The organism is Micromonospora sp. NPDC049175 (assembly GCF_043197345.1).
Lineage (GTDB): Bacteria > Actinomycetota > Actinomycetes > Mycobacteriales > Micromonosporaceae > Micromonospora.
The window spans coordinates 111,470-218,268 of record NZ_JBICSY010000008.1; the positions used below are offsets into that span (position 1 = coordinate 111,470).

The window sequence follows — 106,799 nt, forward strand, 5'->3', positions numbered from 1 at the left end:
GCGCCGAGGGCCCGCAGGCCGAGCCGCATCACACCGGAGCGGACGTCCTCCACGGCGCTCTGGCTGGCCCGGCTGATGCTGGCCGGGTCGTCGATCAGCGCCTCGGTGCGTCCCTGGTCGAGTGCGCCCAGCCGCACGGTGAGGTGGGTCGGCCCGTCGTGGCTGTCGAGCAGCAACGCGCCGAGTGGCGGGATGTCGACGGTGGTGCCGCCGTCGCGGGCGGGGGAGATGCTGAGGTTGGCCCGGAACGGCCCGATGTCGGTGTCGACCTGACCGCCGGCCAGCACCCCGAGCACCGCCCCGGCCAGGGCCACGGCGAGGACGGCGACGATCAGCCCGACGCGGCGCAGCGGGCCGCCGGGGCCGACGAGCGAACGCGTGGGGCGTGGCGGATCGCCGTCGGTCACCGGGGTGTCCCGGTCCCCGGCGTCGTCGTGCTGCTCGTCGCGCTGCCCGTCCATGCTGAAATTCTGACCTGCCCGTCGGAAGATCTTGGTAAACCTGAACGGATGGTGACGAACGTCAGCTGCGTCCGCCGTCGCCGCCCGCGAAGACCACCCGCAGGAGTCGGTCGTCGTCGCCGCCCGGGTTGCCCCGCCCGTCGTGGTTGGACGTGCTCACCCAGAGCGAACCGTCCGGCGCGGCGGCCACCGCGCGCAGTCGGCCGTACCGGTTGGTGAGCAGCTCACTGGGCTGGCCGAGCAGCGTGCCGGTGTCGGTCAGCTCCATCACCCAGAGGCGTTTGCCGCGGAGGCAGCCGGTGACCAGCAGCCGGTCCGTGGCGGCCAGACCCGAGCAGGACGCGTCCTCGGTCGCCCACTGCGTGACGGGGTCGGTGAACCGCCGGTCACCGGATCGCCCCTCGACCTCCGGCCAGCCGTAGTTGCCGCCCTTGGTGATCTGGTTGATCTCGTCCCAGGTGTTCTGGCCGAACTCGACGGCGTACATCCGCTTGGCGCCGTCCCAGGCGAAGCCCTGCACGTTGCGGTGACCCTGGGACCAGACCGGCGAGCCGGCGTACGGGTTGCCCGGCGCGGGCTTGCCGTCCCGGGTGATCCGGAGGATCTTGCCGCCGAGGCTCTTCACGTCCTGCGAGAGGGGGCGCTGGCCGGCGTCGCCGGTGCTGACGTAGAGCTGCCCGTCCGGGCCGAAACCCAACCCGCCACCGTTGTGCACGTTGGCCTTCGGGATGCCGGTGAGGATCGGGGTGGGCTGCCCGCCGAGTTGCAGCCGCGCGACGCGGTTGTCCCGCTCGGCGGTGTAGTAGACGAAGACCGTCCGGTCGCGGGCGTAGTCGGGGGAGACGGCGATGCCGAGCAGGCCGCCCTCGCCGGCCGCGGCCACGTCGGCGATCGTCTGCACCGGGCGGATCCGCAGACCGTCCGGCCCGGACTCGGGGCCGACCTGGACGATCCGGCCGCTGTCCCGTTCGGTGACGAGCGCGGCCCCGTCGGGCAGGAAGGCGATGGCCCAGGGCACCCGCAGACCCTTCGCGAGGACTGTCGCCACCGCCTGCTGGCCGGCGCCGCCGGGGCTCGCCGAGGCGGACGGGGTCGGCAGGTTGGGCGGCTCGCCGGCCGGGTCGGGCTCCGGTTCGCCGAAGCTGCAACCCGCGCTGAGCAGCACTGCCGCGCAGGACGCCGCGAGGGCCACCCGAAGGCTACGGACGCGAGGGTACGGGGGACGGGCTCTCACCCGGCCCAGGGTAGCCCGCCGGACGGCCCGGTCGAGTCCGATGGGTGCCGGCGACCCCGGCCGGTGCACGGTTCACCGTGCCCGTACGGCCAGCAGCGCGGTGTCGTCCTCGCGGTGGCGGATCGAGGCGAGCAGCAGGTCGCACAGCTCGTCGAGGGGCAGTGTGTCGGCGCCGGTCAGCCGGACCACCAGCTCGGCAAGTCCCTCGTCGATGGATCGGTCCCGCCGCTCGATCAGCCCGTCGGTGTAGAGCAGCAGGGTGTCGCCGGTGGCCAGGCTCGTCGACTGGCTGGTCCGCGACGACGCTCGGGCCAGGCCGAGCAGCGGCTCCGGTGTCGCGTCGAGCATCTCGACAGTCCCGCCGACGCGGACCACCAGGGCCGGCGGGTGCCCGGCGTTGGACCAGGTCACCTCGTGGACACCGGCGTCCTGGGGGCAGATCCGGACCAGCGTCGCGGTGGCGGCGATGGGCAGCCGCAGCCCACGGATCGCGCCGTCCAGGTTGCTCAGCAGCTCCCCGACCGTGTCCGGCCGGCCGAAGGCGTTGCCCCGCACCAGGTTGCGTAGCTGACCCATGGTCGCGGCGGCCTCGATGTCGTGCCCGGCAACGTCCCCGATCGCCGCGATCAGATCGCCGTCGGGCTGGATGAACGCGTCGTACCAGTCACCGCCCACCTCCACCCGGTCGGCCGCCGGCTGGTAGCGGGCCGCCAGCTCCAGCTCCTGGACGACCGGCAGGTGCGGCAGCATGCTGTGTTGCAGGACCTCGGCGACGTGTCGCTGCTCGCCGTACATCGAGCTGTTGCCGACGGCCTGGCCGGCCCTGCGGCCGATCTCGACGGCGGTGAGCAGGTCGCGGTCGTCGAACTGCTGTCGTCCGGTGCCGTTGACCAGGGTGATCGCGCCCAGCACGGTGCCGCCGACGCCCCGCACCGGAACGCTCAGGTAGGACGCGATGCCCAGGCGGGCGGCGATCGGCGCCATCTCCGGGTGGGTGGTGCCCCTCGTCACGTCGGCCAGCGACGCGATGCTGCCGAGCCGGGGCTGGCCGGTCCGCAGCACCGCGCGGATCGACGAGTCCGGGCTCAGCCCGGTGCGCAGCAACTCACCGAAGCGGTCGATGTCCGCCGTCCGGGCCGGGTCGCGGTGGACCGAGACCACCTCGCGCGGCAGGCCGGTCGGGCCGATCAGGGTGAGCAGGCACCAGTCGGCGAGCAGCGGCACCATGGCGGCGGCGAGTCGGCGCAGCGCGGTGCCCACGTCCAGGGTGCCGGCGAGGGTCTCACTCACCCCGGCCAGCAGCTCCAGCCGCTCGTGTGCCTGCACGACCCGCCGCCGTGCCTCCTGCGCGCCGTCCAGCGCGATGCGCAGTCGCAGCTCGGACGAGCAGGCGGCAGCCAGGTCGGCCAGGGTCCGTAGCTGCGCGCTCGTCCACGCGCGCGGTTTGCTGTCGATGGCGCACAGCGAACCGAGCACCCGCCCGGAGAGGTCGGTCAGCGGCATCCCGGCGTACGCGACGACGCCGAGGTCGTCGATGGCCAGATTGTCCCGGACGCGGGGGTAGAGCCGGGCGTCCGGCAGCACCATCGGCACCTCGATGTCCACCACGTGCTGGCAGAACGAGTGGCTCAACGGGGTCTGCCGGCGCTCCGACCAGGGCTCCGGCAACCCGAACGCGCCGGGGAAGAACTGCCGGTCGGCGGAGACCAGGGAGACAAGCGCGACCGGCACGTCCAGCAGGTCGCTGACCAGTCGGGCGAACCTGTCGAACGCCTCGTCCGGGGCGGCGTCGAGCCCGGTGTCGGCGAGCGCGCGGAGCCGCTCCGGGTCGCCGAGCGCCGCAGGTGAGGCGGTTGGACGCCGGGCGGTGCCGGGGGAGCCGTCGGTCATCGAGCACCTGTCTGCTGGGGCGGAGGCCGACCGGACCTCCGACCCTTCGTTATACCTCGTCCAGGGCCGGGTCGAACATCGGTGTGCTGAGTCTCGCCCGCCCCAGCCCCGCGCGCCATCCCCCGGGACGCCGGTTCGCGCCCGCACCGCGCCGGCCGCGGTGGCGGGGACTATCGTCGGCTGACGTGAAGGTATGGATTCCGAACCAGGCCGGCCTGAACCTGATGGGCGAGCTGCCCCCGGACGTGACGGTGGAGGTCCTGGAGCACGCCGACCGGCTGCCCTCGGAGGTGGCCGACGTCCGCGTCTGGGTGCCGCCGTTCCTGACCGGCACCGACGCGACGGCGCTGCTGCGTGAGCTGCCCGACCTGGCGGTGGTGCAGTTGCTCTCCGCCGGGGCGGACGCCTGGGCCGGCCGGACCCCACCGGGTGTCACCCTCTGCGATGCCCGGGGCGTGCACGACCCGTCCACCGCCGAGTGGGTCGTCACCGCGATCCTCGCCCAGCTACGGGCGTTCCCGGCGTTCGTCCGTGCCCAGGCCGACAGGCGCTGGGCGTACCAGGGGAACGCCCCGACCGACGAGCTGACCGGCAAGCGGGTGCTCATCATCGGGGCCGGTTCGATCGGCTCCGCGGTGCGCGACCGGCTCGCCCCGTTCGAGGTGAGCTTCACCCTGGTCGCCAGGACGGCCCGCCCGGAGCAGGGGGTGCACGCGGTCGAGGAGTTGCCCCGACTGCTGCCCGAGGCGGACGTGGTGGTGGTGCTGGTGCCGCTCACCGACCAGACGCGTGGCCTGATCGACAAGGACTTCCTGGCCGCGATGCCGGACGGGGCGCTGCTGGTGAACGCCGCCCGAGGGCCGGTGGCACACACCGAGGCACTCGTCGCCGAGCTGGGCACCGGCCGGATCTCGGCCGCGCTGGACGTCACCGACCCGGAGCCGCTGCCCGCCGACTCGCCGCTCTGGGCGATGCCGAACGTGCTGCTCACCCCGCACGTGGCCGGGTCGGTGCGAGGCCTGCTGCCGCGGGCCTACCGACTGGTCGGTGACCAGGTTCGCCGGTTCGCCGCCGGGCAGCCGCTGATCAACGCGGTCGTCGACGGCTACTGACCCGGCACTCAGCCGGCGTGGGGGAGCGACTGACCGGTGGCCGCGACCAGCCGGGGCAGGTCCTCGCCACGGACGGCCGGCAGGGTGACCTGCTGGCCGTCGTCGAGCCGGGCGACCGCCCGCCCGCGCCGGTCGGCGGTCAGCTCGACGACCCGGTCCCAGGTGAGGCGGCGTTGCCCGACCAACGCCCGTAGCCGTAGCTCCCGCGCGTCGGCTTCGGTGCCGGCCCGCCAGGCCCACACCCCCACGGCGAGCGGGACGAGCAGCACCGGCAGCAGGTAGGTCCGGGCGTTCGCCAGCGGCAGGGCACCGATGAAGGCGATCACCGAGGCGACCAGGATGGCTTGGTTGTATCGGAAGCGGACCGTGTCGGGCTTACTCACCCTCCGATGATCCCACTCCCGGCCGTTGCGGCTCGCGGCGGGCGGTGCCGAGGGGTGGTACGTCGTACAGTGACATCTGTCGTTGCCTCCTCTGGGTGACCGACACGTAACCGATGTGGCCGCCGATCGTTCACAGTTGTTGGACAGCGGACCAGGAATGTTCGATGTCCCGCACCGTCGTACCGCCCCGTGCCCCCTCACGAAGGCGACCGCCGTGCTCCTCGCGTACCCGTTCCGCGTCCTCGTCCCCCGCCGAACACCGGAGACCGCCACGTCCACGGCCGTGGCGCTGCTCCTCTTCGCCGGTGCCCTCGGCCTGGTGCCGACTCCGGTGGTGATCGCCCTGTCGGTCGGCGCCGGCGCCACCCTCGCCGGGGTGCGGCTCTCCCGGCTGGCCGTCTCGCGCCGCGTCGACCCGGCGCCGCGGACGGCGGGCGTGCTGCTCGACGCGGCGGTGGTGACGGCCGGTCTGACCGCCGTCGCACTGCCGCTGGGCGGCGGCTGGCGCACCGTTGCCGCGCTGGTGGGGGCACTGCTCGTGGCGGCCCTCGCCGGGGCGGGGTTGTGCCGGCTTCCCGGCCGGACGCGCCCGACCGCCGGGGTCCGGCTGCGCGGGCTCGTCGAGTCGACCGGCCCGGCCGTCGGGTTGGCCCTCGCCGGCTGGCTGCTGCTGCCCCCTGTCGGCCCGCCGGTGCCGGTCCGGCTGGTGGCCGCGTTGGCGCTCGGTGGGCTGGGCATGGCCGCGCTCACCGCGTTCGCCGGGCCGCGGCGACGTTCTCCGACGGCGGTCTGCCGCGGCGGTGTTCTGCTCACCGTGGGCGGGCTGATACTGCTGGCCGCGCTGCCGTCCGCGCCGACCGGGCGGGTGACCCTGCTGGTCGTACCCCCGCTGGTGCTCGGTTTGCTGCTCGTCGCGGTCGGTGCGGTCGACGCGGCGGACGCGGGCGACACCGCGCCGGCGGAACCGGTCGCGTCGGCCTGGCCCCGGTCGGTGCTCCCCGCCGCGGTGCTGCTGCTGGCGGCGGCGCCGCACCTGGGCTCCGGTCACGCGCCGGATCGGACGAGCGTGGTGCTGGCGCTGGCGGCCGTGCCGCCCCTGGTGCTGCGCGAGCTGCTGCGCGGCCGTGACGCACCCGTCTCGGCCCGACCCGCCGCGCACCGCCGACCCGCCGCCGGCCCGGTGCGGCACCGCCACGCGGTCCCGCCGCGCTGGCTCGGTGATCTTCCATCGACGGCCCCCGTGCACGACCCGCACGACCAGCGCGATTCGGCTGGCCCGCTGACCAGGTACGGCGCCGGCTCGACCTGGCCGGCGGAGGACGCCGCCGGCTGGTCGGCGCTGAGCCGGCGGCCCGTTCCGGCGGGAAATGGTCCGCCCGGTGACCGGGCAGCCCTGCTGGACGCCCTCGCCGCGATCGGCGACGTGCCGGCCCCGTCCGGCGCGCTGCTGCTCGTCGACCTGCACGTCACCGACGGGATCGGCCCGACCGCCCGGGAGGACGTGCTGGCCGAGGCGGTGCACCGGGTCCGCGCCGTCATCGCTTTCGACGACGTGGTCACCGGCTGCACGGGCGCCGGCTTCGCGGTGGTCACCGCCGCCGGCCCGGTGCTGGCGTACGCGCTGGGCACCCGGCTGCTGGGCGCGCTCGCCCCGCCCTACCAGGTTGCCGGTGCGGTGGTGCGGGCGCAGACAAGCATCGGCCTGGCCGAGGTGAGCGGTGACCGGCCCGCGGACGTGCTCCGGCAGGCCGAGCTGGCCCGGCGGCGGGCCGTGCAACTGGGCCGGGACCGGGTCGAGTGGTATGACGCGTTCCTGGAGGAGCAGTTGGTACGCCGCCTCGACCTGGAACGCGAACTGCCCGGTGCGGTGGCCCGCGGCGAGTTGGACCTCGTCTACCAGCCGGTCGTCGACCTGGCCGACGGGCAACCGGTGGGTGCGGAGGCACTGCTGCGGTGGCGCAGCCCGGTGCTCGGCACGGTGCTCCCGGCCGAGCTGCTGCCGGTCGCCGAGGATCTGGACCTGGTCGGTGAGTTGGAGTGGTGGGTGCTGGACCGGGCCTGCCGGCAGTTGTCCGACTGGTCGGTGGGCGTTCGGGAGTTGTGGATGGCGGTGAACGTCACGACCCGGGAGCTGACGACGCCCGACTTCGTGCAGCGGGCGGCGGCCGTGCTGGCCGCGTACGGGGTGCCACCGGAGCGGCTGGTGGTGGAGGTGAGCGAGCCGAAGGTGGCGGGTGACCTGTCGACGGTGGTGGCCCGGTTGGCCGGTCTGCGGTCGCTTGGGGTCCGCACCGCGTTGGACGACTTCCGGGCCGAGCACGCCTCGCTGGCCCAGCTCCGCCGGCTGCCGATCGACCTGCTCAAGGTGGGCCCGGAGTTGGTGGGCGCCCGGCCGGACGGGCAGCCGCCGCTTATCGACGTGGTGGTAAACGTCGGTGAGCGACTGGGCGTCGAGATCGTCGCCGAGGAGTTGGAGTCGTCGACGCAGGTGGAGGTGGCCCGCCGTGGCGGCTGCCGGTACGGGCAGGGGTTCGCGCTGGCCCGCCCGGCGACGGCCGAACGGGTCGAGGCGTACTTCGAGGAGTTCCCGTCCGCATCTCGCTGAACCGGTTCATCTTCCGCGCGGAGGCGCGGTGCTGCCCCGGGGGGTCAGCTGCGGCGTCTCGTCCTGCACCCGGCTCACCGGCTCCCCACCGATCACGGCGAGCAGTTGCCGGGCGGCGTGCGCGCCGTACGCCGGGATGTCCCTGCCCAGCGCGGTCAGCGGCGGGTGCACCAGCCGGCACAGCGGCGAGTCGTCCCAGGCCACGATGGACAGATCGCCGGGAACGGTGAGCCCCATCTCCTGGGCGACGGAGAGCCCGGCGATGGCCATCACGTCGTTGTCGTAGATGATCGCCGAGGGCCGCTGGGCGGAGCTGAGCAGGCGGCGGGTGGCCCGCCCGCCCTCCTCGCCGGTGTAGTCGGACCAGACGGTGACCGCGTCGACCAGGTCGAGCCGTTGACACACCGCCGCGAACGCGTCGGTGCGGATCTCGGTGTGCCGCAGGTCGGGCAGGCCGGCGACCCGGGCGATCCGCCGGTGCCCGAGCGCGACCAGGTATTCCACCGTCTCGGTCAACGCCGCCGCGTCGTCGGACCAGAGGCTGGCCAACGCCCCGGTGCCGCCGGGTCCGCCGATCACCACCGCGGGCAGTTGGAGCTGCTCCAGCGCGGCGATGCGGCGGTCGTCGGTGCGCAGGTCGCAGACGAGCACGCCGTCCACCCGACGTTCGCCCCACCAGCGCCGGTAGACCGCGATCTCGGCGTCCGGGTCGGCCACCACCTGGAGCGTCAGCGCGTACGAGCGGGCGGACAGTTCGGCCTCGACGCCACTGATCAGCGCCATGAAGAACGGCTCGACGCCGAGGATCCGGGCCGGTCGGCACAGGGCCAGGCCGACCGCCCCGGCGGTGGCGGCGGAGAGGGCGCGGGCGGCGCTGCTCGGACTGAACCCGATCTCCGTGGCGATGGCCAGGATGCGCTGCCGGGTGGCCTCGGAGACACCGGGCTGCCCGTTCAGCGCGTACGACACGGCGCCCTTGGACACCCCGGCGTGCCGGGCGACGTCGGCGATTGTCGGCCGCTTCACCGGCGTGCTCCCTTAGCTCTCTGGCCGTTGACAGTCCGAATTCCGAACCGTACGGTGCTCAGCTTATCCGGTTCAGTAGGCGTCTTTCGATGCAGAAGGTGCGGTGCGGAGTTGAGCCGACAGGCACTCTACGACGGTTGGACCCTGCGGGCGGCATCCGGAGCGCGGGTGCCCGCCGACATCGCCGGGCGGGCCGTGCCGGCGACAGTGCCCGGCTGCGTGCACACCGACCTGCTCGACGCCGGGTTGATTCCAGACCCCTACCTCGACGACAACGAGTTGGCCCTGGCCTGGATCGGGCGCACCGACTGGCACTACCGCACGAGCTTCCGACACCTGGCCGGCGACCACGACCGGGTGGACCTGGTCTGCGCCGGCCTGGACACCGTCGCCACGCTCACCGTCAACGGCGTCGAGGTCGGCCGCACCGCGAACATGCACCGTGGCTACCGATTCGACGTCCGTGCCCTGCTCCGCGACGGCGACAACGACCTGGCTGTGGCGTTCGAGTCCGCGTACCGCTACGCCGAGGCGCAGCGGGAACGGCTCGGCGACCGGCCCAACGCGTACCCGGAGCCGTTCCACTTCATCCGCAAGATGGCCTGCAACTTCGGGTGGGACTGGGGGCCGACCCTGGTCACCGCGGGCATCTGGCAGGAGATCAGCCTGCACGCCTGGTCCACCGCCCGGCTGGCCGGCGTCCGTCCACTCGTCACGATGGACGGACGCGACGGCCGGGTCGAGCTGCACATCGACATCGAGCGGGTCGCGGACGTCGCGCTGACCGTCCGGGCGGTCGTCGCCGGCGCCCACGCCGAGACGGTCGTCCCGGCCGGGCAGCGCACGGCCGTGCTGACCCTCACCGTCCGCGAGCCCGCGCTCTGGTGGCCCCGGGGGTACGGCGACCAGACCCGTCACCCGATCGAGGTGACCCTGCACGCGCACGGCGAGACCCTGGACACCTGGTCGCACCGCATCGGCTTCCGCTCGGTACGACTGGACACCACCCCCGACGCACACGGCACCCCGTTCGCGCTGTCGGTGAACGACGTCCCGGTCTTCGTCCGCGGGGTCAACTGGATCCCCGACGACGTGTTCCCCACCCGGATCACCCGGGACCGCCTCGCCGAACGCTTCGACCAGGCCGTCGAGGCCAACGTCAACCTGCTGCGCGTCTGGGGCGGCGGCCGGTACGAGTCGGCGGACTTCTACGACCTCGCCGACGAGCGCGGGCTCCTCGTCCAGCAGGACTTCCTCTTCGCCTGCGCCGCATACCCGGAGGAGGAGCCGTTCGCCAGCGAGGTGGCCGCCGAGGCCGCCGAGCAGGTGACCCGGCTCGCGCCGTACCCCTCGCTGGTGCTGTGGACCGGCAACAACGAGAACATCTGGGGCTGGCACGACTGGGACTGGCAGCCGGCCCTCGCCGGGCGCACCTGGGGACGTGGTTACTACCTCGACGAGCTGCCCCGGATCGTCGGCGCGCTGGACCCCACCCGCCCGTACTGGCCGGGCAGCCCCTGGTCGGGCACCGAGGCGATCCACCCGAACGACCCGGCACACGGCACCACCCACATCTGGGACGTGTGGAACACCCACGACTACACGAGATACCGGGAGTACGTGCCCCGCTTCGTCGCCGAGTTCGGCTATCAGGCCCCACCGGCGTACGCGACCCTGCGCCGGGCGATCTCCGACGAGCCGCTGGCGCATGACTCACCCGGGATGGCGCACCACCAGAAGGCCGCCGGCGGCGACGGCAAACTCCAGCGCGGCCTGGACGCGCACCTGCCCACCCCGGTGGACTTCGACGACTGGCACTACCTGACGCAGCTCAACCAGGCCCGCGCGATCCAGCTCGGCGTCGAGCACTTCCGCTCCCACCGGGGCATCTGCGCGGGCACCATCGTCTGGCAGCTCAACGACTGCTGGCCGGTGACCTCCTGGTCCGCCGTCGACGGCGACGGCCGTCGCAAACCCCTGTGGTACGCGCTGCGCCACGCGTACGCCGACCGGCTGTTGACCGTGCAGCCCCGCGACGGCGGGCTGGCCCTGGTCGCGGTCAACGACGGCGGCACCACCTGGCAGGCGTCGGCCTCGGTGACCCGGCTGACCCTCGACGGGGAGCCCCGGGCGAAGATCTCGGTCGACCTCGACGTCCCGGCGTACTCATCGGTGCTGCTGGCGCTGCCGACGTACCTGGTCCGGCCCGACGACGCCCGGCGGGAGCTGGTGATCGCCGAGGCGGGGGAGACCGCCGAGCGGGCGCTGTGGTTCTTCGCCGAGGACCGGGACGTGGAGTGGCCCTCGGCGGCCTGGGAGGCGGCGGTCGAGCCGTTCGATGGCGGGCAGCGGGTCCGGGTCACGGCCGGGACGGTGCTGCGCGACCTGACGCTGTTCCCGGATCGGCTGGACGCCTCCGCCACCGCGGACGCGGCACTTGTCACGCTGCTGCCGGGCGAGTCGGCGACCTTCACCGTGCGGGTGTCCGGGCCGCTGGACCCTGCTGCGCTGACCGCCCGCCCGGTGCTGCGCTGCGTCAACGACATCACCATCGCCTGACGCTCCAAGGTCAGGCTTGATCCAGGTTGTGGTGGCCTCGCCCCACAGGGAGGCCACCACAACCATGTGCAAGCACGATCATCACGCAAACGGTCCGGCAATTCTGCGACGACGACGGAACGTACGGTGACGTGCCCGCTGCGTCACGTAATGCCGGGGTATCGATGCCTGCCGTCCTGACATTTTCCTTACCCCTAGTCACATAGCCTTCCGGTGTTCCTCACCTGACCGTGATCAATCCTGGAGGTTGCAACGTGCGGATCAACGGACGGCTGCTCGTGCCGATCTCGTTGGCGATGGCGCTGGCGACCGCCGCCTGTGGTCTGGCGTCCGCGCCGGCTTCCGGGGGCGCCGACACCCCGCGCTGGGATTCGAGTGAGCCGCTGCTCAGCGATGCGCCGACCTCCAGCCCGACTCCGGAGATCCCGACCGACGCGGAGATTCCCACCAGGGCAGCCGGCACCTTCTCCACCGCCGCCGGCAACGGTCGCGTGATCGGTAAGGGCAAGAAGCGGGTGCGCTACAGCGTTTCGGTGGAGAAGGGCATCGCCTGGGGTGACATCCCGGCCTGGAAGCCGGACCGGTTCGCCGAAAGCATCGAGCAGGTGTTGGCGGCGCCGAACGGGTGGGCCGATTCGGCGCAGCACCCGGTCACCAACGAGGCGGTGAATCTGACCCGGGCATCGTGGTCCTTCCAGCGGGTCAGCACCGCACGCATCGACGTCGATGTCCGGCTCGCCACGCCGAGGACTGTGGACAGGCTGTGCGGTGCGAGCGGCGTTGACACCGAAGGGGTCTACTCCTGCAAGTACGGCAAGACCATCATGATCAATCTGCGGCGGTGGCTCCAGGGCTCGCCGGGCTACCCGGTCAGCATCGACGAGTACCACGCCGGCGTCATCAACCACGAGTTCGGCCACTTCCTCGGCTTCGCGCACATGAAGTGCGGCGCGCCGGGCAAGCCGGGTCCGGTCATGATGACCCAGACGATCGACCTGGGCGGGTGCCTGCCCAACGTCAGTCCGTTCACCGAAAACGGCACGTTCATCAGCGGCCCGTGGGCCGCGTCCTGAGCCGACGATTTCCGGAGCGACAACAGAGACAGCGCTGCCCGGCCGATGCGTCCTCCGCACGGGCCGGGCAGCGATCCGGGTCAGGTCAGGCGCCGGTGCTCAGGCCCTTCAGCATCTCGGCCAGGTCGGCGGTCTCCGCCGCCGGCGGGGCCTCGATGGTCACCGCCTTGCCGTAGTCGGTGTAGTCGATGAGCATGTCGCCCATCTTGCCCATGCCCAGGCCGGCCCGACGCGGCCGGTACTGCTCGTCGACCCACAGGTCGATCTTGAGCTCCTTGACGCCCTGCGCGGCGAGCGCCTGCTCGGTCTCGGTCCGCCGCTTGGAGTCGATCTGCGCGAGGTAGGTGTCCACCGGCGTGGTGACGGTGTAGTGGACGGTCTGCGTCCCGTTCACCGTCTCCTGCCCCACCACGGTCGTGCCCTCGATGGCGAGCAGTGTCTTGACCTGCTTGACCGGGTCCATGTCGTCGAACTGCTTGCCCAGTTCCGCACCCGCCTTGTTGCCGGCCACCGCGCTCAGATCCATCTTCACCCAGCGCTTTCCGCCCGTACTCGCGCGGTCCTCTTCGGCAACCTCGACGAAGAACACCACGCCGATCATCCGGACGCTGACCGTGGTGCCCTCCGGGTCGGTCATCTTCATCTCGGCCTTGGGCGTGTCACCCAGGTCCAGGACACCCTGCACCGAGATCTTCTGACCGCCCATGGTGCCGACCATCTTCACGGTCACCGAGTCGGTCTTGGTGGTGGTATCCACCGTCTTCTGCAGCGACCCCTTGAGATCACTGGCCAGCAACTCCAGGACGCCGGACTGCTTCTCGGGCGCCTCGGTCGACCCGGGCTGCGGGCCGCAGGCGGTGCCGGCGAGCGCGGTGAGCGCCGCGACCGCCACCACGGCGGTCTTCTTCCACAGTGCCACGTGCACAGCTTTTCCCCCCGTAGGAACCTGGGTCCTCCCAGATAGACGGACGCCACGCTAGCCCATGCGGTCCACCCAGGGGGACCGGCTTTTCGCTGGCCGGCGCGGGCGTGCGGAGGATGTGTCGCGACCGATCGACACGAGATCGCGGATATCGGGGTATCCGGCCCGGCCGGATACCCCGATATCGCTGATCTCGTGTCGATCAGATAGACGCGCGTCCTACTCCGGGACGCGGCGGTAGGCGCCGTCGCTGGCCGAGGTGGCCATCGAGGCGTACGCGCGCAGCGCCGCCGACACCGGCCGCTGCCGGTCGGTCGGGGTGTACGGCTTGTCGCGCTTCTCCTCGGCCACCCGTCGTGCCTCCAACTCGTCGGCCGGCACGTTCAGCTCGATGGAGCGGCCCGGGATGTCGATGACGATCTCGTCGCCCTCGCGGACCAGGGCGATCAACCCGCCGGAGGCGGCCTCGGGGGAGGCGTGGCCGATGGAGAGCCCGGAGGTGCCGCCGGAGAAGCGGCCGTCGGTGAGCAGCGCGCAGGACCGGCCCAGCCCACGACCCTTGAGGAACGAGGTGGGGTAGAGCATTTCCTGCATGCCCGGCCCGCCCCGGGGGCCCTCGTACCGGATCACCACGACGTCGCCCGCGACGATCTCCTTGGCGAGGATCGCGGTCACCGCGTCGTCCTGCGACTCGTAGACCTTCGCCGGCCCACGGAAGGTCAGGCAGTCGTCCGGCACTCCGGCGGTCTTCACCACGCAGCCGTCCGGGGCCAGGTTGCCGTGCAGGATGGCCAGGCCACCGTCGGCGGAGTAGGCGTGCTCGCGGTCCCGGATGCAGCCACCGGCCGCGTCGGTGTCCAGCGACGACCACCTGTTGGTGGTGGAGAACGGCTCGACGGTACGCACGCCGCCGGGCGCCGCGTGGAACAGCTCGACAGCCGTCGGGGTCGGGGAGCCGCCGCGCACGTCCCAGTCGGTCAGCCACTGGGCCAGCGAGGGGGAGTGCACGGCGTGCACGTCCCGGTTGAGCTGCCCGGCCCGGTCCAACTCGCCGAGGATCGCGGGGATGCCACCGGCCCGGTGCACGTCCTCCATGTGGTAGTTCGGCGAGTTCGGCGCGACCTTCGCCAGGCAGGGCACCCGCCGGGAGATGGCGTCGATGTCGGCGACGCCGAAGTCCAGCTCCGCCTCCCGGGCGGCGGCGAGCAGGTGCAGCACCGTGTTCGTGGAGCCGCCCATCGCCACGTCCAGGGCGACCGCGTTCTCGAAGGCGGCCTTGGAGGCGACCGTGCGCGGCAGCACCGAGTCGTCGTCGCCGTCGTACCACCGCTTGGAGATCTCCACGACGGTGCGGCCGGCCTCGACGAAGAGGGACCGGCGCGCGGCGTGGGTGGCGAGCGTCGAGCCGTTGCCGGGCAGTGCCAGCCCGATCGCCTCGGTGAGACAGTTCATCGAGTTGGCGGTGAACATGCCGGAGCACGAGCCGCAGGTCGGGCAGGCGGAGCGCTCGATCTCGCCGAGCTGCTCGTCGGTGACCGACTCGTTCGAGGAGGCGATCATCGCGTCGATCAGGTCGATCTTGCTGTGCACGACGCCCTCGATCGCCATCGTCTTGCCGGCCTCCATGGGCCCACCGGAGACGAAGACGGTCGGGATGTTGAGCCGCAGCGCGGCGAGCAGCATCCCGGGAGTGATCTTGTCGCAGTTGGAGATGCAGACCAGGGCGTCCGCGCAGTGCGCGTTGACCATGTACTCCACCGCGTCGGCGATCAACTCCCGGCTGGGCAGCGAGTAGAGCATGCCGCCGTGGCCCATGGCGATGCCGTCGTCGACAGCGATGGTGTTGAACTCCCGGCCCACCCCGCCGGCCTCGGCGACCGCGTCGGCGACCAGGCCGCCCATGTCCTTGAGGTGTACGTGACCAGGCACGAACTGGGTGAAACTGTTGGCGATGGCGACGATCGGCTTACCGAAATCGTCGTCGGTCATCCCGGTGGCCCGCCAGAGGGCCCGGGCGCCGGCCATCGTCCGACCGTGTGTGGAGGTCCTCGACCGCAGCTCAGGCATACGTACCAGCATGACACCGTCGCCACGCCGACCGTCCCGCGTATGCGCCGTGTCCCAACAGATGCACACCCAGCCCCCCACGGGGAGCGTCGATCCGGCACTCTTTAAGGCGTGCAACTCCCCCCGGGCATGGTCGCTGTCGCGGGGCTCAGCGGGCTTGTCGCCGCTGTGGCCGCCGTGCTGCTGACCCAGGTCGCCCGGCGGCGCACCGGGCCGCGCCGGCAGGCACACGTGCTGCTCGCGGCGGCGGCCGGGGTGGCCCTGCTCAGCCTGCTGGCCGGGGTGGTCTCCGTGCTCAGCGCGAACCACCACTGGACCCACGAGCAGGGGCAGCGCACCGGCTGGGCGATCGCGGTGGCGATCGGCACGGCGGTGAGTGGGCTGGCCTTCGCCGGCGGTCTGCTCCGGCTGCCGGGGGTGGCCGCGACCGCGGCGGGCACGGCCCGGCTCGCCCTGGACGGGCTGGTGATGGCGGCGGCGCTGTGGTTCGTCGGCTGGGTGCTCCTCTCCGAGCCCACCCGGTTGCTCGGCGCCGCCACCCCGACGGCCTGCCCGGCGATCCTGGTGGTCACGGTGAGTGCCGCGCTCGGTGCCGGGCTCGCGGTGATCGTCATCTTCCGGGCTGCCACCCCACGTCGACGGCTCGCCGCGCTGGGCGTCGGCATCGGAGCGGTCAGCTGCGGCGGGATGGGTCTCAGTGCCGGGCTCTGCCAGACCGGGCCGACAATGGCGTTGACCGGTGCGGCGGTGCTCGCCGCCGGTCTGTTGACAGTCGCGCTCGCCGTGCACGGGGCCGACCGGCCGGGGCAGATCGAGGTGGATCTGATCGGTCGCGACGGCGAGTACGCGATCGCCCCGATGGTCGCGATGGCCGCCTCGGCGATGTACCACCTCGCCCAGGACGGCCGCTTCACGGTGGCGGGCGTCGTGGCCAGCAGCGTGGAGGGCTTCGCCCTGGTGGCACGGCAACACCTCACCCTGCGCGACGTCCGGGACTACGCGGGCCGCCTGGCCGAGCGCGAGGCGCACTTTCGCGAGCTGGCGCACACCGACCCGCTGACGTCGTTGGCCAACCGGCGCGGGCTGCTGCGCGCACTGCGGGACAGGGCCGAGGCGGGCACTCCCTGCGTGCTGCTCGGTCTCGATCTGGACGGCTTCAAGAACGTCAACGACATCCGTGGCCACGACGTGGGTGACGCCGTGTTGGCCGAGGTCGGCCGGCGGTTGCGGAGCAACCTGCGCCCCGGCGACGCGGCCGCCCGGCTGGGCGGCGACGAGTTCGCCGTCCTGATGCAGGGCCGCACTGCCGAGGCGGACCGCGTCGCCGAGCGGTTGCTGGGGGTGCTCAACCGGCCGTACGACGAGCCGGAGGGGCCGGTCTTCCTCTCGGTCAGCATCGGGGTGGCGGGGTGGGCCGGCCAGCCGAACGTGGAGCTGCTGCTGCGCCACGCCGACCTGGCGCTGCGCTACGCCAAGCAGCGCGGCAAGAACCGGATCGAGCGCTACGACGCCGCGTACGACAAGCTGCTGCGCCGGCGGACGACTGTGGAGCACGAGCTGCGCGGCGCCATCGATCGCGACGAGCTGCGGTTGGCTTTCCAGCCGGTGGCGTCGCTGCCGTCGGTGCGGCCGGTCGGCGCCGAGGCGCTGCTGCGCTGGCACCACCCCGAGCTGGGCAACATCGGCCCGGACGAGTTCATCCCGCTCGCCGAGGAGTGCGGGATGATCGCCCCGCTGGGGGCCTGGGTGCTGCACCAGGCCTGCTACCAGCTCTCCCGTTGGCTGGCCGACGGCCACGACGTCTGGGTGTCGGTCAACGTCTCCCCGCGTGAGTTGCACGCCCCGGAGTACGTGGTCCAGGTCGCCGAGGCGCTGCGCGCCCACCACGTGCCGCCGCAGCGGCTGGTGCTGGAGGTCACCGAGCACGCGGTCGCCACCGACCTGGACGAGCTGATCCGGCGGCTGACCGCGCTGCGGTTGACCGGGGTCCGGATCGCGCTCGACGACTTCGGGGCCGGCTACTCGTCGCTGGGGCAGTTGCGCCGGCTGCCGATCGACATTCTGAAGATCGACCACAGTCTGGTGGCCGAGCACGAGCCGGTCCGGCCGGTCGGCCAGGACGGTCCGGCGTTCGCCCCGATGGTCGACATCGTCATGCGCCTGGGCCACCAGTTGGGGCTGGAGGTGATCGCCGAGGGGGTGACCACACCTACCGAGTTGGCCGCGGTGGTGGCCGCCGGCTGCCGCTTCGGCCAGGGCGCGCTCTTCGGCTGGGGGGTGCCGGCCGAGCACCTGGAGGCGATGCTGGAGGCGGCCACCTCACCTGGCGCGCGGTCCGCGCCGCCGCCCGCGCCACGCCGTGTTCCGGGCGGGTACAAGCAGGTCAACCCGTCTGCCGATGGCGAGTCGCCGGGCGACTCGCCGACGTCCGTTGACCAACATGTGGGAGCAGTTGACTCATCGCGTGAGATGCGTCAGGCTTAGCCGCATGTCGTCGTACCGGTCGCTGCGAGTACTTACCTGAGCGCACTCTCCCTCATCGAGAGTGCGCTGGCCCCGTGCATCTGCACGAGGGCCGTTTTTATTGCCATCGGAACCTGGCGAGGCGGGCCCCGCCCGTGTCGCATCGCTTGACTAGCCACCAGCCACTCCAGCCGAAGGCCAGAACCGTCATGACGAGACCCACGCCCGAGACCCTCGCCCACTCCGCCCGCAGGGCCCGTGCGGCCGCTGACCCGACCGTCGAGGTCGACCCGGCCGTCGCACGCCCCGCGGCCACCCCGGCCACCCCGGCCGTCCCGGCGGTACGGCCATCCGCACCGGCCCAGGTCACCGGGGCCGGCTCGCTCGTGCGGTCCCTTGAGGCGCTCGACGTCGACGTCGTCTTCGGCATTCCGGGCGGCGCGATCCTGCCGGCGTACGACCCGCTCTACGACTCCACCGTCCGGCACATCCTGGTGCGGCACGAGCAGGGTGCGGGGCACGCGGCGACCGGGTACGCGCAGGCCACCGGCAAGGTCGGCGTGTGCATCGCCACCTCCGGCCCGGGTGCGACGAACCTGGTCACCCCGATCGCGGACGCGTACATGGACTCGGTGGCGATGGTGGCGATCACCGGGCAGGTGGCCCGCCCGTCGATCGGCACCGACGCCTTCCAGGAGGCGGACATCCAGGGCATCACCCTGCCGATCACCAAGCACAACTTCCTCGTGCAGAACGCCGAGGAGATCCCGCAGGTGCTGGCCGAGGCGTTCCACCTGGCCAGCAGCGGCCGGCCCGGCCCGGTGCTCGTCGACATCCCCAAGGACGTGCTCCAGGCGCAGACCACCTTCGCCTGGCCGCCCACCCTCGACCTGCCCGGCTACCGGCCGACCCTGCACCCGCACGGCAAGCAGATCCGGGAGGCGGCGCGGCTGATGGCCGCCGCCCGCCGGCCGGTGCTCTACGTCGGCGGCGGTGTCCTCAAGGCCGGCGCCACGGACGGGCTGCGCCGGCTGGCCGAGCTGACCGGCATCCCGGTCGTCACCACGCTGATGGCGCTCGGCGCGTTCCCCGACTCGCACCAGCAGCACCTGGGCATGCCCGGCATGCACGGCACGGTCGCCGCGGTCTACGGCCTGCAGAAGGCGGATCTGATCGTCGCGCTCGGCGCGCGGTTCGACGACCGGGTCACCGGCAAGCTGGACTCGTTCGCCCCGGACGCGACGGTGGTGCACGCGGACATCGACCCCGCGGAGATCGGCAAGAACCGGCACGTGGAAGTGCCGATCGTCGGGGACGCCAAGCACGTCATCGACGAGCTGATCGCCGCGGTGACCGTCGAGCGGTCGGCGGGGCGGAGCACCGATCTGGGCGACTGGTGGACCCAGTTGGACGACCTGCGCAACCGCTACCCCCTGGGCTACGACGAGCCGGCGGACGGCACGCTCTCCCCGCAGTACGTGATCAAGCGGCTGGGCGAGATCGTCGGCCCGGACGCGATCTTCGTGGCCGGGGTGGGCCAGCACCAGATGTGGGCGTCCCAGTTCATCTCCTACGAGAAGCCGAACACCTGGTTGAATTCCGGCGGTCTCGGCACGATGGGTTACGCGGTGCCGGCGGCGATGGGCGCCAAGGTCGGCAAGCCGGACACGGTGGTCTGGGCGGTGGACGGTGACGGCTGCTTCCAGATGACAAACCAGGAGTTGGCCACCTGCGCGTTGGAGGGCATCCCGGTCAAGATCGCCGTGATCAACAACGGCAATCTCGGCATGGTCCGGCAGTGGCAGACGCTGTTCTACAACGAGCGCTACTCCAACACCGAGCTCGGCACCCACAAGCACCGCATCCCCGACTTCGTCAAGCTCGCCGAGGCACTGGGCTGCATCGGGCTGCGCTGCGAGAACGCCGCCGACGTGGACAAGACGATCGCCGCCGCCATGGAGATCAACGACGCTCCGGTCGTGGTCGACTTCGTGGTCGGCAAGGACGCGATGGTCTGGCCGATGGTCGCCGCCGGCACCAGCAACGACGAGATCATGTTCGCCCGCGGCGTCCGCCCGACCTTCGACGAGGATGACATCTGACATGAGTGAGCACAGCGAACGAATCAGCAGGCTCAGCCCTGCCAACGGTCGTGGCACGACCGAGCGAAGCGAGGCCGTGGCATGAGTGAGCACAGCGAACGAATCAGCAGGCTCAGCCCTGCCAACGGTCGTGGCACGACCGAGCGAAGCGAGGCCGTGGCATGACCATGCACACTCTGTCCGTGCTCGTGGAGAACAAGCCCGGCGTGCTCGCCCGGGTCTCCGGCCTGTTCTCCCGGCGCGGGTTCAACATCGACAGCCTCGCCGTGGGTGAGACCGAGAACCCGGACGTCTCCCGGATCACCATCGTGGTCAACGCCGAGTCCTCTCCGTTGGAGCAGGTCACCAAGCAGCTCAACAAGCTGGTCAACGTGCTCAAGATCGTTGAGCTGGATCCGCAGGTCTCGGTCGCCCGGGAGTTGCTGCTGGTGAAGGTCCGCGCCGACCGGAACGCCCGGTCCCAGGTGCTGGAGACCGTCAACCTGTTCCGCGCCCGGGTGGTCGACGTCGCACCGGACACGCTGACCATCGAGGCCACCGGCACCCCGGACAAGCTCGACGCGCTCCTGCGTGACCTCGAGTCCTTCGGCATCAAGGAGATGGTCCAGTCCGGGCTTGTGGCGATCGGGCGCGGCTCGCGTTCGATCACCGCCGGGCCCGCGCTCCGGGCTGCCTGACCGCCACCGGTCGGCCCGGCCGGGCCGTACCCGAAATAATCCGCACAGACCACGACGGGCCGCCCCGGCCGTCGTACGAAAGGGAAGTTCTCATGAGCGTTGAGGTGTACTACGACGACGATGCCGACCTCGGCCTGATCCAGGCCAAGAAGGTCGCGGTCATCGGCTACGGCAGCCAGGGCCACGCCCACGCGCTGTCGCTGCGTGACTCCGGCGTCGACGTGGTGATCGGTCTGCCGGAGGGTTCGAAGAGCCGCCCCAAGGCCGAGGAGCAGGGGTTCCGGGTTCTCACGCCGGCGCAGGCCTCCGCCGAGGCCGACGTGATCATGGTGCTCGCACCGGACACCGCCCAGCGTTCCATCTACGCGGAGTCGATCGCCCCGAACCTCGCCCCGGGTAAGGCGATCTTCTTCGGCCACGGCTTCAACATCCGGTACGACCTGATCAAGCCGCCGGCCGAGGTGGACGTGGCGATGGTCGCGCCGAAGGGCCCCGGCCACCTGGTCCGCCGCCAGTACGCCGACGGCAAGGGCGTGCCCTGTCTCGTCGCCGTCGAGCAGGACGCCACCGGCAACGCTTTCGCCCTCGCCCTCGCGTACGCCAAGGGGATCGGCGGCACCCGCGCCGGCGCGATCAAGACCACCTTCACCGAGGAGACCGAGACCGACCTCTTCGGCGAGCAGGCGGTGCTCTGCGGCGGCGCCTCGGCGCTGGTGCAGACCGGTTTCGAGGTGCTCACCGAGGCGGGCTACGCCCCCGAGGTCGCCTACTTCGAGTGCCTGCACGAGCTGAAGCTGATCGTCGACCTCATGTACGAGGGCGGCATCGCGAAGATGCGCTACAGCATCTCCGACACCGCCGAGTACGGCGACCTCTCCCGTGGCTCGCGGATCATCGACTCCCGGGTCAAGGACGAGATGCGCAAGATCCTGGGTGAGATCCAGTCCGGTGAGTTCGCCCGCGAGTGGGTCGCCGAGGACGAGGCTGGCCGGCCCAACTTCACCAAGTGGCAGGCCGAGGGCGCGGCGCACCCGATCGAGGAGACCGGCAAGAAGCTGCGCGGCATGATGAGCTGGGTCGACCGCCCGATCACCGAGACCGCCTGACCCGTACGACCCACAACGGTCCACCAGCGGCCGGCGATCCCGCGCTCTCCCCGGCGCGGGTCGCCGGCCGCTGGCCGTGGCGCTCCGCGTCAGCGGTCTTCGATCCGCCGGTAGAGCGCGATCGCCTGGTCCGCGGCGGCGGTGCGTCGGGACACGACGCCGCGCCGGATGTTCACCTGTTGGGACCGGGTGACCAACGCCTCGGCCAGCCTCGGACCGAACCGCGCGGGATCGACGCGGGTCAGCCGTCGGAGCAGCGTGACGCGCACGGCGAGCGACAAGAGCGGCTCCTCCCGGAGGGCTGTGCACCCGGTGGTAGCGGGCGCGAGCAACCGTGTCGGTGCGGTGAACGGCCGATGTCCGTCGCTCGACCGGGCGTGTGAGGGCCCTCACCCCGCAGACCGGAACACGCCGCCCAGCCGGGCCCCTACGATCGCGGGTAGGTGCAGCAGCCGGCACCTGACGGCCACGGCACGGATCAGCGCAGGGCGCAGTGCGGCGCCCGGCCGCCCGCGCCGATCGCAAACACGACCTCTACGAGGACCGATGACTCCTGTCGTACTGATCGCCGAAGAACTCGCCCCCGCCGCCATCGAGGTGCTCGCCCACGACTTCGACGTCCGGCACGTCGACGGCACCGACCGTCCGGCCCTGCTCTCGGCGCTCTCCGAGGCCGATGCCGTCATCGTGCGCAGCGCGACCCAGATCGACGCGGAGGCGGTCGCCGCCGCGCCGCGACTCAAGGTGGTCGCCCGGGCGGGCGTCGGGCTGGACAACGTCGAGGTGGCCGCCGCCACCGCGCGCGGCGTGATGGTCGTCAACGCGCCCACCTCCAACATCGTCTCCGCCGCCGAGCAGGCCGTCGCGCTGTTGCTCGCCGTCGCCCGCAACACCGCCAGCGCCAGTGCCGCGCTCAAGGCGGGGGAGTGGAAGCGGTCCAAGTACACGGGCGTCGAGGTGCAGGGCAAGACCGTCGGCGTGGTCGGGCTCGGTCGCATCGGGGTGCTCTTCGCGCAGCGCATCGCCGCGTTCGGCACCCGGCTGATCGCGTACGACCCGTACATCCAGCCGGCCCGTGCGGCGCAGCTCGGCGTACGCCTGGTCGGGTTGGAGGAGCTGCTGCGGGAGAGCGACTTCATCTCCATCCACCTGCCGAAGACGCCGGAGACGGTGGGCCTGATCGGTGAGAAGGAGCTGGCGATCGTCAAGCCCGGCGTCCGCATCGTCAACGCCGCCCGTGGTGGCCTCGTCGACGAGCAGGCGCTCGCGAACGCCATCGCCGAGGGCCGGGTCGCGGGTGCCGGTGTCGACGTGTACAGCAAGGAGCCGTGCACCTCCTCGCCGCTGTTCGCCTTCGACAACGTGGTGGCCACCCCGCACCTGGGCGCCTCCACGAACGAGGCGCAGGACAAGGCCGGTCTCGCCGTGGCGAAGAGCGTCAAGCTCGCGTTGCAGGGCGAGTTCGTGCCGGACGCGGTGAACGTGCAGGCCGGCGGCGTGGTCGCCGAGGACGTGCGGCCGCTGCTGCCGCTGGCCGAGAAGCTCGGCCGGGCGTTCACCGCTGTCGCCGGCGGCATCGCCGCGAGCGTCACCGTCGAGGTTCGCGGCGAGATCGTCGCGCACGACGTGTCGGTGCTCAAGCTCGCCGCGACGAAGGGCCTGTTCAGCTCGGTTGTCGAGGAGCAGGTCACCTACGTCAACGCGCCGCACCTGGCCGCGGAGCGGGGCGTCGAGGTCACCCTGGCGACCCTGGCCGAGACGGCCGAGCAGCCCACGCTCGTCACCGTACGCGGCGCGCTGCCGGACGGCCGGACGGTGAGTGTCTCCGGCACTGTCACCCACTCGGGTGCTCGTGACGTGCTCAAGCTGACCGAGGTGGACGGCTTCGACGTGGAGATCGGCGCGGAGGGCATCCTGCTCTTCCTGCGCTACGCCGACCGGCCCGGTGTCGTCGGCACGGTCGGCACCCTGCTCGGCGAGTCGGGCATCAACATCGCCGCCATGCAGGTGGCCCGGCGTGAGGCGGGCGGCGAGACGCTGATGACGCTCACCGTCGACCAGGCGCTCGGCGCCGACCTGCTCACCTCGGCCGCCGAGTCGATCGGCGCCACCGCGGCCAGCGCCGCCGACCTGCGCGACGAGTAACAGCCGACAAACACCGTGGGGGGCCTGGCGATTCGCCGGGCCCCTCGTCATTTCCGTGCGTGCCGCCGGCGGGTCAGCCGGGCAGGCGGGCCGGCGGCGGGTAGACCGAGCCGTCCTGCGGGTCGAAGAGCATCAGCCCGTGCTCCCCGGCCAACCGCTCGATGTCCAGCAGCACCTGGTCCGCACAGGTCGGGTGCAGGTTCAGCTCGACATGGTCGTGGGCGGCGTGCAGCGGTGCCACCGCCCACGGGCTGTTCGCGCCCGGGTGACGGTCCGGATAGGAGGCGGTGATCGCCCGGTAGAAGCTGACCACCCGCGGGTCCGGGTAACGGTCCACGTGTCGCCCCTGCCGGCAACCGTTCACCGCTGTCCGCACGTCCTCGGGCGTCGCCCCGTCCTCCAGGGCCCACACGCTCAGATCGAAACTCACGGCGGATAGCGTGCCATCCGCCGTTCACCATGTCGAAACTGCCTCGCCGCCGGTCAACAAGTGGGCCCGGAGTCTCCCGTCACGACGGTCCGGTGTAGAGACTCTTGCGGCGAGTTGCGTCGATTCGCTAGCGTACGTACTGCGGTCACTGGCCGAGTTCGAGGCGCCGGCCCGTCTTCGGGTGGCGCGGTCGGCATCCGGCGCGACCGGTCCGCACCCCTCGATTGTGCGAGCCACGCGCACTCGTCGCTGATCGGCCCCCACGGTCGTTGCCGAGAGCGTGGGGGCCGATCGCAACAGTCAGCGCCGGTGGGCGAAGAGCGCCCGATAGTGGGAGTTGCCGCGAAACCACGCCAGGCCGGTGGGGCCGGCGGCGTACAACGCGGTGGCGTAGGCGTCGGCGATCGTCAGGTCGGGGCCCACGACCGTGGCGGCGACGAGCTGATCCGCGGGCTCACCGGTGTGCGGGTCCACCACGTGCCCCTGCCGCCCGGTCACCCCGGAGGTGCCGACCGCGCCGGTGGTCATCTCCAGCACCAGCGGTGCGCGCTCGGGTGCGGTGGGGTGGTGCACCGCGACCCGCCAGGGCCCACCGTGCGGCGCGCGGCCGCGGACGACGAGGTCGGCTCCGGCGAGTACGGCGTAGTCGTGGATGCCGGCGGCGCGTAGCCGCTCGGCGGCCCGTTCCACCGCCCAGCCGTTGAGCAGGCCCCCGGGATCGAAGCCGCCGGGCACCGCCCAGGCGTCGAACCATCCGTCGGTGGCCGCGCGCATGGCCGCGCAGCGGTCCACCAGGTCGGCGAGCGGCGCGTACGAGTCGGGGCTGATCTCACCCCGACGCAGCCGGGAGACCAGGCTCTCCGGCCGGTTGGGACCGTAGGTGAGGTCGATGGCGCGCAGCTCGGCGACGCTGTCCCGCAACGCCTCGCCCACGCCCCGGCGGCCGAGCCACTCGGGCGCGTTGAGGAGAAGTGTGTATTCGGCGGTCGCGGTGCGCACGGTGTGCTGCACCGCGATCCGGCCCTCGGTGGCGCCGGCCGGATCGATCCGGTTCCGGCGGCTGCCGAGTCGGAGGTCCGGACGACGGTTGCGGAACGCCGACGGATCCGGCCAGCGGGTCCGCGGCTGCTCGTCGATGCGCATCGCATCTGCCCCCTCGCACTCGGCGCCGCGTCGTCGCGACCCACCTGTCAGCAGGTCGCCGTGACCCACTGAGCACACCGTAGGCAGCGGACATGACCGGCTCATGAGTCCCAGCTGAGAGGCTGCTGTGCATCCTGTTTTCTCACATTTTGGACGTCGCGTACCGGGAGGCGGGACAGCGACGTACCGTTGCCGAGACGGAACCGTTGAGCAGAGGAGTGCGGTCGTGGCGCGGATCGCGGTGGTGGCCGGAGACGGCATCGGGCCCGAGGTGGTCGCGCAGGCCCGCAAGGTCCTCGACGCGGTGCTGCCGGACGTGCAGGCCACCGAGTACGACCTCGGCGCGGCCCGCTGGCACCGTACCGGAGAGGTGCTGCCCGACTCGGTGCTCACCGAGTTGGCCGGGCACGACGCGATCCTGCTCGGCGCGGTCGGCGACCCGACGGTTCCGCCGGGTGTGCTGGAGCGAGGGCTGCTGCTCAAGCTCCGGTTCGCGTTCGACCAGTACGTCAACCTGCGCCCGTCCCGGCTCTGGCCCGGGGTCGCCGGCCCGCTGGGCAACGTCAAGCCGGGCGAGGTCGACCTCGTGGTCGTCCGCGAGGGCACCGAGGGCCTCTACGCCGGGGCCGGTGGCTCGCTGCACCGGGACACCCCCGCCGAGGTCGCCACGGAGGAGAGCCTGAACACCCGGCACGGCGTGGAACGGGTGATCCGGGACGCGTTCGCCCGCGCCGCGCGCCGGGAGCGGCGCAAGGTCACCCTGGTGCACAAGACGAACGTGCTCACCCACGCCGGGTCGCTCTGGTCCCGCACCTTCGACGTGGTCGCCGCCGAGCACCCGGACATCGCCACCGAATACCAGCACGTCGACGCCGCCGCGATGTTCCTGGTCACCCAGCCGCAGCGCTACGACGTGGTGGTCACCGACAACCTCTTCGGCGACATCCTCACCGACATCGCCGCCGCCGTCACCGGTGGGATCGGGCTGGCGGCCAGCGGCTGCATCAACCCCGAGGGGGCGTACCCCTCGATGTTCGAGCCGGTACACGGCTCCGCGCCGGACATCGCCGGGCGGGGCATCGCCGACCCGGTCGCCGCCGTGCTCTCCGCCGCACTGCTGCTCGAGCAACTCGGGCACACCGAGTCCGCGGCCCGGGTCAACGCGGCGGTCGCCGCCGAGCTGGCCAGCCGCACTCCGGGCGTGACGCTGCGTACCGAAGAGGTCGGCGATCGTCTCGCCGCCCACGCCGTAGCCTGACCGCCCCGGCCCCATCAGCGACCGGCCCAGCCTCGGCTCGGCCGGGTCGCACGGTCTCGCCCGAGCGGCGCTACCCGCTGAACGGCCGTTCGGGTAAGTTTCTGGCACAGCCAATTCGGTGTGCGGTCCCGCATGCCGTTGTCCCGCAGGGAGGTCAGCGCGATGAGCGGTGGTGACATGCTCGACTTCGAGATCCGTCCGAATCCCGCGCCGGTATCCGCCGCCGACCGGGCCTCGCTGCTGGCCAACCCCGGGTTCGGCCGCGTCTTCACCGACCACATGGTCACCATCCGGTACGCCGAGGGCAAGGGTTGGTACGACGCACGGGTGGAGGCGCGGGGCCCGATCCCGATGGACCCGGCCAGCGCGGTGCTGCACTACGCGCAGGAGATCTTCGAGGGATTGAAGGCCTACCGGACGGCCGACGGTGGCGTGACGATGTTCCGGCCGGACGCCAACGCGGCCCGGTTCGTCGCTTCGGCGCAGCGGATGGCGATGCCGGCGCTGCCGCCGGAGGTCTTCGTCGACTCGCTGCACAAGCTCATCGAGATCGACCAGGAGTGGATCCCCACCGGCCCGGACGGCAGCCTCTACCTGCGGCCGTTCATGTTCGCCAGCGAGGTCTTCCTCGGCGTCCGCCCGGCCAACGAATACCTCTACATGGTGATCGCCTCACCCGTCGGCGCGTACTTCACCGGCGGGGTCAAGCCGGTCACCGTCTGGGTCTCGCCGGACTACACCCGGGCCGCGCCCGGCGGCACCGGCGCGGCCAAGTGCGGCGGCAACTACGCGACGTCGCTGGCCGCCCAGGCCGAGGCGATCGAGGCGGGCTGCGACCAGGTCGTCTTCCTGGACGCGGTGGAGCGCCGGTTCGTGGACGAGCTGGGCGGCATGAACGTCTTCTTCGTTTACGACGACGACTCGATCGTCACCCCGCCGCTGACCGGCACGATCCTGCCGGGCATCACCCGCGACGCGATCCTCACGCTGGCCGGGGCGGCCGGGCACCGGATCGAGGAGCGGCCGGTCAGCTTCGCCGACTGGCAGGCTGACGCGGCGAGCGGCCGCCTCCGGGAGGTGTTCGCCTGCGGCACCGCCGCGGTGATCACCCCGATCGGTGGGGTCCGCTTCCCGGACGGCGAATTCCTGATCGGTGGCGGCGAGCCCGGCCGGGTCACCATGAGCCTGCGCGAGCAGTTGGTGGACATCCAGCGCGGCAACGCGGCCGACGAACACGGCTGGGTGCAGCGGGTCCTCTGAGCCTCGTGGCCACGCCGGCCCGTCCCGACCGGACGGGCCGGCGCGGCCGAACCCACGTGGTCGGCCCCGACCGGGCCCTACGCCTCGGTCGGCTCGTCGAGCAGGCGGTCGCGGAGGGCGGCGAGCTGCTCGTCGGTCACCCCGGCGTGCCGCAGGTACGCCTCGACCGAGCCGTGCCCCTCGCGTAGCTCGTCGAGGAAGAGCTGCATCGCCTCGGCGGGCGAGGCCAGGAACGGCGCCGGCACGTCCACGCCCTCCGGGTTGATCGAGGCCAGCCAGGCACTGTAGCGGGCCGACGCCTCGCTGCTGAGCGCATAGTCCGCCGTGATGTCCGCGTCGTCGACGCCGAGCACGGCGAGGGTCAGCGCACAGACGATGCCGGTGCGGTCCTTGCCGGCGACGCAGTGCACCACCACCGGGGCGGTCGCGGAGTCGGCGATCAGCCCGACCGCCTCGGCCAGCCCGGCGGTGCCGGTCTGGGCCAGGTCGGCGTACCGGTCCGCGAGGTAGCGGGCCAGGCTGGCACCCTCCTCGTGCGGCACGTTCGCCCAGTCGGCGTGCTCCGGGTGGATGTTGCGGTAGGTGAGCCCCTGATATGCCGGCACCCGCCCGTCCCGCTGCACCTCGGTGGGGCGGCGCAGGTCGATGACGGTGCGGATCCCGATCGCGGCGAACGCGTCCCGGTCCTGCTCGGTGAGGCGGTGCAGCGAGTCGGACCGGAACAGCCGGCCCCGGCGTACGGGTCGGTCGCCGTGGCCGAGACAGCCACCGACGTCGCGGAAGTTGAAGGTGGCGGGCAGTGTGGTCTGGTGATTGTCGTCGATGGCGTCCACGGTCACACGGTAACGGCCGGTGGGGAAAACACCCCACCGGCCGTCGGGTCGAACAGTCACCGGGCCGTGCCCGGCGGAAGAGCCCCGTACGTCTCGTCGTAGTAGCCGCCCAGCTGATCCCGGTAGCTCGGGTCGCTGTGGCTGCTCTCGTCGTACTCGGGGGCGGCCTTGATCTGGTCCCGGGTGCGGTCGACGGAGACGATGCGCTGGTCGTGGTCCACCTGGTTGACGGTGCCGGCCGGCAGCATCACCTTCTTGCCGAAGATCCAGGTGCCGGTGTCCACCACCAGGTAGCTGCCGCCCACCTCGTGGCTGGCACTGTCGATCTTGCCGACTCCACCGTCGCTGGCCTCGACCTTGTAGCCGACCAGGTCGACGTCGGCCACCCCGGTCTGATCCCGGTACCGCCAGGGGTCGAACGTGCCGGCTGGCGCGCCCCCGGCCACAACGCCCTGGTCACCGCCGCGCAGCGGGTCCGGCCCGGCGTGCGTGGCGTGTGGATCGATCCTGTCCATGCCGTTCACTCCTGACTGTCGCCGATCGTCTCGGCGTAGGCGGGTTCGTCGTCCCCGCAGGAGCTACCCGGCCATCGGGGACCGGAAACGGCGAGCGGCCGAGGGCCGCGGGTGCGGCGACGGGCCGCGGGTGCGGCGACGGGCCGCGGGTGCGGCGACGGGCCGCGGGTGCGGCGACGGGCCGCGGGTGCCGCGACGGGCCGCGGGTGCGGCGACGGGCCGACGCCGCGAGGTGCGGTGCCGGCCCGTCGGGGCGTGCCTGCTCAGGCCAGGGCGGCCTCGGCGTCCAGGGTGACCGCCGCGGCGTGCACCACTGCCGAGATCCGCAGGGCCTCGTGCACCTGCTCGCGGGTGAAGCCGCTGGCACGCAGCGTCTTTTCGTGCGACTCCAGGCACACACCGCAGCCGGTGATCGCCGACACGGCGAGGCACCAGAGCTCGAAGTCGCCTTTGTCCACGCCGGGCCGCGCGATGATCTGCATCCGCAGACGGGCGGGCATCGAGGCGTACTGCTCGTCGCCGATGAGGTGCTTGGCCCGGTAGTAGATGTTGTTCATCGCCATGATCGCGGCGGCGCCCTTGGCCGCCTCGACACCCTCCGGCCCGAGGTGCCCGAGCGCCTCGGCCGCGATCTCCCGCAGCACCACCTGGTTACGAGCGGCGACCGCGCAGGCCAGCGCGGTGCCCCAGGTCTGCACCGGGGTCAGCGTCGAGGTGCCGACCGTGGAGCCCAGGTTGAGCCTGATGTCCTTCGCGTACTCGGGCAGGGCCGCCTTGACCGCGTCCAGACCCATGCTCAGACCCCGGCGGCGGCGAGGAGGGCGTTGGCGTCGAGGGTGTCGCCGCCCTTGTTCCAGTTGCACGGGCACAGCTCGTCGGTCTGCAGCGCGTCGAGCACCCGCAGCACCTCGGAGACGTTGCGGCCGACCGAGCCCGCGGTGACCATGGCGAACTGGATCTCGTTGTTCGGGTCGACGATGAAGGTCGCCCGCTGGGCCACGCCGTCCTCGCCGAGCACGCCGCAGGCGGCGGACAGCTCGCGCTTGATGTCGCTGAGCATCGGGAACGGCAGCTCCCGAAGGTCCGGGTGGTCCTTGCGCCACGCGTAGTGGACGAACTCGTTGTCCACGGACGCCCCGAGGACCTGTGCGTCCCGGTCGGCGAACTCGCCGTTGAGTCGACCGAACTCCGCGATCTCCGTCGGGCAGATGAAGGTGAAGTCCTTCGGCCAGAAGAAGACCACCCGCCACTTGCCCTCGTGGGACTTGTGGCTGATCGTGTCGAACGCCTTGTTGGCGTCCAGAGACACGCAGGCGGTGAGTTCGTACTCGGGGAAGCGGTCACCGACAGTGAGCACAGGTCCTCCTTCTCGGCGGCACGGTGGCCGTAACTTGATCCGTTCCAGATACTTCCGCATCACTGTTGTGGCCGGTGGGCGGCCTGGGAGCGTGTGAAGCCGATCACCGGCGCCGGATCCGGGCCGAGCCCGCAGGGTGGCAAGCATGCGACACCCTCCGTAGTGGTCCCGATATATGGATTGTTCTTCCCACATTCGGCGGTGAGTGGCAGAGTGGCGACCGTGAGCAACACCTTCCTGATTATTGCGACCTAGCGCGCCGGCCCTCCCCTCCGCCGAGCGCGCAGACCTCCCGCACCCGCGGGAGGTCTTTTTGTTGCTCCGAGAAAGGATCCTGATGACGTTCCAGGTCTACGACACGACCTTGCGCGACGGCGCCCAGCGCGAGGGGCTCACCTACTCGGTGATCGACAAGCTGGCGGTGGCCCGGCTGCTCGACGAGTTCGGCGTCGGCTTCATCGAGGGCGGCTGGCCGGGCGCGGTGCCCAAGGACACCGAGTTCTTCCGTCGGGCGCGTACCGAGTTGGACCTGCGACACGCCGTGCTCGTCGCGTTCGGCGCCACCCGCAAGGCAGGTGTCGCGGTCGCCGACGACCCCCAGGTGCGCGCCCTGCTGGACGCGCAGACCCCGGCGGTGGCGCTTGTCGCCAAGGCCGACACCCGGCACGTCGTGCGGGCGCTGCGCACCACCGGCGCGGAGAACCTGGCGATGATCCACGACACCGTCAGCCACCTGGTCCGCGAGGGCCGGCGGGTCTTCGTCGACGGCGAGCACTTCTTCGACGGCTACCGGCACGACCCCGCGTACGGCGCCGCCGTGGTGCAGACCGCGCTGGCGGCCGGCGCCGAGCGGATGGTGCTCTGCGACACCAACGGCGGCATGCTGCCGTCCCAGGTGACCGCCGTGATCGGTGATCTGACCGACAAGCTGGGGATCGACGCCGGGCTGCTCGGCATGCACGCGCAGAACGACACCTCCTGCGCGGTGGCGAACACGATCGCCGCCGTGGAGGCGGGTGTCCGCCACGTCCAGGGCACCGCCAACGGGTACGGCGAACGCCCCGGCAACGCCGACATCTTCGCGGTCGTCGCCAACCTCCAACTCAAGCTGGGCATGCCGGTCCTACCGGAGGGCTGCCTGGCGCAGATGGTGCGGGTCTCGCACGCCATCGCCGAGATCGCCAACATCGCCCCCGACACCCACCAGGCGTACGCCGGGGCCGCCGCCTTCGCCCACAAGGCGGGGCTGCACGCGAGCGCGATAAAGGTCGACCCGTTGCTCTACAACCACGTGGACCCGTCGGTGGTGGGCAACGACATGCGGATCCTGGTGACCGAGATGGCCGGCCGGGCCAGTGTCGAGCTGAAGAGTCGTGAGCTCGGCCTGGACCTGGCCGACAGTCCGGAGGCGCTGACCCGGGTCACCAAGCGGGTCAAGGAGTTGGAGGCCGGCGGCTGGTCCTTCGAGGCCGCGGACGCCTCCTTCGAGCTGCTGGTCCGCTCCGAGTTGCCGGAGGGCAGCCCGGCTCGACCGTTCACTCTGGAGTCGTACCGGGTGCTCGTCGAGCATCGCGAGGACGGCTCGGTGGTCTCCGAGGCGACCGTCAAGATCCGGGTACGCGGGGAGCGGGTGATCGCCACCGCCGAGGGCAACGGCCCGGTCAACGCGCTCGACGAGGCGCTGCGGGTGGGGCTGGCCCGGCACTATCCGCAACTGCGCAGCTTCGAGCTGGCCGACTACAAGGTGCGCATCCTGGAGGGCAGCCACGGCACCGGCGCGGTGACCCGGGTGCTGCTGGAGACGGCCGACGGCACCGGCCGCGACTGGACGACTGTGGGCGTGCACCCCAACGTGGTCGAGGCCAGCTGGCACGCCCTGATCGACGCCCTCACCTACGGCCTGGCCCCCACCACGGTCTAACCCCATCCCCACCCCAACACCCTCGCGATCTTGCACTTTGTGTTGTCGATATGCGGCTTTTGCCACTTACGCCGGGACAGAAAGTGCAAGATCGCGAGGGCGGGGGAGGGTCAGGGTGGCCAGGACGGGGCGGTGGTCGCTGCCGGGTAGGGCGAGCACCTGTACCGCGCGGACCGCGATGCGGTGGTCCACCAGGACGTGGTCGATGGTGACAGGTGGGATGAGGTCACCGTCGTACGGGCCCCAGGTGCCGGTCAGGCCCTCGCCGGTGGCGTCGGCGGCGTCCACGTAGCCGGTGCGCAGCAGGGCGCGTAGCGGACCGTGGTCGAGAGTGGCGTTGAAGTCCCCGGCGAGGATCTGCAGGCCACCGTCCGGGGTGGCCGGAGGTTGCGCGGTCAGGTCGGCGCGCCAGTTGCCGACCTGGTCCAGCGCGTACGGGGCCGAGGGATGGGCCGACTCGACCCGTACCGGGGGTGCGCCGGGGACGGCCACCGTCGCGTACGCCTGGGTGAAGCCCCAGCCGTTGAGGTTGTGCCGGAGGCCGACGTCGCTCAGCGGCCACCGCGAGTAGACCCCGGAGCCGGGCGTGCCGATCGCCGGGTTGAGCTGCCGGTGTGGCAGCAGCCGGTCGAGGCCTGCCTGATCCAGCGCGGTCTGCGCCGCGGGCGTGAACTCCTGCACGGTGAGCACGTCCACCCCGTGCCGCCGGACCAGCTCGACAAGCGTCCCCGCGTCGCCGGAACCGGCGAGCAGGTTGGCGGTGAGCAGCCGCACCGTCGGCCCGGCCGCCGCGGGCTGCGGGGCGTCCAGCGCCCGAGGCGCGACCACGCCGAGCAACGCCACCGCTGTCAGGGCCGCGACCGCCGCCGGCCACCAGCGCCGCAGGGCGAGTGCGAGGGCCAACGGCAGCACGCTGAATCCCGCGACGTACGGCGTGAAGGCGAGTGCCTGCACCAACGGCCCTCGGTCCAGGCCGACAAGCCGGACGGCGGCCCAGAGGGCGGTCGGCGCGACCGTCAGCCAGCAGAGCACCGTGCCGTGCCGAGCCGAGCGGTACCACCGTGCTGCGGGCGTGGGCGCGGGCGGCCCGTCGACGATCATGACGGTGATCCTAGTGGGTACGCCGAAACCGTTTCGTGAATGGCGATGCGTTCATATTTCACTATTATCTGACGGCTGACTGACAAGTCGACAAAGTGAGATCAACTATTGACGTTAGGCTTTTTCCGATGCTACGTTCCATCTGACTTAAGCGACGCAACTCTGAGTAGTAATCCCAGCTCAGACGGGATGTAGATCGTTCCGAAATCAATCTCACCAATTGTCAGTGAGTGAGGTTTCCCGGCACCCCAGTGTCGTCGTCCGCCTATTCATGGGCAGTCATCCGTCCCGCCCCGCGGGTCGGCCGAATTCGCACGGTCACACAAGGGGGACCTGTCATGGAAACATCCTTCCGACGCAAGGCGGCAGCTGTCACGTTCGCTGTCCTGGCGCTCACCCTGGTCGGTGGGGGGATCGCCGTCGCCCAGCCGTCGGCGAAGGCGCCGCAGGAGGCCGTCAAGCCGGCGGCACGTGAAACGAACAGCCAGCCGCCGGTGACCGCCGAGTCCGCACGCTCGGCGAAGGCCGCGCTGAAGGCCGGCGGGGTCACCACGATGGCCGCCGCCACCTGGTTCACAGTCGTCAACGCCAACGGCACCAAGGCGCGCGGCACCGGCACCGTGATCAAGTACGGCCCCGGCCAGTACGAGGTGCAGTTCGGCTACAACGTGTCGGCGGGCGCCTTCCTGGCCACCATCTCCCGACACGACTCCTGCTGCATCCCTCCGGGTGGTGAGGTCGGGGTAGCACCGCGACTGAGCACACCCAACGGGGTCTACATCGAGACCCGCAACTCGGCGGGAGTGCCGACCGACCGGGGCTTCACCCTGCTCACCCACACACCCTGACCGAACCGACGCCCGACCCCCGCGCCAGGTGCGCGGGGGTCGCGTGCTGTCCAACCCGCGCACCGCCCGGCCGCGGTGGGCGGCTCGCCGCCGTGCTTGGGCCTGATCGACTCGACGTCCGGGAAGTCGGCGTGTCCTGGGTAGGTGGACGGCCCGGTTTCCGGAAAATCGAGTCGATCAGGCGTTCTCGCCGCGCCTCGCGCCGATCGTCATGCTTGCGTGCGACTCATCCCCGTTCCGGCCCCTCCGGGCCGGTCCGGGCCGCACAATCCGACGTTTGCCGAGGCCCCGGCCCGGGAAGCAAGCACCGTGACGGACATCTCGGACACCCTGGCCAGCATGCCCACCTCGGTCGATCCCGAGCCGACCGGCGTCGAGCTGGAACAGACCCTCTTCGAGGTCAAACGCGTGATCGTCGGGCAGGATCGGCTCGTCCAACGCCTGCTCACCGCATTGATCGCCAACGGGCACTGCCTCCTGGAGGGCGTACCCGGGGTGGCCAAGACCCTGGCCGCGCAGACCCTCGCGACGGTCGTCGGGGGCACCTTCTCCCGGATCCAGTTCACCCCGGACCTGGTCCCCTCCGACATCGTCGGCACCCGGATCTACCGGGCCTCCAAGGAGACCTTCGACATCGAACTGGGCCCGATCATGGCCAACCTGGTGCTGGCCGACGAGATCAACCGCGCCCCGGCCAAGGTGCAGTCGGCGCTGCTGGAGGCGATGGCCGAACGGCAGGTCTCCATCGGCGGGCGCAGTTGGCCGGTCCCGCAACCGTTCCTGGTGCTGGCCACCCAGAACCCGATCGAGTCCGAGGGTGTCTACCAACTCCCGGAGGCGCAGCGCGACCGGTTCCTGATGAAGGTGGTCGTCGACTATCCCAGCGACGCCGACGAACTGGCGATCCTCTACCGGATGAGCACCGACCGGCCGACCCCGCGTCCGGTGCTCGACGCGCAACGACTGCGGGCCCTCCAGGCCCACGCCGAGAGGGTGTTCGTCCACCACGCGTTGGCCGAGTACGTGGTGCGGCTGATCCTCGCCACCCGTGACCCCGGCCGCTTCGGGTTGCCGGAGATCGCCCCGCTGTTGGCGTACGGCGCCAGCCCGCGGGCCACCCTCGGTCTGGTCGCCGCCGCTCGGGCCCAGGCCCTGCTGCGGGGGCGGGAGTACGTGCTGCCCGAGGACGTCCGTGACCTGGCCGTCGACGTCCTCGCCCACCGGCTGGTGCTCTCCTTCGACGCGGTGGCCGACGGGGTGTCGGCCGAGAGCCTGGTGCGCCGGCTGGTCGAGGCGGTGCCACCACCCCGGCTGGCCACCGGTCACCCACAGCAGACGCCGGACCTGGCGGCGGCATGAGACGAGCGACCATCGCGCCGGCTGACCCGGGCCTGGCCGAGTTGTCCCCGGACCAGCGGATCCGTCGCCTGGAGCTGACCGTCACGCGCCGGCTCAACGGGTTGCTGCACGGCCAGTACCGCGGCCTGCTGCCCGGACCGGGCAGTGAACCCGCCGGCAGCCGCGAGTACCGGCCGGGCGAGGACGAGGTCCGCCGGATGGACTGGGCGGTCACGGCCCGCACCGCCGTGCCGCACGTCCGCCAGGTCGACTCCGACCGGGAACTGACCACCTGGCTGCTCGTCGACGGCAGCGCCAGCATGGAGTTCGGCACCGCCGAGCTGGACAAGCGGGAGCTGGCCGTGGCCGCGGTCGCGGCGGTCGGCTTCCTGACCGCGGGCGTCGGCAACCGCCTCGGCGCCCAGGTGCTGCGTGCCGACGGGGTACGCCGCTTCCCGGCCCGCAGCGGACGTACCCATCTGCTCGCCCTGCTTCGCACGCTGCTCGCCGCCCCGCGTCCCACCCCGCCCGGCGGCGGACCGGGGTGGAGGCCGCCGGATCTGGCCGACGGTCTCGACGCGCTGCACCGGATCGCCAACCGACGGGGCCTGGTCGTGGTGGTCTCCGACTTCCTCGACGGCCTGCCCGACGACCCTGGCCAGCCGGCGCCCTGGGAACGCACACTGCGCCGACTGGCCGTCCGGCACCAGGTGCTGGCGATCGAGGTCACCGACCCGCGTGAGCTGGAGCTACCGGACGTCGGGCTGATCACGCTCGTCGACCCGGAGACCGGCCGTCGCCGCGAGGTGTGCACATCGGACCGCCGGCTGCGCGAACGCTACGCCGAGGCGGCCGCCATCCAGCGCGATCAGATCCACGAGTCGTTGCGCCGCAGCGGGGCCACCCACCTGCCCCTGCGCACCGACGGGGACTGGAGCGCCGACATCGTCCGGCACGTGCACGCCCAACGTCGACTGGCCGCCGCGCCGGTCGGCCCCGCACGGGGAGGTATCGCGTGACCTGGCAGTCGCCGCTGCGACTCTGGCTGCTGCTCGGAGTGCTCGCCCTCGTCGGCGCGTACCTGCTGATGCAGCGCGGGCGCAGCCGCTACGCGGTCCGCTTCACGAACCTGCGGCTGCTGGACCGGGTGGCGCCGGAGCGGCCCGCCTGGCGTCGGCACGTACCGGCCGGGCTCTTCCTGGCCATGCTCGCCCTGCTGGTCGTCGGGTTCGCCCGCCCCAGCGCCGAGGTCCAGGTGCCCCGGGAGCGGGCCACGGTGATGGTCGCGGTGGACGTGTCCACGTCGATGCTCGCCACCGACGTGGAACCGGACCGGCTGGCCGCCGCGAAGCAGGCGGCCCGACGGTTCGTCGAGGGCCTGCCCGACGAGTTCAACGTGGGTCTCGTCGCGTTCGCCGGCAGCGCGGCCGTGCTGGTGCCGCCGGGCACCGACCGGGACGCCCTCGACGAGGGGATCGGCCGGCTCGCCGAGGGGATCACCGGCGTGCAGGGCACCGCGATCGGCGAGGCCATCAACACGTCCCTCGGCGCGGTCAAGAGCCTGGACAGCGAGGCCGCGAAGGAGACGCCACCGGCCCGGATCATCCTGCTCTCCGACGGCGCCAACACCTCCGGAATGGACCCGATGGAAGCGGCGGCCGAGGCGGTGACGGCGGAGGTGCCGGTGCACGCCATCTCCTTCGGGACCCCGTCCGGGTTCGTCGACCGCGGCGGACGGCCCATCCAGGTGCCGGTCGACGGGCAGACCCTCAAGGCGGTCGCCGAGGAGACCGGCGGGATGTTCCACGAGGCCAGCACCACCGACGAGCTGAAGGCCGTCTACGACGACATCGGCAGCTCGGTCGGTTACCGCACGGAGCGGCAGGACGTCTCGGCACGGTTCATCGGCCTGGGACTTGTCTTCGCGATGGGCGCCGCCGCCGGCTCGCTGCGCTGGTTCTCCCGCCTGCCCTGACCGCCGCGCACCACAGTCGTCGACCGTGAGGAGTACGCATGGCAGTACAGACCGGACTGGGCGAACCGCGCGGTCCCTGGTTCATCTCACCGGAACTCGACCGGGACGGGCGCGGGTGGTGGGACACGCCCGAGCGTGACCCGGGCGGGCGCAGGCCTCGACGGCTGCTCGCCGCGCTGGCCGTGGTGGCGCTCTCCACCGTCTCGGGCGCCGTCGCCGGTGGCGTGGTGGCCGCCCGGGACGGGACTCCCGGCCCCGCTGCCGCGTCCGCAGCCCCGGTGCCGGCCGAACTGGTCACCGCGGCCGAGCGGACCGTACCCGGGGTGGTGTCGGTGCTGGCCGGCAGCACGTCGGCCGGGTCCGCGACCGGCTCGGGCTTCGCGGTGGACGACCAGCAGCACCTGATCACCAACGATCACATCCTGACCAAGGGCGGTGGCGGGCCGGTCACCGTCGAGCTGCCCGACGGCCGCCGGTTCGCCGCCGAGGTGGTGGGCCGGGAGCCGCGCAGCGACTTGGCGGTGCTGAAGGTGCCGGCGGCGGCCGGACTCACCCCGTTGCCCATGGCCAAGCCGGGTGCGACACGTGTCGGCGAACCGGTGCTCGCGGTGGGCTCGCCACTCGGTCTGGCCGGAACCGTCACCGCGGGAATCGTCAGCGCGTTGGACCGCGAGGTGCGGCTGGGCAACAACCGGCACCGCGCGGTGCAGACCGACGCGTCCATCAACCCCGGCAACTCGGGTGGGCCACTCGTCAACGCCCGTGGGGAGGTGGTCGGGGTCAACACCGCCATCGCCACCATCGACGGGAGCGGCTCGATCGGCATCGGGTTCGCCATCCCGATCGACCAGGTGCAGCAGACCGCCGACACGATCATCGGCAAGGGCGGCTGACCTGCGCGGACGGCCGACTGCCGGGCAGTGTGTCGGATATCCGGCCGGACGGCATCGGGCCATGGAAATATTACTGTCGGTATGGATACTGGCGGAGGTGGAGCGTCCTCTTCTCGCGGTCCTCCTGCTGGTGGGCCTGGTCATCGGATGTGCGGTGGGGTCGGCGTACGCCCGGGCACGACGCGGGTGGAACGACTACCAGACGGTCCGGAAGTCGGTGCCGGGCGCCCGTCGAGGCGCCTGGTCGCTGATCCGTGGGGCCGCAGTGAAGGCCGGGGTGATCGCGCTGCTGCTCTTCGGCGCGGTGGCGTACGCGGCGGTCGGGTCCGACGAGGAAACCGCCGGGCCGGCGCCCAGTCAGTCGCCGACGCAGAGCAGGACTCCGCACCGATGACCCCCGGCGGGTCGTCTCGGGTTAGCCTCGGGGCGTGGACGACGGACTGCGGGTGACCGATCGGTGGATCGTTCCCGCCGGGGAGCTGCGGGAGCGTTTCTCCCGCTCGTCGGGGCCGGGTGGGCAGGGTGTGAACACCGCGGACTCCCGGGTCGAGCTGAGCTACGACGTGGCCAACTCGCCGGCCGTGCCCGAGTGGCTGCGGTCGCGGGCCCTGGACCGGCTGGCCAACCGCCTGGTCGACGGGGTGCTGACGATCGCCGCCAGCGAGCACCGGGCCCAGTTGGCCAATCGGGAGGCGGCCCGCGAACGCATGACCGCGCTGCTGCGGGAGGCCGCCGCCCCTCCACCGCCGCCCCGCCGGGCGACCCGCCCGTCGCGCGGCGCGAAGGAACGCCGGCTGGCCGAGAAGAAGCGCCAGTCCCAGCGCAAACGCGACCGCCGCGCCGACGGCGAGTAGGCCGCCGCCGTCAGGTCAGGCCGGGACGGCGGCGAGCAGCCGGTCACGCAGCGCCGCGGCCCGGTCGGCGAACGCCCGCTGCGCCGCCGCGTACTCCGCCCGACCGTCCGGAGTCTCCACCCGCACCGGCGGATAGCCCAGCGCCGCGAGGTCGTACGGGCTGGCCCGCATGTCCAGCGTGCGGATCTCCCGGGCCAGCTCGAACGTGTCGGCCACCAGCTCGGACGGCACCAGCGGCGACAACTTGTACGCCCACTTGTACAGGTCCATGTTGGCGTGCAGGCAGCCCGGCTGCTCGTGCGCGTGCTGCGTCTCCCGGGTCGGGGTGAGCAGGTTCAACGGCCGAGCCGGCGGGGTGAAGAACCGGAACGCGTCGAAGTGGCTGCACCGCACGCCCCGCTCCTCGACGACGGCGGCGGTCCGCTCCGGGCTCAGCCGCAACGGCCAGGCGTTGTGCCGCAACTCCTCGCGGGTCTGCCGGTAGACCATCGCCCACTCGTGCATCCCGAAGCAGCCGAGGTGCGGCGCCCGCCCGGCGGTCGCCGTCAGCAGGGAACGGATCCAGGCGATCGACTCGCCGCGCCGCGCGCGTACCGCATCGGTGTCGAGAGTGACCCCGGCGGTGGTGGCGCGGTAGTCCCGGCCGAACTCGTCCGGGTCGGCGTCGCGCAGCTCGACGCCGGCCCCGGGATGCCAGCGGCGGAGCTGGGCCGGGCGGTGCGAGTAGTAGGTGAACAGGAAGTCGGCCACCGGGTGCCGCTCGCCGCGCCGCCGGCGGGCCAGGTGCGGGGTCAACCAGACGTCCACCCGCTCCTCGTGGGCGCGCCGGCGGGCCTGCCACCGCGCCACGTCGAGCACGGCGGGGGCGAGGGCGGCGGTCACGCACCCCAGGGTACGACCGCCGCCCGCGCGCCCGGTCAGGGCATGTGCACCCGCACACCCGCGGAGAACACCCCGCTGCGCAGCTCCAGCTGCTGCGGTGGGTCGCGCCCGTCGACGGTGAAGACAAGCGGCAGCACCGTCCGACTGCCCGCGGCCATCGGGTCGGCGAAGACGTCCCGACCCAGGTTGGCCGCCCGGGTGGCCGACTCGTCGGTGCTCACCCAGCGCCCTCCGGGCAGGTACGCCCGTTGCAGTTGGCCGTGCCAGGGTTGGTGGTCGCCGGTGACGTTGCGCACACCCACGGTGGCCTGGCAGCGCCGACCGTTGGCCGGTGCGGCACCCCCGCCGTCGGCCGTCCCGGGCGCGCCGCACGACATCCGGTACACGGTGAACTCGAACGCCGACTCGCGAAGGGGCACCCCCACCGGTCCGGTGACACCGGTGCCCGTCCACGCGCCGCTGGTGGGCTGCTTCTGCGTGTCGATCGCCGAGACCCGCCGGGTCGCCGTCCAGCCGGCGGTGGCGACGATGCCGGCGAGGACCGCCACGGCCGCGCCCACCACCAACCAGACCGGCGGGGTACGCCGACGCCCCGTCGTACCCGGGGCTGCCGGGCGCGGATAGATCGTTCCGCGACCACCGTCGGGTCCGCCCCGGCTGGCGAGCGCGCTGGCGGTGACCCGGCCCGCGCGCCGACGTCGCCACACCCACACCAGGGCCGCGCTGATCAGCAGCAGGACCGCCAGTCCGGCGAGCAGCACCGGGTACCGACGCCAGGGCGGCGCCTGACCGATCTCGGCCGCCGGTGCCGCCGCCGCGTTCCAGGTGGCCGTGGCGCAGTCGTACGGCCGGGTGCCGTCACTCGTGAACGCGCAGGCCGGCGCGGTCAGCGGCTGGCCGGGCGCGGTCGTGGCGAGCGCGGTGCCCAGCGTGGTGCTGCTGTGTGCCGGCAGTCGCAACCGCCACGTCACCTCGGTGGTGGACCCGCCCGCCTGGGTGGACCGGCCGCCGGCGCTGATCGCGGTCGGCGACGACCCGGGCGGCAGCTCCTGCCGCACGGTGGTGTCCACCGGGGCGTTGCCCACGTTGCGCACCTGGATCCGGTACCTCGGTGCGGGGCTGGTCTCCGGCGCGACCGCCACCGTGACCTGCTGCGGGGGCGCCGACGCCGGTGCCCGCGACGGTGGCGCCACCGCCGGTGGCGCCGACGGTGGGGTGGGCTCGGCGGACACCCGCGCGACCACCGCGACCGGTGGGTGCGCCGTCTGTCCCGGCACCCCGGTCGCCGCGACGCCCGGTCGGGTCGCGGCGCCCCGGGGTCGTGGTGTGGCATCCGGCGGTCGGGTCGCCTCGGCCGGTGGTCGCGAGGTGGCGGTCGCGGCCGGTGGCCGCGGCGCCGCCGACGCCTCCGGCGCCGCTGCCGGCAGGGCTGGCACGGCGGCGAGGATGCCGAGGCAGTGGACGAACACTGCGAGGGCTCTGTGGTGTCGTGTCGATGCAGGCATACGAACGAACCTCCGGAGCCGACGCTAGGGGCGAGCCGCCTCCGGGCGGGTACGAAGTCGGGAACCCCGCCCCGGTCACCTCCTGCTCCGGTAGGGTGCCGCGCGCTGACGGGTTGCGCACACCTGACGGCCGGTCCTGGCCGGTGGAGGGGTCGGCGGGGCTAGATTGGCCGGGTGCGTATCGCTCGTTTCGCCCATGCCAAGGGAATGTCGTTCGGAGCCGTCGAAGGCGAACCGGAGGCCGGGCCGCAGGGCCTGACCATCGCCGAGATCGAGGGCCACCCGTTCGGCAACCTCACCTTCAGCGGGGCCCGCTGGGCCCTCTCCGACGTCCGACTCCTCTCGCCGATCCTGCCCAGCAAGGTCGTCTGCGTCGGTCGCAACTACGCCGACCACGCCGCCGAACTCGGCAACGACGTGCCCAAGGAGCCGCTGCTCTTCCTCAAGCCGTCCACCTCGGTGATCGGCCCCCGGGACGCCATCCGACTGCCGATCTTCTCGAAGCAGGTCGAGCACGAGGCGGAGTTGGCGGTCGTGATCGGGGCGCCGGGGGCGCGCCGCGCCGACCGGGCCGCCGCCGAACGCGCCATCTTCGGCTACACCTGCGCCAACGATGTCACCGCTCGGGACCTCCAGCGCTCCGACGGGCAGTGGACCCGGGCCAAGGGCTTCGACTCGTTCTGCCCGATCGGCCCGTGGATCACCACCGGTCTGGACGTCTCCGACCTGGAGATCCGGTGTGAGGTCGGCCGCAATCCGGACGAGATGGAGGTACGCCAGCTCGGCCGCACGAAGGACATGGTCTTCGACGTGGTGGGCCTGGTGTCGTACATCTCGCACGTGATGACTCTGCTGCCCGGCGACGTCGTTCTCACCGGCACTCCGGCCGGGGTTAGCCCGCTCGTCGAGGGGGATACGGTCACCGTGCGGATCGAGGGCATCGGCGAGCTCACCAACCCGGTGGTGCCTGTCGTCTGATCCGTTGGATGCCCCCGTTTCCGCAGCTCACAGGCGTTTCGGGGGGATCCGATTTGGCCTGCCGGCACCGGGAGGGTAAAGTTCACTCCCGGCACCGCAAGGGGCCAATGGGGTATGGGGTAATTGGCAGCCCGACTGATTCTGGTTCAGTTAGTCTAGGTTCGAGTCCTGGTACCCCAGCGCTACCGGTCATTCGCGAGAATGCCGGACGCTGGATTCTGACGGAGTTCGTCTCCGCCCCTCCGGGGGCGGAGAGTGATCTTCGGTAGAGTGCAGCTCCTCCGCCCGTGAGGGTGGGGGAGCGACAAGTGGTTCTGGCCCCGTCGTCTAGCGGCCCAGGACGCCGCCCTCTCAAGGCGGTAGCGCCGGTTCGAATCCGGTCGGGGCTACATCGTGCACAGCCCGTCTCACCAGGTGAGGCGGGCTGTTTCGTGTCCGCCCGCAAGACCCCGCGTGCGACCCCGCACCCCGCGCTTGTGTCCGGGTACGGTGCCGCTAGACTACAGCCGCACCGCTCGCGAGGGCGGTGAACAGGAAAGTTCTGGCCCCGTCGTCTAGCGGCCCAGGACGCCGCCCTCTCAAGGCGGTAGCGCCGGTTCGAATCCGGTCGGGGCTACAACCAGAAGGCTCATCTCGCTCCGCGAGATGAGCCTTTCTCGTCCCCGCCCCCTGCCCCCTGCCCTGCCCCCGTCCGTCCCCGCCCCGCCCCCTGGCCCCGGTGATCATGAGGTTTGCGGGCGCGACACGCCGTCGCGCGCCACGCTAACCCCATGATCAACGCGGGAAAGGGTGGGGGAGGGGCCGGGTGGGGAGGGGTGGGGGACTGGTTAGAGGCCGGAGAGGCGTTGGCCGGCTCTTACTACGGCCATGGCGTGGCGTTCGCCGGGGCGGCGGCCCAGGCGCTCGATGGGGCCGGAGATGCTCACCGAGGCGATCACTCTGCCGGTGCGGTCGCGGATCGGGGCGGAGACGCTCGCCACACCGGCCTCCCGCTCGGCAACGCTCTGCGCCCAGCCGCGGCGGCGTACCTCGGCCAGGGTGCGGCCGGTGAACTTGCTGCGCGGCAGCAGCGGCATCACCGCCTCCGGCGGCTCCCAGGCGAGCAGGATCTGCGCCGCCGAGCCGGCGGTCATCGGCAGCACCGAGCCGACCGGAACGGTGTCCCGCAGGCCGCTGGCGCGTTCCGCGGCGGCCACGCAGATCCGCTCGTCGGCGCGGCGCAGGTAGAGCTGGGCGCTCTCGCCGGTGGCGTCGCGCAGCGCGGCCAGCAACGGCTCGGCGGCGGTCAGCAGGACGTCCGGCGCGGCGTTGGCCAGCTCGCCGAGGCGGGGCCCGGGGCGCCATCTGCCCTGGGTGTCCCGCACCAGCATCCGGTGTATCTCCAGGGCCTGGGCCAGCCGATGTGCGGTGGCTCGGGGCAGCTTGGTGCGATCAACGAGTTCGGCCAGGCTGGCGCCGTCGACGCAGGCGGCCAGGATGACCACCGCCTTGTCGAGAACGCCGACACCGCTCATACTGTGTCCCACAAGCCGAAACTTACCTCCCAGAATTTAGGATGTCCAGATGGTGGGAGTCACTCCTGAGCCGAGGACCCTGGCCGAGAAGGTCTGGGACGCGCACGTCGTACGGTCCGCCGCTGGTGAGCCGGATCTGCTCTTCATCGACCTGCACCTGCTGCACGAGGTGACCAGCCCGCAGGCGTTCGACGGGCTGCGGCTCGCCGGCCGCCGGGTGCGTCGTACCGACCTGACCCTCGCGACCGAGGACCACAACACCCCGACCGGGTACGCCGACCCGGCGTTCCGCCTGCGCCGTGGTGACCTGCTCACCATCGAGGACCCGACGTCGCGTACGCAGATCGAGACGTTGCGGCGTAACTGCGCCGAGTTCGGGGTGCGGCTGCACCCGCTCGGCGACGAGAACCAGGGCATCGTGCACGTGATCGGCCCGCAGCTCGGTGTCACCCAGCCGGGCATGACGATCGTCTGCGGCGACTCGCACACCGCCACCCACGGCGCGTTCGGGGCGCTCGCCTTCGGCATCGGCACCAGCGAGGTGGAGCACGTGTTGGCCACCCAGACGCTGCCGCAGAGCCGGCCGAAGACGATGGCCGTGAACGTCACCGGCCGGCTGGCCCCGGGCGTCACCGCCAAGGACCTGGTGCTCGCGCTGATCACCCAGGTCGGCACCGGCGGGGGGCGCGGGCACATCGTCGAGTACCGGGGCGAGGCGATCGAGGCCCTCTCCATGGAGGGGCGGATGACAATCGCCAACATGTCCATCGAGTGGGGCGCCAAGGCCGGCATGATCGCGCCGGACGAGACCACCTTCGCGTACCTCAAGGGTCGGCCGAACGCGCCCCAGGGCGCGGACTGGGACGCGGCGCTGGAGTGGTGGCGGACGCTGCCCACCGACGAGGGCGCGCGCTACGACGCCGAGGTGACCCTGGACGCCAGCCGGATCACCCCGTTCGTCACCTGGGGCACCAACCCGGGGCAGGGGGCGCCGCTGAGCGCTCCGGTGCCGGACCCGGAGGACTTCGTCACCGACTCGGAGCGCACCGCCGCCCGCCGCGCCCTGGAATACATGGACCTGCGCCCCGGCACCCCACTGCGGGAGCTGCCCATCGACGTGGTCTTCGTGGGTTCCTGCACCAACGGCCGCCTGGAGGACCTGCGGGCCGCCGCCGACGTGCTGCGGGGCCACCGGGTCGCCGACGGGGTCCGGATGCTCGTCGTGCCCGGTTCCGCCGCCGTCCGGGAGGCCGCCGAGGCCGAGGGGCTGGACAAGGTCTTCGCGGACGCCGGTGCCGAGTGGCGGTTCGCCGGCTGCTCCATGTGCCTCGGGATGAACCCCGACACGCTGAAGCCGGGTGAGCGCTCGGCCTCCACCTCGAACCGCAACTTCGAGGGCCGTCAGGGCCGGGGTGGGCGTACCCACCTGGTCTCCCCGCCGGTCGCCGCCGCCACCGCCGTGGTCGGCCGGCTGGCCGCCCCCGCCGACCTGTAGAAGGGACGCCAGGAGATGGACAAGTTCACCACCCACACCGGCACGGCCGTGCCGCTGCGGCGGTCCAACGTGGACACCGATCAGATCATCCCCGCCGTGTACCTCAAGCGGGTGACGCGGACCGGCTTCGCCGACGGGTTGTTCAGCGCGTGGCGGGAAGAGCCGACATTCGTCCTCAACGATGAACGCTATTCCGGCGCGTCGATCCTGATCGCCGGTCCGGAGTTCGGCACCGGCTCCTCCCGGGAGCACGCGGTCTGGGCTCTGCGGGACTGGGGCTTCCGCGCGGTGGTGGCGCCCCGCTTCGGCGACATCTTCCGCGGCAACGCCCTCAAGGAAGGTCTGTTGCCGGTCGAGCTGGAATTGAAAGCCGTCGAAGAGTTGTGGGATCTGGTCGAGGCGGATCCGACCACCCCGGTGACCGTCGACCTGACCGCCCGCCAGCTCCGGGCCGGGGACGCCAACTGGTCGTTCCCGCTTGACGACTTCAGTCGTTGGCGGCTGCTGGAGGGCCTCGACGACATTGGACTCACCCTCCGCAACGTCGCCGACATCGACTCCTACGAGGCCCGCCGACTGCCGTTCCTGCCCTCCGTGGCATAGCCGTACGCTCGGCCGCACAGCGGATTCCACCCCCATCGGTCCCACCGGTGGGGGTGAATCCGTTACGACACAAGGGCTTTTTTCTACCGAATGTTTGTGTCCCGGCAGCGCAGGGCATAACGTGCGCGCAGAATGGCTCGCGACGAGTCAGTTGCACAATCGGGAGGAAGTCGTGAACAAGGCCGAGCTCATCGAGGCGCTCGCTGTTCGCCTGGGGGACCGGAAGACGGCGACGAACGCCCTCGAGGCGGTCCTCACCGAGGTCCAGGCGGCGGTCACCAAGGGCGAGAAGGTGGCGATCACCGGATTCGGAGCGTTCGAAAAGCGTGTGCGTGGTGCACGAACAGCGCGCAACCCGCGTACCGGCGAGGCGGTGAAGGTCAAGAAGACATCCGTCCCGACCTTCCGCCCCGGCGCCGGATTCAAGGAGATGGTGGCCAGCGGCAAGGTGCCGAAGGCCACGGTGGCGACGAAGAAGGCCGCCACCACCACCGCCACGGCCAAGACGGCCGGCACCAAGGCGGCGGGCACCAAGGCGACAGGCGCCAAGGCCGCGGGCACCAAGGCAACCGCGGCCAAGGCGGCCAGTAAGAAGACCGCCCCGGCCAAGGCGAGCAAGACCACCACGGCGACCAAGACGGTCGCCAGCAAGAAGACCGCCCCGGCCAAGGCGAGCAAGACCACCACGGCGACCAAGACGGCCGCCAGCAAGAAGACCACCGCGGCGAAGAAGACCACCGCGGCGACCAAGTCGACCGCGGCGAAGAAGACCACCGCGACGGCGAGCAAGAGCACGGCGGCCAAGAAGGCGCCGGCGAAGAAGGCTCCGGCCAAGAAGGCGGCCAGCAAGCGCTGACCGACCAGCACCGAAAGGGCGTCCACCCGTTGGTGGACGCCCTTTCGGCGTATGGGGACCGTTGACCCGTTCGGCGCGCTCGCGCAGAATCGCCGTGCCGGCCCCCCTCCGCCGGTCCGCCGACACCGAAATGGGGCACCGGTGCGCTACCGCCAGGTCACCGCCGGGACACTCGCGCTGGGCGTACTCCTGCTCATCGACGTGCTGCGCGTCTGGCTGCCCGGCATCATCACCATCTTCGGCCAGGCGGCGTCCACCCCGGCCGAGCTGATGGGCGCGTTCGCCCTCGGCTGGTTCGTGCTCGCCCTGGGCGCACCCGCTGTGGTTCGCCGGGTCGGCGCCCGCCCGGTCACGGTCGCCGCCGCCGTCCTGCTCGCCGTCGCCCGGCTCGCGCTCACCGTCGCGCCCGGAGGGCGTACGCAGCTCTGGCTGGCCACCGCCGGGCTGCTCGCCGGGCTCGTCTGGTTGGTCGGCGTCGCCGCCGACACCGACCGACCGGTCCCGGGGCTGGCGTTGGGGTTCGCGGTCAACGCGGCCCTGCACGCGGCGCTGGACACCGTCGACCTGGTCTGGCGGGGCGACTGGGTGGCCTGGCTGCTCAGCTCCGTGACGGTGGCCCTGTTCCTGTTCGGCATAGCACGCTCTGGCAGCGCCGCCGGTACGGCGGGTTCCGGCAGCGCCGCCGGTACGGCGGGCTCTGGCAGCGGGGTGGGAGCGGCGGGTTCCGGGAGCCGGGCGGGCGTTGGTGGGGTTCGGGCCTGGCTGCTGGCGGGGCCGGCGCTGCTGCTGGCTGGCATGGTGGCGCTCTCCCCGGCGCTGGCCCAGACCGGAATGTCGTACCTGCAAGTCGGCGGCGGTGTGGCGCGCTCGCCGCTGCTCGGCATGGCGCCGGTGCCGGTGGCGGTCGCGGCGTTCCTGTACACCGCGCTGACCCGACCGTCCGAGCGGTGGGGCCGAGCGTACGGGCCGGTGGCGGTGGTGGTCGGTGCCGTGCTGTTCGCCCTCGGCCAGGGTGACCTGCTCCTCCCCGCCGTCCTGCTCGCCGCCCTCGGTCTCGGCGCCTGCCTCGCCCGCACCGACGACGCCACCAGCCCGAGGAGCGGCACCGCTGCCGGTCCAGCGGTCGCTGCCGGTCCGGCGGTCGCTGCCGGGGACGAGGCGGACGCTGCCGGGGATCAGGCGGTCGCCGCCGGCGGTGAGTCGGTCGACGAGGCGGTCGACGCGCGGTCAGCGGCCCGGCGGGGGTACGCGGTCGCCGCCGGCATGCTCGTCTTCGCGCTCGGTGCCGTCGGGTACTACTCCGCCTACGACCTCGGCTACCCCAACGCTCCGGTGCCCGTGCTGGTGGCCCTGCTGGTCGCCGTGGTGGCGTTCACGGCCCGCCCCCTGGCTCACCCCACCCCCGGGCCGTTTCCGCCGCTCCGGGCCGCGGGGGCGGTCGCCGCGCTGGCCCTGCTGGCGCCGGTGCTCGCCGACGAGGTGCAGGTGGCCAGCAACCGCGAGGGTCCACCGGAGCGGCTGACCGTGGTGGCGTACAACATCCGGATGGGTTTCGGGCTGGACGGTCGGTTCGACCTGAACGGGCTCACCGAGGTCGTCGACAGGCAACGACCGGACGTGGTGTTGCTCAGCGAGGTGGACCGGGCCTGGCTGCTCAACGGTGGGCACGACACCCTGGACCTGCTGGCCGATCGGCTCGACATGCAGTACGTCTTCGGGCCGGCCGCGGACCCGGTGTGGGGCGACGCGGTGCTCAGCCGTTGGCCGGTCACCGATCCGCGGACCCTTGCCCTGCCGGCCGTCGGGGCGCCCACCGGCGCGCAGGCGCTCGCCGTCACGCTGGATCTCGGCGACGGCGTCCGTACCGCCGTGGTGAGCACCCACCTGCAACCTCCGCCCGGGCGGGGTCCAGTGGTCCAGGCCCGTGCGGTCGCCGACTTCGCCACCGGGTACGCGGCCGGCCGGCCGCTCGTGGTGGCGGGTGACCTGAACACCGAGCCCGGCGACGAGGCGTTCGGACAGTTCACCGCGGCCGGTCTGGTCGACGCGTTGGCCACCGCCCGACCACTGGCGACGAGCCCCGCCGACGATCCGCGCCAGCAGATCGACCACATCTTCGTCTCGCCCGGCCTCACCGCGACCGATCCGGTCGCGCCGCGCGGCACGGCCAGCGACCACCTGCCGGTGGCGGTGACCCTGACCCTGCCACCCCGCTGACCGAGCGGCGCGTTACAGGCGGTCGGCGGCGAGCAGACGGTCGCCACCGAAGGCGAGCAGCCACCCGCCGCCCTTGGGGGTGGTGAAGTCCTCGTCGGTGCGGCCGGTCAACCGTTGCAGGGCACCGGGCAGCACCTTGCCCTGGCTGCACACCGCCACCTGCCCACCGGCGGTGGCCAACTCCAGCACCGTGGCGGCGGTGGCGAGGATCTGCTCGTCGGCCTGCTGGCCGGCCTGTGGCTCGTCCAGGTCGCCGCAGATCTCGATCGGCAGGTCGAGCAGCGCGGCGGCCGGGTCCAGTGTCTGCACGCAGCGTCGCGGTGACGCCGACACCAGCCGGGCCGGTCGGATCAGGGCGACCAGGTCGGCCAGCGCGGCCGCCTGGGCCCATCCCTCGGCGTCCAGGGGCCGGCCGACATCCGGGCCGGACCAGGTGGCCCGCTTACCGGCGTGCGCGTGGCGGACCAGCGCGACAGTCGCGGTGACCGCCGGCAGCGCGGCGAACGCCGCCAGCACCTCGGCGTCGTGCGGGTAGCTGACCAAATGGATCGCGTCGTCCACCGCGAGCCAGCGGATGTCGTCCACCTCGGTGTTCGGTTGGAAACCGCCCTGGGCAGCCGCGAGCATCGACCAGTAGTCGACAAGCTTGTCCTGCCCCTCGCTGCGGTACCGCACCGACGGCAGCCGGACCTGCGGCACGCCCCGGACGTCGGCCTCCTCGGCGACTTCGCGCACCGCGGCGGCCAGCGGGTGCTCACCCCGTTCCAGCTTGCCCTTGGGCAGCGTCCAGTCGCCGTAGCGGGGGCGGTGCACCACACAGACGCGTACGCCGTCGGCGGTCGGCCGCCAGGCCACCCCACCCGCAGCCCGGATGCCGGTCACGGCAGCCAACCGGTCCGCCGCCGTCGGGTGGCCCGGTGCCAGGCGGCCGGGAAGAGGTCCCGCATCCGGCGTACCGACAGGCGTTCCCGCTCGGCCAGCCGCCCGGCGGTTACCGCCAGCTCGTGGTCGTCCGGCCGTTCGGCGGCGATCTCCAGCCAGGTGTCCGCCGCCACTGCCGCGTCCTGGTGCTCGCCGAGCACGTCCTGGACGACGGCAAGGGCGCGGGACAGCCGGCGCGCGCCCTTGCCGACGGTCGACGCCACCGCGTTCACCGCGTACCGGGCCTGTTTGCCCTCCTTGCGAACGGCGTGCCAGCGCTCGTCCGGCGACTGGGCGTCGAGCCCGTCGACACCGTCCGGCCCGGACAGCCGCCGCCAGGGCCGGGCCACGAGCGCGGGCAACGCCTCCGCCGCCGGGGCAGCCGCCGCACGGGTGAGCCGGGGCGCGCGGGCGGCCAGCACCAGGGCGTCCACCAGGGCCAGGTAGCGCGGGGAGCGCAACGCCTCGTCGATGGCGACGAGCGCCTGCCGCTGCCGTTGGGCGAGCACCTCGTCCAGCCGGTCCACCGCGCCCTGGTCGAGCGGGCTGAGCGGATCGGCGCTCGCGGTGTCGCGCAACCGCCCGCGCAGCACCTCGGCGTCGCGGGCCGCGCCGAGGACACCGGCCAGCCAGCGCAGCTCGTCGCGCAGCGGACGGGACCAGGTCTTGCGGATCAACGGCTTGAAGGTACGCAGATCACTGCGCAGACGTCGGCAGCCCACCCGCATCTGGTGCACGGCGGAGTCGCCACCGCCCGCCGAGGCGCGCAGCCGGACCAGCGGGTCGTGCGCCAACAGCCGGCGGATCTCCTTGCGGATCGACTCGGTCACCACGTCGCCGGCGCTCGGCTCCCCGGTCAGCCCGGCCGGCGCGACCAGGTCCGGGTCGGCCTGCGCCGACGCGCCCAACGCCCGTACGTGCTTCGGGGTGAACGTGCCGCCCTGGGCGCCCGCCTCGCGCAGCACCGCCCCGATCCGATCGAGCAATGCCCGGTCGCCGGCCTTGCGCTCCACCTCCAGCTCGCGGAACGTGTCGGTGGTGGCGCCGGCGTCGTCGAGCACCGTCACCCGGTCGTCCACCACCTCGGCGAGCACCGCGCCGGCCTTGTCGCACACCTCGTACGCGTGCCGGACCGTCCGCACCACTGTCACCGGGGCCAGCGGGGCGCCCCGGTGCAGGACGGTGACCAACTCGACAAGGTCCGGCGGCGGCTGGCCCTTCGGACCAGGGCGGGAGATCTCGTGCCGGACGCCCGGCGTCCCGGTCGGCAGCTTCACCGTCCAGGGCAGCTCGTCGCCCCGGCGGTGGCGCAACGAGGCACCGGCCCGGGCCAGCCGTAGGTCGACCGTGTCGAGGTAGCGGGCCACGAGTGTCACCGGTGGCAGGGCGCGGATCCGACCGCCGGCCGGGGCCGTGGCGGCCAGGTCCGGCAGCACATAGGCGTCGTCCACCTCGTACTTCTGCTCCTCCTCGACCATCAGTTCAGCCTAGGCGCTGATCGGTCAACTGGCCGTGCCACCGACCCGGCGCAGCAGTAGTTCCTGCAGGTGAGCCCGCGCTTTTGCGTCTTCGCCGGTACGCCTGGTCCAGGTGCCGTCGCCGGCCAACTCGAACGCGTCCACGTCGGGGCTCATCGCGGCGACCAGCACCTGGTCCAGCTCGGCGCGGGCGATCGGGTCGCTCACCCGCACCAGCGCCTCCACCCGACGGTCGAGGTTGCGGTGCATCAGGTCGGCGGAGCCCATCCAGAACTCGGCCTCGCCGTTGTTGCCGAACCGGAAGACCCGGGAGTGCTCCAGGAACCGACCGAGGATCGAGCGGACGCGAATGTTCTCCGACAGCCCCGGCACCCCCGGCCGCAGCGTGCACATGCCCCGGATGAGCAGGTCGACGTGCACACCGGCCTGGGAGGCCCGGTACAGCGCGTCGGTCACCCCCTCGTCGACCAGCGAGTTGACCTTGAACTGGACCAGGCCGGGCATGCCCAGCCGGACGTGCGAGATCTCCCGCTCGATCCGCTCGATGAGCCCGCTGCGAATGCCCTGCGGGGCGACGAGCAACCGCCGGTACGCGGTCTGTCGGCTGTACCCGGTGAGCACGTTGAACAGGTCGGTCAGGTCCGCGCCGATCTCCGGGTCGGCGGTCAGCATGCCGAAGTCCTCGTACATCCGGGCGGTCTTCGGGTGGTAGTTGCCGGTGCCGATGTGGCAGTAGCGGCGGATCTGGTTGCCCTCCTGACGGACCACGAGCGCGGTCTTGCAGTGCGTCTTGAGGCCGACCAGGCCGTACACCACGTGGCAGCCGGCCCGTTCCAGCGTGCGCGCCCAACCGATGTTCGCCACCTCGTCGAACCGGGCCTTCACCTCCACGAGCACCACCACCTGCTTGCCGGCGGCGGCCGCGTCGACAAGCGCGTCGACGATCGGGGAGTCGCCGCTGGTGCGGTAGAGGGTCTGCTTGATGGCCAGCACGTTCGGGTCGGCGGCGGCCTGCTCGATGAAGCGCTGCACGCTCGTGGCGAACGAGTGGTACGGGTGATGCACCAGGATGTCCCCGTCGCGCAGGGTGGCGAAGACGCTGCGCGGCACCTCGCCCTCGGCGAGCCGGGGGTGGGTGGCCGGCACGAACGGCGGGTCCTTGAGGTCCGGCCGGTCGGCCTCCCCGTAGACCTGCCACAACGCGGACAGGTCCAGCAGGCCGGGCACCCGCAGCACGTCCTGCTCGTTCATGTCCAGCTCGCGGACGAGCAACTCCAACATGTGGTCGGAGATGGACGCGGCGGCCTCCAGGCGTACCGGCGGACCGAACCGGCGCCGGGCCAGCTCCCGTTCCAGCGCCTGGAGCAGGTCCTCGTCGCGGTCCTCGTCGACCTCCACCTCGGCGTTGCGGGTGACCCGGAACAGGTGGCACTCGACCACCTGCATGCCGCTGAACAGCTGGCCCAGGTGCACCGAGATCAGGTCCTCCACCGGCAGCATCCGTACGCCCGGCTGGTCCCGGTCCACCCGCACGAAGCGGGGGACGTTGTTGGGCACCTTCACCCGGGCGAACAGCTCCGAACCGCCATCGGGGTCGCGAACCGCCACCGCCAGGTTCAGCGACCGCCCGGAGATGTACGGGAACGGGTGCGCCGGGTCCACCGCGAGCGGGGTCAGCACCGGGAAGATGTGCTCCCGGAAGTAGGTGCGCAGCCGCTCCCGCTCGGGGTCGCCCAGCTCGCCCCAACGCAGGATGCGGATGCCCTCGTCGGCCAGTTTGGGCAGCACGTCGTCGACGAAGCAGGCGGCGTGCCGGGCGCCCAGCTCGGCGGTCCGCTCGGCGATCATCTCCAACTGGGTACGCAGCGGCAGCCGGTCCCCGCCACGCACCGGCAGGCCGGCGGAGAGCCGCCGCTTCAGCCCGGCGATGCGCACCATGTAGAACTCGTCCAGGTTGCTGGCGAAGATCGCCAGGAACTTGGCCCGTTCCAGCAGTGGGGTGCGCTGGTCCTCGGCCAGGGTGAGCACTCGGGCGTTGAAGTCGAGCCAGGAGAGCTCCCGGTTGAGGAAACGGTCCTCCGGCAGCGGCGGGGCCGCCGGCGGCTCGTCGTCGTCCTCCTCGTCGCCTGTCGGCAGGTCGCTCGGCAGGACCGGGTGGACCGCGCCGGCGGCCGGACCGTCCGCCTCGACGGTCGCCGGGGGGTCGAGGACCTCGTCCAGGCCGGAGGAGGCGGCCCCGGGATCGTCGGCGAGGGTGTCGGCGCGGGCGGCGCCGGCCCGCTCGGCGCGGGACGGGCGGAAGCGACCGTCGGTGCCGCGCGTACGGGAGCCGTTGCGGAGGTCGGTGGTGGTCGGGCGGGCCGGGTGCTCGCGAGGGGTGCTCACCCGCTCATAATCACCCGATTACGGTAAACGCAAAATGAACTTGGGCTCGCCGGCTCAGATCATCGTCGGCAATGTCACTCGGACGACCTCTCCGTCGGGATCGGTGTCGATGCGAACCCGCTGGCCGAGCCGGAGCAGCCGCAGCCCGGAGGCGTCGAAGGCCCGGGCGGGAAAACGCATCTCGGTGCCGTCGTCGAGCAGCAGGACACCGCTGCGCGTCGCCGCGTCGTAGCTGGCCACCGTGCCCTGCATGCTGGCACCGTACACCCGGCGGTCAGCCCGCCGAGCGGGCCGGGCGGGTCAGCCCGCCGAGCGGGCCGGGCGGCCGGCGGTGACGAGCGCGGCGGTGCGCGGCCCCAGCCCGAGCCGGGCGGCGGCGGTCAGGTCCGCGGCGGTGTCCACGTCCCGGCGCAGGCTGGGCCAGTCGCCGCTGAGCGGCAGCGCTCCACTCGCCGCGTGCGCGACCGCCGAGCCCACCCCGAAGCGAGGGTCCAGCGGCACACCCGGCGGCGCGGTGAGCAGCACGGTGCCGCTGCCCGGCGCGTCGGGCACGAAACGGCGTACCGCGGGTCGTCCGTTCTGCGCCGCGAGCAGCGCGCTGGCCAGCTCGGCCGGGCGCAGCGCCGGCAGGTCCGCCGTGAGCCCGGCCACCCACCCGGCGGTCGTCGCGGACGCGCCGTGCCGGAACGCGGCGTTCAGTCCGGCGGCCGGCTCGTCGGGCAGCACCCGCGCGCCGGCGGCCCGCGCCGCCCCCGCCACCCGAGCGTCGTCGGTCACCACCAGGGCCTCGGCGACCGCCGGGCAGGCCAGCACCGCGCGGAGCGTGTCGGCCGCCAGGGCCAGTGCCAGCTCCTCGTGCGGTACGCCCGGCAGAGCGCCCCGCAGCCGACTCTTGGCCGCGGCCAGATGCTTCACCGGCACCACAACGGCCCACCTCGGCTGACTCACGCCCGCAATCCTGCCAGCAGGACGGCGGGACCCTCGCTGGCCGTACCGGGGGCGAGCAGGCATGATTTCCGCTGCGGGTGTCGCGGGCGGGGTCTCGCGGCGGGTTGGGGCGCGACGAGGAGGCAGAGTGGCACGGCGGAGGCTGGGGTTCTGGCAACGGTTCGCCGTGGGGCTGGTGAAGCCGGTGATGACCGTGTGGACCCGGCGGACCTGGCGTGGCCAGGAGCACCTTCGCCGCGACGGCGGCATCATCATCGTGGCGAACCACATCTCGCACGCCGACCCGCTGGTCTCCGCGCACTTCATCTACGATTCCGGGCGCTGGCCGCAGTACCTGGGCAAGGCCAGCGTGTTCCGGGTGCCGGTGATCGGCTGGATCCTGCACCGGTGCCGGCAGATCCCGGTCGACCGGGGCAGCGTCGACGCGGTCCGCTCCCTGGACTCCCTGGTCGCCGCGCTCGACCACGGTGGCGCCGTGGTGATCTACCCGGAGGGCACCACCACCCGGCAGCCGGAGCTGTGGCCGATGAAGGCCAAGACCGGTGCCGCTCGGCTGGCCCTGGCCACCGGCGCTCCCGTCGTACCGGTGGTGATGTGGGGGCCGGAGCGGCTCTTCGACCCCCGGACCAGCCGTGTCAACCCGCGCCCCCGGATCCCGGTGACAGTTGTCGCCGGGGCACCGATCGACCTGAGCGGGTGGGCCGACGCCCAGCCGACCCGGGCCACCCTCGAGGAGATGACGGACACCATCATGTTGCGGCTGCGGGACATGCTCGGCGAGGTCCGCGGCGGCACCCCGCCGCCGCTGTGGGAGCGACCGGCCCGGTCCTCCGCCGGGCGCGAGCAGCAGGGTGAGGCGGCGTGAACGGGCGGGGCGTCAACTCCCGCGCCGGGGCCGTTCCGGCCATCCCGACGCGCTCGGGAGCGGTCGCGTGACCGGCCACGTCGCGGTGCTCGGTGCGGGTTCCTGGGGCACGGCGTTCGCCAAGATCCTCGCGGACGCGGGGCGGGACGTGACGGTGTGGGCCCGTCGTGCGCCGGTCGCGGAGAGCATCCGGACCGAGCGCTGCAACCCGGAGTACCTGCCCGGTGTGCTGCTGCCGTCCCGGGTCACCGCCACCCGCGACGCGGCCGAGGCGATCACCGGCGCCGAGGTGGTGGTGCTGGCCGTACCGTCGCAGACCCTGCGCGGCAACCTCGCCGAGTGGGCCGGGCACCTGCACCCCGACTCGACACTCGTGTCGCTGATGAAGGGCATCGAACTCGGCACCACCAAGCGGATGAGCGAGGTCATCGTGGAGACCGCCGGGGTCGCCGCGGACCGGGTGGTGGTGGTCTCCGGCCCGAACCTGGCTCCGGAGATCGCCGCCGAGCAGCCCGCCGCGACAGTCGTCGCCGGGACGAACAGCCACCGCACCGTGCTCGTGCAGGCGTCGATCCGGACGCCCTACCTGCGCCCGTACACGAACGACGACGTGATCGGCTGTGAGCTGGGCGGGGCGGTCAAGAACGTGATCGCCCTGTCGTACGGCATCGCCACCGCGATGGGCTTCGGCGACAACACCCGGGCCATGCTGATGACCCGGGGGCTGGCCGAGACGGCCCGGTTGGGCGTGGCACTCGGCGCGGACCCGATCACCTTCGCCGGCCTCGCCGGCATGGGCGACCTGGTCGCCTCCTGCTCGTCCCCGCTGGCCCGCAACCGCACCTTCGGCGAGCATCTCGGCCGGGGCGAGACGTTGGAGCAGGCCCAGGCCGCCACCCGGCAGACCGCCGAGGGCGTGAAGAGCTGCCTGGCGATCCGAGACCTGGCCCGGGCACACGGTGTGGAGATGCCGATCACCGAGCACGTCGAGCGGATCTGCCACGAGGGGATGGACCCGCGCCTCGCCGTGCAGACCCTGATGAGCCGGACCGCCAAACCCGAGTCGTACGAGTGAGGAACCGATGAGCGAACTGGGTGACGGCACCCGCTGCGTACGCGCCGGCCTGCCCGAACCGGCACCGGGGGATCCGTTCCTGCCCGGGCCGGTCTTCGCCGCGCCGTACCACCTCGACCCGTGGCAGGGCCAGGGCACGTCGCCGAACGGCTACGGCCGCCCGGACAACCCGACCCGACGGCTGCTGGAAGCGGCCGTGGGCGAGTTGGAAGGCGGTGACTGTCGGGTCTTCGCCAGCGGTCAGGCGGCCATCACCGGGACGCTGCTCACCCTGCTGCGACCGGGCGACACAGTGGTACTGCCCTCCGACGGCTACTTCCCGGTCCGGGCGTTCGCCACCGCCGTGCTGGAGACGATCGGCGTGCGGGTGCTCTTCGTGCCGACCGTGGGGCCGTACCCGTCCTTCGAGGGCGTCCGGCTGGTGCTCGTGGAGACCCCGGCCAATCCGGGTCTGGACGTGGTCGACGTCGCCGCCCTGGCCGAGCGGGCCCACGCCGCCGGTGCGCTGCTCGCGGTGGACAACACCACCGCCACCCCGCTCGGTCAGCGCCCGCTGGACCTCGGCGCCGACCTGGTGGCCGCCTCCGGCACCAAGGCGCTCACCGGCCACTCCGACCTGCTGCTGGGCTACCTGGCCAGCCGGTCCGCCGAGCTGATCGAAGCGGTCACGCGGTGGCGTACCGGCACCGGCTCGGTCCCGGGCGCGTTCGACGCCTGGTTGGCGCACCGGTCGCTGGCCACCCTCGACCTGCGGCTGGCCCGGCAGAGCGCGAACGCCGCCGCCGTCAGCGACCTGCTCGCCGGCCGGCCGGACGTGACCGGGCTGCGCTGGCCGGGGCGGCCGGACGACCCGGCGTACCCGGTGGCCTCGGCGCAGATGCGCCGGATGCCCGGGGTGCTCTCCTTCGACCTGGGCACCGCCGACCGGGTGGGCCGATTCGTCGCGGCCGCCCGGTTGGTGGCGGCGGCGACCTCCTTCGGCGGGTTGCACACCACCGCGGACCGCCGGGCGCAGTGGGGTGACGACACCGCCCCCGGCTTCGTCCGGCTGTCCTGCGGTGTGGAGGACACCCCCGACCTGGTGGCCGACATCGCCGCCGCCCTGGACGCGGCCGGACCACGCTCCGGAGGCCTGTGACACTCACCGATCGGCCCGCCCTGATACGCCGGCTGCGTGCCGCCGGTTGCGTCTACGCCGAGGACGAGGCCGATCTGCTGCTGGCCGCCGCCGACTCGCCGGCGACGTTGGCCGACCTGACCGACCGTCGGGTGGCCGGCGAGCCGCTGGAGTACCTGCTCGGCTGGGCGGAGTTCTGCGGCCTGCGAATCGCCGTGGACGCGGGTGTCTTCGTGCCCCGTGGTCGGACGGCCCTGCTGGTCGAGGTGGCGGCCGGGTTGACCGGCCCGGCTCCGGCGGTGGTCGACCTGTGCTGCGGCTCAGGTGCCACCACCGTCGCGTTGGCGCATCGGCTCGCGCCGCGTTGGCTGGCCGCCGCCGACATCGACCCGGCGGCCGTGGCGTGCGCGCGCCGCAACCTCACCGGCCTGAGCGCCGAGGTGTACGAGGGTGACCTGTTCGCGCCCCTGCCCGCGCGATGGCGGGGCCGGCTGGACCTGGTGGTGGCAAACGCCCCGTACGTGCCGACCGACGCGGTGGCGCTGATGCCGCCGGAGGCGCGGCTGCACGAGGCCCCGGTGGCGCTCGACGGCGGGCCGGACGGGCTCTCCGTGCTGCGCCGGGTGGGTGTTGGGGCGGCCGACTGGTTGACGCCCGGCGGGCACCTGGTCGTCGAGGCCGGCGTCACGCAGGTGGACGCGCTCTGCGCGGCGTTCGAGGCAGCCGGCCTGGTGCCCGGCGTGCGGCAGGACGAGGACCTGGACGGCACCGCGGTCACCGCCCGACGCCCCGACTGAACCCGCGCCCCGACCGAACTCGCGCCCCGACTGAACCCGCGTCGCGGTTGACACCGCGTCGCGGTTGACACCGCGTCGGCCCGGTGGCGGGCAGAACCTGGCCGGGACCCCCTTGCGCGCCCTTTGCTCTGCACCCGCCCACGCACCACTAACGGTCCGTAACTGGCGCGTGGGCGGGTGCAGAGCAAAGGGGAAAGAGGAGGGCAGGGGGGCGAGGCCCGGCGGCGACGCCACGGCACCGTCGAGCTGACCGCGCCGACCGTGAGACGGACCTTCTGGTCAAACGGGACGTGCGGTGACGCATGGCGGCGCCTCTGCCAGCCGGCGGGTGGCCGGGCGTGGCGGGGGAGAGGGGTTGGCACTAGCCTCGGCTCACACTCTTACGGGCGGGAGGCGGTTTTCGGTGGGCAGCACAGGGGTGCCGGTGGTCGTCGGACTGGACAACGGCGGCACCAGCAACAACGCCACCGTGCTGACGGTGGACGGCCGCTTCCTGGTGGACGGACTGTTGGAGATCCCCAGCGAGGTGCGGTCCGGGCCGGAGGCGGCGATCGAGGCCCTGGCCAGGGCGCTGGACGGCGCCCTGGCACAGACCGGCGTGCCCCGTGAGCTGGTCCGGGCGGTGGGGCTCGACACTCCCGGCCCGGCCAGCGCCGACGGCGTCATCTCGTCGCGGGGTTCCACGAACTTCTCCCAGCCCGCGTGGCGGGGCTTCGACGTGCGGGGCGCGCTGGAGCGACGGCTCGGCCTTCCGGTGATCTACCACAACGACGGCAACGCGGCCGCCCTCTACGCCCACCACGTGTACTTCGGCGAGGACGCGATGAACCGCTCGTCGGTCTCCGCGATCGTCGGCACCGGCCTCGGCGGCGGTGTGGTCGAGAGCGGCCGGGTGATCGCCGGCGCCGCCGGGATGGCCGGGGAGCTTGGGCACGTGCACATTCCGCTGGGCGGGTTGCTCGGCCCGGGGCAGTCGGAGCCCACCTGCGCCTGCGGCTTCACCGGGGACGTGGAGAGCATCGCCTCGCTGACCGGCATCGAACGTAACCTCCTGCCGTACTGGTTGACCCGCTATCCCGACCACCCGCTCACCGCCGAGCCGGTGGCCCGGGCGGCGAAGTTGGTCCGGGGGTACGGCGAGCGGGGGGACGCCCTCGCGCGGGACCTCTTCACCCAGCAGGCGATGGCGCTGGGCCGGCTGTTCACCGTCGCGGCGAACTTCACCGATCCGCACGCGTACTTCGTCGGTGGTGGGGTGGTGGAGGCGGCCCCCGAGTTCCGCGACTGGTTCCTGGCGACGGTCCGTGAGCACACCGTGCTTCGCGAGGAGCAGGCGGCGGTGGCCACCTTCGCGCTGGTGCCGGACCGGGACATGGCCGGTGCCCGGGGCGTGGCGATCGCCGCGTTGGAGGCGCTGCGTGCCGTCCCGGAGCCCCGGCCGCTCGTCGCCTGAGTCCGGCGTTTCGTCGGCTGACGCCGGCCCCGACCGGCCGCTGGGCGCCTGAGTCCGGCCCCGCCGGCCGTGTGTCGCCTCAGTCCGGCCTCGTCGGCCGTGTGTCGCCTCAGTCCGGTCCGCCCCGGTCGCCGCGCCGAGTGGTCGGCGGTACGGCGGCCGGGGCGGCGGGTGGTGGTGCGGTTTGTCGAATCAGTGCCTCGGCCTCCCGGTCACTGCAGGGGAGGTGCCTGGGCGAAGGCGGCCCAGGCGGCCGGCGGGAACAGCAGCGCGGGCCCGGACGGGTCCTTGGAGTCGCGGACGGCCACCAGCCGCGGGATCGCGGCCACCTCCACGCAGGCGCCCTCGTCGCCGCTGCGGCTGCTCTTGCGCCACGCCGCCGCGGCCATGGCCGCTGTGATCGTCGGTGTCATTGGTCTTACCGTCCCTTCAGGGCTGTCAGGAGCATTCCGCGGCTGTCGGCCGGGCTGAGCGCCACGCTTCGGAGGTGCTCCATGATCTTGGTGCAGGTCCGCGTCTCGCCGGCTCGGTCGAGGATCATCTGACCGGCGACGGTTTCCACCGAGGCGATGATCGGATCCTCCGGATCGGCGAACTCGAGGATGTGCAGGGAGCCGCGGGTGCCCCGGTGGTAGCCGGCGGAGAGCGGGATCACCTGCACGGTGATGTTCGGCAACTCGGCCATCTTGACCAGGTGCCGCAGTTGGCCGTCCATCCCCGACTGGTCGCCGACCGGGCGCAGCAGTGCGCCCTCGTCGATGATCGCGTCGAGGATGGGCGGATCGTCGCCGGTGAGCCGTTGCTGCCGGTCGAGTCGGACCTTGACCCGCTGCTCCACCAGGTCGTCGGTGAGGGTGTGCGGACCACCGCGCATCACGCCACGGATGTAGTCGGCCGTCTGGAGCAGGCCGGGCACCACGGAGGGCTCGAAGTTGGCGATCGCGGTCGCCTCGGCCTCCAGCGCGATGAAGTCGATGGTGCGCGGATCCAGCAGGTAGGAGTACGAGACCCACCAGCCCGGCTTGCGGGCGTCCTTGGCGAGCTGCACCGCCGCGGCCACCTCCTCGGCACCCACCCCGTACGACGTGAGCAGCGCGCGCACGGTGGCCGGGGTGATCAGGGACTGGGCGTTCTCGTACCGGGAGAGGGTGCTGCGGGTGCTGTTGATCTCATCCGCGGCGGTTTCCAGCGTCAGGCCGGCGGCTTCCCGGTGGTGGCGCAGGGCGATGCCGAGCCGGCGGGCACGGGCTGTCTTCGGGGCCATGCATCGATGGTCGCACACATCCTTGGGAACGTCTGCATGGGATCGTCTCGATGAGAGTTGCATTCACGGCGGTGAACGTGTCAATCTGTTAGCGCGTCCTCACCGCCGGTTGTCGTGGCGACGGTGGTGGTGAGCGACCGGAGGGATGGGGCGCGCGGCGATCGGGTTTCTCCCCCGTGCCCGATCGTCGCGTGCCGCGCCATCCCGGCCCGCCGGAAGGAGACGACGACGTGCGTGCCGTTCCGGAGTTCTGCCACTTACGCCAGGTCGGTCCCCGATGACCCGCTTCCTGGTGGTGCTCACCGACGTGCGTCCGGTCGACGGCGTCGACCGCGACGAGCGGACCGTGCCCGAGCGGCGACGGCAGGTGGTCGGCGCCAGCAGTCGGGAGGCCGCCGACCGGATCGCCGGAGCGTTCATGGCGCTGGGCATGGTGCGCGCCGGCCGGCAGCGGGTGAAGGTCATCGCGGTCGGCCGCCGGCACGCCCACGACTGACCAGGCCCCGGCCGAACCTCCACCGGATGGCAATCGTCCCATCACGCACCGTATATCCCGTGATGACCGATCGCCGTGTCGCGCCGTGGCTCGCCGGGTATCGCCTCGTCCCATCGCCACGCACAGTAAGGTCAACCGAGTGAGCGCCACCGGCGAGCACGACCAGCCGCAGTCGCGTACGAAGAGGTGACCGGAGTGACCACCCCAGGCAAAACCCGCGTGGCGATCGTCTTCGGCGGCCGCAGCCCGGAGCACGGCATCTCCTGCGTCAGCGCCGGCAGCGTGTTCGGCGCGCTCGACCCGGACGAGTTCGAGGTGGTGCCCGTCGGCATCACCCGAGCCGGCCAGTGGGTGCTGACCAACGGAGACCCCGCCCAGTTCGCCATCGAAGCCCGTCGGTTGCCGGAGATCACCGCCGATTCCGGGGACGACATCGTGCTGCGCGCCGACCCGACCGGCAACGGCCTGATGGTGCTCGACCCGACCGAAGGCCCCCGGGTGCTCGCCGACGTCGACGTGGTCTTCCCGGTGCTGCACGGCGCGTACGGCGAGGACGGCACCATCCAGGGCATGCTGGAGATGGCCGGCATCCCCTACGTCGGGGCGAACGTCTTCGCCTCCGCGGCCGCCATGGACAAGGAGTTCACCAAGAAGCTCTGCGCCGTCGAGGGCATCCCGGTCGGCACGTACGCCGTGCTGCGCAACGGGATGACACTCAGCGAGCAGGACAAGGAGCGGCTCGGCCTGCCGGTCTTCGTCAAGCCGTCCCGGGCCGGATCGTCCTTCGGAGTCAGCAAGGTCACCGACTGGGCGGACCTGGACACCGCGGTCGCCGCCGCCCGGCAGTTCGACCCGAAGGTCATCATCGAGGCCGCGATCGTCGGCCGCGAGATCGAGTGTGGCGTGCTGGAGGGCGAGGCCGGGGGCACACCCGAGGCGTCCGTCCTGGCCGAGGTGCGGGTCGTCGCGGACCACGACTTCTACGACTTCGAGGCGAAGTACCTCGACGACTCCTGCGAGTACGACATCCCGGCCGACCTGCCGGAGCGGGTCACCCGCCAGGTGCAGGAGTACGCGGTCCGCGCGTTCACCGCGCTGGACTGCGCCGGTCTGGCCCGGGCCGACTTCTTCGTCACCCCCGAGCTGGACGTCTATCTCAACGAGATCAACACGATGCCCGGGTTCACCCCGACGTCGATGTTCCCGCGGATGTGGGCGGCCTCCGGCCTGGAGTACCCGAAGCTTGTCAACCGGCTGATCCGTACCGCCCAACGGCGCGGCGTCGGTCTGCACTGAGCAACCCGGTCCCCCCGCCCGGCTCGGTCGGCGCGGGGGGCCAGCTCAGCGCTGGCAGCCGGAGGGGATGGCGCCGCCGGAGGGCACGCTCGCCACGATCGTGCTGGAAATCGACGGCACCCACTGCAACGGCTGCTCGTACGAACGCGGGACGCGCACCTCGATCGACGTCTCCCGGTCGACGGTGGTGAGCACGGTCTGCTCGCCCTGCTCGGCCAGGTGCCAGCAGACCCGGTTGACGGTCCAGACCTCGTCGGTGGCGGGGAAGGTCGGCTCGGCGCCGCCGCAGGCCACGGTGAGCGCGGGGTCGCCGTACGCCGCGTTCTGCTCCGGGCCGGCGGTGACCGGCCGCTGGGCCAGGTCGCGGATGCTCGTCGGCAACTGGGAGAGCAGGGCCCGGCAGACCGTGGCCGGGCGGGCGGCCAGGGCCGGTGCGGCCATCTCCACCGGGGCGGTGGACTGCGCCCGAGGGCTTGTCGCGGACGGGGACGGCGCGGCGGCCGGTGCGTCCGGGGTGAGCTTGGTGAAGGCGAACACGGCCACCAGCAGCGTGATCGGCAACGCGATCAGCGTGGCCAGCAGAGCGGCGCCACGAATGGTCCGGTCCCGCCCGGCCGGCGCGGCGGCGGCCGGGTCGGCCGACGCACCGATACCGTCAGCCGGCTCGGGTGTCCCGTCGGACGCGTCGCGCGCGCCGTCGTCCAGAGCAGCGGAGGAGTTCGTCATCTCGTCCACTTACAGCCGCACCACCGAACACGTGAGGGTGCGGGTGATGCCAGGCACCATCTGCACCTTGCTGACAATGAGTTTGCCGAGCTCGTCGACGGTGTTCGCCTCGGTGAGGACGACCACGTCGTACGGCCCGGTGACGGCGTCGACGCGCACCACGCCGGCGAGGTCCGCGATGAGACCCGCCACGTCACGTGCCCGGCCCACCTCGGTCTGGATGAGGATGTACGCCTGTACCACGACTAGACCTCCGTCCGTCGCCGCCCGGGAGCGGCCCGAAGGGTGAAACTACCTTACGGACCAGGTCTGATCCCTATCGGTGGTCAAGGAGCAGCGGTGAGCGAGCACGGCGGAGCCGGGCAGTACGGGCGGAACACCGGCGGCGGTGCCAGCGTGTCCGGAATCGGGGAGTTCGGGCTGATCGGAAAGATCACCGCCCGGCTGACGTACGGACCGACGACCCTGCTCGGCCCGGGTGACGACGCGGCGGTGGTGGCCGCGCCGGACGGACGGGTGGCGGCCTCCACCGACGTCCTTGTCGACGGGCGGCACTTCCGGCGGGACTGGTCCTCCGCCCGCGACGTCGGGCACCGGGCGGCGGCGGCCAACCTCGCCGACATCGTGGCCATGGGGGCCACGCCGACCGCCCTGCTTGTCGCCCTCTGCATGCCGGCGGACCTGGACACCGGCTGGGCCGAGGAGTTGGCCGACGGCCTCTCCGCCGAGGCGGCCACCGTCGGCGCGAGCGTCGTCGGCGGCGACATGTCGGCCAGCCCCACCCTGACCGTCGCGGTCACCGCGCTGGGCGACCTGGCGGGCCGCCCGCCCGTGCTGCGCTCCGGCGCCCGCCCCGGGGACGTGCTCGCCCTGGCCGGGCGCACCGGGCACGCGGCGGCCGGGCTGACCGTGCTCACCCGGGGCTTCCGCACTCCCCGGCTGCTGGTCGAGGCGTACCGGCGGCCGCAGGTGCCCTATCCGGCCGGCCCCCAGGCCGCCCGGCTCGGCGCCACCTCGATGATCGACGTGTCGGACGGGCTGCTCGCCGACCTCGGGCACGTGTCGGCGGCCAGCGGGGTCGCTATCGACGTGCGCCGCGACGCGTTCGAGGTGCCCCGGCAGATGGCCGACGCGGCGCGGGCGCTCGGCGTCGACCCGTACACCTGGATCCTCGCCGGTGGCGACGACCACGCGCTGGCCGCGACCTTCCCGCCGGGGGTGGTGTTGCCGCCGGACTGGCTGCCGATCGGGGTGGTCACGGACGGTGCCGGGGTGACTGTCGACGGCGCGCCGCACGACGGCCCGGCCGGCTGGGACCACTTCCGGTGAGGCCCGCCAGCGGTCGTATTCTGGGCACTGTGAGTGAGATTGAGATCCGGGCCGTGCGTTTCGACGCACCTGTGGCGCAGCAGTTGATCCATGCCGCGCTGACCGACCTCGCTGTCCGCTACGGCGGCAACGGTGATGACACCCCCGTCGACGCGACCGAGTTCGAGCCGCCCGATGGGGCGTTCCTCGTCGCCTATCTGGCCGGTGAGCCGGTCGGCTGCGGTGGTTGGCGCAGCCACGGCACGGACTGCGCGGAGGTGAAGCGGATGTACACCGCCCCGACGGCGCGTGGGCGGGGCGTGGCCCGCGCCGTGCTGGCGGCCGTCGAGCGTTCGGCCCGCGAGCACGGCCGCAAGCGGGTGGTCCTGGAGTGCGGCGACAAGCAGCCCGAGGCGATCGCCATGTACGCCTCCGCCGGTTACGAGCGGATCCCGAACTTCGGCTTCTACAAGGACGAGGAGGGCTGCGTCTCGTTCGGCCGCACGCTCTGACCGACGGTCTTCGGCGACGGATCGGCGCGCGCACGACAGAGCCGGCGGACCCGGAGGTCCGCCGGCTGAGCCGTACGAGAAGGTGGGTGCCGCCGCGTCAGGCGCGGGTGACCTTGCCGGCCTTGATGCACGAGGTGCAGACCTGCAGCTTCTTGGTGTTGCCGCCACCGGCCGGGGTGCGCACCGACTGGATGTTCGGGTTCCAGCGGCGGTTGGTCTTCTTCTTGGACCAGGGCACGTTGTGGCCGAAGCCCGGCCCCTTGCCACAGACGTCGCACACGCTAGCCACGGGATACTCCTGGGATTGAAACGTTCATGAGGTTGCCGGCAGAGGTGCTGCACGGGCAACCGCGTCAGCCTACCCGATGTCCCGCCGAGGTGACCAACCGCCCTGGCCCGGTGATCAGCCGCCCCTCCGCCGGTGGGCGGTGGTCGGCCCGCCGGGGTGACGGGGGGTGGTTCCGGCGGCAACTGTACCTGGAGGGCGGATCCCGTCCGTCCGGGCCAGGGGGAAGGGCGTACCCCATGCGGGGCAACCGGACACGCCGGACGAGCCCGGCGCGTGTCGGTGCGCGCCAGTAGGCTTCTGGCCGTGCTGGACACCCTCGACGCCGCCGCGGTGCGCCGTTGGTGCGCGGGTGGGCTGGCCGCGCTGAAGCGTCACCAGGGCGAGATCGACCAGCTCAACGTCTACCCGGTGCCGGACGGCGACACCGGCACCAACCTGGTGCTCACCCTCACCTCCGCCCAGCAGGCCCTCGCGATGGACCTGGACACCCTCCCCGACAGCGGGCCGACCGCGCACGGGCACGCGCTGCGGTTGATGGCCCAGGGCGCGCTGCTCGGCGCGCGGGGCAACTCCGGGGTGATCCTGTCGCAGATCCTGCGGGGTTTCGCCGACCAGGTCGCCGTGGCGCCGACGGTGCGTGGCCGGGAGTTCGCCGCCGCCCTGCGGTCCGGCACCACCGCCGCGTACACCGCCGTCGCCCGACCGGTCGAGGGCACCCTGCTCACCGTGGTCGCGGCGGCCGCCGCCGCGGCCGAACGCGCGGACAGCGACGACCTGCCGGCGGTGGCCCGCCTCGCGGCCCGGGCGGCGGCCGAGGCGCTCGCCCGGACCCCGGAGCAGCTACCGGCGCTGGCCCGCGCGGGCGTGGTCGACGCGGGTGGCCGGGGGCTCTGCGTGCTGCTCGACGCGCTGGTCGAGGTGCTGACGGGGAAGAGCGTCGACCAGCCGACGCCGACGACCCGCTCCGCCCGTCCGGCGGCCACCGTCGCGCGGGAGACCGGCTCCGACGAGTACGCGTACGAGGTGCAGTTCCTGCTCGACGCCCACGCCGAGGCGGTGGCCGGGATGCGCCGGGCGCTGGACGCGCTCGGGGATTCGCTCGTCGTCGTCGGCGACGGGCGTGAGCCGGAGGGCACCTGGAACGTGCACGTGCACGTCAACGACGTGGGCGCGGCGGTCGAGGCGGGCGTCGCGGCCGGCCGCCCGTACCGGATCTCGGTGACCCGGTTCGCCGACCAGCCGGAGCCGCCCCGCGGCCAGGTGTCGGACGGCCGGGCCGCGGTGGTGGTGGCCACCGGCGGCGGCATCGCCGACCTGTTCGCCGCGGAGGGCGCCACGGTGGTGGCGGGCAACCCGTCCACGGGCGAGCTGCTGGACGCGGTCCGGGGCACCGGCGCGGCCCGGGTGGTGGTGTTGCCCAACGACCCCAACACGGAGGCGGTGGCGAGCGCCGCGGCCCGTGCGGCCCGCCGGCACGGCATCAGGGTGAGCGTGGTGCCGACCCGCTCGCCGGTGCAGGCGCTGGCCGCCCTCGCGGTCCGCGACGCCGACCGCCGCTTCGAGGACGACGTGATCGCGATGGCCGAGGCCGCCGGGGCCTGCCGTTACGCCGAGGTCTGCCACGCCAGCCGCGAGGCGCTGACCATGGCCGGCCCGTGCCGTCCGGGCGACGTGCTGGCGCTTGTCGAGGGGGAGGTGCACCTGATCGGCACCGACCTCACCGACACCTGCGCCGCCGTGGTCGACCGGATGCTGGGCGGCGGGGGCGAGATGGTCACCCTGCTGTCCGGAGTGGACGCCCCGGCCGGGCTCATCGATGCCGTCCGCGCGCACGTCGCGCGACGGTGGCCGTTCGTCGAGGTGCACGCGTACCCGGGCGGCCAACCGTTTTATCCGCTCCTGGTAGGGATCGAATGAGCGAACCAGCCACCGTCGACACTCCGCTGAAGAAGCTGGTCGGGGACAAGACCGCCAAGGCGCTGGCCGCGCACCTCGACCTGCACACGGCGGGTGACCTGGTCTACCACTTCCCGCGTCGCTACGACGAGCGGGGCGAGCACACCGACATCCGCTCGCTGGACGTCGGCGAGCAGGTCACTGTGCTGGCCCAGGTGCAGCGCACCGCCGTACGCCCGATGCGGCAGCGACGGGGCAACCTGCTGGAGGTGACCGTCGGTGACGGCTCCGGTGGGCTGCTGACGTTGACCTTCTTCGGCAACCAGGCGTGGCGTGAGCGCGAGCTGCGCCCCGGCCGGTGGGGGCTGTTCGCCGGCAAGGTCACCGAGTTCCGGAGCAAGCGGCAGCTCAACGGCCCGGAGTACGTCCTGCTCGGTGAGGGCGGTGACGGCGAGGCGGCGGCCAGCGACGAGATCGAGGAGTTCGCCGGTGCGCTGATCCCCGTCTACCCGGCCGCCGCGGCCGTGCCGACCTGGGTGATCGCGCGGTGCGTACGGGTCGTGCTCGACACGTTCACCCCACCTGACGATCCCCTGCCGGGCGAGGTGCGCGCCAGCCGCAAGCTGGTCGGGTTGGGCGCCGCGTTGACCGAGATCCACCGGCCGACCAGCAAGGAGGCGCTCTACCGGGCGCGGCGGCGGCTCAAGTGGGACGAGGCGTTCGCCGTCCAGTTGACGCTTGTGCAGCGCAAGCACCGGGCGGCCGACTGGCCGGCCCGACCCCGCCCGGCGCGCACCGGCGGGCTGCTGGACGCCTTCGACGCCCGACTCCCGTACGAGCTGACGGCCGGTCAGCGTGACGTCGGCGTGGAGATCGCGGGAGATCTCGCCACCCCGCACCCGATGCACAGGTTGTTGCAGGGTGAGGTGGGCTCGGGCAAGACGGTGGTGGCGTTGCGGGCGATGCTCCAGGTGGTCGACGCGGGCGGGCAGGCCGCGCTGCTGGCACCCACGGAGGTGCTGGCCGCCCAGCACCACCGCGGCATGCTCGACCTGCTCGGGCCGCTCGGGCGGGCCGGCGAGCTGGGGTCCGCCGAGCACGCCACCCGGGTCGAGCTGGTCACCGGCTCACTGGGCGCGGCGGCCCGGCGGCGGGCGCTCGGCGAGGTGGCCAGTGGCGCCGCCGGCATCGTGCTCGGCACCCACGCCCTGCTCTACGAGGGCGTCGACTTCGCCGATCTCGGCCTGGTCGTCGTCGACGAGCAGCACCGCTTCGGCGTGGAGCAACGCGACGCGCTGCGGGCCAAGGCCGACCAGCCGCCGCACGTGCTGGTGATGACGGCCACCCCGATCCCGCGCACGGTGGCGATGACCGTCTACGGCGACCTGGAGGTCTCCACCCTCTCCCAGTTGCCCCGGGGGCGGTCGCCGATCGCCTCGCACGTGGTGCCGGCCGCGGAGAAACCGGCCTATCTGGACCGGGCCTGGCGTCGGCTGCGCGAGGAGGTGGCCGCCGGCCACCAGGCGTACGTGGTGTGTCCGCGGATCGGTGACGGTCCGGTGTCCGACGAGGAGCCGCCACCCGAGGACGACAACGGTCGGCGTCCGCCGCTGGCGGTGACCGAGGTGGCTCCGCTGCTGGCCGAGGGCCCACTGCAGGGGCTGCGGATCGGGGTGCTGCACGGTCGCCTGCCGGCCGACGAGAAGGACGCGGTGATGCGGTCCTTCGCCGCCGGCGACCTGGACGTGCTGGTGGCGACCACGGTGATCGAGGTCGGCGTGGACGTGCCGAACGCCACCGTGATGATCGTGCTGGACGCCGACCGCTTCGGTGTCTCCCAACTGCACCAGCTGCGGGGCCGGGTCGGCCGGGGTGCCGCCGCCGGGCTCTGCCTGCTCGTCAGCGAGGCCGCCGAGGGCTCGTCGGCACGCGAACGGCTGGACGCGGTGGCGTCCACGAGCGACGGCTTCACGCTCGCCGAGTTGGATCTGGAGCAGCGCCGCGAGGGCGACGTGCTGGGTGCGACCCAGTCCGGGCACCGCTCCCACCTGCGACTGCTGTCGCTGCGCCGCGACGCGGACCTGATCCGCGACGCCCGCGCCGAGGCGATCACCCTGATCGAGGAGGACCCGGATCTGAGCAGCAACCCGGCGCTGGCCGCCTCGGTCGCCGCGTTGGTCGACGAGGAGCGCGCCGAATACCTGGAAAAGGGCTGAGGCGTCCGCCGTTCTTTCTCCTAGCGGAGCCAGCACCGTCCAGGCTCAGGGCTCGGACGCCTGCGCCAATTCGAACAGATCTGGCAAACCACCACCGCCTACCCCAAGGAGACCCGGTGACCGGCCGGCGCGACTACTACCACGACCCGGACGCCCCCACCGCCAACAGCCTCGTCCCCGGCGCCGCCGCCATCGTCACCGATGACCACGGCCGCGTGCTGCTGCAACGGCGCACCGACTCCGGCAACTGGGCACCACCCGGCGGCGCCATGGACATCGGCGAAAATCTTCAACAGTGCGCCGTCCGCGAGGTCAAAGAGGAGACCGGCCTCGACATCGAGATCACCGGCCTGCTCGGCATCTACACCGACCCCGCGCACGTCGTGGCGTACCCCGACGGTGAGGTGCGGCAGGAGTTCACCGTGACCTACCTCGCCCGGGTGACCGGCGGCACGCTGACCGTCAGCGAGGAGTCCACCGAGGTCCGCTTCATCCACCCCACCGACTTCGGCCACATCCCTATCCACGACACCGTTCGCCTCCGCCTTCACCACCACGCCGAGAACCGCCAGGCCCCCTATCTCGGATAGCGCCACCTTGGTCGACCGGCACGGGCTGAGGGTGACGCGGGGCGGCGAGTGGCGCCCACCCCGCGTCCACCGACGGGGCCCCGAACTCCCTACTCGGCTCGCGCAAGGCGCTGGCTCTACTCGGGTACCGCCAACAATGGCTGAGGGCGCGTCGACCGGATGGTCGACGCGCCCTCAGTTGTTGGTCAGAGCGGGTTGTCTCAGGCGGTGAAGCGGACCCGACGACGACGCGCCATCACGAACAGACCAGCACCAACGGCGAGCAGCACCGCGGCGCCGGCGATGATGCCACCGGTCGCGGCACCGGTCAGCGGCAGCGCCGGCTCGTCCTTGTCGCCGCCACCCTGGCCCGGGGTGCAGTTGGCCGGCTTGACCCACTTGACGGCGTCGGCCGGGTCGGCCTGCTCACCATCGACGCTGGGGGTGACGGTCAGACCCTCGTACGCCTCGAAGGTGACCTCGGTCTTCTTGCCCGGGACCAGCTCGAGCTTTTTGACGACGTTCTTCTCCGAGGTCAGCACGACGGTCTCGGTGACGCCGTCGGCCGGGTTGTCGGCGGTGATGACAAGCTCGTCACAGTCGAAGACGATCTCGAACACCGGAGCGTTGGGCTCCTCCGGCACCAGCGGGCCGGTCGGCTCGCTCGGCTGCGTGGTCGGCACCGGGCTGGTCGGGACCGCAGTGGTCGGCGTGGTGGACGGCGTCGCGGACGGCGTCACCGACGGGGTCGCGCTCGGCGTCGCGGACGGCGTGGCGCTCGGCGTCACGGTCGGCGTGGGCGTGGGCTTCGTCGGGGTCGGCGTCGGCTTCGGCGGCGTGGTGCAGTGCCTGCTCAGCTTCGCGGTGCCGGAGGCGATGTGGGTGATCAGGGTGCCGTTGCGCGTCCACTCGGCCTTGACCTTCAGCTCGAGCGGCTTGCCCTTGGTGGTGAGCTGGGTGCCGGAAACCTTGCCGTCGGCCGTAATCGTGGTGCCCACGGCGATGCCGTCGATGGTGGTGCCGGAGGGGGTCCACACCTCCTTGATGGTGGCTTGGAGGTCACGCTCGCTGTTCACCACCTTCCACTCGACGCGGTGCGCGCCGTTCGGGGTCACGCAGGCGGTGCCGCTGATGGTGGTGTGGTGCGCGGACGCCGGCCCGGCGAACGTCGCCGCGCCGGTGAGGCCGATCAGCGCGCCTGCGGCGATGGCCGCGACGCGCCGCATCGGAGACTTGGGGAGGTTCAACGCCTGCTCCTGGTGAGGGGTACGGATCGCGCGCGGGAGGTCGGGAGACGGGGCGACCGGTGGGTCGTCTGCTCACCGGGACGTCGCGCGACGCGGGGGTGCTCCCCGCCATAAGCGGGGACAGAGGGTGACTGTACTGACGAGTCATGAATGAGGGGAGTTCTCATCATTGCCATTGGGCAATGTAGTTGATTCGTGATCTTTGATGTACGGAAGGTGGCCGAGTGATCACTGAGGACGAGCGGTGTCGACCCGTCGGTGGAGGGCTCCGCAGTGGACCGATCGACAGCGGGGGAGGTCACGGGCGTTCCCGGCGCGGTGGACGACGTCAAGACCCCACGTGGACGCCGCCCGACCCGGCGATACCCGGCGGTGTCGGTCGTGGTCGGCGTCGACTCGCGTAGCGTCGCGGGCATGAGCAGGAGGAGACGGTGACCCGGATCGTGGCCGGAACGCTCGGCGGGCGGCGGATCGCCGCACCTCCCGGCGCCGGCACCCGACCCACGTCCGACCGGGTCCGGGAGGCGCTGTTCAGTGCCGTCGAGGCCGACGTCGACCTCGACGGCACCCGCTTCGCCGACCTGTACGCGGGCTCCGGCGCGGTCGGGCTGGAGGCGCTGTCCCGGGGCGCCCGGCACGTGCTGCTCGTGGAGTCCGACCCCCGGGCGGCCCGGGTGATCCGGGAGAACGTGGCGACCCTGCGCGCCGGTCCGGCCGTCCGCCTGGTCGCCGGCAAGGTGGCGACCGTGCTGGCCGCCGGCCCGGACGGCGGGCCGTACGACGTGGTCTTCGCCGATCCGCCGTACGCGGTGCCGGACGCGGAGATCACCGCACTGTTGACGACGCTCGTCGATGGTGGCTGGCTGGTGCCCGGCGCTCTGGTGGTCGTGGAGCGGTCCAGCCGGACCAGGCAGTTCGACTGGGTGGAGGGGATCACCCCCGAGCGCAGTCGCCGGTACGGCGAGACCACCCTTTGGTACGGTCGCCGATCATGAGACGTGCGGTGTGCCCCGGTTCGTTCGATCCGGTCACCAACGGACACCTCGACATCATCGGGCGGGCCAGTCGGCTCTTCGACGAGGTGATCGTTGGCGTTCTGATGAACCAGTCCAAGAGCGGTCTGTTCACCGTCGAGGAGCGGATCGAGATGCTCCGCGAGGTGACCTCGTCGTACGGCAACGTGCGGGTCGAGTCGTTCCGCGGGCTTCTGGTGGACTTCTGCCGGGCGCAGCAGGCGAGTGTGCTGATCAAGGGTCTGCGGGCGGTCAGCGACTTCGACTACGAGTTGCAGATGGCGCAGATGAACATCGGGCTGGCCGGCGTCGAGACGCTCTTCATGCCGACCAACCCGCTCTACTCGTTCCTCTCCTCCAGTCTGGTGAAGGACGTGGCGAAGTGGGGCGGCGACATCTCCGCCCACGTACCCGACCCGGTCCGCGAGGCCCTACAAACCCGCCTGCGCCCAAACCCCTGACCAAACCCCCAACCCCGCCTCCGTCCCGCGATCTTGCACTTGTGGTGCCCGAACCACCCCTTTCGTGGCTGTTTGGGGCAACCGAAAGTGCAAGATCGGCGGGGCGAGGGCCTGGGCGGCGATGTCGCGACGCGCCGGATTGGGGCGGATGGGGCTCGTGTGGGGCGAGCACGACATGATTGGTGACGCGGGGAACGGCCGTAGCCCGCATCATGGAGGTCGGCCGAGGAACGACAGGAGTGAGGTACCGGTGGACCCGCTCGATCGCATCGACGAACTGATCGCCATGGTGGAGCAGGCCCGCTCCGTCCCGATGTCGCGCAACAACTGCATGGTCGACCGGGGTGAGATGATCGCTGCCCTCGACGAGATGCGTGCCGATCTCCCCGCCGACCTGCGTCGCGCCGCCGCGCTCCTGGAGGAGCGCGACAAGATCATGGAAGCCGGCAAGCGCGAGGCGGACCGGATCATCAGCGAGGGTGAGGCAGAACACGCCCGCCTGGTCTCGGTGAACGAGATCACCGTGTCGGCAGAGCACGAGGGCGCCCGGATCATCGCCGAGGCCCGCGCCGAGGCCCAGCGCCTGCGTGAGGAGGTCGACGACTACGTCGACACCGCGCTGGCCAACTTCGAGCAGTTCCTCACCCGGGCGCTGGCCTCGATAGAGCGTGGCCGGGACAAGATGCACGCACTACGGGAGATCGGCACCTTCGGTGGGGATGAGGCGGAACGCCCGCTACCCTTCTGAGCGGCACCTCACCAGCCGACATTCTCACCCGGGTGTCGCCCCCGGTTCGACGGTCCGGTGGTCACCCAGGTAACCTTTTTTGTCGGCCTCTCACCGGCCGGAGTCTGACTATGCCCAAGCACTCGCCATCGACACTCAACCCCAGGTCGCCGCTGGTCCTCGACACGAGGGACCTGCCGCGCCGCCCTGGCGCGTTGCGTGAGGTCCAGCGGGTCGTGCCGGCACCGGCGGACCTCGGTGTGGAGTTGATCGGCGTGCCGGAGGGCGCAGACCTCGACCTCGATCTGAGGTTGCAGTCGGTGTCCGAGGGCGTGCTCGTCTCCGGGACCATCACCGGTCCCGTCCGGGGCGAGTGCGGCCGTTGCCTGCGCGAGATCAACGACTCGATGGGCGTGACGATCCAGGAGCTGTACGCGTACGAGGACAGCACCACGGACGCCACGACCGACGAGGACGAGGTGGGCCGGATGCAGGGCGATCTGATCGACCTGGAGCCGGCGCTGCGGGACGCGTTGGTGCTCACGCTGCCGACCAACCCGCTCTGCCGGGAGGACTGCCCAGGGTTGTGCCCCGAATGCGGGACACACTGGGACGATCTGCCGGCCGACCACAGTCACCAGCAGATCGACCCGCGTTGGGCGGGCCTGTCGCAACTGACCGTTACAGAGGAGTAAGAACCGTGGCCGTCCCGAAGCGCAAGATGTCGCGCAGCAACACCCGGTCCCGCCGGGCGAACTGGAAGGCGACGGTGGTCGCGACCATCGCGTGCCCGCAGTGCAAGTCCCCGAAGCTGCCGCACGCCGCCTGCTCCGTCTGCGGCACCTACAACGGCCGCCAGGTTCTCGAGGTCTGACCTGGACGCCGAGTGACGCCCCCGACCCCAGGTCGGGCGGCGCGCGCACCCTGGCATTCGCCCGGTGCCCCGGCTTCCTCCGATGCCGGCCGGCACACTCCGGCCGGCGTTCCGATGGAGCCGGGCACCGCGCGGATCGCCGTTGACCTCCTCGGCGGGGACGACGCTCCCGCCGTCGTGGTTGACGGCGCTCTGCGGGCCGTGCGCGCTGACCCTGACCTGCACCTGCTCCTCGTCGGCCCGGCCGAGGTCGCCGACGAGCTGATTGCTGCCCTCGATCCGCCGCAACGTACGCGGATCACGGTGCGGCCCGTCCGTGATGTCGTCGGCATGGCCGACCATCCCAGCGCCGCCCGTGCCGAGAGCACGGTCCGCGCCGCGGTCACCGCCGTTCGTGACGGGACCGCCGACGCCCTGGTCTCCGCCGGCGCCACAGGCGCCACAGTCACCGCCGCCGTGCTCGGCCTCGGCCGCTGGCCGGAGATCCGCCAACCCGCGCTTGCCGCCACCCTGCCCACCGTGGCCGGTCCTGTCGTACTCCTCGACGTCGGCGGCTCGCTGGAACCCCGCCCTGCCACCCTCGCCCGCCACGCCGTGCTCGGCGCCGCGTACGCCGCGGTGGCGCACTCGATCGCCGCACCGCGGGTCGGGCTGCTGTCGGTCGGCACCGAGGCCGGCAAGGGCGACCGGGTCCGTCGGGCCACCGACCCGTTGCTCGCCGTCGAGCCGCTGCCCGGCGGGGCGCGCTACGTCGGCCTGGTCGAGGGGTACGACGTGACCCTCGGCGCGCGCGTCGATGTGGTCGTCACCGACGGCTTCACCGGTAACGTGCTGCTCAAGGCCATCGAAGGCGCGTACGCGATGGCCGGTGGCCCACCCGCCGAAGGCGGCGCGCCCCGCGCGGCCGCCCTGCTGGGCGTCGCGGGGACCGTTGTCGTCTGCCACGGTTCCGCTCGCGCCGACGATGTCGCCTCCGGCATCGCCCTCGCCGCTCACCTGTGGCGGCGGCGCGCCACCGATCTGGTCTCGGCGTTGCTCGACGGCGACGCCGCGATGGACCGCACCGACCGCTCCACCGACACCGAGGTACGCACATCATGAGCAACGACAAGCGGCGGCGGGCGTCCGTCGGTCACCTGGAAGCCGCGTTCGGCGTGAGCCTGGAACCCGAGCTGCTACAGCGCGCCCTGACCCACCGCTCGTACGCGTACGAGAACGGCGGGCTGCCCACAAACGAGCGGCTGGAGTTCCTCGGCGACTCGGTGCTCGGCGTGGTGATCACCACCGCGCTGTTCCACAACCACCCGGACCTGCCCGAGGGGCAGTTGGCCAAGCTGCGGGCCAGCGTTGTCAACATGCGGGCGCTCGCCGACGTGGCCCGTGGCCTGGGCCCGGACGGCCTCGGCGCGTACCTGCTGCTCGGAAAGGGCGAGGAGACCACCGGCGGCCGGGACAAGGCGAGCATCCTCGCCGACACGCTCGAAGCGCTGCTCGGGGCGATCTACCTGCAGTACGGGTTGGACACCACCGGGATCGTCATCCACCGGCTCTTCGACCCGCTGATGGCCGAGTCGGCCGGTCGGGGCGCCGCACTGGACTGGAAGACGAGCCTCCAGGAGCTGACGGCGGCGCTCGGGCTCGGCGTCCCGGAGTACCGGATCGAGGGCACCGGCCCGGATCACCTCAAGACGTTCACCGCCTGGGTGGTGGTGGCCGGCAACCGGTACGGCGGCGCCGAGGGGCGCAGCAAGAAGGAGGCCGAGCAGCGGGCCGCCGAGGCCGCGTGGCGAACGCTCGCCGAGCAGAACGGCCAGGCGGGCGACGACGGCCAGGACGGCAGGGCCGGCGAGGGTGGCCGGGACGGTCGGGTCGGCGACGACGGCCAGACCGGCGGCGACGGCCGGGGCCAGCTGATCGACCCGGACGGCTCGGCCGACCGGGACGAGCCGTTCGGGCCGCTGGAACGCGCCGGACGGGCGGCCCAGGCCGAGCAGGCCGACCATCTGGCGCAGGCCCTGCCGGCCGGGGGTGCCGACGGACACGAGACGGGGCTGCGGCGTGCCTGAGCTACCCGAGGTCGAGACCGTCCGGCAGGGGCTGTCCCAGTGGGTCATCGGCCGCCGGATCACCTCGGTCGAGGTCCGTCACCCGCGCGCCGTGCGCCGGCACGTCCCGGGCGGCGTGCACTTCGCCGACGTGCTCGCCGGCCGGACCGTGCTGGACGTCCGCCGTCGCGGCAAGTACCTGTGGCTGCCACTGGACAGCGGCGACGCGATCATCGGGCACCTCGGGATGTCCGGTCAGCTGCTGCTCCAGCCACCCGGCACCGCGGACGAGGCCCACCTGCGGGTCCGGTTCCGGTTCGCCGACGACGGGCCGGAGCTGCGCTTCGTCGACCAGCGCACGTTCGGCGGGCTGTCGGTGAGCGAGGGTGGCGCCGAGTTGCCCGACGAGATCGCGCACATCGCCCGCGACCCGATGGATCCGGAGTTCTCCGACGCGGCGTTCGTCGCCGCGCTGCGCCGCCGGCACACCGAGGTGAAGCGGGCGCTGCTCGACCAGACCCTGATCTCCGGGGTGGGCAACATCTACGCCGACGAGGCGCTCTGGCGTGCCGGGCTGCACGGCGGCCGGCCCACCGACGCGCTCACCGGGCCGGCCGCGCAGCGCCTGCTCGGCCACGTCCGTGACGTGCTCGCCGAGGCGATAAGCGTGGGCGGCACCAGCTTCGACGCCCTCTACGTGAACGTCAACGGCGAGAGCGGCTACTTCGACCGGGCGCTCAACGCCTACGGGCGCGAGGGCGAGCCGTGCCGGCGGTGTGGCGCGCCGATCCGCCGCGAGGCGTTCATGAACCGCTCCTCGTACAGTTGCCCGCGCTGCCAGCCACGACCGCGGGTGTCCCTTCGGGGATGACCCCGAGTCGGCTCCGGGTCGGCACCGGCGGGTCGCGGCCGGACGCTCCGGGTCGCACCCCGGCGTACGCCCGAATCGCGGGCTGATGTCCATCCGGCGGCCCCGCCGCCCCCGGTGTACCGGTTCCGGGGCGGGCCAGGGCCGTTCCCCGATGTGACCGCCTCGTCACGCACCTAACGTCAGCACCGTTGACAGGGGGTTGACGTGACAGGGGGACCCGAGATGGGCAGAAGACCGGTGACGGTGCGGCTGGCGCGGTGGAGCGCCGAGCACCCGTGGCGGGCGATCGCACTGTGGGTCGTGTTCGTGGCGGTGTGCTTCGTCGGTGGCAGCGCCGCCGGCCTCAACGAGGCCACAAGCGCCGACGAGCAGATCGGCGAGGTGGGGCGGGCCGGCCTGATCGTGGACGCCGGCAACTTCGACGATCCGGCCGTGGACAACGTGCTCATCACCGCGCGCAGCGGCGCGCTGGACCCGGCGGCGGCGAAGGCGGCGGCCGACGACGCCGCGGCCCGGCTGCGCACGGTCACCGGGGTCGCCGAGGTGGGCCAGCCGGTCACCGCCCGGGACGGCTCGGCGCTGCTGTTGCCGATCACCATGTCCGGTGACCCGGAGACCGCCTCGGAGCGGGTGCAGCCGCTGCGCGACGCCACCGCCGCCGTGCAGACCGCGCACCCGCAGTTGCGTGTGGAGCAGGTCGGCGGGCCGTCGATCGAGCAGGCGCTCGACGACACGCTGGGCAAGGACTTCAAGCGTGCCGAGCTGCTCAGCCTGCCGGTCACCCTGGCCATCCTGATCATCGCGTTCGGCGCGTTGATCGCGGCCAGCGTCCCGGTGCTGCTGGCGCTCTCCTCGGTCGCCGCCGCGATGGGCCTGTCCACGCTCGCCTCGCACCTGGTGCCGGCCACCGACACCACGGCGCCGGTGATCCTGCTGATCGGCATGGCGGTGGGGGTCGACTACTCACTGTTCTACATCCGCCGGGAGCGGGAGGAACGCGCCAAGGGCCGCTCCGGCCTGGACGCTGTGGAGATCGCCGCGGAGACCTCCGGGCACGCCGTGGTGGTCTCCGGCATTGCCGTGATCATCGCGATGGCCGGGCTGCTGCTCGCCGGTGACGTGGTCTTCTCGTCCCTGGCCGTCGGCTCGATCCTGGTGGTCGCCGTCGCCGTGACCGGCTCGCTGACCGTGCTGCCCGCCCTGCTGGCCAGGCTCGGCCGCTGGGTCGACCGGCCCCGGGTGCCGCTGCTCTGGCGGCTGACCGCCCCGCGCACCGGCCGGCACGGCGAGCCCCGCAAACCCCGGCTCTGGCCGGCGTTGCTCCGGCCGGCGTTGCGCGCTCCGGTGGCGACGCTTGTCATCTCGGTCGGCCTGCTGCTCGCGTTGGCCGCGCCGGCGCTCGGCATGAAGCTGAAGTTCCCCGGCTCGGAGGACCTGCCGCGCACCACGCCGGCCATGCAGGCGTACGACCGGCTCACCGCCGCGTACCCGAGCACCGGCATCAATCACGTGGTGGCCGTGCGGGCGCCGGCCGAGCAAGCCGACCGGGTCCGGGCCGCGCTGACCGACCTGGCCGGCAGGGCCGCCGGTGACCCGCTGTTCGTCCCGGCCGAGGCGGACGGCCCGAAGATCGAGGTGTCGGCCGATCGCCGGGTGTCGGTGCTCGACGTCGCCACCCCGTACACCAGTCGGGACGACCGGTCGGTGCGGTCGCTGGAGAAGCTGCGCGGGGACCTGGTCCCGGCCGAGCTGCGAGGCATCCCCGGCGTCGAGTACGCGGTCGGCGGCGGCGTGGCCGAGAACGTGGACTACGCCGCCCACGTCCGGGACAAGCTGCCCCTGGTGATGGGCTTCGTGCTCGTGCTCACCTTCCTGGTGATGACGTTCACCTTCCGGTCGGTGGTGGTCGCGGCCAGCTCGATCGCGCTGAACCTGCTCTCCGCCGGCGCCGCGTACGGGCTGCTGGTGCTGATCTTCCAGGGGGAGTGGGCGGAGGGGCTGCTCGGCTTCACCTCGATGGGCGCGATCGTGTCCTGGCTGCCGCTGTTCCTCTTCGTGGTGCTCTTCGGCCTCTCGATGGACTACCACGTCTTCGTGGTCAGTCGGATCCGTGAGGGAGTCCGGGCCGGCATGCCCAACCGGGACGCCGTGTCGTACGGGATCACCTCGTCGGCCGGCGTGGTGACGAGCGCGGCGATCGTGATGGTCGGCGTGTTCTCGATCTTCGCCACGTTGAGCACGATCGACATGAAGCAACTCGGCATCGGCCTGGCGGCGGCGATCCTGCTGGACGCCACGATCATCCGGGGAGTGGTGCTGCCCGCGTTGATGACCATGCTCGGCGATGCCAACTGGTGGGCCCCACGCTTCCTGCGCCCGCGCCCCGAGGTCGCCCCGGCCGACCCGCCGGCCCCGACCCCGGAGCTGGTGCCCGTCCCCTAACCACCCCGCTCCCGCCCCGCCCCGCCCTCGCTCCGTCCTCGCTCCCGCCCGCTCCCGCTGCGCCGATCTTGCACTTTCTGTCGCGACGAACCCAAACAAAAACCGCGAATCCACAACCGAAAGTGCAAGATCGCGGGCGGGGCGGGGCGGGGCGGGGCGAGGGCAGGGCGGGGCGGGGCGAGGCGGGGCGAGGCGAGGCGAGGCGGGGCGGGTGGGGGTTAGGGCAGGGGGCAGGGTTCGCGCCACGCGTCCAGGTTGCGGTCCTTGCGGATCGAGGCGAAGCCGTAGCCGACCGTGGTGACACAGAAGTCCTCTACCTCGGCGGCGTACTCCACGTGGAAGACCGGCTTGCCCGCGTCGGCGAACGGCAACAGCTTGGCGCACTGGCCCAGCCGGACGCACTCCTCGTTCACCGCGAAGTCGAAGTCCGGGGCCAGCGCGGCGAGCTGCGGCACGTCGTTGACCAACCCGGGGGAGAGGCTCAGAGTGCGGGCCAGCTGGGCGAGTCGGCGGTTGAACAGCAGTTGGTCGTCGAAGTCGAGGGGAAAGCCGGTGCGGGACGCGTACCCGTCGGCGTCGGCGAACGCCACCGCCCCGAAGCCCTTGCCCCGGCACAGCCGGAACCTGTCGGCCAGCACCGGCTCCAGCGCGTCCCAACTGCGGACGTCCAGCCAACGGCTGTCCGGTCGGCGGGCGGCCGCGCCCCGCACGGCGTCCGGGAGCCGGCTGGCGTCCGGGTCGGCGGAGCGGACCGAGCCGACGTGCACCTGGCAGATCAGCCGGCGGTCCCGGGAACGCAGCTCGGCGGTCTGCGCGGCGGTGGTGTCCACCGGGTCGAGCAGGAAGACGTCGGCTTCCACCGCCGGGTCGAGCGGGCCGCTGAGCTGCCACTGCCACTGCCACTGGCGGGCCTGCGCGGCCGGCCACTGGGTGGGCGCGCCGGGCGGGGTCAACTCGGGTCGGCATCCGTACGCCGGCACCACCAGGGCGAGCGCGACGCCGGCCGACAGGACGCGGCGCAGTGGGCGTACGGCGACGCGTCGCCGCGGCCGGATCCGCATCGGCAGCTCCCGGGTCCCGGACGGCCCGTCGCCGCCCTTGCCGGTACGCCGCCCCCACGCTCCGGCCCGGCGTACCTCACCGGGTCAAACGAGCGCGGGGGCGCGAACGACGCGCGGTCAGCGCGGCGCCGCGAAGACCTGGGTCCAGTACGGCCCGTTGCTGGTGGCGATCCCGACGCCGATCTCGGTGAACGCGCAGTTCAGGATGTTGGCCCGGTGGCCGGAGCTGTTCATCCAGGCGTCCATCACCGCGGCCGGGGTCTGCTGGTTCCAGGCCACGTTCTCGCCGTACGTGCGCCAGGCGTAGCCGACCCGGTCCAACCGGACGCCGGCGTTGCTGCCGTCGCTGCCGGTGTGCGACATGTTCTTGTGGTCGGCCTGGTCCTGGCTGTGCTTCTGGGCGGCCGTCATCAGCTTGTCGTCGATGCTCAGCGCCCCGCAGCCGGCCTTGGCCCGCTCGGCGTTGACCAGGTCCACCACCTCACGGGCCTGGGCGCTGACGGTGCCGCTGGAACCGGTGGAACCGGTGGAACCGTTCGAGCCGCTGCTCGTGGCCGGGGCGCTTGTGCGCGGCGTGCCGCGCCGCGACGCGGCGGTGGTACGCGACGCCTCCGGGGTGGGCTTGACGGCTCTGCTCGGTGTCGGGCTCGGCGGGGTCGCACTGGGCGTGCTCGTCGGGGACGGCGCGGCGAGGGTGTCGAGGGTCGGCTCCTCGGTCGGCGCCGCCGACGCCGCGAAGGTGTCGTCGACGGCCGTCGGCTGGCCGGCCCCGTCGTCACCGCCGGGTAGCCCGAGCGCGCCGACGCCGAGGCTCACCACGAGGGTGGCCGCCGCGGCGGCCCCACCGATCATCAGCGGACGTCGCCAACGGGGGCGGGAGCGGTGTCGCCCCTCGCCGGCCCGGTCGGCGTCGGCGGGAAAGTCAGCAGTCGTCTCCGGGCCGGGGTCGGGCCGCCAACCACCTGTCGTCTCCGGCCTGGGTTCGGTGTGCCAGCCGCCGGTGGCCGGCCCGGCGGAGCCACTGCCGTGCCACCCGTCGGTGGTCGGCTCGCCCGGGCCACTGCCGTGCCACCCGTCCGTGGTCGGCTTGGCCGGGCTGCTGCCGTGCCACGCGCCGGTGGGCGGTCCGGCCGGGCGGCCGTCGTGCCAGCCCTCGGTCGGCTCGTGCTCCGGGCGCTGGTCCGGCCAGGCGGCGGTCCGCGCGTCGACCGGCCCGCCGGGGGCAGCCGGGTCCGGCTGCCAGCCGGTCGGGGGCTGCTCCCGCTGCCACTCGTCGCCGGGCTGGTTCGGGTCGTCGTCACCGAACAGGTAGGCCGAGCGGGGCTCCGGACGGTCGTGCAGCCAGGTCGGCTCGTCGGTCGGCCGCTCGGCGCGCCGGGAGGCGCCGTTCGGGTCCATCGGGTCGGTCCAGCCGTACACGCCTATGCCTCCACGGGTCGGTTGCGGGCCGGGGTGACGCTACGGCGCGCCTGCGACCTGCGGCAACGTGGCTAAGGAAGAGTTAAGGGGAACTCGGACGCCCGGGTGCGGAATTCCCCGGATCCGGGCGTACAGTAAAGGCGTCCGGACAGAGCGTGTCCGTGCCATTGCGGCAGCCCCCCCGACAAGTGGACAGGTCGACGTAGAGATGATCTACGGCCTGCGAGAACTTGACGAAGGAGGGGTTTGCGGCTCAATATATAGGTGTCGCCAGTCGCGCCCGGTCATGCCCAGATACAGCCTGGAATGACAGCCGCGTACAAATGGGCGCGCGTTGGTCCGGCCTTTCCGGCAGCGCATATCAAGGAGTCAGCATGGCGAAGGCCCTCTACGGCCACGTAGGTGCAGCGCCCGACCGGCGTCTGCTCGACGAGGTCACCCGACTGCGTTCCAGGGTTCAGGCACTGGAGTTCGAGATCACCCGGTTGCGTGCCGACAATGATCGGCTCGCGGCGGCCGCCGCGGAGGCAGACGATCTGCTCCGTCTGGCCGAGCCGGCACTGACCTGATCTCTGTGTCGCAAAACTGAATCGCACTTCGCAAAATGCGCGCCGACACCTGTGTGCCGGCGCGCAACACTGTCCGGCCCCTTTCGGTGCCGACGATTTATGATCTTGTGGTCGGTCCCGCCCTTACCGCGTCCCCGGTATCCGAATAGCACGCCGAGCGATAAGCCGATCATGAACGGCTCTCGTCCCTGTCGTGATCGCCGGAACAACAGCGCGCTCGCGGCTCGCGCCCGCGCCGCACGCGGCCCGGGGCGGGTCGCGTGCCCGCCCGCTTCCACCACCGGGTTAGGGTCTGTGTCAAAGCCCCTGGCCGGCCTGCGGCGGGCCCAGACGACGACCGGCCGCGTTGGAGATTCGTCCGGGTACAACACCGGTATCCGGACGAATCTTCGCCTTGCCGGATCGCCGTCTGGACTCCGCCTCGGCTCGACCGAGGGCCTTGACACAGACCCTAGTCTGCGAGTTCACCCAGGTCCCCACAGCCGGCGACGGTACGGCGGCCACCGGACGAGGATCGAGAAGGTGTATCTCAAGAGCCTGACGGTGAAGGGCTTCAAATCCTTCGCCTCCGCCACGACGTTGAAGCTGGAGCCCGGGATCACCTGCGTGGTGGGCCCGAACGGCTCCGGCAAGTCCAACGTCGTCGACGCCATCGCCTGGGTGCTCGGCGAGCAGGGCGCCAAGGCGCTGCGCGGCGGCAAGATGGAGGACGTCATCTTCGCCGGCACCGCCGGTCGCGCGCCGCTGGGCCGTGCCGAGGTCACCCTCACCATCGACAACACCGACGGCGCGCTGCCCATCGAGTACACCGAGGTCTCCATCACCCGCCGGATGTTCCGCTCCGGCGAGAGCGAGTACGAGATCAACGGCAACACCTGCCGGCTGCTCGACATCCAGGAGCTGCTGTCCGACTCCGGCATCGGCCGGGAGATGCACATCATCGTCGGGCAGGGCCGACTCGACGGCATGCTGCACGCCAAGCCGGAGGACCGTCGGTCGTTCATCGAGGAGGCGGCAGGCGTCCTCAAGCACCGCAAGCGCAAGGAAAAGGCGCTGCGCAAGCTCGACGCGATGCAGACGAACCTCAACCGGCTCACCGACCTCACCGCCGAGCTGCGTCGCCAGCTCAAGCCGCTGGGCCGGCAGGCCGAGGTGGCCCGCCGGGCGGCGGCCATCCAGGCCAACCTGCGCGACGCCCGACTGCGCCTGCTCGCCGACGACCTGGCCACCCTGCGGACCACCCTGGACCGGGAGATCGCCGACGAGACGGCGCTGCGGGAGCGGCGTGAGCAGATCGAGGGCGAGCACGTCGAGGTGCAGGGCCGGCTCGGCGAGTTGGAGGCGGCCCTGGCGGAGGACGCTCCGCTGCTCGCGGCCGCCCAGGACACCTGGTACAAGCTGTCCGCCCTCCAGGAACGCTTCCGCTCGATCGAGCAGTTGGCCCGGGAACGGCTGCGGCACCTCAGCGCCGGCGGCGACGACGAACGGCCCGGCCGCGACCCGGACCAGTTGGAGGCCGAGGCGGAACGCGTCCGCGAGCAGGAGGAGGAGCTGCGCGCGGCGCTGACCGACGACCAGATCCGGCTGGCCGAGGCGGTCGAGCACCGCCAGGAGCTGGAACGGCAGCTCACCGCCGCCGAGCGGGAACTGGTCGCCGCGGCCAAGGCCATCGCCGACCGGCGCGAGGGAATGGCCCGGCTCACCGGTCAGGTCAACTCGGCCCGAGCCCGGACGACGAGCGCCGGTGAGGAGATCGACCGGCTCGCCGTCGCGCACGCCGACGCGCTGGGCCGCGCCGAGCAGGCGCAGGCCGACCTGGACGCGGTGGCGGCCCAGTCCACCGAGGCCGATCGGGACAACGCGGACCTGGACGCCCGGCACGCCGAAGCGGTCGCCGTGCAGGAGCGGGCGCAGGCCACCGTGCGGTCGCTCTCCGACGCCGAGCGGACGGCGGAGAAGGACGCCGCCACCTGGAAGGCCCGGGAGGAGGCGCTCGCCCTGGGGCTGCGGCGCAAGGACGGCGCCGGGGCGCTGCTCGCCCGCGCCGGCGACGTACCCGGCCTGCTCGGCAGCCTCGCCGGGCTGCTCACCGTCGCGCCCGGCCACGAGGCCGCGCTGGCCGCCGCCCTCGGCGGTCTCGCCGACGCGGTCGCCGTGAGCGGGGTGGACGAGGCCGTCGAGGCGATGCGGCTGCTGAAGATCTCCGACGCCGGCCGGGCCGGCCTGCTCGTGGGCAGCCCGGCGGGGCCCGGCATGACCGGCTCCGCCGACGCGCTGCGCCCGAAGCTGCCCGATGCGGCCAGGTGGGCCCCCGACCTGGTGGAGTGCGGCCCCGAGCTGCGCCCGGCGGTGCACCGTGCACTGCGGGACGTGGCGCTCGTGGACGATCTCGCCGCCGCGGCCGAGCTGGTCGCCAGCAACCCCGAACTGCGGGCGGTCACCCCGGACGGTGACGTGGTCGGGGCGTACGCGGCGGCCGGTGGGTCGGCCAAGGCCCCCAGCTACATCGAGGTGCAGGCGGCCGTCGAGGAGGCCCGCGGCAACCGGCTCACCGCCGAGCGCGCCGGCGCGGAACTGCGTGACCAGCTCGTCGAGGCGCGCGCCGAGGTGGCCGCCGCCAAGGAGGCCGTGCAGCACGCCGCCGCCGAGAAGCGCGAGGCGGAGAGCCACCGCAACGCCGCCGCCCGCCGGTTGGCCGAGCTGGGCGCGGCGGCCCGGTCCGCGAAGGCGGAGACCGACCGGCTCGGCGACTCCCGCTCCCGTGCCGAGGCGGCCCGGCAGCGGGACCTCACCGCGCTCGCCGAGCTGGAGGAGCGGCTGCGGCTGGCCGAGGAGACCCCTGTCGACGCCGAGCCGTCGAGCGAGGACCGCGACCAGCTCGCCGCCATGGTGCCGCAGGCCCGGCAGAACGAGATGGAGGTCCGGCTCGCGGTGCGTACCGCCGAGGAGCGGGTCTCCTCGATCGCCGGCCGGGCCGACTCGCTGACCCGGCAGGCCACCGCGGAACGGGCCGCGCGGGAACGCGCCGCGGCCCGGCGAGCCGCGCGCACCCGGGGCGCGGGCATCGCCCGTGCCGTCGCCGGCGGCGCCCGGGAGGCGCTCACCCGGCTCACCACCTCGATCGCGACGGCCGAGGAGCACCGCGACGCGGTCGCCCGGGAACGCGCCGCCCGGGAGGCCGAGCTGCAGGAGGTACGCGGGGCGGCCAAGCGGCTCGGCGCGGAGCTGGAACGGCTGACCAGCCAGGTGCACCGCGACGAGGTGGCCCGCGCGGAGCAGCGGCTGCGCATCGAGCAGTTGGAGGCGAAGGCCGCCGAGGACTTCGGGTTGGACGTGGAGACGCTTGTCGCCGAGTACGGCCCGGCGCAGCCCGTCCCGCCGACGGCTGTCGACGTCGCGGCGGCCGAACGCGACGGCCTGCCGGTGCCCGAGCCGGTGCGCTACGAGCGGCCGGTGCAGGAGAAGCGGGCCGCCAAGGCGGAACGCGAGCTGGCCCTGCTCGGCAAGGTCAACCCGCTCGCGCTCGAGGAGTTCGCCGCGCTGGAGGAGCGCTTCAAGTTCCTCTCCGAGCAGTTGGAGGACCTCAAGGCCACCCGCCGGGACCTGCTCACCGTGGTCAAGGACGTGGACGAGCGGATCCTGGAGGTCTTCGCCAGCGCCTTCGCCGACACCGCCCGGGAGTTCGAGCAGGTGTTCACAGTGCTCTTCCCCGGTGGTGAGGGCCGACTGATCCTCACCGACCCCGACGACCTGCTCACCACTGGCGTCGAGGTGGAGGCCCGCCCGCCGGGCAAGAAGATCAAGCGACTGTCGCTGCTCTCCGGCGGCGAGCGGTCGTTGACCGCGGTCGCCATGCTGGTGGCGATCTTCCGCGCCCGACCCAGCCCGTTCTACATCATGGACGAGGTGGAAGCGGCCCTGGACGACGTGAACCTCGGCCGGTTGATCACGTTGCTGGCACAGTTGCGGGAGAAGAGTCAGCTGATCGTCATCACGCACCAGAAGCGGACGATGGAGATCGCCGACGCGCTCTACGGCGTGACCATGCGCAGCGGGGTCACCCAGGTGATCAGCCAACGGCTCAACCGGGCCGACGAGGACGACAAGCGGCACCGCCGCGGCGAGGAGAACGGGTAGTGGCTCGGGAACGCGCGACGGCGCTCCTGCTGGACTTCGACGGCGTACTGCGCCGGTGGGACCCGGCGGTGGCCGCCGTCGTCGAGCGGGAGTACGGCCTCTCCGAGGGGGTGCTCGGTGAGATCGCCATGCAGTGGGGGCGGCTCCAGCCGGTGCTCACCGGCCAGGTCAGCCACGCCGAGTGGATGAGCAGCGTGGCGGACGCCCTGACCGAATCGGTGGGCAGCCCGGAACGGGCCCGCGCCGCCGTCGAGCAGTGGCAGGGCTACCGGGGCGAGGTCGACCAGGAGGTGCTGGCGTTCGTCCGGGAGGTCCGGGCGGCGGGCGTCCGGGTCGGGCTGGGCACCAACGCCACCGACCTGCTCGACGCCGACCTGGCCGCGCTCGGCCTGGTCGGCGAGCTGGACGTGGTGGTCAACTCCTCCACGATCGGCGTGCACAAGCCGGCCCCGGAGTATTTCCAGGCCGCCTGCCAGGCGCTGGCCACCCCGCCGGCCCGGGTCCTCTTCGTCGACGACGAGGACTGGGCCGTCCGGGGCGCCCGCTCCGCCGGGCTGTCGGCGCACCGCTGGGGCGGCCACGCCGACCTGCGTTACCTGCGGGCGGCCCTGGCCCACTGAGCGTCGGTCACTCGCCGGTGACGCCGTCGATGCGTTCCCGGATCAGGTCGGCGTGACCGTTGTGCCGGGCGTACTCCTCGATCATGTGCACGTACACCCAGCGCAGGTTGAAGGTGCGCTTCTTCGCGCCGACCTCGACGAACGTCTCGTCGAGCGAGTGGCCGGCGGCGGCCTCGCGGGCCAGCGCCACCTCGCGGTGGAAGACGGCGAAGTCGGCCTCGGCGTCGGCGTCGCTGACGTCGTGGTCGGCGTCCGGGTTCTCCGGGGTGAAGTACGGGTAGTCGACAGGCTCGCCGGCGAAGTTCTCCCGGAACCACCAGGCCTCGACCTCGGCCAGGTGCCGGACCAGACCGAGCAGCGTCAGCCCGGACGGCTGCACGCTCGGCGTGCGCAACTGCTCCTCGGTCAGACCGGCGCACTTGAGCAGCAGCGTCTGCCGGTGGTAGTCGAGCCAGCCGTCGAGCATGGTGCGCTCGTCGCCGACGTGCGGTTCGGGGGTCCGGGTCATCTCCGGCGCGATCCAGGTCATGCCGCGCATCCTGCCCGGCACCCCGGACAGATTGCGAAGGATTATCGGGTTGGCCGGACGGTCGGAATCAGCGGGTCAGTCGCCGGTGACGCCGTCGATGCGTTCCCGGATCAGGTCGGCGTGGCCGTTGTGCCGGGCGTACTCCTCGATCATGTGCACGTACGCCCAGCGCAGGCTGAAGGTGCGGGTGCGGGTGCCGTCGCTGCGGGTCGGGGTGAACGTCTCGTCCAGTGACCGGCCGGCGGTCGCCGCCCGGGCCGCGTCGACCTCGGCGCGGAAGGCGGCGAAGGCGGCCTCCGGGTCGGCGTCGGCCGCGGCGTGGAAGTCGGCGTCGTTGTCGGTGTCGAAGTCGTAGAGGTCGGGCAGGTCCTGGCCGGCGAAACGCTGGCGGAACCAGGACCGCTCGACGTCGGTCATGTGCAGGACCAACCCGAGCAGGCTCAGGGCGGACGGTTCGACACTCGCCGTGCGTAGCTGGTCGGCGGTCAGGCCGGCGCACTTGTGCAGCAGGGTGTCGCGGTGGTAGTCGAGCCAGCCCTCCAGCATGGTGCGCTCGTCAGCGACGAGGGGCTCGTGGGTGCGGTCGATCTCCGGTGCCGTCCATGTCGTCATCGGGCCATCCTGGGGCTCGGGTACGACAGTCGCGACAGGTTTTCAGGGCACCACGACGACGGGCCAGCGGCCGGTGCGGACCAGACGGGTGGCGACCGAGCCGACGAGCCGGTGTCCGGCCTGCTCGGAGGTGCCCACCACCACCATGTCGGCCTGGAACTCGTCGGCCGCCGCGCACAACTCGCCGTACGCGTCGCCGCGCCGGAACAGGAAGGTCACCGGGATCCCCCACTGCTCGGCCGCCCGCCGGCACTCCCGGCGCAGCTCGTCGGCCAGCTCATCGTGGGAGCGCTGGACCGCGCCGGCGTCCATGCCGGGCACCAGCGCGGTCAGCCCGCTCGCCGAGCTGACGAAGACCACCACCAGGGCGGCGCCCTGCCGGCGGGCCAGGCCGGCGGCGTAGGCACCGGCCCGCTCGGAGGTGCGGGTGCCGTCGACGCCCACCATGACCACCCGGGGGCCGTCCGTGCCGCGCTCGAACGGCAGTGGTCGGGTCCGGGGGCCGTACTCCTCGCGGTCCGGTGCTCCCACGCTCATCGCTCTACCTCACCTCTGCTCGCCGGTGCGGACCACGGCCGCGCCCGCGCCGGCTGCGACTGACGATTCCCGCTCGACCTCGCCGGAAACCGAGTTGCCGTTGTGCTGGCGCAGCGGCACCTCCTTGATGAAGATCACCGCGATCAGCGCGACGAGCGCGAAGGGTGCGGCGGCCAGGAAGATGTCACCGGCGCCGTGGCCGTACGCGCCCTCCACGACCGCGCGCAGCGGACCGGGCAGGGTGTGCACGTCGGGCAGGGTGCCACCGCTGCCGGAGCTGGACGCGGGGATGCCGAGTTGGGCCAGCCCGTCGGCGGTGTAGTCCTTGACCTTGTGGGCGAGCACCGCGCCGAGGGCGGAGACGCCGATCGCGCCACCGAGGCTGCGGAAGAACGCCACCACCGAGCTTGCCGCGCCGAGCTCGTGCGGTCCGACGGTGTTCTGCACGGCGAGGACCAGGTTCTGCATGGTCATGCCCAGGCCGACGCCGATCAGCAGCATGTAGACGCTGAGCAGCGTGAAGTTGGTGTCCGCGCGGAGCGTGCCCATCAGCGCGAAGCCGATGGTGAGCAGCGCCGAGCCGATCACCAGGTACCGCTTCCAGCGGCCGGTCTTGGTGATGACCCGCCCGATGACTGTGGAGGCGACGAGCAGGCCGAGGATCATCGGCAGGGTCATCAGGCCGGACATGGTGGGGCTCTGCCCGCGGCTGATCTGGAAGTACTGGCCGAGGAAGATCGACGCGCCGAACATGCCGACACCGACCGCGATGCTGGCGACGACGGCGAGGGTGATGGTGCGGTTGCGGAACAGCCGCGGCGGGATCATCGGCTCGGCGGCCCGGGTCTCCACCCGGATGGCGAGGGCACCGAGGGCCAGCGCGCCGACGACCATGACGGCGGTCTGCCAGGAGGCCCAGGCGAACTGGTCGCCGGCGAGCGAGACCCAGATCAGCAGGACCGAGACGGCCGCGGTGATCAGGGTGGCGCCCCACCAGTCGATCTGCGCCTTCCGCTTGACCACCGGCAGGTGCAGGGTCTTCTGGAGCACGATCAGGGCGACGATGGCGAACGGCACGCCGACGTAGAAGCACCAGCGCCAGCCGAGCCAGGAGGTGTCGACGATCACGCCGCCGATCAGCGGGCCGCCGATGGTGCCGACGGCCATCACCGCGCCGAGGTAGCCGCTGTAGCGGCCCCGCTCGCGGGGCGCGATCATCGTGGCCATGATCACCTGGGCCAGCGCGGTGAGGCCGCCGGCGCCGACGCCCTGGAGCACCCGGCAGGCGATCAGCTCTCCGGTGCCCTGCGCGAGGCCGGCGAGCACCGAACCCAGCACGTAGATCCCCAGGGCCAGTTGCACGAGGGTCTTCTTGCTGGTCAGATCGGCCATTTTGCCCCAGATCGGGGTGGTCGCGGTGGTCGCGAGCAGGGCCGAGGTCACCACCCAGGTGTACGCGGACTGACCGCCGTGCAGTTCGGTGATGATCCGCGGCAGCGCGTTCGAGATGACCGTGGAGGAGAGGATCGCGACGAACAGGCCCAGCAGCAGGCCGGAGAGCGCCTCCAGGATCTGCCGGTGGGTCATCGTCACGGCGGTCGCCTGGGGTGGCGCTGTCGCCTGGCTCATCGTTGGTGCCTCCGAGTGGAGTCGAGGTGGAACGGCGGCGGGCTGGTACGCACGGGCCGCCTGAGAGTTGCCTGAAGCAACCGTATGCCTTGGTTGCCTGAAGCAACAACTTGGCGGACCGGCGTCCTATTCCCCCACCCAGGGGCACTACTGCCAGGAGTCGTTGAACCGGCCCAGCAGCCGGGCGAACTCCTCGACGTCCCGGCTCGGCCAGCCGTCCAGCGCGCGCAGGAACTCACCCAACCGGGCCGCACGGGCCACGTCGAACCGGCGCTGACCCTCCTCGGTGAGGCGGATCTGTGCCGCCCGCCGGTCGCTCGGATCGGGGTCGCGATGGACCAGCCCCAGGGCCTCCAGCGCGTTGATCTGCCGGCTCAGCGTGCCCTTTCCCACACCGAGCCGCGACGCCAACTCGGTCAACCGGATCGACCCACTGCGCCGCAACCAGAGCAGCAGCCCGTAGGTGTTCGGTTCCAGATTCGGGTGCACCTCCCGGGCGATCTCCCAGGAAACCGCCCGTCCACGACGCAGCAGAGCGGTCAACTCGTGCTCGACCGCCCGGATCGGCTCCGGCAGGTGCTCATCCACGGCGTAGAGACTACGGCGCGGTCGACTCACCGCCGCCGGAGAGTCGACGCCGCATCACGGGGCGTAGGTGCCCGTCCTTCGTGGTGCCCTCGATGACCACGTCCGCACCACGCCCCTGGTGGGTGAGCGTGGCGACCGCGTTGCCGAAGTAGGGACCGGCCAGCTTGCGCCAGCGCACACCCGGCCGCCGTGCGCCCGCCGAACGCGCCAACGCCCGGGTGGCCCCGGCCGGGCCCGACGACCAGCCCAACCGCATCAGCGGACGGATGCCGGCCGGCACCTGGTTGTGGATCGGCGAGCAGGTGAGCTGGTGCACGGGCGTGACCACCGCCGGGTCGAAGAACCGGGCCCGAGCCACGTACGAGTGGTGCACGTCCCCGGAGAGCACGCTTATCGACGCCGGTGGGGCGTACGCCGGACCGGCGCCGACCCGCGCGCCGGACTGCCCCGGGGTGCCGGTGCCGATCCGGGCGAAGGTCTCCGCGAGCGCCTCGAACGAGCGCCGGAACGCCGCCCAGTGCTCCAGGTCCAGGGCGCGGCGCAGCTTCTCCGCACCGCGTGCCACCCAGGGGCGATGCGAGTCGGCGAGCTTCTCGTTCCACGCCTCGATGTGGTGGATGCCCTGCGGGAGCAGCCAGGGCAGCGACGCGCCGACCACCAGGTGGTCGTAGACGCCGTGCGCCTGGTCGAGGAACCAGGACCACTCGCCCGGCGGCAGCATGGCCCGACTGCCCGGGTCGAGCACCCGGCTGCACCTGTTGTCGAGCATGACCAGCCGGGTCCGGCCCAGGTCCAGCGCGTAACTCCACTGGTACTGCACCGCGCGCCAGCGCTCGGTGTCGTGCGCCACGTCCGACTCCTGGTCCACCCGGTGCCCGAACTCGCGCAGCACGCCCGTGGCGTCCTCGGCGGCGGCGACCTTGGCGAAGACCGGGTCGGCGGCGATCTCGTCGGGGGACAGGTTGCCCAGGTGCTGGTAGACCCAGTACGAGGCGAGCCCGCTGCCGATCCGCTCCTGCCACCACGGCTGCTCGCGCACCTCGGCACGCCAGGCCGCCGAGGTGTTCCAGTCGTCGATGATCTCGTGGTCGTCGAAGATCATCACGCTCGGCACGGTGGAGAGCAGCCAACGGATCTCCGGATCGCGCCAGGACTCCAGGTAGAGCTTGGTGTACTCGTCGAAGCTCACCACCTGGTCGGCCGGGGCGCCCTTCGGCCGCCGCCGCCGCCGACGCAGCAGCCGGCGCACCGTGGGCGAGGTGACATCGGCGTAGACCTGGTCACCGAGCAGCACCAACAGGTCGGGCAGCGGATGCGACTCCGGGTCGGCCATCAACCGCCGGGCGTACGCGTCCAGCGCGTCCGGCGGCAGCTTCCGGGTGGTGGCGTGCTGGGTGGTCTCCCGGCACGAGCCGAAGATCAGGTTGACCGGCTGGTCCAGGTCGTCGGCGGCCCGGGTGCGGATCACGCTCGGCGGGAAGCCGCTGCTGGGCACCGGCCAGACCACCTCGTCGTCGACGAGCACCTCGTAGCTGGTCTCGCTGTCCGGGGTGAGCCCCTCCACCACCACCAACGCGTAGTGGTGCTCGTACGCCGAGAAGGTGGGCGCGGTGCCGGTGGCGCCACTGGCGGTGCGGACGGTGACCACGGCGGGCCCCGCCGTCTCCACCCAGATGGTCGCGCGGGTGTCGACGACTCGCCGCAGGAGGGGGCCGATGAGGAGGTGTGCGGCGGACATGCGGCCGAGCCTACCGCCGGTTGCGGGCGCCGGCCGCGTGCGGTGGTGAGACCCCGGGCACCGCTCGCGGGGCGGTGGCGGGCGACTCCCGGCGACGCTCACGGGTGCGGTGGCTGACACTCCGGGCACCGCTCACGGGTGCGGTGGCTGACACTCCGGGCACCGCCCGGGGTGCGGTGGCTGGGACGCCGCCGCTGCCATCTGACAGGATTCCGGCATGGCCGAATATCTCGTCCTCGCTCTGGTCCTGCTCGGTGTGCTGATCGCCGGCACGGTCGGGCTGGTCGTGCCGCGACTGCGGCGGCGGCCCGAGCCCCCGCTTCCCCGCACCGAGGTCGACACCAGAGCCGAGGAGGATCTCGCCGGCCCGCCGGTGGAGGCACCGGAGTCCGATCTGTCCACCGGCGTCCTTGTCGAGCCGCCGCCGGTCATCGAGGCGCCCGCCCCGGTGGAGGTGCCCGAGCCGACCGCCGGACGGCTGGTCCGGCTTCGCTCGCGGCTGTCCCGCTCGCAGAACGTCTTCGGCAAGGGCCTGCTCGGCCTGCTCGCCCGCGACCACCTCGACGAGGACGTCTGGGAGGAGATCGAGGACAGCCTGATCACCGCCGACGTCGGCGTCGACTCCACCCGCGACATCGTCGACCGGCTCCGCGAGCGCACCCGGGTGCTCGGCACCCGCTCGGCCTCCGAGCTGCGCGCGCTGCTCGCCGCCGAACTGGTGAACGCGCTCGACCCGAGCCTGGACCGGTCGCTGCGGACCGCCCCGAAGGACGGCGTACCGGCGGTGGTCCTGGTCGTCGGCGTCAACGGCGCCGGCAAGACCACCACCTGCGGCAAGATCGCCCGGGTGCTGGTGGCCGACGGCCGGACCGTGCTGCTCGGCGCCGCGGACACCTTCCGGGCCGCCGCCGCCGACCAACTGGAGACCTGGGGCTCGCGCGTCGGCGCGGAGACCGTCCGTGGGCCCGAGGCCGCCGACCCGGCCAGCGTCGCCTTCGACGCGGTCAGGCGCGGCATCGACACCGGCGTGGACACCGTGCTCATCGACACCGCCGGCCGCCTGCAGAACAAGGTCGGCCTGATGGACGAGCTGGGCAAGGTCAAGCGCGTGGTGGAGAAGCAGGGCCCGATCGACGAGACACTGCTCATCCTGGACGCCACGACCGGTCAGAACGGCCTGGAACAGGCCCGGGTCTTCACCGAGGTGGTGAACGTGACAGGGGTGGTGTTGACCAAGCTCGACGGCACCGCCAAGGGTGGCATCGTGATCGCCGTGCAGCGCAAGCTCGGCATCCCCGTGAAGCTGGTCGGCCTCGGCGAAGGCAAGGACGATCTGGCCCCGTTCGACCCGGCGCAGTTCGTGGACGCGTTGCTGGGGACCGAGGCCACCGGACGGGACGCGTAGTCTCGGGTGACCACCGACGATCGCGCGTACGCGGGCTGGCGCGAGCCCGGCCACCCCTCGCAGCGCCTCGGGAGACCGTACGTGACTTCGCAGGAGATCCCGCTGCACGGCGGCAACGTCAGCACCGTCGTCCGCGTCGGTGACACGGTCCGCCGCAACGCCGGGCCGTGGACGCCGTCCGTGCACGCCCTGCTGCGCCACCTGGAGTACGTGGGTTTCACCGGCGCGCCCCGGGCCCTCGGGATGGACGAGCGCAACCGTGAGGTGCTGTCATACCTGGAGGGGGAGTGCGGCGAATACCCACTCGCCCCGCACTGGGTGACCGACGAGGCGCTGGTCACCGTCGCCACCATGCTGCGGATGTTCCACGACGCGCAGTACGGGTTCACCCCGCCGCCGCAGGCGGTCTGGCGCTCGTTCGGGCCCCCACCGCCGGACACCGAGGTGATCTGCCACCACGACGCCGCGCCGCACAACGTGATCTGGCGGCCGGACGGCACCCTCGGGCTGATCGACTTCGACCTCGCCTCGCCCGGGGCGCGGATCTACGACGTGGCGTACGCGGCCTGGACCTGGGTGCCGATCTTCGCGGACCGGGACTCGATCACGCTGGGCTGGAAGCACCCGGACCGGCCGCGCCGGCTCCGGCTCTTCGCCGACGCGTACGGGTTGATCCCGCGCGACCGGCACCGGCTGATCCGGACCATCCGCAAACGGATCGTGGACCACGTCGAGGGGATCCGCCGGATGGCCGCCGCCGGTGAGCCGGCGTTCGTCCGGATCGTGCACAAGGGCCACCTGCGCCGGCCGATGCGGGATCTGCGGCTGCTCGACTACGAGCGGCACGCCCTGGAAAACGCCCTCCGCTGAGCGCGGAGCGGGCGATGCTCGGCCGGTCCCGTCAAGCGGACCGGTCGATGCGCCTGGCCGGTCAGCCATCGACGTGCGCCGTCCGAACGATCCACCATTGTCCATGCCGCTGACTGTGCGGACTTCGTGACACGTACGAAACAACTGGTCACGAACCGGAAACCCGCACGGGACCGTGGGTGAAACAGCCGGCCGCGAAGCTTCCGCGCAACCGGCCTACGGGCGACGCTGCCCCGGAAAGCCGCGAAGGAGGACTTCACCTTTAGGAGGCCAGCGTGCCTGAAGCACCGACGATCGACGGCGCCAATACTACGTGGCTGCTGGTTTCGACCGCGCTCGTGCTGCTCATGACCCCCGGATTGGCGCTGTTCTACGGCGGCCTCAACCGGGCCAAGGGCGTACTCAACATGATGATGATGAGCTTCTCCGCCATCGGGCTCATCTCTATTCTGTGGTGGTTCTACGGTTTCAGCGTCGCCTTCGGGACCGACGTGAACGGCTTCTGGGGCGACCCGGGCGCGTACCTCGGCACCAAGACCTTCCTCGCCGAGACCGACCTGTGGGGCGCCACGGCGGAGAACCCCAGCGGCATCGGGGTCCCGCTCTACGTGTTCATGGCCTTCCAGATGGTCTTCGCGGTGATCACCGTCGCGCTGATCAGTGGCGCCATCGCCGACCGGGCCAAGTTCGCCGGCTGGCTGCTGTTCGCCTTCGGTTGGGCCACGCTGGTCTACTTCCCGGTCGCGCACTGGGTGTGGGGCGGCGGCATCATCGGCGGTGACATCCACGCGCTGGACTTCGCCGGTGGCACCGCGGTGCACATCAACGCCGGTGCGGCGGCCCTGGCCGTGGCGCTGGTGCTCGGTAAGCGGCTCGGTTGGCCGCGCGAGGGCATGAAGCCGCACAACATCCCGCTCGTCGCGCTCGGTGCGGGTCTGCTGTGGTTCGGTTGGTTCGGGTTCAACGCCGGTTCGGAGTTGACCGTCGACTCGGTCGCCGGCCTCGCCTTCATCAACACCCAGCTCGCCACGGCGGCCGCGGTGCTCGGCTGGATCGCGGTCGAGTGGGTCAAGGACCGCAAGCCGACGATGGTCGGTGCCTCGTCCGGCGCCGTCGCCGGCCTGGTCGCCATCACCCCGGCCTGTGGTTTCGTCGCACCGTGGGCGTCCGTCCTGCTCGGCATCGTCGCCGGCGTGGTGTGCGCTCTCGCCGTCAGCCTCAAGTACAAGCTCGGCTACGACGACTCGCTCGACGTGGTCGGCGTGCACTTCGTCGGTGGCTGGATCGGCTCGCTCTGGCTCGGTCTCTTCGCCACCAACTCGGTGAACGCCGCGATCACCGACGTGGTGGGCGCCTCCGACGGTCTCTTCTACGGCGGCGGCGTCACCCAGCTCGGACGGCAGGCCCTCGCCGGCCTGATCGTCACCGCCTGGTCGTTCGGCATCGCCTGGGTGCTCGCCTTCGTCATCGAGAAGACGATCGGGTTCCGGGTGAAGGCCGAGGCCGAGGTCGAGGGCATCGACATCGGCGAGCACGCCGAGAGCAGCTACGACCTGTCCCCGGCCGGTGGCGGCACGGGCAGCGCGTTCGCGATGGCCGGCATCGGCACCCCCGGTGGCGGCACGACGAGTGGCGCCAAGCCGGAGGCGGAGCCCGCCGAGCCGGTAAGCGAAAAGGTCGCCGGTTAACGTTCCAGGGATGGAGGGGTTGGACATGAAGCTGGTGACCGCGGTCATCAAGCCGTACCAGCTGGACGCGGTGAAGGAGGCCCTGCACGCCCTCGGCGTGGCCGGGCTGACCGTCAGCGAGGTTCAGGGGTACGGGCGGCAGAAGGGGCACACCGAGGTCTACCGGGGTGCCGAGTACACGGTCGAGTTCCTGCCCAAGATCCGGGTAGAGGTGCTCACCGACGAGATCGACGTCGACAAGGTGGTGGACGCCATCGTCGGGGCGGCCCGCACGGGCAAGATCGGTGACGGCAAGGTCTGGGTCACCGGTGTCGAAGAGGTCGTCCGGGTGCGTACCGGCGAACGCGGCCTCGACGCTCTCTGATCTGGAGACCACGACCGACATGACCTCGTTGATCAAGAAGGACGCGTCAGGCAACGCCGGTGACGGTGACGCGCACCTCTTGATCAACGAGGTCGTCGGCGTTCCGGGGGGGATCGGGGAGGCCGCCCGGCTGGCCCGGGCGGCCTCCTACGACACGTTTCTGCGCGGTTTGCTGCCAGGGCGGGACGGAGTGGCACTGCTTGCCGTCGGGGGGCTGGGTCGGCGGCAGTGTGCTCCGTACAGCGACCTCGACCTGGTGTTGCTGCACGCCGGGGTGCCCGGCACGAACGAGTTGGCCTCCTCGATCTGGTATCCGATCTGGGACGCGGGCCTGCGGCTCGACCATTCGGTACGCACCGTCGCCGAGGCGCTCTCGGTTGCCCAGGACGACGTCAAGGTCGCCCTCGGGCTGCTCGACGCCCGTCTGGTGGTGGGTGACCAGACGCTTGCCGACGCGCTGAGCCGGACCGCCGCCGACCACTGGCGGCGTACCGCCGTACGACACCTGCCCGGCCTGCGGGAGGTCACCACCGCGCGCTGGCAGGCCCACGGTGAGCTGGCGTTCCTGCTGGAGGGCGACCTCAAGGAGGCCGCCGGGGGCCTGCGCGACGTGGGCCTGCTGAGGGCGATCGCCGCCGCCGGCATCACCGACGCGCTGCGTCCCGCCGTACGCGCCGCCCACCTTCGCCTGCTGGACACCCGCGACGCCCTGCACCAGCAGGTCGGCCGCCGGGTCGACAGGTTGGTCGCCCAGGAACGCGACGGGGTGGCCGCCCTGCTCGGTCTGGAGGACGGTGACGCCCTCCTGCGCCGGGTCGCCGGTGACGCCCGCACGGTCAGCCACGCCCTGGATGACGCCTTCCGCGCCGCCGACCGACTGCGCTCCGGCCGGTCCCGAGGCGGCAACGGCCGGTCGGCGCGTCGCCCGGTGGCCCGTGACGTGGTCGAGCACGACGGTGAGTTGGTGCTGGCCCGGACGGCGATCGGGGCACGACCCGACCCGAGCCTCTCGCTGCGGGTGGCCGCCGCGGCGGCCACGACCCGCCTGCCGATCGCACGGGCCACCTGCGAGTGGCTGGCGGCCTACTGCCCGCCGCTGCCCGCGCCCTGGCCGGCCGAGGCCCGGGCCGCGCTGACCACACTGCTCGGCGCCGGGCCCGGCCTGGTGCCCGCCTGGGAGACCTGCGACAGGTACGGGCTTGTCGACGGCTGGCTGCCCGAGTGGACCCGACTGCGCAGCCTGCCCCAGCACAACCCGGTGCACCGCTACACCCTCGACCGGCACCTCGTGCAGACCGCGCACGAGGCCAGCCGGCACGCCCGCGAGGTGGAACGCCCCGACCTGCTGCTCCTCGGTGCTCTCCTGCACGACATCGGCAAGGGCCTCCCCGGTGATCACAGCACCGTCGGTGTGCCGGTGGCTCAGGCGGCGGCGGCCCGGATCGGTCTGCCTCCCGGCGAGGTCGAGCTGATCGGCACGCTTGTCCGCCTACACCTGCTGCTGCCCGACGTGGCCACCCGCCGGGACCTGTCCGACCCGGTCACCATCGCCTCGGTGGCCGAGGCGGTCGGTGACACCGGCACCCTCGACCTGCTGCACGCGCTGGTCCGGGCCGACGCGGCGGCGACCGGGCCGGCGGCCTGGTCGGACTGGAAGGGACGACTCGTCGCCGAGCTGGTCGCCCGGGTCCGCACCGCGCTCGACACCGGCGTGCTGCCCGAGCCGCCGGCACCGGACCCGGCACTGCTGGCCGGGCCTCTGCCGGTCGTCCACCTGACCGGGGACCGGGTGTCGGTCGCCGCGGCCGACCGGCGGGGCCTGCTCGCCACGGTTGCCGGCTGCCTGGCCCTGCACCGGCTGGAAGTGATCTCCGCGGACGCCTCCGTGGTCGACGGGCGGGCACTCGTCGAGTGCCGGGTGCAACCCCGCTACGGCCTGCCGCCGGACCCGGTGCCGCTGCGCGCCGACCTGCGCCGGGCGGTCGGCGGCGACGTGTCGGTCACCCAGCGACTGCGCGGCCGGGCGCTGGCCGCCCGTGGCAGCGGTGCCGCTCCCCGGGTTGTCTGGCACCGCGAGGCGGCCACCGACGCCGTGCTGCTGGAGTTGCGCGCGGCCGACGCGGCCGGCCTGCTCTACCGGGTCACCTGCGCGCTCGACGAGGCGGGCGCCCTGGTCCGCGCGGCGCGCATCTCCACTCTCGGCGCCGACGTGGTGGACGCCTTCTACCTGGTCGGCGGTTGGCCGGACGACGAGGCCCGAACGCGCCTGGAGCAAGCGGTCCTCGCCGCGGTCTAGCCCCCACTTCCGTCGATCTTGCAATTCCTGTCCCCGCATACCTCGCGAAAAGTGCATTACGGCAACACAAAGTGCAAGATCGCGGGGCGGGGTGGGCTGGGTACGTTCGGGGGCGTAGGGGCGGTGTCGCTCCTGGGCGCACGTCGGGGGGCGTCGGCGCGGGCAGAATGACGCCATGCGATGGGACGGGCAGCGGGCGAGGCGAGGCGAGGCGGCGGATGTCGTGCTCGCCCTGGCGTTGCTCGCGTTCGGGCTGCTTGCCACCGCTCTGGCCGGGGACAACCAGCCCGGGTCGAGGCCCGTGGACGCGGTCTGCCGGGTGCTGATCGCGGTCGCCGCGCTCGCCCTGCTGGCCCGGCGGCGCGCCCCGGTCGCCACCCTCGCCCTGGTCACCGCGGCAACCGCGACGTACCTGGTGCTCGGCTATCCGTACGGGCCGATCCTGCTCACGTTCCTGGTGGCGGTGTACACCGTGACCGTGCGACTGCCGGTGCGCCCGGCGGCGCTCGCCACCGGTGGGGCGTTCGTCCTGTTGTTGGCGCACGTCTTCTTCAGCCGGGGGCCCGCGCCGGGCTGGACCGGAGTGCTGCCCGCGTCGGCCTGGGTGGCCGTACCGTTCGCGGTGGGGGTCGTGGTGCGGGTCAACCGCGAGGTGGCGGCGCGCAGCCGGGCCGAGGAGGCCCGCGGTCGCGCCGAGGAGGCCCGGCGGCGGGCTGACGAGGAGCGGTTGCGGATCGCGCAGGAGGTGCACGACGTGGTGGGACACGGGCTGGCCGCGATCAGCATGCAGGCGGAGATCGCCCTGCACCTGCTGCCGAAACGACCCGAGCAGGCGGAGACCGCCCTGACCGCGATCAGCCGGACCAGCCGTGAGGCGCTCGACGAACTCCGGGTCACGCTGGGCGCGGTGCGCCAGGGTGCGGAGCGCGAGCCGATACCCGGGCTGGCCCGCCTACCGGCACTACGGGACCGGCTCGCCGGAGCCGGGCTCGCCGTCGACGTCCGCGTGGTCGGCGCCCCCCGGGAGCTGCCGGCCGCGCTGGACCTGGCCGCGTACCGGGTGGCGCAGGAGGCGTTGACGAACGTGCTGCGCCATGCCGGCGTGGCGAACGCGCGGGTGACCGTGGACTACCGCGCCGACGAGGTGACGGTCGAGGTCACCGACCGGGGTGCCGGGGCCGCCGGAACCGACCCGGCCGACGAGCAGCGCGGGCACGGTCTGGCCGGGATGCGGGAGCGGGTCGCGGCGCTGGGCGGATGGTTGAGCGCCGGGCCGCACGCCGGTGGCGGCTTCCGGGTGTACGCCCGGCTGCCCACGGAGCCGGCACCGTGATCCGGGTGCTGATCGCCGACGACCAGGATCTCGTCCGCCTCGGTCTGTGCGCGCTCGTGGAGAGCGAGGACGACCTGGCGCTGGCCGGCGAGGCGGCCGACGGGCTGCGGGCGGTCGAGCTGGCGCGCCGGGAGCGGCCCGACGTGGTGCTGATGGACATCCGGATGCCCGGCATCGACGGCATCGAGGCGACCCGGCGCATCGTCGCCGACCCCGAACTGACAGGTACGCGGGTGGTGGTGCTGACCACCTTCGAGCTGGACGAATACGTCTTCGACGCGCTGCGGCACGGCGCGAGCGGGTTCCTCACCAAGGACACCCGACCGACCGAGCTGCTGCGCGCGATCCGGCTGGTCGCCGAGGGGGAGGCGTTGCTGTCGCCGTCGGTGACCCGTCGGGTGGTGCGGGAGTTCGCCACCCGACCGTCCCGGGTGCCCCGCCCGCACCCTCGGCTGGACACGCTTACCGACCGGGAGCGCCAGGTGGTCGGCCTGGTCGGCGAGGGGTTGAACAACGAGGAGATCGCCGCCCGGCTGGTGCTCAGCCCGGCGACCGCGCGCACGCACGTCAGCCGGGCGATGGGCAAGCTGGGAGCCCGGGACCGGGCCCAGCTCGTCGTGTTCGCGTACCAGTCGGGTTTGGTGTCGGGGTGAGGCCCGGGCCGGGCGACAGCGGCCTTGCGGCCGGGCGGCTACCCTAGCGGTGGCCGGACTCCGCAGTGCCGGCCGCGTTGTGCCCGCCGGAACACTGACAAACGGGATGTTCGCGTGTTTGACACCTTGAGTGACCGCCTGTCCGGGATCTTCACCAAGCTCCGCGGCAAGGGACGGCTCACCGACGCCGACATCGACGCCACCGCGCGCGAGATCCGCCTCGCGCTGCTGGAGGCGGACGTCGCGCTGCCGGTCGTCAAGGGCTTCATCGCGGCCGTCAAGGAGCGGGCCCGCAGCTCCGAGGTCTCCCAGGCGCTCAACCCGGCCCAGCAGATCATCAAGATCGTCAACGAAGAGCTGATCACCGTGCTCGGCGGCGAGGGTCGGCGGCTCCAGTTCGCCAAGCAGCCGCCGACCGTGATCATGCTGGCCGGCCTCCAGGGTTCCGGTAAGACGACCCTGGCCGGCAAGCTGGCCCGCTGGCTCAAGGCCCAAGGCCACCAGCCGCTGCTCGTCGCCGCCGACCTCCAGCGCCCCAACGCCGTCGGGCAGCTCCAGGTGCTCGGCGGTCGGGCCGGCGTCGAGGTGTACGCCCCGGAGCCCGGCAACGGCACCGGCGACCCGGTGCAGGTGGCGCGCGCCTCGATCGAGCACGCGAAGCGCGCCGCCCGCGACATCGTCATCGTCGACACCGCCGGCCGGCTCGGCATCGACGCCGAGATGATGCAGCAGGCCGCCGACATCCGCGACGCCGTCTCGCCGGACGAGGTCATCTTCGTCATCGACGCGATGGTCGGTCAGGACGCCGTCCGCACCGCCGAGGCGTTCCGCGACGGCGTCGGCATCACCGGTGTGGTGCTCTCCAAGCTCGACGGCGACGCCCGTGGTGGTGCCGCGCTCTCCGTGCGCGAGGTGACCGGGCAGCCGATCCTGTTCGCCTCCACCGGTGAGAAGTTGGAGGACTTCGACGTCTTCCACCCCGACCGGATGGCCAGCCGGATCCTCGGCATGGGCGACGTCCTCACTCTGATCGAGCAGGCCGAGCAGGCCTTCGACTCCGATCAGAAGGAGAAGATGACCGCCAAGCTGATGGGCGGCGAGCAGTTCACGCTCGACGACTTCCTCGACCAGCTCATCGCGGTGCGGCGGATGGGCCCGATCGCCAACGTGCTGGCCATGATGCCGGGCATGGGGCAGATGAAGGACCAGCTCGCCGAGCTGGACGACAGCCACTTCGACCGGGTCACCGCGATCATCCGGTCGATGACCCCGGGCGAGCGCACCAACCCGAAGATCATCAACGGTTCCCGCCGGGCGCGCATCGCCAACGGCTCCGGGGTCACCGTGATGGACGTCAACCAGCTGCTCAACCGCTTCGCCGACGCGCAGAAGATGATGAAGCAGATGGGCGGCATGATGGGCCTGCCCGGCGGCGGCCGGCGCAAGGCGACCAAGAGCCCGAAGAACAAGCGCAAGGGCACCAAGGGTGGCGGTCGTCCGCGGACCGGCGCCGGCGCCGGGATGCCGGCCGGCTTCCCGGGTGGCATGCCGCAGCTCCCGCCGGGAATGGACCCGAACGATCTCGCCGGCGGCCAGGGCCTTCCGCCCGGCTTCAAGCTTCCGAAGATCGACTTCAACAAGCTCGGCAAGGGCGGCGACAAGGGCCCGCGCTGACGCGTGTCGGTGACGGCGGGCGACGTCATCCTTGCCTAGGGTGATGTCGCCCCCTGGAAGGAGATGTCATGACCGCGGCCCCGATCCTGCCCGAACGGCACGAGTGGACGGTCGACGACCTCGGCGAACTGCCGAAGGACCTTCCGTACGAACTGATCAACGGAAGGTTGATCGTGCCGTCGCCCACTGCCGTGCATCAGGACCTCTGTGTCCGTCTGCTGCTTGCTGTCGAAGTCAACTGCCCGCCGGAACACCTGGTCAGCTTCGACCTGTCGATGCGGGTCGACCGGCGCAACGAGCCACGCCCCGACGTGGTGGTCATCCGGCGTAAGCACGCTGGCCAGTCACCCGTACCGGTCGAGGACGCCCTGCTCGCCGTGGAGGTCATCTCGCCGACCTCCACCTTCCGCGACATGTACGACAAGGCGAAGGTCTACGCGCACGCCGGCATCCGGTCCTACTGGGTGGTGGACCCGCTCCAGGAACGCGTCACGCTCACCGAGTACACCCTCGGTGCCAACCGCGAGTATGAGCAGGTCGCCCACACCGAGGACCTGTTCGTCACCGAGCGGCCGTGGAAGGTCTCCGTGGACCTGCCGGCGCTGACCTCCCGGAAGAACGACCTGCTTGCCCCCGACCAGGAGTGATCGGGTAGGACTGTGCGCATGGCTCTTCATGTGCGCGGTGTGCTGCTCCCCGACGACGAGGTCCGGGATCTCTGGCTGGTCGGCGACCGGGTGACCTTCACCCCGGTGCCCGGCGCGCAGACGGTCGTCGACGGCGGTTTCGTGCTGCCGGGGCTTGTCGACGCGCACTGCCACATCGGCATCGCCCGAGGTGGCGCCCCGATCACCTCGCTCGACCAGGCCCGCGAGCTGGCCCACATCGACCGCGACGCCGGTGTGCTGGCGATCCGCGACGCCGGCTCGCCGTACCCGTACCCCGAACTGGACGACGAGCCGGGCCTGCCGCGACTGGCCCGCGCCGGCCGGCACGTCGCCCCGCCGAAGCGCTACCTGCGCGACATCGGCGTGGAGGTCGACGCCACCGACGTGGCCGCCGCGGTCGCCGCGCAGGCGAAGGCCGGCAACGGCTGGGTCAAGCTGGTCGGCGACTGGATCGACCGGGGCGTGGGCGACCTCGCGCCGGCCTGGGACGCGGACACCCTCACCGCCGCCGTGCGGGCCGCACACGACGCCGGGGTACGCGCCGCAGTGCACACCTTCTCCGAGTCGGCCGTCGAGATCATGGTGCGTGCCGGGGTCGACTCGGTGGAGCACGGCACCGGCCTGAGCCTCGACCTGATCGACGAGATGGCCCGCCAGGGCACCGCGCTCGTCCCCACAATGATCAACATCGCCACCTTCGGGGGCATCGCCGAGCAGGCGCGGGGCAAGTTCCCCGGGTACGCCGACCACATGCTCGCGCTGCGCGACAACTTCCCCGAGGTGGTGCGTGCCGCGCACGAGGCCGGAGTGCCGATCTACGTGGGCACCGACGCCGGCGGCGGCATCGACCACGGGCTGGCCGCCGAGGAAATGCTGCTGCTGCACGAACAGGCCGGCCTGGCACCCATCGACGTACTCGCCGCCGCCTCCTGGGGCGCCCGGCAGTGGCTCGGCTTCCCCGGCCTGGTCGAGGGCGGCCTCGCCGACCTGACCGTCTACCCCGAAGACCCCCGCCGCGACCTTCGGGTGGTCCGCGCACCATCCCGCACGATCCTCCGCGGCCGCGTCATCCGCTGACCCCCCAAGCGTCGCCGGGCCGGGCCGGGCCGGCCGGGCCGGGCCGGGCCGGGGTGGGCTGGGTCGGGTCGGGGTGGGCCGGCCGGGCCGGGGTGGGCTGGGTCGGGCTGGGCCGGGGTGGGCTGGGTCGGGCCGGGGTGGGGTGGGCCGCGTCGCGTCGGGTCGCGTCGGGTCGCGTCGCGTCGCGTCGGGTTGCGTCGGGTCGGGTCGCGTCGGGTCGCGTCGGGTCGGGTCGCGTCGGGTCGCGTCGGGTCGGGTCGGGTCGGGTCGGGTCGCGTCGCGTCGCGTCGCGTCGCGTCGCGTCGCGTCGGGTCGGGTCGGGTCGCGTCGGGTCGGGTCGCGTCGCGTCGCGTCGGGTCGCGTCGGGTCGCGTCGGGTCGCGTCGGGTCGGGTCGCGTCGCGTCGGGTCGGGTCGGGTCGCGTCGCGTCGCGTCGGGTCG

94 protein-coding genes, 3 tRNA genes and 2 pseudogenes (1 of these 99 cut by a window edge) are annotated in these 106,799 nt (G+C 72.4%); 61 read left to right on the top strand and 38 right to left on the bottom strand.

The features are described from left to right. From ACGFH8_RS27925 to ACGFH8_RS27935, 3 genes are all read right to left on the bottom strand, one after another. A protein-coding gene (locus tag ACGFH8_RS27925) for a metallophosphoesterase (protein WP_393372716.1) crosses the window boundary here: on the bottom strand, positions 1-461 show its beginning. It extends 1,162 nt beyond the left edge of the window; 461 of the gene's 1,623 nt are visible here — the first part of the coding sequence; it begins with the start codon at positions 459-461; its stop codon lies beyond the left edge, outside the window. 61 nt (positions 462-522) lie between these two features. Beyond that, positions 523-1,695: a PQQ-dependent sugar dehydrogenase gene (locus tag ACGFH8_RS27930; protein WP_393372718.1), complete on the bottom strand. Its 1,173-nt coding sequence runs from the start codon at positions 1,693-1,695 to the stop codon at positions 523-525. Between the two features lie 72 nt (positions 1,696-1,767). Beyond that, on the bottom strand, positions 1,768-3,585 hold the full coding sequence (locus tag ACGFH8_RS27935) for a SpoIIE family protein phosphatase (RefSeq protein ID WP_393372720.1): 1,818 nt from the start codon (positions 3,583-3,585) through the stop codon (positions 1,768-1,770). A 185-nt stretch (positions 3,586-3,770) separates the two neighbouring features. On the opposite strand from ACGFH8_RS27935, the gene ACGFH8_RS27940 reads away from it, so the two are divergent. Continuing rightward, positions 3,771-4,697, top strand: coding sequence for a 2-hydroxyacid dehydrogenase (locus tag ACGFH8_RS27940; RefSeq protein WP_393372723.1), 927 nt, complete (start codon positions 3,771-3,773; stop codon positions 4,695-4,697). Positions 4,698-4,705: 8 nt separating this feature from the next. Here the strand turns inward: ACGFH8_RS27940 and ACGFH8_RS27945 are convergent, their stop codons facing one another. After that, the gene (locus ACGFH8_RS27945; RefSeq protein WP_393372726.1) at positions 4,706-5,080 is read right to left on the bottom strand and encodes a PH domain-containing protein; all 375 of its coding nucleotides are present in this window, start codon (positions 5,078-5,080) and stop codon (positions 4,706-4,708) included. A 214-nt stretch (positions 5,081-5,294) separates the two neighbouring features. On the opposite strand from ACGFH8_RS27945, the gene ACGFH8_RS27950 reads away from it, so the two are divergent. After that, positions 5,295-7,685, top strand: a complete 2,391-nt coding sequence (locus ACGFH8_RS27950) for an EAL domain-containing protein (protein ID WP_393372729.1) — start codon at positions 5,295-5,297, stop codon at positions 7,683-7,685. Positions 7,686-7,691: 6 nt separating this feature from the next. Here the strand turns inward: ACGFH8_RS27950 and ACGFH8_RS27955 are convergent, their stop codons facing one another. Continuing rightward, complete coding sequence (locus ACGFH8_RS27955) at positions 7,692-8,711, bottom strand: LacI family DNA-binding transcriptional regulator (protein WP_393372731.1); 1,020 nt, start codon at positions 8,709-8,711, stop codon at positions 7,692-7,694. A 111-nt stretch (positions 8,712-8,822) separates the two neighbouring features. Here ACGFH8_RS27955 and ACGFH8_RS27960 point away from each other — a divergent pair, with 111 nt between their 5' ends. Continuing rightward, on the top strand, positions 8,823-11,270 hold the full coding sequence (locus tag ACGFH8_RS27960) for a glycoside hydrolase family 2 protein (RefSeq protein ID WP_393372733.1): 2,448 nt from the start codon (positions 8,823-8,825) through the stop codon (positions 11,268-11,270). Positions 11,271-11,524: 254 nt separating this feature from the next. After that, positions 11,525-12,343 (top strand): DUF3152 domain-containing protein, encoded by an 819-nt coding sequence (locus ACGFH8_RS27965; protein ID WP_393372735.1) that lies wholly within the window; start codon positions 11,525-11,527, stop codon positions 12,341-12,343. Between the two features lie 85 nt (positions 12,344-12,428). Here ACGFH8_RS27965 and ACGFH8_RS27970 read toward each other — a convergent pair whose 3' ends face one another. Then, positions 12,429-13,262, bottom strand: coding sequence for a hypothetical protein (locus ACGFH8_RS27970; RefSeq protein WP_393372738.1), 834 nt, complete (start codon positions 13,260-13,262; stop codon positions 12,429-12,431). A gap of 222 nt (positions 13,263-13,484) precedes the next feature. Continuing rightward, positions 13,485-15,332, bottom strand: a complete 1,848-nt coding sequence (gene ilvD / locus ACGFH8_RS27975; protein WP_393372741.1) for a dihydroxy-acid dehydratase — start codon at positions 15,330-15,332, stop codon at positions 13,485-13,487. Between the two features lie 111 nt (positions 15,333-15,443). Here ilvD and ACGFH8_RS27980 point away from each other — a divergent pair, with 111 nt between their 5' ends. The 4 genes from ACGFH8_RS27980 to ilvC all read left to right on the top strand — a co-directional run bounded on the left by ACGFH8_RS27980 (position 15,444) and on the right by ilvC (position 21,680). Next, entirely contained in the window at positions 15,444-17,816 is a 2,373-nt protein-coding gene (locus ACGFH8_RS27980; RefSeq protein ID WP_393372744.1) for a putative bifunctional diguanylate cyclase/phosphodiesterase, read from the top strand. A gap of 188 nt (positions 17,817-18,004) precedes the next feature. Beyond that, entirely contained in the window at positions 18,005-19,897 is a 1,893-nt protein-coding gene (locus ACGFH8_RS27985; protein ID WP_393372746.1) for an acetolactate synthase large subunit, read from the top strand. Between the two features lie 161 nt (positions 19,898-20,058). Then, positions 20,059-20,574 (top strand): acetolactate synthase small subunit, encoded by a 516-nt coding sequence (gene ilvN / locus ACGFH8_RS27990; protein WP_393372748.1) that lies wholly within the window; start codon positions 20,059-20,061, stop codon positions 20,572-20,574. Between the two features lie 92 nt (positions 20,575-20,666). Next, on the top strand, positions 20,667-21,680 hold the full coding sequence (ilvC, locus tag ACGFH8_RS27995) for a ketol-acid reductoisomerase (RefSeq protein ID WP_393372751.1): 1,014 nt from the start codon (positions 20,667-20,669) through the stop codon (positions 21,678-21,680). Positions 21,681-21,769: 89 nt separating this feature from the next. Here the strand turns inward: ilvC and ACGFH8_RS28000 are convergent, their stop codons facing one another. Then, entirely contained in the window at positions 21,770-21,961 is a 192-nt protein-coding gene (locus ACGFH8_RS28000) for a hypothetical protein (protein WP_393372754.1), read from the bottom strand. A gap of 265 nt (positions 21,962-22,226) precedes the next feature. On the opposite strand from ACGFH8_RS28000, the gene serA reads away from it, so the two are divergent. Further along, entirely contained in the window at positions 22,227-23,825 is a 1,599-nt protein-coding gene (gene serA / locus ACGFH8_RS28005) for a phosphoglycerate dehydrogenase (protein ID WP_393372756.1), read from the top strand. 73 nt (positions 23,826-23,898) lie between these two features. Here serA and ACGFH8_RS28010 read toward each other — a convergent pair whose 3' ends face one another. Together ACGFH8_RS28010 and ACGFH8_RS28015 are read right to left on the bottom strand one after the other, a co-directional pair. Beyond that, a complete protein-coding gene (locus ACGFH8_RS28010; protein ID WP_393372759.1) occupies positions 23,899-24,255 on the bottom strand; it encodes a hypothetical protein in 357 nt (118 codons plus the stop codon). A gap of 300 nt (positions 24,256-24,555) precedes the next feature. Beyond that, on the bottom strand, positions 24,556-25,398 hold the full coding sequence (locus tag ACGFH8_RS28015; protein WP_393372761.1) for an FAD:protein FMN transferase: 843 nt from the start codon (positions 25,396-25,398) through the stop codon (positions 24,556-24,558). A 226-nt stretch (positions 25,399-25,624) separates the two neighbouring features. Between ACGFH8_RS28015 and ACGFH8_RS28020 the strand changes: the two genes are divergently transcribed. Then, positions 25,625-26,656 (top strand): 3-isopropylmalate dehydrogenase, encoded by a 1,032-nt coding sequence (locus tag ACGFH8_RS28020; protein WP_393372764.1) that lies wholly within the window; start codon positions 25,625-25,627, stop codon positions 26,654-26,656. A gap of 162 nt (positions 26,657-26,818) precedes the next feature. Then, positions 26,819-27,916 (top strand): branched-chain amino acid aminotransferase, encoded by a 1,098-nt coding sequence (locus tag ACGFH8_RS28025; RefSeq protein ID WP_393372767.1) that lies wholly within the window; start codon positions 26,819-26,821, stop codon positions 27,914-27,916. Positions 27,917-27,993: 77 nt separating this feature from the next. Here the strand turns inward: ACGFH8_RS28025 and ACGFH8_RS28030 are convergent, their stop codons facing one another. The 4 genes from ACGFH8_RS28030 to ACGFH8_RS28045 all read right to left on the bottom strand — a co-directional run bounded on the left by ACGFH8_RS28030 (position 27,994) and on the right by ACGFH8_RS28045 (position 30,621). Beyond that, positions 27,994-28,749 (bottom strand): tyrosine-protein phosphatase, encoded by a 756-nt coding sequence (locus ACGFH8_RS28030; protein WP_393372770.1) that lies wholly within the window; start codon positions 28,747-28,749, stop codon positions 27,994-27,996. A 56-nt stretch (positions 28,750-28,805) separates the two neighbouring features. Beyond that, the gene (locus ACGFH8_RS28035; protein ID WP_393372773.1) at positions 28,806-29,264 is read right to left on the bottom strand and encodes a PRC-barrel domain containing protein; all 459 of its coding nucleotides are present in this window, start codon (positions 29,262-29,264) and stop codon (positions 28,806-28,808) included. A 263-nt stretch (positions 29,265-29,527) separates the two neighbouring features. Further along, a complete protein-coding gene (locus tag ACGFH8_RS28040; RefSeq protein WP_393372775.1) occupies positions 29,528-30,058 on the bottom strand; it encodes a carboxymuconolactone decarboxylase family protein in 531 nt (176 codons plus the stop codon). Between the two features lie 2 nt (positions 30,059-30,060). Then, entirely contained in the window at positions 30,061-30,621 is a 561-nt protein-coding gene (locus ACGFH8_RS28045; protein ID WP_393372778.1) for a peroxiredoxin, read from the bottom strand. A 337-nt stretch (positions 30,622-30,958) separates the two neighbouring features. Between ACGFH8_RS28045 and cimA the strand changes: the two genes are divergently transcribed. After that, on the top strand, positions 30,959-32,542 hold the full coding sequence (cimA, locus tag ACGFH8_RS28050) for a citramalate synthase (RefSeq protein ID WP_393372781.1): 1,584 nt from the start codon (positions 30,959-30,961) through the stop codon (positions 32,540-32,542). Between the two features lie 66 nt (positions 32,543-32,608). Here cimA and ACGFH8_RS28055 read toward each other — a convergent pair whose 3' ends face one another. Continuing rightward, entirely contained in the window at positions 32,609-33,574 is a 966-nt protein-coding gene (locus tag ACGFH8_RS28055) for an endonuclease/exonuclease/phosphatase family protein (RefSeq protein WP_393373082.1), read from the bottom strand. Between the two features lie 407 nt (positions 33,575-33,981). Here ACGFH8_RS28055 and ACGFH8_RS28060 point away from each other — a divergent pair, with 407 nt between their 5' ends. The 7 genes from ACGFH8_RS28060 to arfB all read left to right on the top strand — a co-directional run bounded on the left by ACGFH8_RS28060 (position 33,982) and on the right by arfB (position 39,551). Beyond that, positions 33,982-34,491, top strand: coding sequence for a hypothetical protein (locus tag ACGFH8_RS28060; protein WP_393372784.1), 510 nt, complete (start codon positions 33,982-33,984; stop codon positions 34,489-34,491). A gap of 309 nt (positions 34,492-34,800) precedes the next feature. Next, on the top strand, positions 34,801-35,850 hold the full coding sequence (locus ACGFH8_RS28065; RefSeq protein ID WP_393372786.1) for an AAA family ATPase: 1,050 nt from the start codon (positions 34,801-34,803) through the stop codon (positions 35,848-35,850). Further along, the gene (locus ACGFH8_RS28070; protein ID WP_393372789.1) at positions 35,847-36,848 is read left to right on the top strand and encodes a DUF58 domain-containing protein; all 1,002 of its coding nucleotides are present in this window, start codon (positions 35,847-35,849) and stop codon (positions 36,846-36,848) included. The genes ACGFH8_RS28065 and ACGFH8_RS28070 overlap by 4 nt, the downstream gene beginning before the upstream one ends. Then, positions 36,845-37,804, top strand: a complete 960-nt coding sequence (locus ACGFH8_RS28075; protein ID WP_393372792.1) for a VWA domain-containing protein — start codon at positions 36,845-36,847, stop codon at positions 37,802-37,804. The genes ACGFH8_RS28070 and ACGFH8_RS28075 overlap by 4 nt, the downstream gene beginning before the upstream one ends. Before the next feature lie 38 nt (positions 37,805-37,842). Further along, positions 37,843-38,697, top strand: coding sequence for a S1C family serine protease (locus ACGFH8_RS28080; RefSeq protein WP_393372795.1), 855 nt, complete (start codon positions 37,843-37,845; stop codon positions 38,695-38,697). A gap of 97 nt (positions 38,698-38,794) precedes the next feature. Further along, complete coding sequence (locus tag ACGFH8_RS28085; protein WP_393372797.1) at positions 38,795-39,091, top strand: hypothetical protein; 297 nt, start codon at positions 38,795-38,797, stop codon at positions 39,089-39,091. A gap of 34 nt (positions 39,092-39,125) precedes the next feature. Then, entirely contained in the window at positions 39,126-39,551 is a 426-nt protein-coding gene (gene arfB / locus ACGFH8_RS28090; RefSeq protein ID WP_393372800.1) for an alternative ribosome rescue aminoacyl-tRNA hydrolase ArfB, read from the top strand. A gap of 15 nt (positions 39,552-39,566) precedes the next feature. Here the strand turns inward: arfB and ACGFH8_RS28095 are convergent, their stop codons facing one another. Then, the gene (locus ACGFH8_RS28095) at positions 39,567-40,433 is read right to left on the bottom strand and encodes a 3-methyladenine DNA glycosylase (RefSeq protein ID WP_393372802.1); all 867 of its coding nucleotides are present in this window, start codon (positions 40,431-40,433) and stop codon (positions 39,567-39,569) included. 35 nt (positions 40,434-40,468) lie between these two features. Continuing rightward, positions 40,469-41,938: a hypothetical protein gene (locus tag ACGFH8_RS28100; RefSeq protein WP_393372805.1), complete on the bottom strand. Its 1,470-nt coding sequence runs from the start codon at positions 41,936-41,938 to the stop codon at positions 40,469-40,471. 174 nt (positions 41,939-42,112) lie between these two features. On the opposite strand from ACGFH8_RS28100, the gene ACGFH8_RS28105 reads away from it, so the two are divergent. The 4 genes from ACGFH8_RS28105 to ACGFH8_RS28120 all read left to right on the top strand — a co-directional run bounded on the left by ACGFH8_RS28105 (position 42,113) and on the right by ACGFH8_RS28120 (position 43,532). After that, on the top strand, positions 42,113-42,916 hold the full coding sequence (locus tag ACGFH8_RS28105) for a fumarylacetoacetate hydrolase family protein (RefSeq protein ID WP_393372808.1): 804 nt from the start codon (positions 42,113-42,115) through the stop codon (positions 42,914-42,916). A 108-nt stretch (positions 42,917-43,024) separates the two neighbouring features. Continuing rightward, positions 43,025-43,096, top strand: a tRNA-Gln gene (locus ACGFH8_RS28110). A 136-nt stretch (positions 43,097-43,232) separates the two neighbouring features. Continuing rightward, a tRNA-Glu gene (locus ACGFH8_RS28115) sits at positions 43,233-43,305 on the top strand. A 154-nt stretch (positions 43,306-43,459) separates the two neighbouring features. Then, positions 43,460-43,532 (top strand) — tRNA-Glu (locus tag ACGFH8_RS28120). Positions 43,533-43,743: 211 nt separating this feature from the next. Here the strand turns inward: ACGFH8_RS28120 and ACGFH8_RS28125 are convergent. Continuing rightward, on the bottom strand, positions 43,744-44,430 hold the full coding sequence (locus tag ACGFH8_RS28125) for an IclR family transcriptional regulator (protein ID WP_110562481.1): 687 nt from the start codon (positions 44,428-44,430) through the stop codon (positions 43,744-43,746). A gap of 49 nt (positions 44,431-44,479) precedes the next feature. On the opposite strand from ACGFH8_RS28125, the gene leuC reads away from it, so the two are divergent. The 4 genes from leuC to ACGFH8_RS28145 all read left to right on the top strand — a co-directional run bounded on the left by leuC (position 44,480) and on the right by ACGFH8_RS28145 (position 49,601). Next, positions 44,480-45,925, top strand: coding sequence for a 3-isopropylmalate dehydratase large subunit (gene leuC / locus ACGFH8_RS28130; RefSeq protein ID WP_393372811.1), 1,446 nt, complete (start codon positions 44,480-44,482; stop codon positions 45,923-45,925). A 15-nt stretch (positions 45,926-45,940) separates the two neighbouring features. Continuing rightward, positions 45,941-46,528: a 3-isopropylmalate dehydratase small subunit gene (gene leuD / locus ACGFH8_RS28135; protein ID WP_393372814.1), complete on the top strand. Its 588-nt coding sequence runs from the start codon at positions 45,941-45,943 to the stop codon at positions 46,526-46,528. Positions 46,529-46,700: 172 nt separating this feature from the next. Beyond that, positions 46,701-47,384 (top strand): HU family DNA-binding protein, encoded by a 684-nt coding sequence (locus ACGFH8_RS28140; protein WP_393372817.1) that lies wholly within the window; start codon positions 46,701-46,703, stop codon positions 47,382-47,384. A gap of 141 nt (positions 47,385-47,525) precedes the next feature. Beyond that, positions 47,526-49,601, top strand: coding sequence for an endonuclease/exonuclease/phosphatase family protein (locus ACGFH8_RS28145; protein ID WP_393372820.1), 2,076 nt, complete (start codon positions 47,526-47,528; stop codon positions 49,599-49,601). Between the two features lie 12 nt (positions 49,602-49,613). Here the strand turns inward: ACGFH8_RS28145 and ACGFH8_RS28150 are convergent, their stop codons facing one another. From ACGFH8_RS28150 to cofC, 5 genes are read right to left on the bottom strand one after another with little or no spacing between them, the layout of a single operon-like run. Continuing rightward, positions 49,614-50,492 (bottom strand): NUDIX domain-containing protein, encoded by an 879-nt coding sequence (locus ACGFH8_RS28150; protein ID WP_393372823.1) that lies wholly within the window; start codon positions 50,490-50,492, stop codon positions 49,614-49,616. Continuing rightward, on the bottom strand, positions 50,480-52,000 hold the full coding sequence (locus tag ACGFH8_RS28155; RefSeq protein WP_393372825.1) for a CHAD domain-containing protein: 1,521 nt from the start codon (positions 51,998-52,000) through the stop codon (positions 50,480-50,482). Before ACGFH8_RS28155 ends, ACGFH8_RS28150 begins: the two co-directional genes overlap by 13 nt. A gap of 24 nt (positions 52,001-52,024) precedes the next feature. Beyond that, on the bottom strand, positions 52,025-54,385 hold the full coding sequence (locus tag ACGFH8_RS28160) for an RNA degradosome polyphosphate kinase (protein WP_393372828.1): 2,361 nt from the start codon (positions 54,383-54,385) through the stop codon (positions 52,025-52,027). A 54-nt stretch (positions 54,386-54,439) separates the two neighbouring features. Further along, positions 54,440-54,637, bottom strand: a complete 198-nt coding sequence (locus ACGFH8_RS28165) for a cold-shock protein (RefSeq protein ID WP_030335323.1) — start codon at positions 54,635-54,637, stop codon at positions 54,440-54,442. Positions 54,638-54,685: 48 nt separating this feature from the next. After that, the gene (gene cofC, locus ACGFH8_RS28170) at positions 54,686-55,333 is read right to left on the bottom strand and encodes a 2-phospho-L-lactate guanylyltransferase (protein ID WP_393372831.1); all 648 of its coding nucleotides are present in this window, start codon (positions 55,331-55,333) and stop codon (positions 54,686-54,688) included. 127 nt (positions 55,334-55,460) lie between these two features. Between cofC and ACGFH8_RS28175 the strand changes: the two genes are divergently transcribed. From ACGFH8_RS28175 to ACGFH8_RS28195, 5 genes are all read left to right on the top strand, one after another. Further along, complete coding sequence (locus ACGFH8_RS28175) at positions 55,461-56,198, top strand: lysophospholipid acyltransferase family protein (RefSeq protein ID WP_393372833.1); 738 nt, start codon at positions 55,461-55,463, stop codon at positions 56,196-56,198. A gap of 67 nt (positions 56,199-56,265) precedes the next feature. Beyond that, on the top strand, positions 56,266-57,273 hold the full coding sequence (locus tag ACGFH8_RS28180) for an NAD(P)H-dependent glycerol-3-phosphate dehydrogenase (RefSeq protein ID WP_393372835.1): 1,008 nt from the start codon (positions 56,266-56,268) through the stop codon (positions 57,271-57,273). 7 nt (positions 57,274-57,280) lie between these two features. Next, the gene (locus ACGFH8_RS28185; RefSeq protein WP_393372838.1) at positions 57,281-58,411 is read left to right on the top strand and encodes a cystathionine gamma-lyase; all 1,131 of its coding nucleotides are present in this window, start codon (positions 57,281-57,283) and stop codon (positions 58,409-58,411) included. Continuing rightward, a complete protein-coding gene (locus ACGFH8_RS28190; protein ID WP_393372841.1) occupies positions 58,408-59,187 on the top strand; it encodes a putative protein N(5)-glutamine methyltransferase in 780 nt (259 codons plus the stop codon). Before ACGFH8_RS28185 ends, ACGFH8_RS28190 begins: the two co-directional genes overlap by 4 nt. A 403-nt stretch (positions 59,188-59,590) precedes the next feature. Then, complete coding sequence (locus tag ACGFH8_RS28195) at positions 59,591-60,640, top strand: ROK family protein (protein ID WP_393372843.1); 1,050 nt, start codon at positions 59,591-59,593, stop codon at positions 60,638-60,640. 212 nt (positions 60,641-60,852) lie between these two features. Here the strand turns inward: ACGFH8_RS28195 and ACGFH8_RS28200 are convergent, their stop codons facing one another. Beyond that, a complete protein-coding gene (locus tag ACGFH8_RS28200; RefSeq protein WP_393372845.1) occupies positions 60,853-61,053 on the bottom strand; it encodes a DUF397 domain-containing protein in 201 nt (66 codons plus the stop codon). A gap of 5 nt (positions 61,054-61,058) precedes the next feature. Next, entirely contained in the window at positions 61,059-61,904 is an 846-nt protein-coding gene (locus ACGFH8_RS28205) for a helix-turn-helix domain-containing protein (RefSeq protein WP_393372848.1), read from the bottom strand. 277 nt (positions 61,905-62,181) lie between these two features. On the opposite strand from ACGFH8_RS28205, the gene ACGFH8_RS28210 reads away from it, so the two are divergent. Then, positions 62,182-62,400: a hypothetical protein gene (locus tag ACGFH8_RS28210; RefSeq protein ID WP_393372851.1), complete on the top strand. Its 219-nt coding sequence runs from the start codon at positions 62,182-62,184 to the stop codon at positions 62,398-62,400. A gap of 195 nt (positions 62,401-62,595) precedes the next feature. Continuing rightward, the gene (locus ACGFH8_RS28215; RefSeq protein WP_393372854.1) at positions 62,596-63,696 is read left to right on the top strand and encodes a D-alanine--D-alanine ligase family protein; all 1,101 of its coding nucleotides are present in this window, start codon (positions 62,596-62,598) and stop codon (positions 63,694-63,696) included. 45 nt (positions 63,697-63,741) lie between these two features. Here the strand turns inward: ACGFH8_RS28215 and ACGFH8_RS28220 are convergent, their stop codons facing one another. Together ACGFH8_RS28220 and ACGFH8_RS28225 are read right to left on the bottom strand one after the other, a co-directional pair. Then, the gene (locus ACGFH8_RS28220; protein WP_393372857.1) at positions 63,742-64,422 is read right to left on the bottom strand and encodes a DUF3515 family protein; all 681 of its coding nucleotides are present in this window, start codon (positions 64,420-64,422) and stop codon (positions 63,742-63,744) included. 9 nt (positions 64,423-64,431) lie between these two features. Next, entirely contained in the window at positions 64,432-64,665 is a 234-nt protein-coding gene (locus tag ACGFH8_RS28225) for an Lrp/AsnC ligand binding domain-containing protein (protein ID WP_013284547.1), read from the bottom strand. A gap of 153 nt (positions 64,666-64,818) precedes the next feature. On the opposite strand from ACGFH8_RS28225, the gene ACGFH8_RS28230 reads away from it, so the two are divergent. Further along, positions 64,819-65,751: a thiamine-phosphate kinase gene (locus ACGFH8_RS28230; RefSeq protein ID WP_393373085.1), complete on the top strand. Its 933-nt coding sequence runs from the start codon at positions 64,819-64,821 to the stop codon at positions 65,749-65,751. Positions 65,752-65,780: 29 nt separating this feature from the next. Beyond that, on the top strand, positions 65,781-66,242 hold the full coding sequence (locus ACGFH8_RS28235; protein ID WP_393372860.1) for a GNAT family N-acetyltransferase: 462 nt from the start codon (positions 65,781-65,783) through the stop codon (positions 66,240-66,242). 97 nt (positions 66,243-66,339) lie between these two features. On the opposite strand, the gene rpmB is transcribed toward ACGFH8_RS28235, so the two are convergent. Then, entirely contained in the window at positions 66,340-66,531 is a 192-nt protein-coding gene (rpmB, locus tag ACGFH8_RS28240; RefSeq protein WP_091671657.1) for a 50S ribosomal protein L28, read from the bottom strand. Between the two features lie 303 nt (positions 66,532-66,834). On the opposite strand from rpmB, the gene ACGFH8_RS28245 reads away from it, so the two are divergent. The 3 genes from ACGFH8_RS28245 to ACGFH8_RS28255 all read left to right on the top strand — a co-directional run bounded on the left by ACGFH8_RS28245 (position 66,835) and on the right by ACGFH8_RS28255 (position 71,233). After that, positions 66,835-68,448: a DAK2 domain-containing protein gene (locus ACGFH8_RS28245; protein ID WP_393372863.1), complete on the top strand. Its 1,614-nt coding sequence runs from the start codon at positions 66,835-66,837 to the stop codon at positions 68,446-68,448. Beyond that, positions 68,445-70,643: an ATP-dependent DNA helicase RecG gene (gene recG, locus ACGFH8_RS28250; protein WP_393372866.1), complete on the top strand. Its 2,199-nt coding sequence runs from the start codon at positions 68,445-68,447 to the stop codon at positions 70,641-70,643. The genes ACGFH8_RS28245 and recG overlap by 4 nt, the downstream gene beginning before the upstream one ends. Before the next feature lie 116 nt (positions 70,644-70,759). Further along, positions 70,760-71,233: an NUDIX domain-containing protein gene (locus ACGFH8_RS28255; RefSeq protein ID WP_393372869.1), complete on the top strand. Its 474-nt coding sequence runs from the start codon at positions 70,760-70,762 to the stop codon at positions 71,231-71,233. 200 nt (positions 71,234-71,433) lie between these two features. On the opposite strand, the gene ACGFH8_RS28260 is transcribed toward ACGFH8_RS28255, so the two are convergent. Next, positions 71,434-72,459, bottom strand: coding sequence for an LPXTG cell wall anchor domain-containing protein (locus ACGFH8_RS28260; RefSeq protein WP_393372872.1), 1,026 nt, complete (start codon positions 72,457-72,459; stop codon positions 71,434-71,436). 431 nt (positions 72,460-72,890) lie between these two features. Between ACGFH8_RS28260 and rsmD the strand changes: the two genes are divergently transcribed. The 9 genes and pseudogenes from rsmD (at position 72,891) to ACGFH8_RS28305 (ending at position 80,892) form a co-directional block, all read left to right on the top strand. Next, positions 72,891-73,454, top strand: coding sequence for a 16S rRNA (guanine(966)-N(2))-methyltransferase RsmD (gene rsmD / locus ACGFH8_RS28265; RefSeq protein ID WP_393372875.1), 564 nt, complete (start codon positions 72,891-72,893; stop codon positions 73,452-73,454). Then, positions 73,451-73,933: a pantetheine-phosphate adenylyltransferase gene (gene coaD, locus ACGFH8_RS28270; RefSeq protein WP_393372877.1), complete on the top strand. Its 483-nt coding sequence runs from the start codon at positions 73,451-73,453 to the stop codon at positions 73,931-73,933. Before rsmD ends, coaD begins: the two co-directional genes overlap by 4 nt. 250 nt (positions 73,934-74,183) lie before the next feature. Continuing rightward, positions 74,184-74,681 carry a hypothetical protein gene (locus ACGFH8_RS28275; RefSeq protein WP_281899866.1) on the top strand — a complete coding sequence of 166 codons (498 nt, stop codon included), beginning with the start codon at positions 74,184-74,186 and terminating at the stop codon, positions 74,679-74,681. A 110-nt stretch (positions 74,682-74,791) separates the two neighbouring features. After that, positions 74,792-75,355, top strand: a complete 564-nt coding sequence (locus ACGFH8_RS28280; RefSeq protein ID WP_357411722.1) for a YceD family protein — start codon at positions 74,792-74,794, stop codon at positions 75,353-75,355. A 5-nt stretch (positions 75,356-75,360) separates the two neighbouring features. Further along, positions 75,361-75,534: a 50S ribosomal protein L32 gene (gene rpmF, locus ACGFH8_RS28285; protein WP_252416735.1), complete on the top strand. Its 174-nt coding sequence runs from the start codon at positions 75,361-75,363 to the stop codon at positions 75,532-75,534. Between the two features lie 114 nt (positions 75,535-75,648). Continuing rightward, positions 75,649-76,635, top strand: a complete 987-nt coding sequence (locus ACGFH8_RS28290; RefSeq protein ID WP_393372881.1) for a phosphate acyltransferase — start codon at positions 75,649-75,651, stop codon at positions 76,633-76,635. Continuing rightward, a pseudogene (gene rnc / locus ACGFH8_RS28295) lies at positions 76,632-77,381 on the top strand (ribonuclease III); the annotation flags it as partial. The gene ACGFH8_RS28290 and the pseudogene rnc, both read left to right, overlap by 4 nt. Positions 77,382-77,592: 211 nt before the next feature. Beyond that, on the top strand, positions 77,593-78,450 hold the full coding sequence (gene mutM, locus ACGFH8_RS28300; RefSeq protein WP_393372884.1) for a bifunctional DNA-formamidopyrimidine glycosylase/DNA-(apurinic or apyrimidinic site) lyase: 858 nt from the start codon (positions 77,593-77,595) through the stop codon (positions 78,448-78,450). 222 nt (positions 78,451-78,672) lie between these two features. Next, complete coding sequence (locus ACGFH8_RS28305; RefSeq protein ID WP_393372887.1) at positions 78,673-80,892, top strand: MMPL family transporter; 2,220 nt, start codon at positions 78,673-78,675, stop codon at positions 80,890-80,892. A 218-nt stretch (positions 80,893-81,110) separates the two neighbouring features. Here ACGFH8_RS28305 and ACGFH8_RS28310 read toward each other — a convergent pair whose 3' ends face one another. Together ACGFH8_RS28310 and ACGFH8_RS28315 are read right to left on the bottom strand one after the other, a co-directional pair. After that, positions 81,111-81,953, bottom strand: a complete 843-nt coding sequence (locus tag ACGFH8_RS28310) for an endo alpha-1,4 polygalactosaminidase (RefSeq protein ID WP_393372889.1) — start codon at positions 81,951-81,953, stop codon at positions 81,111-81,113. Positions 81,954-82,070: 117 nt separating this feature from the next. After that, a complete protein-coding gene (locus tag ACGFH8_RS28315) occupies positions 82,071-83,372 on the bottom strand; it encodes a CAP domain-containing protein (RefSeq protein ID WP_393372892.1) in 1,302 nt (433 codons plus the stop codon). Between the two features lie 374 nt (positions 83,373-83,746). Between ACGFH8_RS28315 and ACGFH8_RS28320 the strand changes: the two genes are divergently transcribed. The 3 genes from ACGFH8_RS28320 to ACGFH8_RS28330 all read left to right on the top strand — a co-directional run bounded on the left by ACGFH8_RS28320 (position 83,747) and on the right by ACGFH8_RS28330 (position 88,698). Further along, positions 83,747-83,941 carry a hypothetical protein gene (locus tag ACGFH8_RS28320; RefSeq protein ID WP_030487463.1) on the top strand — a complete coding sequence of 65 codons (195 nt, stop codon included), beginning with the start codon at positions 83,747-83,749 and terminating at the stop codon, positions 83,939-83,941. Positions 83,942-84,463: 522 nt separating this feature from the next. Then, on the top strand, positions 84,464-88,078 hold the full coding sequence (gene smc, locus ACGFH8_RS28325) for a chromosome segregation protein SMC (RefSeq protein WP_393372894.1): 3,615 nt from the start codon (positions 84,464-84,466) through the stop codon (positions 88,076-88,078). After that, positions 88,078-88,698 carry an HAD family hydrolase gene (locus ACGFH8_RS28330; RefSeq protein WP_393372897.1) on the top strand — a complete coding sequence of 207 codons (621 nt, stop codon included), beginning with the start codon at positions 88,078-88,080 and terminating at the stop codon, positions 88,696-88,698. Before smc ends, ACGFH8_RS28330 begins: the two co-directional genes overlap by 1 nt. 7 nt (positions 88,699-88,705) lie before the next feature. Here the strand turns inward: ACGFH8_RS28330 and ACGFH8_RS28335 are convergent, their stop codons facing one another. From ACGFH8_RS28335 to ACGFH8_RS28360, 6 genes are all read right to left on the bottom strand, one after another. Further along, positions 88,706-89,227 carry a DinB family protein gene (locus ACGFH8_RS28335; RefSeq protein WP_393372900.1) on the bottom strand — a complete coding sequence of 174 codons (522 nt, stop codon included), beginning with the start codon at positions 89,225-89,227 and terminating at the stop codon, positions 88,706-88,708. Positions 89,228-89,302: 75 nt separating this feature from the next. After that, positions 89,303-89,839 (bottom strand): DinB family protein, encoded by a 537-nt coding sequence (locus ACGFH8_RS28340; protein WP_393372902.1) that lies wholly within the window; start codon positions 89,837-89,839, stop codon positions 89,303-89,305. Positions 89,840-89,881: 42 nt separating this feature from the next. After that, positions 89,882-90,376, bottom strand: a complete 495-nt coding sequence (locus ACGFH8_RS28345; RefSeq protein WP_393372905.1) for a universal stress protein — start codon at positions 90,374-90,376, stop codon at positions 89,882-89,884. Between the two features lie 9 nt (positions 90,377-90,385). After that, entirely contained in the window at positions 90,386-92,005 is a 1,620-nt protein-coding gene (locus ACGFH8_RS28350; protein WP_393372908.1) for an MDR family MFS transporter, read from the bottom strand. A gap of 147 nt (positions 92,006-92,152) precedes the next feature. Further along, a complete protein-coding gene (locus tag ACGFH8_RS28355; protein WP_357250448.1) occupies positions 92,153-92,593 on the bottom strand; it encodes a MarR family transcriptional regulator in 441 nt (146 codons plus the stop codon). A 10-nt stretch (positions 92,594-92,603) separates the two neighbouring features. Beyond that, entirely contained in the window at positions 92,604-94,331 is a 1,728-nt protein-coding gene (locus tag ACGFH8_RS28360; protein ID WP_393372911.1) for an alkaline phosphatase D family protein, read from the bottom strand. Between the two features lie 217 nt (positions 94,332-94,548). On the opposite strand from ACGFH8_RS28360, the gene ftsY reads away from it, so the two are divergent. From ftsY to ACGFH8_RS28410, 10 genes are all read left to right on the top strand, one after another. After that, on the top strand, positions 94,549-95,736 hold the full coding sequence (gene ftsY / locus ACGFH8_RS28365) for a signal recognition particle-docking protein FtsY (protein WP_393372914.1): 1,188 nt from the start codon (positions 94,549-94,551) through the stop codon (positions 95,734-95,736). A gap of 6 nt (positions 95,737-95,742) precedes the next feature. Next, positions 95,743-96,606, top strand: a complete 864-nt coding sequence (locus tag ACGFH8_RS28370; RefSeq protein WP_357077819.1) for an aminoglycoside phosphotransferase family protein — start codon at positions 95,743-95,745, stop codon at positions 96,604-96,606. A gap of 275 nt (positions 96,607-96,881) precedes the next feature. After that, positions 96,882-98,294: an ammonium transporter gene (locus ACGFH8_RS28375; protein ID WP_393372917.1), complete on the top strand. Its 1,413-nt coding sequence runs from the start codon at positions 96,882-96,884 to the stop codon at positions 98,292-98,294. Positions 98,295-98,319: 25 nt separating this feature from the next. Further along, on the top strand, positions 98,320-98,658 hold the full coding sequence (locus tag ACGFH8_RS28380) for a P-II family nitrogen regulator (protein WP_172862163.1): 339 nt from the start codon (positions 98,320-98,322) through the stop codon (positions 98,656-98,658). A 19-nt stretch (positions 98,659-98,677) separates the two neighbouring features. Beyond that, a complete protein-coding gene (locus ACGFH8_RS28385) occupies positions 98,678-100,954 on the top strand; it encodes a [protein-PII] uridylyltransferase (protein ID WP_393372919.1) in 2,277 nt (758 codons plus the stop codon). A 175-nt stretch (positions 100,955-101,129) separates the two neighbouring features. Then, positions 101,130-102,287: a sensor histidine kinase gene (locus tag ACGFH8_RS28390; protein WP_393372922.1), complete on the top strand. Its 1,158-nt coding sequence runs from the start codon at positions 101,130-101,132 to the stop codon at positions 102,285-102,287. After that, the gene (locus ACGFH8_RS28395) at positions 102,284-102,940 is read left to right on the top strand and encodes a response regulator (protein ID WP_393372925.1); all 657 of its coding nucleotides are present in this window, start codon (positions 102,284-102,286) and stop codon (positions 102,938-102,940) included. The genes ACGFH8_RS28390 and ACGFH8_RS28395 overlap by 4 nt, the downstream gene beginning before the upstream one ends. 114 nt (positions 102,941-103,054) lie before the next feature. Then, a complete protein-coding gene (ffh, locus tag ACGFH8_RS28400; protein ID WP_393372927.1) occupies positions 103,055-104,614 on the top strand; it encodes a signal recognition particle protein in 1,560 nt (519 codons plus the stop codon). A 68-nt stretch (positions 104,615-104,682) separates the two neighbouring features. Next, positions 104,683-105,261 carry a Uma2 family endonuclease gene (locus ACGFH8_RS28405; protein WP_393372930.1) on the top strand — a complete coding sequence of 193 codons (579 nt, stop codon included), beginning with the start codon at positions 104,683-104,685 and terminating at the stop codon, positions 105,259-105,261. 18 nt (positions 105,262-105,279) lie between these two features. After that, positions 105,280-106,359 carry an amidohydrolase family protein gene (locus tag ACGFH8_RS28410; RefSeq protein WP_393372933.1) on the top strand — a complete coding sequence of 360 codons (1,080 nt, stop codon included), beginning with the start codon at positions 105,280-105,282 and terminating at the stop codon, positions 106,357-106,359. Here the strand turns inward: ACGFH8_RS28410 and ACGFH8_RS28415 are convergent. Beyond that, positions 106,349-106,799 (bottom strand): annotated as a pseudogene (locus ACGFH8_RS28415) (hypothetical protein); the annotation flags it as partial. The gene ACGFH8_RS28410 and the pseudogene ACGFH8_RS28415 sit on opposite strands and share 11 nt — an antisense overlap.

Excerpts from the sequence above, each read along its gene's own strand:
- ACGFH8_RS27935 (WP_393372720.1), bottom strand. The coding sequence starts at position 3,585 with ATGACCGACGGCTCCCCCGGCACCGCCCGGCGTCCAACCGCCTCACCT.
- ilvD (WP_393372741.1), bottom strand. The coding sequence starts at position 15,332 with ATGCCTGAGCTGCGGTCGAGGACCTCCACACACGGTCGGACGATGGCC.
- ACGFH8_RS27985 (WP_393372746.1), top strand. The coding sequence starts at position 18,005 with ATGACGAGACCCACGCCCGAGACCCTCGCCCACTCCGCCCGCAGGGCC.
- ilvN (WP_393372748.1), top strand. The coding sequence starts at position 20,059 with ATGACCATGCACACTCTGTCCGTGCTCGTGGAGAACAAGCCCGGCGTG.
- ilvC (WP_393372751.1), top strand. The coding sequence starts at position 20,667 with ATGAGCGTTGAGGTGTACTACGACGACGATGCCGACCTCGGCCTGATC.
- serA (WP_393372756.1), top strand. The coding sequence starts at position 22,227 with ATGACTCCTGTCGTACTGATCGCCGAAGAACTCGCCCCCGCCGCCATC.
- ACGFH8_RS28015 (WP_393372761.1), bottom strand. The coding sequence starts at position 25,398 with ATGCGCATCGACGAGCAGCCGCGGACCCGCTGGCCGGATCCGTCGGCG.
- ACGFH8_RS28025 (WP_393372767.1), top strand. The coding sequence starts at position 26,819 with ATGAGCGGTGGTGACATGCTCGACTTCGAGATCCGTCCGAATCCCGCG.
- ACGFH8_RS28035 (WP_393372773.1), bottom strand. The coding sequence starts at position 29,264 with ATGGACAGGATCGATCCACACGCCACGCACGCCGGGCCGGACCCGCTG.
- ACGFH8_RS28040 (WP_393372775.1), bottom strand. The coding sequence starts at position 30,058 with ATGGGTCTGGACGCGGTCAAGGCGGCCCTGCCCGAGTACGCGAAGGAC.
- cimA (WP_393372781.1), top strand. The coding sequence starts at position 30,959 with ATGACGTTCCAGGTCTACGACACGACCTTGCGCGACGGCGCCCAGCGC.
- ACGFH8_RS28060 (WP_393372784.1), top strand. The coding sequence starts at position 33,982 with ATGGAAACATCCTTCCGACGCAAGGCGGCAGCTGTCACGTTCGCTGTC.
- ACGFH8_RS28070 (WP_393372789.1), top strand. The coding sequence starts at position 35,847 with ATGAGACGAGCGACCATCGCGCCGGCTGACCCGGGCCTGGCCGAGTTG.
- ACGFH8_RS28080 (WP_393372795.1), top strand. The coding sequence starts at position 37,843 with ATGGCAGTACAGACCGGACTGGGCGAACCGCGCGGTCCCTGGTTCATC.
- ACGFH8_RS28100 (WP_393372805.1), bottom strand. The coding sequence starts at position 41,938 with ATGCCTGCATCGACACGACACCACAGAGCCCTCGCAGTGTTCGTCCAC.
- ACGFH8_RS28125 (WP_110562481.1), bottom strand. The coding sequence starts at position 44,430 with ATGAGCGGTGTCGGCGTTCTCGACAAGGCGGTGGTCATCCTGGCCGCC.
- leuC (WP_393372811.1), top strand. The coding sequence starts at position 44,480 with ATGGTGGGAGTCACTCCTGAGCCGAGGACCCTGGCCGAGAAGGTCTGG.
- leuD (WP_393372814.1), top strand. The coding sequence starts at position 45,941 with ATGGACAAGTTCACCACCCACACCGGCACGGCCGTGCCGCTGCGGCGG.
- ACGFH8_RS28155 (WP_393372825.1), bottom strand. The coding sequence starts at position 52,000 with ATGGTCGAGGAGGAGCAGAAGTACGAGGTGGACGACGCCTATGTGCTG.
- ACGFH8_RS28165 (WP_030335323.1), bottom strand. The coding sequence starts at position 54,637 with ATGCAGGGCACGGTGGCCAGCTACGACGCGGCGACGCGCAGCGGTGTC.
- ACGFH8_RS28185 (WP_393372838.1), top strand. The coding sequence starts at position 57,281 with ATGAGCGAACTGGGTGACGGCACCCGCTGCGTACGCGCCGGCCTGCCC.
- ACGFH8_RS28200 (WP_393372845.1), bottom strand. The coding sequence starts at position 61,053 with ATGACACCGACGATCACAGCGGCCATGGCCGCGGCGGCGTGGCGCAAG.
- ACGFH8_RS28205 (WP_393372848.1), bottom strand. The coding sequence starts at position 61,904 with ATGGCCCCGAAGACAGCCCGTGCCCGCCGGCTCGGCATCGCCCTGCGC.
- ACGFH8_RS28210 (WP_393372851.1), top strand. The coding sequence starts at position 62,182 with ATGACCCGCTTCCTGGTGGTGCTCACCGACGTGCGTCCGGTCGACGGC.
- ACGFH8_RS28220 (WP_393372857.1), bottom strand. The coding sequence starts at position 64,422 with ATGACGAACTCCTCCGCTGCTCTGGACGACGGCGCGCGCGACGCGTCC.
- recG (WP_393372866.1), top strand. The coding sequence starts at position 68,445 with ATGAGCGAACCAGCCACCGTCGACACTCCGCTGAAGAAGCTGGTCGGG.
- coaD (WP_393372877.1), top strand. The coding sequence starts at position 73,451 with ATGAGACGTGCGGTGTGCCCCGGTTCGTTCGATCCGGTCACCAACGGA.
- ACGFH8_RS28280 (WP_357411722.1), top strand. The coding sequence starts at position 74,792 with ATGCCCAAGCACTCGCCATCGACACTCAACCCCAGGTCGCCGCTGGTC.
- ACGFH8_RS28290 (WP_393372881.1), top strand. The coding sequence starts at position 75,649 with ATGGAGCCGGGCACCGCGCGGATCGCCGTTGACCTCCTCGGCGGGGAC.
- ACGFH8_RS28305 (WP_393372887.1), top strand. The coding sequence starts at position 78,673 with ATGGGCAGAAGACCGGTGACGGTGCGGCTGGCGCGGTGGAGCGCCGAG.
- ACGFH8_RS28310 (WP_393372889.1), bottom strand. The coding sequence starts at position 81,953 with ATGCGGATCCGGCCGCGGCGACGCGTCGCCGTACGCCCACTGCGCCGC.
- ACGFH8_RS28320 (WP_030487463.1), top strand. The coding sequence starts at position 83,747 with ATGGCGAAGGCCCTCTACGGCCACGTAGGTGCAGCGCCCGACCGGCGT.
- ACGFH8_RS28335 (WP_393372900.1), bottom strand. The coding sequence starts at position 89,227 with ATGACCTGGATCGCGCCGGAGATGACCCGGACCCCCGAACCGCACGTC.
- ACGFH8_RS28340 (WP_393372902.1), bottom strand. The coding sequence starts at position 89,839 with ATGACGACATGGACGGCACCGGAGATCGACCGCACCCACGAGCCCCTC.
- ACGFH8_RS28345 (WP_393372905.1), bottom strand. The coding sequence starts at position 90,376 with ATGAGCGTGGGAGCACCGGACCGCGAGGAGTACGGCCCCCGGACCCGA.
- ACGFH8_RS28350 (WP_393372908.1), bottom strand. The coding sequence starts at position 92,005 with ATGAGCCAGGCGACAGCGCCACCCCAGGCGACCGCCGTGACGATGACC.
- ACGFH8_RS28360 (WP_393372911.1), bottom strand. The coding sequence starts at position 94,331 with ATGTCCGCCGCACACCTCCTCATCGGCCCCCTCCTGCGGCGAGTCGTC.
- ftsY (WP_393372914.1), top strand. The coding sequence starts at position 94,549 with ATGGCCGAATATCTCGTCCTCGCTCTGGTCCTGCTCGGTGTGCTGATC.
- ACGFH8_RS28380 (WP_172862163.1), top strand. The coding sequence starts at position 98,320 with ATGAAGCTGGTGACCGCGGTCATCAAGCCGTACCAGCTGGACGCGGTG.
- ACGFH8_RS28385 (WP_393372919.1), top strand. The coding sequence starts at position 98,678 with ATGACCTCGTTGATCAAGAAGGACGCGTCAGGCAACGCCGGTGACGGT.
- ACGFH8_RS28390 (WP_393372922.1), top strand. The coding sequence starts at position 101,130 with ATGCGATGGGACGGGCAGCGGGCGAGGCGAGGCGAGGCGGCGGATGTC.
- ACGFH8_RS28405 (WP_393372930.1), top strand. The coding sequence starts at position 104,683 with ATGACCGCGGCCCCGATCCTGCCCGAACGGCACGAGTGGACGGTCGAC.
- ACGFH8_RS28410 (WP_393372933.1), top strand. The coding sequence starts at position 105,280 with ATGGCTCTTCATGTGCGCGGTGTGCTGCTCCCCGACGACGAGGTCCGG.